The following is a 114,872-nucleotide window of genomic DNA, read 5'->3' on the forward strand; positions in this document are numbered from 1 at the left end:
ACCACCTTGGCGCCCATCTTCTCGAGCGGATCGAGGATCCGGCGCATCGGGCGGCTGCGCAGCGAGGCATCGCCGTCGAACACCGCCGAGATCGGGCAGCCGGCGACGGCGCCCATGACGAGCCGGCAGCCGGTGCCGGAGTTGCCGAAATCAAGCGGCGCCTTGGGCTCGGCAAAGCCGGCGACGCCCACGCCGTTCACCTTCCAAGCGAAATCGCCGGTGCGCTCGACCCTGGCGCCCAGCGCCTGCATCGATTTGGCGGTGTTGAGGACATCCTCGCCCTCGAGCAAGCCCGAAATCCGGGTCTCGCCGACCGCGAGCGCGCCCAGGATGAGCGCGCGGTGGGAAATCGACTTGTCCCCGGGCACCCGTACTTTTCCGGTCAGGGGACCGCTTGCGCGCGACTTCAGCGGCGTCGGCTTGTCGGAATCGGTCAAGTTTGTGTCCTTGAATAGGCCCGAAGCATCCCTGCGGGGCTCGCGGGGCAGGTATCACATGGTCTCCCCGCCGTCACGGGCATGTCTTTCTCCCGTAATGCGCTATTGACAGCGGGCCGCCAACTAGCCAAGTGAAGCACCGCTTTTCAGACATTCCCAGGATTCCTGCCGTGGCCAAGTCCGAACTCGGAACCAAACGTATTTGCCCGACCACGGGCAAGAAATTCTATGATCTCAACAAGAATCCGGTGATCTCGCCCTATACCGGCGAAGTCGTGCCGATCGCGCCCGTGGCGCCGGCTCGCGCGACCCGCGGCGCCGAAGCCCGCCACGCGGCGACCGCCGACACCGCGCCGGAGCCGGCAGAGGTCGAAGAGGTCTCGCTCGAGGAGGCCGATGCCGAGGAGAACACCGGCAAGGTCAAGGCCGTGGTGCCCGAATCCGAGGACGATATCGAGGTCGACGAGACCATCGACGACGACGATGACGATGATTCGACCTTCATCGCCGACGAAGAAGAGGGCGATGAGGACGTGACCGACATCATTGGTGATGTCGGAGGTGATGAAGAGACTTGAGATCAGCCCTGATCTGTGAAAAAGGGTGCACCGCGCGAGTCACCAGGCTCGCCGGTCGGGAGTGATCCACCAGGATCGTCCCATTTAAGGACTAAGGGGCCATAGCTCAGCTGGGAGAGCGCTTGCATGGCATGCAAGAGGTCGGCGGTTCGATCCCGCCTGGCTCCACCAGCCTTCGCGAAGCGAAGGTTGCCGCGGCGAAGCCCGATAGGGCAAAGCCGGGCTCTACAGAATTCCCCCTACTCCCCGATTACCGCATTGAGCCGGTCGCGCAGCGCGACGATCTCGTCCTTCATTGCGACCAGTTCCGAGACCGAGCAGTCCGACGCCGCGAGGACCGATTGCGGCACGGCCCGCGCCTTGTCCTTCAAGGCGTGGCCCTGCGCCGTCAGCGCGATCAGCACCTGACGTTCGTCCTCGCTCGAGCGTGTGCGCCTGACGAGGTGGGCAGCCTCGAGCCGCTTGAGCAGCGGCGTCAGCGTGCCCGAATCCAGAAACAGCTTTTCGCCGATGACCTTGACCGGCACGTCGTCGCGCTCCCACAGCACCAGCATCACCAGATATTGCGGATAGGTCAGGCCGAGCCGGTCGAGCAGCGGCTTGTAGACGCGGTTGAAGGCATGCGCGGCCGAATAGACCGCGAAGCAGATCTGGTTGTCGAGCCGCAGCGGCTGATCCGCTGCCGGGTGTTTCCGGGGCATGGAGAATCTCACGAGACTTTCCTCATTCTGGGGCCGGCCGCCGGCACATTCAATTGCGAACAATTAAATGTGAGGCGTCCCAATTTCAATTGCGCGCAATCTAATTGTTTGCGATACAGGCCGCACCCAACCCGAAGACCTGAGGAGACGAAAATGTCCGTGAACGTCCTCTACAAGACCAGCGCAAAAGCCACCGGCGGCCGCGACGGCCATGCCGCGACCCTCGACGGCGCGCTCGACGTCAAGCTCACCACGCCGAAAGAGCTCGGCGGCGGCGGCGGCGCCGGCAACAATCCCGAGCAGCTGTTCGCGGCGGGCTATGCCGCCTGCTTCATCGGCGCGATGAAGTTCGTGGCCTCGCAGGGCGGCCCGAAGGTTCCGGCCGACGCCTCGGTGACCTCGACCGTCGGCATCGGCCCGCGCTCGGCCGGCGGCTTCGGTCTCGACATCGACCTCGCGGTCTCGCTGCCGGGCCTCGCCCGCGCGGAAGCCGAGGCGCTGGTCGAGAAGGCCCACCAGGTGTGCCCGTACTCCAATGCCACGCGCGGCAATGTCGACGTTCGCCTGACGGTCGTCTGATCGAAGGGTGACTGGCTGGCCCGAGATCCCCCTCGGGCCGGCCGCTTCCGTTTGATTTTGCCACGTTGCGGGATAGCCGTACGGCGGCGCATACGCCCCCACGCAACAGGCCATTGCTGGCGTCCGCGAACCTCGCTAGGCCTGTGATCAAACGTCGACACAGGGGAAGCGAAGGCATGACTGAAGCCGTATTGGGCGCAATGAGCGGACTGCGCGTCATCGATCTCACGCGCGTGCTCGGCGGTCCCTACTGCACCCAGATTCTTGCCGACCACGGCGCCGACGTGATCAAGGTCGAGCCGCCCGCCGGCGACGAGGTGCGCGACTGGGGCCCTCCCTTCCACGAGGAAGACGCGGCCTATTTCATCGGCATCAACCGCAACAAGCGCTCGATCGGCCTCGACCTCGCCTCCGAAGGCGGCCGCGCCGTGCTGCTCAAGATGCTGGAGAGCGCCGACGTCCTGATCGAGAATTTCAAGCCGGGCACGCTGGAGAAATGGGGCATCGGCAACGAGGTGCTGCGCGAGAAATTCCCGCGCCTCGTGCATTGCCGGATCTGCGGCTTCGGCGCCGACGGCCCGCGCGGCGGCAATCCCGGCTATGACGCCATCATCCAGGCCATGACCGGCATGATCGCGGCCACCGGCTCGCCCGAGAGCGGGCCGATGCGGATCGGTGTGCCGCTGGTCGACATCACCACCGGCCTCTATGCGGCGATCGGTATCCTGATGGCGTTGTCGGAGCGGCAGCGCTCGGGCCAGGGCCAGTTCCTGGAGACGACGCTGTACGAGACCGGCCTTGCCATCATGCATCCGCACACCGCGAACTATTTCATGCACGGCAAGCCGCCGAGCCTGACCGGCAACGAGCATCCCAACCTCGTGCCCTATGCGATCTTCCCGACCAAGACCGACAACATCTTCATCGGCGTCGGCAATGACGGCACCTTCCGCAAGCTCGCCAAGGAGATCGGCAAGCCCGAGCTCGGCACCGATCCGCGCTTTGCCCGCAACAAGGACCGCATCGCCAATCGCGATGCGCTGCGCGCCGAGCTTGCCGCCGTGTTCAGCGAGCACGAGGCCGAGCCGTTGTGCAATCGCCTGCTCGCCGCGGGCCTGCCCGCAGGTCCCGTGCAGAAGATCGACCAGGCGTTGACCAACCCGCACACGATCGCCCGCGGCGATGTCATTGAGAAGGACTGGTACAAGGGCGTGGCCTCGCCGATCCGGCTCGATCGCAGCAAGCCGAGCCTGCGCCGGCTGCCGCCGAAATTCAGCCAGCACTCCCAGGAAGTGCTGGGCGAGTTCGGCTACTCCAAATCCGAGATCGACGCGATGGTCGAGCAGGGCACGGTCTGCGGCCCAGAGCGCAAGCGCTAGGGGCCCTCACCTCCTCACCCAAGTCATGCCGCACTGCGGCGCGGGCACGCCTGTGCACCGCGAACGGAGGAGGCTGCGCGCCCGGCATTCGCCTATTTGACGGCTTCCCTTTTCCAGCGCTTGCCGCTTTCGTTTCGGCCGCTTACACAGTCATGTGAACGTCATATGGCGCTGCTAGCGCAAGCGATCATTTTGACGGCCCAAGGGAGGTTTCTTGATGGCTCTTCGACACTTTGGCGCGGCTGCCGCGCTTGCAGTCACCGTTGGTTTTGGCGCTTCGCCGGCGTGGGCCGTGACCGAAATCCAGTGGTGGCACGCGATGACCGGTGCCAACAACGACGTCATCGTCAAGCTCGCCACCGACTTCAACGCGTCGCAGACCGACTACAAGGTGATCCCGACCTACAAGGGCAACTACCCCGATACGATGAACGCCGGCATCGCCGCGTTCCGCGCCGGTAACGCCCCGCACATCATGCAGGTGTTCGAAGTCGGCACCGCGACCATGATGGCCGCGACCGGCGCGGTGAAGCCCGTCTACAAGCTGATGGCCGAGGCCGGCGAGAAGTTCGATCCCAAGATCTACCTGCCCGCCATCACCGGCTACTACTCGACCTCCAAGGGCGAGATGCTGTCCTTCCCGTTCAACTCGTCGTCGACCGTGATGTGGGTCAACCTCGACGAGCTCAAGAAGGCAAACGTCGAGATCCCCAAGACCTGGCCGGAAACGTTCGAGGCCGCCAAGAAGCTGAAGGCTGCGGGTCATGACACCTGCGGCTTCTCCGGCTCCTGGGTTACCTGGGTCAATCTCGAGCAGCTCTCCGCCTGGCACAACGTGCCGCTCGCCAGCAAGGCCAACGGCCTCGACGGCTTCGACACCGTGCTGGAGTTCAACGGCCCGCTCCAGGTCAAGCATCTCGAAACCCTGGTCGAGCTCCAGAAGACCAAGGTCTACGACTATGCCGGCCGCACCAACACCGGCGAAGGCCGCTTCACCTCCGGCGAATGCCCGATCTACCTGACCTCGTCGGCGTTCTTCGGCAACGTCAAGGCGCAGGCCAAGTTCAACTTCACCGCCGTGCCGATGCCCTACTATCCGGACGTCAAGGGCGCGCCGCAGAACTCGATCATCGGCGGCGCCTCGCTCTGGGTCATGGGCGGCAAGTCGGCCGAGGAATACAAGGGCGTCGCGAAATTCCTGACCTTCCTCTCGGACACCGATCGCCAAGTCTACATCCACAAGGCCTCCGGCTATCTGCCGATCACCAAGGCGGCCTATGAGAAGGCCAAGGCCGAGGGCTTCTACAAGGATCAGCCCTATCTCGAGACCCCGCTGCTCGAGCTGACCAACAAGGAGCCGACCGAGAATTCGCGCGGTCTGCGCCTCGGCAACATGGTTCAGCTCCGTGACGTCTGGTCGGAAGAGATCGAGCAGGCGCTGGCCGGCAAGAAGACCGCCAAGCAGGCGCTCGACACCGCCGTCGAACGCGGCAACACCATGCTGCGCCAGTTCGAAAAGACCGCGGTAAAATAAGGCAAAGGCGCCGGCAGGCCATCGAGCGGCCTGCCGGCGCCACCCATCATGCAGAAACAGGCCATTTTCCAGTCGAAGCTATTGCCCTACGCGCTGGTTGCGCCGCAGCTCGCAATCGTCCTGATTTTCTTCTACTGGCCGGCCTTGCAGGCGGTGATCCAGTCCTTCCTGCTCCAGGACGCCTTCGGTCTGTCGAGCACCTTCGTCTGGTTCGACAATTACATCGAGCTGTTCAAGGACCCCGCCTATTTCGAGGCGATCGTCCGGACCTTCTTCTTCTCGTTCGCGATCGCGATTTCGTCGCTGTCTTTCGCGCTGCTGCTCGCGGTGATGGCCGACAAGCCGCTGCGCGGCTCGATGCTCTACCGCACGCTGCTGATCTGGCCCTATGCCGTCGCGCCGCCGGTCGTCGGCGTGCTCTGGATCTTCATGCTGCATCCCTCGCTCGGCGTGCTCTCGCGCTATCTGCGCGGCCTCGGCATCGACTGGAATCCGCTGCTCGACGGCAACCAGGCCGCTGGCTTGATCATCCTCGCCGCAGCCTGGAAGCAGATCTCCTATAATTTCCTGTTCTTCCTCGCCGGCCTGCAAGCCATCCCCAGATCCGTGTTCGAGGCCGCCGCGATCGACGGCGCCCGTCCGATGCGCCGGTTCTGGACCGTGACCTTCCCGCTGCTGTCGCCGACCATCTTCTTCCTGCTGGTCGTCAACATCGTCTACGCCTTCTTCGACACCTTCGGCATCATCGACACCATGACCCGCGGCGGGCCGGGAACGTCGACGGTCACGCTGGTCTACAAGGTCTATTCCGACGGCCTGCTCGGCGGCAATCTCGGCAGCTCCGCGGCGCAATCGGTGATCCTGATGGTCATGGTCATCGTGCTGACGGGAATCCAGTTCCGCTTCGTCGAACGCAAGGTGACCTACTGATGGTCGAGGAAGAGGGTTTTCGGCGCTACATCGCTCACGCCATCCTGTGGATCGGGATCGCGATCGTCGCGTTCCCGGTCTACATCGCGATCGTCGCCTCGACCCAAGACAACGCGCTGATCGCGAACGGGCAGATGTCGTTGCTGCCCGGCGGCCATTTCTTCGAGGTCTACTACCAGACCATCTTCGTCGGCACGAGCGGCTCGACCCGCGAGCCCGTCGGCAACATGATGCTGAACTCGCTGGTGATGGCGCTGGCGATCGCGATCGGCAAGATCGCGATCTCGATCATCTCGGCCTACGCGATCGTGTATTTCCGCTTTCCGTTCCGGATGGCGATCTTCTGGATCATCTTCATCACGTTGATGCTGCCGGTCGAGGTGCGCATCTATCCGACCTACAAGATCGTCGCCGATCTGCACATGCTCGACAGCTATGCCGGCCTCGCCCTGCCGCTGATCGCCTCCGCAACCGCAACGCTGCTGTTCCGCCAGTTCTTCATGACGGTGCCGGACGAGCTGCTGGAGGCCTCGCGCATCGACGGTGCCGGCCCCTTGCGCTTCTTCTGGGATACGCTGCTGCCGCTGTCGCGCACCAACATGGCGGCGCTGTTCGTGATCCTCTTCATCCTCGGCTGGAATCAGTATCTCTGGCCGCTGCTCATCACCACGCGCGACGACATGCAGACCATCCAGGTCGGCATCCGCAAGATGATCACCACCACCGACGCGCTGACCGAATGGCCGATCGTGATGGCAACCACCGTGCTGGCCATGCTGCCGCCGGTGTTCGTCGTCGTCGCCATGCAGAAATTGTTCGTGCGCGGCCTAGTCGAGACCGAAAAGTGAGTTTTCATGGCTAACGTCACCCTGCGCAACGTCCGCAAGACCTATACGGGCGGCTTCGAGGCCATCAAGGGCGTCAACGTCGATGTCGGCGACGGCCAGTTCTGCGTGCTGGTCGGCCCCTCCGGCTGCGGCAAGTCCACGCTGCTGCGCATGGTCGCAGGCCTCGAGACCGTCACCGGCGGCGAGATCGACATCGGCGGCCGCGTCGTCAACCAGATCGAGCCCGCCGATCGCGACATCGCGATGGTGTTCCAGAACTACGCGCTCTACCCGCATATGAGCGTCTACAACAACATGGCCTACGGCCTGCGCAACCGCGGCATGGCGGAAGCCGAGGTCAAGACCCGCGTCGAGGAGGCCGCGCGCGTGCTCGAGCTCGCGCCGATGCTGGAGCGCAAGCCGCGCCAGCTCTCCGGCGGCCAGCGCCAGCGCGTCGCCATGGGCCGCGCCATCGTGCGCCAGCCAAAAGTGTTCCTGTTCGACGAGCCACTGTCGAACCTCGATGCCAAGCTGCGCATCGCGATGCGCGTCGAGATTCGCAAATTGCAGCGCCGGCTCAACACGACGTCGATCTACGTCACCCACGACCAGCTCGAGGCGATGACGCTCGCCGACGTCCTGGTGGTGATGAACGGCGGCCAGGTCGAGCAGGTCGGCAATCCCCTGGCGATCTACGAGAAGCCGGCGACGACCTTCGTCGCCTCCTTCATCGGGGCACCGCCGATGAACCTGATGTCGACGCGCACTGAGGAGATCAAATCGCAGCTCGGTGGCGGCGCGAGCGAGGCCGGCATCCTCGGCATCCGCCCGGAGGATTTCGTCATTACCGACCAGACGCCGGCTGGCGGCGTCGCATTGCCGCTAACCGTGGAAGCGATCGAGCGCGTCGGCGCCGAAACCTTCGTCTACGGCACGCGGGCCCAGGACGAGCAACGCGTCGCCGCCACGCCCGGCGAGCTGCCGCCCGGCGAGGTCATCGTCCGCATCCCCGGAACCGAGGCCCCCGCCATCGGCGCGAGGATCCGCGTCGCCGCGGTGCGCCAGAAACTGCATCTTTTCAGCGGCGACGGCCGGAAGCGGATCGAGGCCTGACCGGTTCCGAGGGCCGGCCAGCAAAACTGCGAAAACAACCCCATGTACAGTAGCCATGGCATTGTTTTCATTGGGATAAATCACCCGCAGATTCGTCATGCCCGGGCTTGTCCCGGGCATCCGCGTTTTTGGGCTGCGAGCAAGGTCGTGGATGGCCGGAACAAGCCCGGGCCATAACGATCCGGAAGCACTTTACGCGATATTGGACAGGCCACGGGGCGGAGACGCCAATCCACAGCCCCCGGCTACCTGCTTGAACCCCCACAGAGATATGCCCATATTACTGACCAAGGGGCGCCGCTTCCGGGCCCTGAAATGCCAAAGTCGCTTCGAGAGGACTTTGTAAACTATGTCTCGTGTTCCAACGCTTTCCAGTCCGTTCCTTCTGGGTTTCGACGAGATCGAGCGCGTGCTCGACCGCGTCGTCAAAGGCGCCGACGGTTACCCTCCCTACAATATCGAGAGGTGTGAACGGTCGGACGGCCAGCCCGAGCGCCTTCGCATCACGCTGGCGGTCGCCGGATTCACCCGCGACCAACTCGATGTAACCATTGAGGAAAACCAGCTCGTGATCCGCGGGCGGCAGCAGGACGACAAGTCCCGGCAATACATCCATCGCGGCATCGCCGCGCGCCACTTCCAGCGCACGTTCGTGCTGGCGGAGGGGATGCTGGTGCTGGGTGCGGATCTCAGGAACGGGCTGTTGTCGGTCGATCTTGCCCGGCCTGAACCGGAGAGGATCGTTAAGACAATCGCTATCAATGAGCACGAATAATGGAACGAGTAGCGGACTCGACCGCTTAGTTTCGAGAGAGGAGTCGAGACCATGAGTGAAGGTCACGTTGCGTTCGAATACGAAGCCAAGAACGTCTCTCCGGAGACGCTGGCAACCCTCGGCGAAGGCCATATCGCCTATGTGAAGCAGATCCGCTCCGAGGATGTGCCCGGGCTGTTTCCCGAAGCGCCGAAGATCGCGCCGGGCCTCAAGCTCTTCGCGCTGCACGCCGCCGACGGTACGCCGATCATGCTGACCGACAGCCGCGAAGCCGCTGTCGCGAATGCCTGGAGCAACGAGTTGCAGGCGGTGAGCGTGCACTGAGCGCTACGCGCGCGCAGCTAACGAATTCAAATGCGCGGGCATGCCTCAGGGCGGCCCGCGTATTTTTTTTGGCGCCTCGCAGGCGTTTGCTAGTCGCCTGAGCGACCTGCCAGCCGCGCGCGGATGTCCGGCTTCAGCACCTTGCCCACTTTGGAGCGCGGCAGGTCATCCCAGACTTCGATCTGCTTCGGTGTCTTGACGCTGCCGATCCGCTGCTTGACGAAGGCCGCCAGCGCCGTCGCATCGACGCTTTGGCCGGCGCGGGGCTGCACCACGGCGACGATCCGCTCACCCCATTTCTCGTCCGCCAGCCCGATCACGGCGCAATCCTGCACCGCCTCATGCGCCCGCAGCGCGTTCTCGACCTCGATCGAGTAGACGTTGAACCCGCCGGTGATGATCATGTCCTTGGCGCGATCGACGATATAGAGGTAGCCGTCGTCGTCGATATAGCCGATGTCGCCGGTGTGGTGCCAGCCATGCGCGGAGGCCTCCGCCGTAGCCTCGGGATTTTTGTAATAGCCCTCCATCACCAGCGAACCGCGGACCACGATCTCGCCGCGTGCGCCTGATGGCAGCAAATTGCCGTCGCCATCCATGATGCCGGCCTGCACCAGCGGGCTGATCCGCCCGGCCGAGGTGAGACGCTCCATCGCGATCGTGCCGTCGGCATTGTAATGCTCGCCAGGTGCCATCATCGAGATCATCATCGGCGCCTCGGTCTGACCAAACAACTGCGCCATCGGCCCGATACGCTGGAGCGCCTCCGCAAGCCGCGCGGCCGAGATCGGCGCCGCGCCGTACCAGAAACATTGCAGGGACCCGAGCTTCGCGGAGTCGAGCTTCGGATGATCGAGCAGCATGTAGATCACGGTCGGCGGCAGGAAGGTGTGCGTCACGCGATAGCGCTCGATCAGATCGAGAAATTCGGCGATGTCGGGGTGATGCATGATCACGATGCGGCCGCCGAGCGCCATGATCGGGAAACACAGCACGCCGGCCGCGTGGGTCAGCGGCGCGAGCGCGAGATAGATCGGACGTCCCTTGAAAGGATAGCCCATCAGCGTCAGTGCCGTCATGGCCTCGATATTGCGGCCCGACAGCATGACGCCCTTCGGCTTGCCGGTGGTGCCGCCGGTGCCCGGGATCATCGCGAGATCGTCGATCGTCTCGCGCTGATAGTGGTCATCGGCAAAGCCGGCGAGCCAGCTGTCGAACGAAGGCGCGAAGGGTAACTCGGCATCGAGACAGACGAGGGCGCGCAGCTTCGGCAGTTCCGCACGCACCGCCTCGACCATTGGCGCGAAGCTCGAATGAAACAGCAGCAGGCTGCAGTCGAATTGGTCGAGGATGAGCCGATTTTCGGCCGCCTCGTTGCGCGGATTGATCGGGCACCAGACCGCGCCCGCGCGGGAAATGCCGAACACGCAAGCAAACGCGACCGGATCGTTGCCGGAAAGGATCGCGACCTTCTCGCCGGCAGCAATCCCCGATCGCGCGAGCCCGCGCGCGACGCGGTAGCTCAGCAACTGCACCTCGCGATAGCTGAGGTCGCGTCCATCCATGGTGAGGCACGGCGCGTCGGCGCCGAGCGAGGCACCTTTGTCCAGGTAATCGATGAAGCGCATGATCAACACCCGAAGTGGTAGCGGGTGACGCGGAGGTCCGCGCCACCCGCGATGACCTTAATCGTTCACGGTCAGAATTGGCTTGCTGACGAGCCCGAAGCTGCGCAACTGCCCGAGCAGCTCGTGATGGCCGAACGCCTGGCAGCCGGAGGCGAACCCCACGCGCTTCGGCGGCTGCTGCAACAGGTGCGCCGCGGCATAGGCCTGCAGCAAGCCGGTCTGCTTGTAGTTGCTGTTGCCGTAGATGATGCAGTGCGCGCGCCCCAACGGGCCGGAGGCATGCACCGAATCCATCGACTTGTTGACGCGCGGGTTTTCGCGCGGCGGCATGGTGTTCATCACACCGGCGGCGGTCTGCGCCAATGCGGCGTAGCGGTCGTCGGGATTCATATCCTTGGTCGCCTCCAGCGCGGCCGCGACGATCTGCGGCACGCCCAGCATCAGCGCGCGATTGAACACACCGCCCAGCACCTTCACGTTGGCCACGCGCGGATCGCGCTTGAACCACACCGGGTGCGAGGTGCCTCCCCAGGGCAACGCCAGCGCCAGCTCGTGCTGACCGGGGATGGCGAGGTTGTAGAGGCCGGCATCGGGCTGATGCTCGACGTACTTGTTCTGCTCCAGGTAGTAGGCCTTGGCCATCGCGGCGTTGACCAGGATGGTCTGCGTCGATGCGATGGTCGGGCTGCCACCCCAGAACACGGCAATGTCCAGCGTGTCGAGGCCTGGTGTCTCCAGGCACAGCTGCGCGGCGATCTCGCCGGTGGTGTACATCTGCGCGATGCCCGGCGCCAGCAGCAGCCCGGCATTGGCGAACCTCGTGCCAAACTCCTGCTCGAGCGTGATCAGCCAGTCCTGCTCGCCGGTGGTGTCGGTGTAATGGCACCTGGCAGCGAGGCACGCCTGCACCACCTCAGTGCCGAACTTGGCGAAGGGGCCCACGGTGTTGAGCACCACCGAGGCGCCCTTGAACAATTCAGTCAGCGCGGCCGCGGTGTGCGGCACCGTCACCACCTCGTAGTCGGCGGTCTCGATGCCGGCGACGTTCGACTTCATCGCGGCGTTGAGCTTCTCTTCGCTGCGCCCGGCGGCGATGAAGGGGATGTTGTATTCGCGTAAGTATTCGCAGACCAGCCGGCCGGTGTAGCCGGATGCGCCGTAGACGATGACGGGCTTCTTGCTCATTGCGATCCTCCGAAATGCTTGTTGTCGGCTTTGTTGTTACATGCCCATGCCGCCATCGACCGGCAGTCCGATGCCGGTGATGAAGCGCGCCTCGTTCGAGCACAGGAACACCGCGGCATCGCCGATGTCCGTGACCTCGGCGAGACGGCCGAGCGGGGTTTGCTCCACCACCGAGCCGACTGCGGCGTTGACGTCAGCCGCGAGCCCGACCTTGACGATGTCGTTGGCGAGCTGCATGCCCATGTCGGTCGGGATCAGGCCCGGATAGATGCAGTTCACGCGCACGCCGAAACCGAGCTTGCCGGCTTCCATCGCTCCGACCCGCGTCATGCGGTCAACTGCGGATTTGGTGCCGGAATAGACCGCGATGCTCGGGAAGGCGATCGTTGCCGCAACCGAGGCGATGTTGACGACGGCGCCGCCCTTGCCGGCCGGCCCACCCGGGCGCATCGCACGGAAGGCGTACTTCATGCCGAGCACGGTGCCGACGATATTGACGTCGCACATCCGCCGCGCGTCCTCGGACTTGACCTCGGAGATCAGCGACGTGATCTCGATGCCGGCATTGTTGATCAGGATGTCGTAGCCGCCGAGGGTTGCGACGGTGTTGGCAACCGCCCGCTCCCATTGAGCGTCGTCGGTGACGTCGAGCTGGACGAAGCCCGTCGCGACGTCTTCCTTCGCGATCGCGGCTGCGCTGGCGCGGCCGGTCTCCTCCAGGATGTCGGCGATCATGATCGAGGCGCCGGCTCGCGCCAACGCCTGCGCGATGGCCGCGCCGATTCCGCGGGCACCGCCGGTGACCAGGGCTTTCCTGCCTGCAAGGCTCTTGGCACTCATGACGCACTCCTCCGTTGCTGGTGATCGATCTTTTCGTGCTGCGCCCATCGGCGCGCACCAGGTCGATGGGCGCAGGCCTTTCGGCGGCACCCAGCGAAGCGTTCCTCCATGGTCGGACGTCTTGACGACTGTCCAAATTCTTGGTGCGAACCTCCGCCAGAATCTTGACACTTGTCAAGAACGAATTTGACAGTCGTCAAGGGAAGTGGTTGTGAGGGATGGAGCATTCCGCGATCGACGCGGTATAAGTCCTTGAAAGAACGGGACTGAGGAAGGGACGAGATGGCGCGGCAGGTGACGGGAGCGGCCCGGCGTGTGGCTGATGCGGCCGAGGTGCTGCGCGACGAGAAGTTCAACGCGCGGCGCATCGAGCTTTCCGAGGCCGCGCTCGAAACGCTTGGAGAGCTCGGCTTCGCACGCACCAGCCTGCGCGAAATCGCGCAGAACTCGGCGTTCACGCACGGCGTGTTCCATTATTATTTCAGCGACAAGCTCGACCTGATCTGCTGCTGCGTCCGCCACTACAAGGCGAAGTGCGTGACGCGATATGACGATGTCGTCGCGACAGCAACGAGCCGTGACGAATTGACGGAGGGTTTCCTCGCCAAGCTCGCAGCAACCCTGCAGACCGAAGCGCGCATGCACCGTCTTTGGTACGATTTGCGCTCGCAGGCGATGTTCGAGGCGGCGTTTCGCAAGGATGTGCTCGAGATCGACAAGAGCCTGGAAGCGATGATCTGGCGTATCGCCTCCCGCTATGCCGAGCTCGGCGGCAAGCGACCGGCGTCGTCGCCGGCTGCGCTCTATGCGCTGTTTGACGGTCTATTCCAGAGTGCGCTGCTCAAGCACCTCGCGGGTGACAAAACGGCGATTCCCGAACTGCTCGACGAAGTCCGGCGCCTGCTGCCGACGGTCTGCTGAAGCGCACGAGCGGCGCCGGCGAAGGTCATTACCCCTGCCGGGATAGCTGCGCGTGACGTTCGAGAGTTCACCTTCGGACGTCGGGTGTCGATGCCGTCACGAGATGCAGCGATTGTACCACTACGGGGGTGCTCTGAGGCAGCACGACTTCGATCGGCGCCTGGTCGTTCAGCCCGAGGGGTGCGGCAGGATCAGGAGGAGTGGCGCCGCAGACCGGGCTGGCTCCGGCCCCGAGCGAGCAGCCGCCCGCATCCCGCGAAATGATCGCGAGCCGGCCGCCGACATAGGTGATGTCGTAGTTCCCAGACGTCAGGCCCGAGGCGGTGATGCCATAGACCCCGGGATTGCGCGCACCCTGGGCCGAGCCGCCAAAGAGCAGCGTGCCTGATAGCACGGACGTCCCCTCGCCGTTGACGAAGCCGGAATAGGCCACGCTGCCGCCGGAGAACGGAACGCCGTCGGAAATCCTGGTGACGTCGTTCGCTGTGATGGTGAGTGCCGCCTTGTTGATGGTCAGCGAGCCGTCGACATAAGTGATGGCGTAGTTGGTCGAGGAGAGGCCGGAGATGCTCAGGGTGTACTGCCCTGCATTCACCGCCCCCTGCCCGCTGCCACCATAGTTGAGCGTGCCGGAGAGAACCGACGCACTCTCTCCATTCATGAGCCCGGAATAAGTGACGTTGCCGCCGGAGAACGCCGCACCGTCATAGGTCTTGGAGGCATTGGTGGTGATGGTGAGCAATGCCTTGCCGATGGTGAGACCGACCGCGACAGATCCGACATAGACTGCACCGCCGGAGCTGGTCGCGTTCACAACGCCGGGACCGCTCAGATTGTAGCTCCCCGCCCCCAGCGTAGTGGTCACCGCGCTGCCCCAGCCGAGCGTGACGCGGTTCGCGTTCACACCGCTCGCAGTCAATCCACCGAGCGAGGCCAGCGTGCCATAGGTGGTGCTCGCAGAACCCGACACATTCACATAGGCATCATAGACCGTGTCGCCGAACACCCGCAGCACCGGCATGCCGTTGTTGGCGCCGCTGACGGACGTGCCCCACATGGTGACAAAATCGTAGCCATTGGAGATGAAGGTGAAGGGATCGCGCATCTGCGCGTTGGTGAGGAGAGCGCCGCCCGCGCAGGAGCCCGCGAAGACCGTGCCGCATACGGAGCTCTGCCCCGTGGCGTCCCGGTTCGCATAGCTCTGCGTGATGTTAGCACCTGAGATGAGCCCTATCAGCGCGCCAACATCGGTGGTCCCGGATACCGCGCCCGTGGCGTAACTCCAGTTCACCGTACCGCCGAAATTGTATCCGACCAGTCCGCCGACGATCTGCGTTCCCGTGACCGTACCCGTGGCGTAAGAATATTCTATATAGGGGTCGTCGTAGTTTTGCCCCACCAGTCCTCCAACTTGACGCGTTCCCGACACGTTGCCGGTGGCATAGGATTGACTTATCGAGCCGCCGGTCCAGTTCGCGCCCATTAGCCCGCCGACCGTGTCGATGCCGGAGACATTCCCCGTGGCATAGGATCGCAGCACCTGACCGTACGTGCTGTATCCCACCAGCCCGCCCGCAGCTGAGCCTACGGGCCAACTGTTACCTGTGCCCGACACATTGCCGGTGGCGTAGCTGTCGGTGATGAGACCAATGTTGCTGTACCCCAGCAGTCCACCGACAAAGACGCCGCCGGACACCGCACCGGTGGCGTGGGAGTGGTTAATCGTCCCAATCGCATAATCCGCCTGACCTGGTCCGATCCACGTTCCGAGATTGAACCCAACCAGTCCGCCGGCACCCTGGTCGATGGCGGACACATTGCCGGTGGCGTATGAGTTGGAGACGATCGTGGCGACCGTGCGCCCCGCGAGCCCGCCGACGGAGCCATAGCCCGCAACCGTGCCGGTTGCATATGCGTTGCTGATCGTGGTGAGCCAGGTGTCGCCCACTATTCCGCCGACGAAGGCGCCGCTGCCGGTCACATTGCCCGTGTTGTAAACGTTGCTGATGGTGGCGCCACCGGCGCTGCTCGTGCCGAGGTAAACCCAGATGCCGGTCAATCCGACCAGGCCACCGACGGAATTGTTGCCCGTTACGCTGCCGCCTTCCAATCCGACATTGCGGAGGCTCGCACCATTGTCGATGTAGCCGAACAGACCAACACCGTCGGTAGTGGGCCGGTTGATGGTCAGATTGCTGACGACATGGCCGAGCCCGTCGAAAATGCCGCTGAAATAGGTGTTGCCGGCGCCTCCGATCGGCATGAAGCCCGCGCCGCCGTTCCAGCTCGCCGTGCTGCTGGCGTCGATGTTCGCGCCCAGCACGTAGTTGCCGGCAAGATTCGTATTGATGTTCTGCAAGGCGTTGAGATCGGTGATGACCGTGTAAGTGACCGGCGCATTGCTGCCGCTCTGGGTCTGGAACAGGCTTCCGGCCGCGAGATTGACCGGCGCATTGACGCTGTAGGTGCCGGTCGAGGTGGTCTGCGCATATTGCAGCACGAGGCCATCGAGGCTGGTCGTGCCGGTCGAGGTCAGCGGCGCATTGATGCTGATGGTGTTGTCGGCGCGAAGCGTGAGGATGTGCGATGCCCAATTGATCGACGCGTTGACCGCGATGTTGCCCGCATCGGTGCCGCTGCCCGAGGTGGTCACCGTCACGTCGCCGCTCGCCAGCGCGGTCTGCAAGGCCGCCGCGTAATTGGCGTCGATGGTGATGTTGACGGGATCGATCAGCCAGCGTCCGCCCAGCGTGTCGACCTTGAGATCGGCGGCGAGCTTGACCTTGGCGGCGGATGTCTCGACGGAGCGCGCGCGCAGCGTACCGCCGGCATTGACCTCGCCGTACCTGGAGTCGCCGAGCAGGAGGATGCGGCCGTTCCTGCTGCCGATGCTCGCGGCCTGCACCACGCCTGAATTGTTGACGACGCCCTTCATGGCATCGCTGGCACCTTTGGCCGTGAGAACGGCAAGCCCGCCATCGGCGCGGATCAGCCCCTTGTTCTCGACCAGGGTTTTGACGGTCGAGGCCTTGACCTCGACCGAGAGCAGGCCGTCACCGTTGAAGTCGAGCAGCACGTCGGTGCCGGCCGCAAGCGCCGTGCTGCCGGTGATGGTGCCGGAATTGCTGACGCTCGGCGAGATCAGCGCGACCACCTTGCCGGAAAGGTTGCCCGCGTTGCTGATCGCACCGCTGCTGCCGGTGAAATTGTAGCGGCCGGCCAGGAAATCCGTGTTGCTGATGCCGAGCGTGGAGGCGACGAAGCCGCCGGTCTGCACGCTGCCGGATTTGCCGATGGCAATGCCGTTCGGATTGATCAGGAACACCTGCCCGTTGGCGCTGAGATTGCCGAGGATTTGCGACGGATCCTGCCCAACGACGCGGTTCAGCGCGACCGAGGACGCGCCGGGCTGATTGAAGGTCACGGAGTTGCCGGCGCCGATCGAAAAACTCTGCCAATTGGCAATCATCCGGTCGCTCGACTGGTTGATGGTCATGGCATTGCCGGACTGGCTGATCGTGGCCTGCCCCGATACGACCTGACCGCCGGTCGGCAGGGTCTGGGCCAACGCTGGCGGCGTCAACATCGTGGTCGCGGACAGCGCGATTGCGAGCTGGATTCGCGGCAGGGTCGATGTCATGTCGTGCCCTCTCGAAAAGATCAGAAGCGGATGGCGGCTTGCAGCCAGAACTGGTCGCTGGACCTGACGCCATCGGCATTGACTTCGGTGATGATGGAACGGCCGGGATTGTCGCCCAGCGTGTGGGCCCAGCTTGCGGATACATTGAGCCTTTCGCGGGTCCAGCGCGCGGCAAGCCCGGCGCTGGCGAGGCCGTAATCGTTGCAGCCGCACGCGGTGACCGGCGGAATGCCGTTCGGCGACACGTTGACCTTGACGTAGCCGCCGTCCACGAAGCTCGCCAGTTGCAGGCCGCCGAAGCGCTGCGGCAGCGGCGCGTTGTAGCGAAGTTCGAGCGTGCCGAGCACGCCCATGTCGCCGCGCCCCTCGCCGACGGGATAACCGCGCACGCCGAACGGCCCGCCCAGCGCAAAGTCTTCCGAGGAATCGAGATTCTTGTTCGCCCATTGTCCGTAGAGGCGGCCGAACAGCGCGAAGTCACCGGGCAGCGCCTGAAGCCGGGCCACCGTCGCATTGATGCGATTGAACTGGCCCTGCGTCCTGAGCCCGGCCTGGTCGGCCGCGAGCGCGCTGGCCACACGCGCGAGATCGAGATCGCCGAGCGTCCAGCTCACCGACCAGCTGGTGATGCCACCGCCGAGCAAGGCATCGCGCCGGTCGCCGTTCAGGCTGAGCGTGGTGGAGATGGAGCGCTTGTCCTGAAGCGTCCCGGCGATGCTGTCGTCGACCAGCGCCTTCCAGGTCACGGCGCCGCCGAGCTGAAGGTTGAAATCGCGGCTGCGGATCAGGCTGTAGTCCGTGCCGCCATTGGCGAAATGAGCGAATCCGGTGAGACCGAGGGCCTGCCCGATCGCGTCGATGTTGTGATAGTCGAGATAACCGTAGCTGGCATTGGCCGTAAGGCCGCTTGCGCCGAGCGGCACGCTCGTCCCAAGCGACCCGTACTCCTGTCCCTGCGAGACCGTGCCGGAGACGCGCGTGAGATCACCCCAACCGGTCACGTCGGTAAATGTCACGAGACCGCTTCCTTGCGCCTTGCCGACATTGGAGCTGCCATAATTGTCGGCCCAGAAGCTGACGCCAACGACCGGTGCCTGTTCGACACCGACGACGAGCCTGCTGGTGTTCGGCGCTTCGCCCGGCGCGAGCTTCGCATGCACGGACACGCCGGCCAGGTCGTTCATGCGCAGCAGCGCATCTTCCAGATCCTGCCGCGTCACCCCGTCGGGCTTCAGCCGGCCCTCGATGATGGCGCGCAGCAAATCCTCGCGCACCCGTACGCCCTTGGCGCGGTCGAGCGTGATGGTCTTGAGCGCACCCTCGGCGATCTCGATCGTGACGATGCCGCTCGTGACATCCTGCGGCGGCAGCAGCGCGCGCGCCAGCAGCCGGCCGCGGCCCTGGAGCGCGACCGTCACCTGATCGGCCAGCGCATAGAGCCCTTTGATGCCAAGGCGCTTGCCGCGCACCGAGGCAACGAGCTGCTCGCGCTCGGCCAGCGGCAGCAGCTCCACCTTGCCGGTGAAGCGAACGCCCTTCACGATGATGCGCTCGCCCCGGTCGGGGGTGGCGGCGGGCGGCTGCTGCGGTCGAATCTCGTCGGGAGCCGGCAGCCTTTCCTGCCGCTGCAACTCCTGCTGCCGCTGCATCTCGCGGAGCAGCGATCCGGCATCCTGCGCGACGGCCGGGACTGCGGTACCTGCTATCACTAGCCCGACCACAACAACCCTGCACTGCACCGCGCCAACCACTTTCATCCTGCGGGCCCGACCTTCGGGCAATAGGTAACGACATCAGCGAAAGCGCAGGACGGCGCGTCGATCCAGGCGCCACTTGCGTTCCTGGGCGTCCTTAGCGGACGCCGACATGGCGCGTTGTGCCGGACGTCTCAAATGGGGAAATTATTCGCGTGATCTCGCCGGTTGTTACGAGATCGCGACATCCCGCGCGCATGCGACGGAGATGGCCGGCGTAGATTGGCAATTGCGTGGGTCGATTCCGCTTCTCAGCGGGCGGCGAGGAAAAGCGAAGTTACGCCGCGGTCGCCGGCGGCAGGGCCAGCACCGAATAGATCGCCTGGGCATCGCGCGAGGCGCGGAGCTTCTTGGCGATGTCCTGGTCGCGCAGCAGGCGGGCGATTCGGGCGAGCGCCTTGAGGTGGTCGGCGCCGGCGCCTTCGGGGGCGAGCAGCAGGAAGACGAGATCCACCGGCTGGCCGTCCATCGCCTCGAAATCGATCGGACGATCGAGGCGCGCGAACAGGCCAAAAATCTTTTCCAGCTTGGGCAGCTTGCCGTGGGGAATGGCGACACCGTAGCCGACTGCGGTGGTGCCGAGCTTCTCACGCTGCAACAGCACCTCGAACACCGCGCGTTCGTTCTGCCCGGTCAGCTCGGCGGCCTTGGCCGCAAGCTCCTGAAGCGCCTGCTTCTTGCTGTTGACCTTCAATGCCGGGAGAATCGCCTCGGGTGCGACCAGATCGGTAATCGGCATGGAAGGTTTCCGAGGTGAATTAAACCGTCAGGTTCCGAATTGGCCAGCTTGGTCGAACCACGCCCGGCCGGCGTCGAGAAGGTCAAGCAGGAAGGGGACTTAGCCCCGATCCTGATGTGGGGCGCTTCTACTCCAACGCAATCCCGGTGCCAACTGCTGCGTGCGGCTTTGCCCCGGTCATTGTTAAAGGCTGCGGATGATACGGAGCCCAGGTTCCAGCCCTTAACCGTCCGGTTTGGCCCCCGGCGGGTCGATCCAGCCGACATTGCCGTCGGCCCGGCGGTAAATGATGTTCACCCGGCCGCTGGAGCCGTGCTGGAATACCAGGCAGGGCGCTCCGCTGAGGTCGAGCTCCATGACAGCCTCGCTGACCGACAGCTGCTTCAGCGAGGTCGTGGCCTCGGCGATGATGACGGGGCTGTAGCCGGTGACCTCGTCCTCGTCCTCCCCATCGCCCGGCGCCTCCAGCACGTAGCTCGTGGCATCCAGGGCGGCGAGGGCGGCGGAGGCGACATGGGCCTTGCGGGCCGAGCGGTCCTTGAGCCGGCTCTTGTAACGCTTGAGCCGCTTCTCGATCATCAGGAGCGCCTGGTCGGCGCTGGCATAGGCGTCCGGCGCGTTCGAATCGGCCTCGAGCGTGATCCCCGAATCAAGATGCAGGGCACAGTCGGTGCGGAAGCCGAAGCCGTCCTTGCTCAGCGTGATGTGACCGGAATAATTGCCGTCGAAATACTTGCGCAGGACCTCTTCAGTCCGGTCGGTCACGCGGCCGCGCAGGGCGTCGCCGACGCTAACGCTCTTTCCGGAGATTCTGAGAGTCATGTGATGCCTCGCTTGGTTTGAGGGCCTAGCTTGGATCGGTCGCAAAGGGGGAGATGAGAGTAGCGCGATTTGGCGCCAGCGCAATCAGGCCGGCTCGGTGTTGCGGGAGCGATCGGACATTGCGGTGGAGAGGACGTTACCAAGAGCGCTCTGCTTGTCGCGGCGGCGTTGCACCGAGGAGGGAATGCGCATGGCTTCGCGGTACTTCGCGACCGTGCGGCGGGCAATATCAATGCCCGAGGCGCGTAAGCGTTCCACGATGGTGTCGTCCGACAGGATCGCCGCCGGCGCTTCCGAATCGATCAGCTGCTTGATGTGGTGACGGACGGCTTCGGCGGAATGCGCCTCGCCGCCGTCGGCGGAGGCGATCGAGGCGGTGAAGAAATATTTCAATTCGAATGTGCCGCGATTTGTCGCCATGTACTTGTTGGCGGTGACCCGCGACACCGTGGATTCATGCATCTGGATGGCGTCGGCGACGGCCTTCAGATTCAGCGGCCGCAGATGCGCAACGCCATGGGTGAAGAAGCCGTCCTGCTGGCGCACGATTTCCGTTGCAACCTTCAGGATGGTCCGGGCGCGCTGATCGAGCGCGCGCACGAGCCAGGTCGCGTTCTGGAGCGCGTCGGTGAAATAGGACTTGTCGCCGTCCTTGCCGATCTTCTTCGACAGCTCGGAGTAATAGGTCTGGTTGACCAGCACGCGCGGCAAGGTGTCGCTGTTGAGCTCGACATGCCAGCCGCCATCGGGACCCGGGCGGACATAGACATCCGGCACCATGGTCTGGAGCCGCGCCGAGCCGAACTTCATGCCGGGCTTGGGATTGAGGCGGCGGATCTCACCGATCATGTCGGCGATGTCCTCGTCGTCGACGCCGCAGAGCTTGCGCAAGGCAGCGATGTCGCGCTTGGCGAGCAGATCGAGATGCTCGACGAGGGCCTGCATCGCGGGGTCGTAGCGGTCGAGCTCGCGGAGCTGGATCGCCAGGCATTCGCTCAAATTACGGGCGCAGACGCCGGGCGGATCGAATTTTTGCAGCACGGCGAGGACGCCCTCGACGTCCTGCTGCGACGCGCCAAGGCGCTCGGCGGCCTGGCCGAGATCGCCCGGCAGATAGCCGGCCTCGTCGACGAGGTCGATCAGGTACTGACCGATCATGCGCTGCGCGGGTGCCGTGAAGGCAACCGAAAGCTGCTCGGCGAGGTGGTCGCCCAGCGTGGTTTCGGCGGCCACGAAGGCCTCGAGATTGTAGTCCTCGTCGCCGGAGGCGCCGCCGCCCCATTCGGTATAGGTGGTCGGCGCCGCATCCTGGGCGTTGCGCGCGGCAGCCTCGGCCGGTTCCTCGGAGAAGACGTTGTCGAGGCCCGTGTCCAGGGTCTGCTCGATCTCGGCGCGGGTGCCGAGATCCTTGCTCATCCATTCTTCTTGGCCCGGCTCGAAGGCGCTGCCGCCAAAACCGTCATCGCCCTGACCGTCGCCTTGGCCGCCGGACTCCTCGCCATCGCCGAACTGGCCGGCCTCGACGGGAGCTTCGCCGCCGGGGGGCTCGTCATTGGCCCGTTCCAGCAGAGGGTTACGCTCAAGCTCCTCTTCCACGAACGTCGTGAGATCGAGATTGGACAATTGCAGCAGCTTGATCGCCTGCATCAGCTGCGGCGTCATGACCAGCGACTGCGATTGCCGGAACTCTAATCTCTGCGTTAGCGCCATGAAGCAAGAACCGATCCCAAAAGTTGGTCCGATTTTTGCTTATCCTAGTCCGAGCCCGATGTACACGGCTTGACGAATTGGAAAAACGGGCTAGAGGCGGAATTCCTCGCCAAGGTAAAGCCGGCGAACGTCCGGATCAGCGACGATCTCATCCGGGCTACCCTCGGTCAAGATTTCACCGGCATAGACGATATAGGCGCGATCGGTCAGGCCGAGTGTCTCGCGGACGTTGTGGTCGGTGATCAGCACGCCGATGCCGCGGTTGGTGAGATGGCGGACGAGGTCCTGAATGTCGCCGACCGCGATCGGATCGATGCCGGCGAAGGGCTCGTCGAGCAGCATGTAGTTCGGACGCGTCGCGAGCGCGCGCGCGATCTCGACGCGGCGGCGCTCGCCGCCCGACAGCGCGATCGAAGGCGATTTCCTCAAGCGCGTGATGTTGAATTCGTCGAGCAGCGAGTCGAGCTGCTGCTCGCGCTTCTTGCGCGAGGGCTCGACCACTTCGAGCACGGCGCGAATGTTCTGCTCGACGGTGAGGCCGCGAAAGATCGAGGCTTCCTGCGGCAGATAGCCGATGCCGAGCCGCGCGCGCTGATACATCGGCAGCCTGGTGACGTCGTGGCCGTCGAGCTCGATCGCGCCGCGATCGGGCTTGATGAGGCCGGTGATCATGTAGAACACGGTGGTCTTGCCGGCGCCGTTCGGGCCGAGCAGGCCGACCGCTTCGCCACGACGCACATAGATGCTGACGCCGCGCACCACCTGACGGCTGCCGAAACTCTTTTCCACGCTATGCACCGCCAGGAAGCCCGGTCGCTTCAGGAGCTGGGGCCCACCGGCGCCGTTGGGCCGGCTGGCGGCCCGCACCGGATGCACCGCCTGGGCACGCGGCTGCTCGGCCTGATAGTCGGCTTGGAAGTCGGTCTGGAAATGATCGGGCGCGCGCATCGGCTGGTCACGGGCGATCGGCGGCGCGTCGCGCACCGGGCTGGGCACGAGACCGCCGACGCTGTCACCGAGCGCGGTGATGTCCTGACGCGCAAATCCTGGCCGGCCGCGCTTGGCGGGGCGCCGACGGAACATGCTGAAGAGATCGACCATCCCCGCCTTCTAGCCTTTCGCGACGATCCTGCGCGGAATTCGCGCGATCTGCCGCACCGGCCTTGCGATTCGCCGGAACAGCATGAGTGAAGGGATGTCTCATGCCCAGTGAAACACGCCCGAAAAGCGGCGGACCCCGCTTCGAAAGCCCTGCGCGCTAGATACAGTCTCGCCGGGCAAGCTTCAACCTCGGATCGGGAGAATCTGGCCCAAGCCGTTGAAATCGCGCCTGGAATTTACTTCTGCTTGCCCGTGCCAGGCAATTGCAGAGGCGGACCCGCGCCGGCTTTGCCCGGACTGCCCGATCCGCAATCATTGCTCCCGCCCTGCGGCAGCAACGCCTGCACCCGGCCGGTATCCGACTCTACGCGGGACACGCCGGTCGTCATGTCGACCGCCAGACGGTCGCCGCGCAGCACGTTTTTGCACTGCGTCAGGACGACGCCGCCGAGCATGGTGATGAGGTTGGTCTTGGTGTCGAAGACGGCGGTCTCGCCCGTCACCACCTGATCCTTCTGGGTGACGACGACATTGCCGCGCGCCTCCAGCCGCTTGATCGAGGAGCTGCCGCCCGGGCCCGGCGTCGCCGACTGCATCGGCGCGCCGGTGCCGCTATTCTTGGCCGCCTTCGCCGCGGGCGGCGGCGTGGCCGGCTTGTCGCCACCGGATTCGTAAAACACCACCAGCGTCTTCGAGGTCATGGTGGTGTCGCCCTGGATGACCTTCACGTTGCCGGAGAAGGTCGCCTCCTTTTTCTTGTCGCGCATCTCCAGCGAAGCGGCTTCGATCTGGATCGGCTGATCGCGGTTCTGCGAAAAGCCCTGCATGGCGTTGGGCACGCCTTGCATCGTGCTCTGTGCGAGCGCCGCGCCCGTTGCGATCAGCGCGACTGTGGCGGCGAGCGCGGCCGCACTGAGGATGACACTGCGCTTCTCTTCGTTGCGCGGAAAAAACTTCGACATGAAAATCACTTTGAATTGGCAGACTTGTTCTGGGGCGTACGCGTTTTTACAGGCGGCGCGGGCTGCTCGGCCGGCGCAGGCTGAGCGGCGGGGTCGTCCAGCTTGTCCAGATGCATCACCACATTGCCCTCGAAGCGGATGACGTCGCCGCCTTCGGTGATGCGCAGCCGATCGGCGGTCAGCGTGCCGTTGGTCAGCTTGACGTCGACACGCTCGTCAGAGGAGACCGTGCCCTTGCCCATGTCGACGAAGGCCGAGTTCAGCCGCGCCTCGTAGCCGGTCGAGGTGCGCAGGAAGATGTCCTTGTGCAGGTCGAGCTGCTGCTGCTTGTTGTCGAAGCGGCCGGTGCGGGCATCGAGCAGCAGGGTCGATTTGTCTTCCATCAGCACCTTCGCGCGCAAATCATTGAGATCGACGTGATCGGGATCGGTGATGTCCTGCGTCGCGGTCTTGGCCCAGAGCTCGTAGGGCCGCTGGTCCGGGGTGAAGCCGGCCAGATGCGGCGATTCCATCGTGATCTTGGTGCCTGTCACCACGAGGTTTCCGGAGTCGAGCTTGATCGGGATCTGGAAAGGATTGAGGAAGGTCGAGACCGCGACGATCGCGGCGATCGACGCAGCCACCGTGACCGGCACCGCGATGCGCAGAATCCGCACCAGGCGGCTGTGGCGCGCCGCGCTGGCAAACTTTGCCGCAAGCGCGGCGTCGTAGGTTGGATTCTGGGCCGAATTCACCGCTGCTCCAGAGTGTCGCTCGCCTTGTCCGGTCGATGGCGCGCCATTGTACCCGGCACCGCCAGGATATGCAGCCCGCGAGAGGCCGCACGAAAGTGTCCGAAACGGGGCGGCAACCCCAGCCTAACGGCCGCTGGGCGCTTCAGGAATGCGCGAAAATGTCCTCTTCCTGCCAGCCTTGGAGGTCGAGCAAAGCGCGGGTCGGCAGGAAGTCGAAACAGGCCTTTGCCAGCGCGGTGCGGCCCTCCCGCACCAGCATGGCGTCGAGCCGCTCGCGCAGGGCATGAAGGTGCAGCACGTCGGAGGCGGCGTAGGCCAGCTGCGGCTCGGTCAGGCTGTCGGAACCCCAATCGCTGGATTGCTGCTGCTTGGAGAGGTCGACATTGAGCACCTCGCGCACGAGGTCCTTGAGGCCATGGCGGTCGGTGTAGGTGCGGGTCAGGCGCGAGGCAATCTTGGTGCAATAAATCGGCCCGGTCATGACGCCGAAGGTCTGGTACAGCACCGCGACGTCGAACCGCGCGAAATGGAAGATCTTCGTGATCGCGGGATTGGCCAGCAGGGCCTTCAGGTTCGGCGCGTCGGTGTGGCCCTTGGGGATCTGCACCACGTCGGCGCTGCCGTCGCCGGGCGAGAGCTGCACCACGCAGAGCCGGTCGCGATGCGGGTTCAGCCCCATGGTCTCGGTATCGATCGCCACCGCTGTGGTGTAGCGGGACAGGTCGGGCAGGTCACCGCGATGCAGGCGTACGGTCATGGCGTTTCAAAACCTCGGTCGAATTGGTCTGTCGGCATCATAAGCTAGTCGGATGGCCTGCGATGTAGCCACTGGCGGCGGGCCGCGCAAGCGCCGGCGGTTCCTGCCAAGCCCGGTCAGATCGCGGCCAGCATGATGCAGATCATCGCCGCCACCGTCATGCGGCTGGCGCCGTCGCGAAACGTGTAGAGAATCGGATCGTCGGGCATCTCGCGGCGATGCGCCATCATCAGGGCGCGGCCGAACCAGTAGAGCAGCAGCGGGTTGAGCAGCCACAGCATCCAGGGCCGGCTGTAGAGCGGCGTCACCGCGGACGATGACACATAGAGCGAGAACACGGTCACCGCGTTCATGGCGCTCGCCGCCGCCATCGCGCTGATGATGTGCAGGTCGGTGATCTTGTAATCGCGGTTGGAGGGATCGGCGAGGCCGGCGCTCTCGCGCATGCTGAGCTCGCTGAAGCGCTTGATCAGCGCCAGCGAGGTGAACACGAACAGCGAGAAGATCAGCAGCCATTCCGACAGCACCACACCGACACCGACCGCGCCGGCGACGATGCGCAGCGTGTAAAGGCCGGCGAGCGTGACGACGTCGACCAGCATCTTGCGCTTGAGCACGAGCGAATAGGCGATCGTGGTGGCGAGATAGCCACCGAGCACGCCGAGGAACAGCGGCGAGATGCAGAGGCTGGCAGCAACCGCGAACAGCCACAGCGCGGGAATCGCAAGCAGCGCCGACGAGATCGGCAGATCGCCGGCCGCAAGCGCCCGATGGCGCTTGGTCGGATGCTGCCGGTCGGCGGCAAGATCGAGCAGGTCGTTCATCAGATAGGCGCCCGACGCGCAGGCCGAGAACGCCATGAACGCCAGCAGCGCATAGCCGAGCGTCGGAAGGTTCATCTGATGCGCGGTGATTGCAGGCACGAACACCAGCGTGTTCTTGGCGTATTGATAGACCCGCAGTGCCTTCGCCCAGGTCTTCACACCGGGATTGCGACTGCTGCCGTTCTCGATGCGATCGACCGCGCCGCGATCGAATGGAAGCTCGCCCGCAGCGAGATCGGCCGGCGTGACGACGCCATCGAAACCGAGATGCGCGGCGATGCCCGCCGCATGACCGGGAAGGCGGCCGGCGACCAGATAGATCCTTGCGCCGCGCGCCCGCGCCGCCAGCGCCTGGTTCAGCACATCGGAGTCATAGGGCAGAAGGGCGTAATTGATTTCGGCCTGCGCGAGGACATCCGTCAGCGCCGCCATCCCCGGCCGTCCGCCCGCACCGAAGCGCGCCAGCAGGCGGGCGGGGCTGGAGAACAGCGCTTCCATCAAGAGCTCGGACCGCAGCAGGGCGCCTTCGAGATCGATGACGAGCGTCCGCGCGGCCGCCGTCGTTGCCGACGGCTCAGGCGCGCCAGAATCATACTGCCAGGCAGGCTGCTCCATCCGAAAACGCTCTGACTTGCCGCAAACTGACCGGCGCATGGCCGGGGAGCAGGGAAATGGACGGCCGCGAGCGTAGGGGGCATTCGCTAAGGCTGGCTTAACCGGAGACTGCCGCCAACCCGGTTCGCCGACCCGTCATTCCGCCGGCATCGTGTTATGTTATGGTTAACATAACTCCACCGGAGTTGACGCTCACAAGCGACGGTGTCGGCGAAACAGTGCTGGCCTATCAGCCGGTGGACATGACTCACACGATCATCCTGGTCAGCCAGGCCTGGTGGTTTCTCAACCGCCCCAGCTGCGGAACTGCGGTCCGAGCAGGTCGTAACGGACCCGAAGATAGCCGTCGGGACCGTGCACCACGGCATTGGGCAAGATCCGCTCGACCTCCTGGGCCATCACACCGACATAGAACGTGTCGTCCCAGAGATAGCGAAAACGGTAGAGGCAAATGCCGTTGTCGAGACATCCAAGGCGCAAGATGTCGCGCTTGAGCCGTCTGTCGGACGTGACAGGCGGTGGAGGCGTTGGCGGCAGGGTCGGAACCACCGCCGGCACGGGCTGGGGCGGAGGCGGTCCGTATTTGTTGTAGGACCGCTCGATCAACCTGGGGGTGTTCGTGTCCTGGCTGTCGCCGCGGCTCTGCGAGACCGGCGCGCCGGTATAGGACAGTTTGGGCTGCGAGAAGATGATCGCTCGCTGGCGCATCGACCTGGCGAGGCCGCCGTTGACGCATCCACCACCTGCAGTCCTGCCCTCTGGGCATCTTGCGTGCGCCTGATCGAAAGTCGACAAGCCGGCGACGAATGCCGTGACAAGAGCAAAGCCGCTCAACCCGGTGATGATGCGCGTCAAAATTTCATGCTCCCGCCAAGTATCGCGATCCAGCCGCGAACGCGAAGGTTCGGTGTCAGCTCGGTCGGATTCTCATTGATCCAGAAGTGCTCTACACTCGCTTTCAAGGACAAGCCTTCGCGTAGTGAATACTGCGCAGAACCTCCGGCTCCGATGCGGGTCTTTGCCGGAATGAATTGCTGCGTGACCGGATTGTAGGAGTTTTGATCGCGCCGCATGTAGTTCACCATCGGTGCGACGGTCCAGTTGCCGCTCACGACGGGTTGCTCGAGGCGATACCGATAAACGGCGCTGTTGGACCGAAACGACTCGGGAACAATCTTCAACAGGTCCGGATCCAACACCCTGTTCTTCTCCGCGTTGGTCCACGACGCCGTGAATGTCGTGCTCGACGATGTCGTCCATGCGTATCCGACCGTACCTGACAGCGTGTAGCGGTCGCCAAGCGCATAAGATGAGATATGATCCAGATAGGTTGCAGTTTCGTGGGCGTAGGACGCTGAAGCCAGCAGCGTCAGGTTTGCCAGCTGGTAGCCGAGCGACGCACTCTGCGTCGCGACCCGTCCCGGCCCCACCAATGTGGTTGCCTGCGGCTCCGTGCTTGCGGGATCGAGCAGCGCTTCCATGCGATATGCGCCGCGCCAGGTATAGCCGGAACTGAACGTCAGGATGAGCTGTTCGCCGATGGGCAGGTTGACGCCGACCGTCGGCCCTATGTTCAACCCTTCGCCGAATGTTGCGAGGTCGACGATGTCCTGATCCATTCGCGCATTCGCCGCGCTGCCATAGAGAGCCGTCGTCCCCGAGGGAAGGTTGACGTTCATGGAGACGAACGGCTGAATTCCGGGAATGCCGAGATAGGTTGCTGTCCCCGAGACCACCGTATCGGTTCGCGGTCGTGATGCTGCCGGTCAACCCGGGCGTGGATTGCCGTGACCACACATAGCCGCCCCTGCCGAGCAGATCGACTTTGACGTTTTCGAGCGGCTGCCCGCTCGCCTGGATCGTCAGGGGTGCATAGACCTGCGTCCCGGCGCCGGCCGCCGTCGAGCCGCTGGCAGGGAAACCCCGCGTGCCGCTCCAGCTCGCATATCGCAAATCCTGATCGGCGCTCAGCGACCAGTTCGGCTCGGCGGCATTCGCAAGCGAGGAAACCGTACAGCAGGCCATGACGACACACGCGCGCTTCCATCCGTCTCGAACGAAATCGCAGAGGCGTGCGCGCATGATGGGCTGACAGGACATGCAGTTGGAGAAGCCTGGCGGCAACGAGATCGCCGGATGCACGGCGACCTCGCGCTCGGACTCGCAATAAAGCCGCGGCTACGGCTTCTTCCCGGACGTGGGGGCTGGCGGCTTGGGGGGCGCCGGAGTGGGCTTCGGCGGCGGCGGGATGTTCTTCCGTACGGACGCGTCGCTCAGCGACGGAGATCTCGTGTAAGCCATGACCGGGGCGGCGCTGACCGCTGCGAACAACGCCGCGGCGATCATCATTCGATACATCATGAACTTGTTCCTCTTCATAATCCGTCCGGGAGCAGTGAAAAATTCCAGCCGATGACGGTCGCGGCTGAGAATCTGTTGGCAGAGCGCCTCATTGTGATTTCTTTTGCAGAGGTGCCGCCGGCTTGACGGGAGACGCTTGAGTCTGGGCTTGAGCCTGAGCCTGCGGCGGCGCGGGTGCTTCCGGCGTGGCGATCGCGATCCCGAACAGACGCCATTGTCCGGCGGCGATCTGAAACACAAGATCGAACTTGATCTGCTGCGGCTGGGTCGGAATGTAACCGGCAAGGCGCAGCATTCCGCGCTGGTCGAGCGATGGCGCTTCGGTGAATTGCGGCGGCAGCAATGCCGCGCCGTACAGATCGAAATTGCGACGCCGCAGGTCGAGAAAATTCAGCCCGAGATCGGCGGCGGTATTGCGCGCCTGGAAATCGGGCGCGGCGAGATCGCGCAGCACGGTGTAATTGCCGGTGCGGTTGGCATCATTGAGCGTAAGCAGCGTCGAACGGATCAGATAGAGCGCCTGCTCCAGCGTGACAGGCAGCGACGGCTGCGCGGGCGTGGCCGCAGGCGCAAGCGTTTTCTGTTGAGCTTCCGCCCGGCCGTTGCTGCACGACAGCAGCAGCGCCAGCGCAATCAGGGCACGCGCAATCAATTGCATGGACTGGCCGCGCCCGCTTTCACCAGCCGACGCGCATTCCGACACGTCCGCCCAATCCGCCGCCGTTCGTGCCATAGGTCAGGCCGCCGCTGGCCTGCACATGCTCGCTGACGCGGAGCGCGGCGCTCATAGAGAGCGCATTGGTGTTCTGGAACGTGCCCCAGTTCGCGGTGACCGCGATCTTCTCGGACGGCATTAGCCACGGCGAACCGGACATCGCAAAAGCCATCGCAACACCGTTGATCGCCTTGCTGGTCCTGCCGTCGAGTTCGGAGAGGTGCGCATTGATGCCTGCGAGCCGATTGTTGATTCCGGCGATGTCGCCGGAGCTGGCAAGCCCGAGCGCGGCCAGCGACGTCGAGGCGAGATTGCCGGCGGCATCCGTGGTGACGAGTTGCGTCGGTCCTGACTGCGCGGCCGTGCTCGCCGCCGAGGCGATGCCGGTCATCGTGTAGGTATTGGTGGCGGTGCCGTAGACCTGCTGATTGGCGCGCGTCGCGGTGGCGCCGTTGCCGATCGCGGTGGAGTTCGCGAAAGTCGCCGACGCGCCATTGCCGAAGGCCGACGAATTCGCGCCCGTGGCGTTGGAGCCATTGCCCACCGCGGTATTGGCGACGCCGTTTCCGCTGGCGTTGGCGTTGAGGCCCACCGCGACGTTGGCGCTACCGGTGCCGTTAGCCAGAGCGCCTGCTCCGGTTGCGACATTTCCCGAATTGGCGCCGCTCGCATTGGAGAGATAGCCGCTCGCCGCGTTGAAGCTGCTCGCGCCACTGGCGTTGGCGCCGTCGCCGGTCGCGACGTTTCGGCTTCCGGCGCCACTCGCGTTGGCGTTCAAGCCGGTCGCGACGTTGGAGCTGATATTGCCGCTGGCGTTGGCGTTGGTCCCGGACGCAATGTTGTTGCTGGCGTTGCCGTTTGCAACGGCCCCGGCACCCAATGCGGAATTGGCGCTGTTGTCGCCCGTCGCGTGAGCGCCGGACCCGGTCGCAGTATTTTTGCTGCCATCACCGCTGGCAATGGCGTCAAATCCGCTCGCGGTGTTGGAGCTGTTGTTGCCGTTGGCGAGCGCTTCCCCGGTCGCAGTGTTGACGCTGCTGTTGCCGCTGGCGTTGGCGTTGTCCCCGACCGCGGTATTGACGCTGCCATTGCCACTGGCGTTGGCGAGGCCGACGGCGATGTTGCCACTGACGTTGCCGTTGGCGTTTGCTCCGAACCCGATGGCCGTGTTGTTACCGCCTGTGCCGGTGGCGTTTGCATTGGTCCCGCAGGCGAAATTGCCGCCTGACCCGGTTGCCGTCGCACCTTGGGCGGAGGCGCCGGTATCGACGCAGACAAATTGAGCCCGGGCTTGCGGCGCGCCGGCGCAGATCACGATCGCGGCAATGAGCGCGGTTGCAAGGAAAGCGGCTGCTCGCATCCGGAATACGACTGAAATATTCATATTTTCGTCCCCACCATCTTCCCAATCCGCCATTGGGGAGCATGCGCCACGGGGATTTGTAGGCCGACCGCCGTCAATGCCGGCGTCAGTCCGGCGTGACAGCAGCGTGACTCCTGCTTTGCGCGGCATTCAAAGTGCGTCAAAGCGTGTTAGGTGTGTTTCCGAGGCCACGATCGCCGTGCCCGGTTGCCACTGGAATGAGAGACTGCGTGCCGCTTCCGAGATTTGGTCTTTCGCTGTTCGGACGTTTTGAACTGACGACAAATGACGGCGTGGTTTCGTTGCCGGGCCGGAAGCTTGCGGGATTGCTGGCCTATCTGGCTTGCACTGCGCCGCGCCGCCAACCGCGCGAAAAGCTCGCGAACCTGCTGTGGGGCTCGCATTTCGAGACCCAGGCGCGGCAGAATCTGCGCCAGAGCCTCGTACGGTTACGGCGGATTCTCGGGCAGGACTCCATTTGCAGCGACGACAATGACGTCTGGCTCGCGCCCGGCGTGATCGATTGCGATGCGGTCCGCTTCGAGACACTGATCGTCGAGGGCAGCCGTGCGTCGCTCGCCGCGGCCGCCGATCTCTACCGCAATCCGCTGCTGACGGATCTGAACATCGAAGAAGACGCATGGTCGGAATGGCGCGACCAGGAACGGGAACGGCTGGACGGCCTGGCAGTCGATTCCATGGTCCGGCACGGCCAGCACGCGCTGCGGTCCGGACATGCGGAATCCGCGCTCAGGACGGCCAACCGGGCCATTGCCGTGAATGCCTTGCGCGAGGATGCGCATCGGCTGGTCATCCAGGCACTCACCGCCACTGGACGCAGGGCCGAGGCGCTCAAGCGCTATCAGGATCTCGTCGCGCTGCTCAAGCGCGAGCTGAACACGGAGCCCGATGCGGTCACCCAGTCGCTCGTCGCGGAACTCCGCAACGCCAGACCATCCGGTGCCGCGCGGACGAACGAGCCCCTGGATGGCGTTCGGGTGCGGGAGACCGAAGCCGCAGCCGTCGCGGAACGCGACGACGATGCTCCGCCTTCGGAATCGCTTCGCCCGGGCGGCCGCCAGCAGCGCCAGTTGACGATCATGGCCTGCCATCTGATCGGCGCGATGCCTCTGTCTGCGGAGCGCGACCCAGAGGACGTCCACGACCAGATCGTCGCCTTTCATCAGGTCGCGGCCCGGATCGCAGTGCAATTCCATGGCTTCGTCGCCCAGCACCAGGGCAACGGTGTCCTGATCTATTTCGGTTATCCCATGGCGCGCGAGCACGATGCCGAACACGCCGTGCGCGCCGGCCTCGCGATCGTCGACGCGGTTCGCATTCTGAACGCACCGGCCGGCACGGCACCGCGGGCGAGCGTCGGGATCGCAACCGGCCTCGTCGTGATCGGCGAGAAGCCCGGGCCCGGCGATCTCAGGCAGCACGTTGCGATCGGCGAGACGCCGAACCTCGCAACGCGGTTGCAGGGCGTTGCCGGACCGGGCGAGGTCGCGATCGCAGCCGGCACGCGGCGGCTGCTTGGGCAATTGTTCGACACGCGCGCGCTTCCGGATATCGAGGTCAAGGGACTGCGAGAGCCGGTGCCCGCGTGGCAAGTGCTCGGCGAGGCCGTGGGCGTCAGCCGTTTCGATGCGCGGCGCGCCGATTCACTGTCCGCGCTCGTCGGTCGCCAGGAAGAGATCGAGCTGCTGCTGCGCCGCTGGGATCAGGCGAAGTCCGGTGCGGGCCGCGTGGTGCTGATCTCGGGCGAGCCCGGCATCGGCAAGTCGCGCATCGTCGAGAGCGTGTTGACGAGGCTCGAGGACGAGCAACACAGCCGCTTGCGCTATTATTGCTCTCCGCATCATGCGCACAGCCCGCTCTACCCGCTCATCATTCAGCTTGAACGGGCTGCCAATTTCGAACCCGGCAGCAGCGCCGGCGCACGGATAGACAGGCTGGAAGCCCTGCTCGCGCCCGCAACGAAGAATCTGACCCGCGATGTCATGCTGATCGCCGAGCTTCTCGGCGTGCCCTCGGACGGACGCTATCCGGCCCTCGCGATCTCCCCGCAGGAGAAGCGGGAGATGACCCTCAATGCGCTGCTCAACCAGCTTTCAGCCGGAACGGTGCAGACACCGGGGCTGATCGTGATCGAGGACGCGCACTGGATCGACCCGACATCGCTCGACCTGCTCGACGCGATCGCGGCTCGCGCCGCAAATCTGCCGTTGCTGTTGCTCATCACCATCAGGCCGGAATTCCAGCCTTCCTGGATCGGCCAGCCACATGTGACGCTGCTGCCCCTCGGCCGCCTTGGCCGCAGCGACAGCGCCGGCATCATTGATGACGTCGCGGGAGGCAAGCCTCTGCCCGAGCCCGTCGTCGAGCAGATATTGTCGCGCGCCGACGGCATCCCGCTGTTCGTCGAGGAGTTGACCCGCACGCTGATTGAGCAGGAGCTGTTGCGCGAGGCATCCGACAGCGAAGGGCCGGAGGGATCGCGGCGGTCGCTCGCCATTCCGGCGACGTTACAGGCCTCACTGGCCGCTCGCCTCGATCTGCTCGGCGCGGTGAAGGACGTGGCTTCGATCGGCGCTTCGATCGGGCGGGAGTTCTCCTACGAGCTGATCGCTGCAATATCCGCGCTGCCCCCTGTCGATCTGGACGCCGCGCTTGAACGGCTGACGGCCTCCGGCCTCGTCAGCCGTCGCGGCTCGCCGCCGCAGGCGAGCTACACGTTCAAGCACGCGCTGGTCCAGGATGCCGCCTATGTCGCGATGCTGAGGAGCCGCAGGCAGCAATTGCATGCGGATATCGCGAACACACTCATCGAAAGCTTCCCGGCACTGGCCGAAACCCAACCCGAGATCGTTGCCCTTCATTTCACCGAGGCCGGGCGTGCCCGCGAGGCGACCGACCACTGGATCAAGGCGGGGCGACTCGCACATGCGCGATGGGCCAACCGCGAAGCGGCCAGTTTCTTCGAACGGGGGCTGCGCTGTCTCGCGACGCTGCCGCAGACCCGGGACACAATGGAGCAGGCGATCGATCTCAGGTTCGACCTGAAGACCTCGCTGTTTCCACTCGGCCAGTTCGCGCGCATCGTCGGCTATCTTCGCGAGGCCGAAGCGCTGGCCAGACATCTCGACGATCCCGGACGGCTCTGCCTCGCGTCCGTTCACATGTGCCAGACCCTCAGCCTGAGCGGCCATCCACAGGACGCCGTCAAGTTCGGGCGGGACGCCCATCGTCTCGCAGAGCAGCTCGGCGAGCTTTCGCTCCGCATCTCGGCATCGCTGTTTCTCGGGCTCGCCTGCTTCTCGACGCTGCACTACGGCGAGTCGGAATCTCATTATCTCAACGTGCTGGAACTGCTCGACGGCGACGCAAGCCTCCAGCAATTTTCCCTCGCCGGATTTCCGGCGGTGACCGCCCACGGTTTTCTCGCTCGCATCTATGCCGACCAGGGCAAGTTCGCGCGCGGGATCGCTCACGGCGAGGAAGGCATACGCCTCGCCGAGGCGGTCGATCACCCCTATAGCCTCGGCATCGTCAGCTGGTGTTTTGCCGATCTGCTGGCGTCCCGGGGAGAGCTGAACCGCGCAGTCGTGGTGCTGGAGCGTGGACTGGCGGTGGCGCGCGAGTGGAACCTGCCGTTCCTCGTCGCAGGCAATTCCGGCAGCCTTGGCCACGCCTATGCCCTGCTGGGGCGAACGGCCGAAGGCCTGCCGCTGATGGAGCAGGCGCTGAGGGTCTTCGAGAAGATGGGGCATCGATTTGCTCAGGCGCTGTTCCTGTCGCCTTTGGGCGAAGCATACCTGTTCGCGGGCCGGCAGGCGGATGCTCTCAGGGCTGCCGGACGGGCGCTGACGCTGGCCCGTGAAAATGGCCAGAGGAGCGGCGAGGCGGCCGCCCTGCGCCTTCTGGGCGAGGCTTCCAGCGGCGACAGCTCCCCGGACCAGGCCGAAGGTCACTACAGAGCCGCGCTCGCGCTGGCCGATGAACTCGACCTCCGCCCGCTCGCTGCGCGCTGCCGTCACGGCCTCGGAAAATTGTACCTGAACGCGGGACGCCCGGACCAGGCTCGCCACGAGCTTGTTGCCGCGGCGACGATGTACCGCGAGATGGAGATGCGGTTCTGGCTGGCACAGGCCGAAGCGGAATTGAGCGGACTACCGGACTCCCTGTGCATGGATCCTACAACCCGGCGTGAGCTTCATGTTCCGGGGGAACGAGCGGCCTGCGGCCCATGAAATTCGCCCCGGCCCACCCTATCTGCCAGTCTCCTCCTCCACTCGCCATGAATCGAGCCCCATGACCGACCAGACGCTCGCCGCGCCTATCGACGATCAATCGGACCGCCCGCGCGGCTTTTCGCGCTATCAGGCGCTCCTCATCGCGCTGCTCGCGTTCACGCAGTTCACGATCATCCTCGACTTCATCATCATGTCGCCGCTCGGCGCCATCCTGATGCCCGCACTCGACATCACGGCCGGGCAATTCGGCGTCGCGGTCTCGGCCTACGCGTTCAGCGCGGGCATTTCGGGCATTCTGGCCGCCGGCTTTGCCGACCGCTTCGACCGCAAGCGCCTGCTGCTGTTCTTCTATGTCGGCTTCACGCTCGGAACCGCGCTCTGCGCCGCCGCGCAGACGTACCATGTGCTGCTGCTCGGCCGGATCGTGACCGGATTGTTCGGCGGCGTGATCGGCTCGGTCGTGCTCGCCATCATCACCGATTTGTTCGCGCTGCACCTGCGCGGCCGGGTGATGGGCTTCGTGCAGACGGCGTTCGCCGCGAGCCAGGTGCTCGGCATTCCTGCCGGGCTGTTTCTCGCCAATCACTGGAACTGGCATGTCTGCTTCATCGCGATCGTCGGCCTGTCGATCGCCGCGATCGCCATCATCGTGTTCGCCATGGAGCCGGTCGACGCGCATCTGAAGCTGAAGCAGGACAGAAATCCGTTCCGCCATCTGATCGCGACGATCGGAGAGCCGCGCTACACGCTGGCCTTCGCCGTCACGACGCTGCTGGCGACGGGCGGCTACATGCTGATGCCGTTCTCCAGCGCATTCACCGTGCATAATCTCGGCATCGACATTTTGCACCTGCCGACGATCTATCTGGTCTCCGGCCTGTTCAGCATCGTCACGGGACCGCTGGTCGGCCGGGCCAGCGATGCGTTCGGCAAATATCCGACCTTCGTGTTCGGCAGCGTGGTGTCTGTCATCATGGTGCTGATCTACACCCATCTCGGCCACGTCTCGCTGACGACCGCGATCCTCGTCAACGTGCTGATGTTCGTCGGCATTTTCTCGCGCATGATCCCGTCGCAGGCCCTGATGTCGGCGATCCCCGACCAGAGCCAGCGCGGCTCGTTCAGCGCGATCAGCGCCTCGCTCCAGCAGCTCTCCGGGGGGCTCGGCTCAGTGGCCGCCGCCGCGATCGTCGCGCAAGCGCCCGACGGCTCGCTGCTCCATTTCGACCGGATCGGCTACGTCGTCGTCGCGTCGGCGATGGTCGCGCTGGTGGCGATGTATTTTGTGCAGAGGCAGGTGGCTGAGCGGGCAGGGAGAAGCGTGGTGTGAGGGGAGGTAACCGATCCGTCCCATCTGGACGACGGCCACGACGACTTGGGGCTCATCGCCCTGCCATCCCTACCGCTTGGAGATAGCTCTATTTCGGGTCCAAACCCCGCAAAATGGTGCCCAGGAAAGGATTGCATAGGCAGAACCGTATCATATTGATATAATTTGATTAATTCAAGCTGCCACTCAGCATTGTTACACAGCATCAGACAGGGCCCGAATCTTGTCGGGCGGGCTGTAGAAGGCAGGACGGTAATTACTTTGATAGGAACCCCGAATGTGGCTAAACAGGGGTCTACAATCAGCAGTTTAGCAGCCGGGCCTTCAAACCTTTCATATCCCAATGGTACGCTTGGAAAACGCCGCTCCTTGCTTTCTTTGTAATACTCCAACTGACCTTACATATTCGGAATCCGATAATTTCGTCGCCCTTGTTGGACTCGGTCCGCTCGTACAGGACTATTCACTAATTGCATCCAAAGCTCATTCGAAGTCCATGGCAGACGTGCCACAAACGCTATGGAAGGAGCGGCATGATTTTGTAACCGCGATTCGCAATGAGCTTGAGAGGCGGCACGGATCATGCGTGATCACTGAACATGGAAGAATGGCAGTCTGCGACGACTACGAGCACGACACGCACTGCTTTCACGCGCACTTTCTCGTCTTTCCCGGCGCGGAAGACATTTCCAATCAAGCCACATCTTATTTCTCATCCGTCCAGTCGTTCGACGATCTTGATAGCTCTCTGAAACACGCCGCAGAACTGGAAGAATACCTTCTCGTCTCCCCGCGCCCGGATCGATTCAACATTTTCGCCGGGCCTCTTCACGTACCCCGCCAACTTGCACGGTATCTGGTTGGGTGGCAGACGGGAAATGCTCACATGGCTGATTGGAAGGCGCGGCCGGAACGAGTTCAGGCGGAGTCGATGGCGCGTCGATTGAGATCGACTCTTGGTGGGATTTGATGCTGACCCCGGCAAAGATTGATAGCGCATTGAAGAAGCTGGCGGATGGCTTCCTCAACAGTCTGCGGACTATCGATTCTGAACGAGCAGGTTGGGGCCAATTTGTAGGTCCATCGTCCAGCAATCAAGTTGGGCTTTACGGAACCAGCGCGGGCATCATTTGCGTAGCGCTAGCTTATGGCCCTAACCGAATTCCGCCCTCCTGCGTTCGCTGGTTGGAAGAGCTGTGGCAAGCAAGAGATACGCCAGGTGATGGTTCAAGAAATTTCGCTCTGACCGCGAGACGGGCATTTTTCCTGATGGCGCTCAGGATATGTCAGCACCCCGATCTGGCAACGCTTATCTCCGAAGCGGATAAGGAGCTGCTGCTCAGGCTGGTGCAGGACGGTTTGTTGGTGAGCTGGCAGATAGACGCTGCTAATCGCGGAGCGACAGGTAATGAAACTGTTACAGGATTGGCCGTCCTTGCCTACGTTCTCTCGTCGGGCTCTCACCTGCGCACTCCTCCAGAAATCGAAAGGGCCGCGCTAGCATTGCAGAACCGCTATGAAGGCGCCCTGCCCAAGAATCCTGGGCTGAGGAAGTTCATGCTGAGTTCGATATCACTCGGTGTCCGACCTGACGATTTGAGTAGTAGTATCAGGAGGGAGGTTGCGCGTATCGGCACTTCTCCCGAAACGACCGATCAAGATGCCCTTGATTGGTGGGATTACTATTACAGCGGCGTCGGTGGTAGACTGTCAAAACGAGATTACCTTCACGCCCCCTCAGCCGCGTTCGATATCCTCCTTGCAACTGGTCCCAGTGCCACAATCGCCCGTCGCCGCGCCGCTCTGAACCTTGCAGAGAAGACTGCGCAGACCGTTCTCGACGTTGGGTTATATTTCGATGGGCGAGAGCTGGCTCAAAGCAAGACCCAAGCTTGGATTGCGATAGCGCTGTCGAGATCAAAGGCTTTGATCGAGGAGAATGACAATAAACCATCGAGGCTCATGAGTGTGCTCGGCTCCATACTTTCGGCTGTAGGCCTGAGAGAGCGATAAGCATGCAGATTCACGATCCGCTTTATGGTGCATTCGAAATACCAAAGTTTTTGGAGCGCTTGATTGTCGCGCCGGAAGTTCGCCGGCTCATGGGCGTGCGGCTGTTAAACGCCCCCTCCCCCTCTTTGCCGACGCTGTCGGAGATTCGACGGTTTTCGCATACGATCGGGGTACTCCGGCTTGCACTGATGAACCCTCACGTCGGACTTACGCAAGTTGAAGTAAGGGCGCTTACAGCCGCAATCTTAATCCACGATGCTGCAACGCCGCCCTTTGCCCACCTTCTCGAATATTACCTAAAGGACCGGAGTGGATGGAATCATGAGGCAGCACTCCCTGACTTGCTGACTGGACACCATTTTCTTGGCAACACGGCGTTCCAGATTCTACCGGGCGAGGAATTGAAGTTTAAGCGGCTGTGTTCAGCGAGTAAGATTGATTTCGATCTCGTAATGCAAATCGTCCAAAAAAGGCATCGTGCCTCGAAGCTTGTCTTTGGCAGCCTGGACTTCGACAATTTAGACAACGTTTCTCGCATGGCCTGGGCGATAGGCTTCCAAGAACCTTTAGCCCCGTTCTTCGAACTCGCTCGTGAACTATCCGTCTCGCTCGATGGCGATCTGCTCCTCTCCGAGAAATTGGTCAAATCGGTGGAGGTTTGGGGGAGCACTCGGAAGAGAGTATACGACGTGCTCGTCTTCGATGAAATCACAGTAGCGGCTCAAGCTGTGTTGACCAAGGCGATGGCTGCGCTCTTCGAGGCTGAGAGCGTACCCGATATAAAATGGGCGAGCCGCGACAGCGACCTGCTAGACCTCCTTGCCAGGTCCGCTCAAACCAAACGGCTCATGCTTCGGCACTTCAACGATCTTCCGACCCAGATTCTCTCTTTGCGCATTCGTGGGACTCTGTCTTCCCTCGGATTCAAATCCCGAGACGACGCTATCAAACTGATCGAGCGCATCGCTTGCGAGGAATTTGGAATCAAGCTTCCCTTTGGCTACGTATTTGTTGATAAGTCAGCATTTTCGAAGCGATTAACGTTCACGGACCCGGCGACTAGATCATCATGGAGCATCGGAGAGTCATCGGAGAGCGTAGTCTTCTATTGCTTTGCGAGCATTACGGATAAGCAGAGCGCGAGACACCGGGAGCCGTTCCGTAAAGCGCTGATGAAGGGGTTGGGAAGGGACGCCGAAGCTGATGTTGATGCGATCAGAAAAGATGGATTTGCGAGCTAGACTGAAGCACTTAGACGAGGTCGATTGGGACTTCGCCTCTAGTCGCAGTCAGTCTGCGTTTTCCAGCCTACACTGGCATCCATGCCGCTACCCATCGCAAATTCCATCGGTGCTGATCGGCGCACTTAGCGATCCAGGGGAGCGTGTTCTTGATCCTTTTCTGGGCTCCGGCACAACGGCGGTTGAAGCACAACGGCTCGACCGCCTATGCACCGGCGTCGAGTTGAATCCCGTTGCGGTCCTCATGGCTCGCGCAAAAACGCTTGGTCATGACGCAAGATATGTAAGAAAGTCAGTTGAACGCACAATCATTGGTTACCGCCAATCTGCTGCCCGAGATGACGTTCCTTCGAGTGTCCAAGGCAATAAATGGTACACTGCTAGAACCCTCACCAGTCTGCGCCGAATTCGTGGTTATCTCTCGACATTGAAGGGAGACGGAAAGCTGCTAGCGGAGGCTGCGTTCTCTGCGATACTTCTTCCGACCTGTCGTGAAACTCGGCATTGGGGATACGTCTGCGACAACACTGCCCCAAAGACCAACAATGAACGCGACGTATTTGAGCTGTTCGAGGCTGCGCTCAATGACTTCGTCAAGGCCTACGAAGAGAGAGATTATTTTAGGAATTCGTCCAGCCGAAAACCCGGCGCTCTGAAAGACGTGGAGATCATTCAGGGGGATTCTGCGGTTGCGATCGACCCAAAGAAGATCAGCCCGGTCCAATTGATTGTTACCTCGCCTCCGTATTTCGGCGTCGCGGACTATATCAAGGCGCAAAGATTAAGTCTTGAGTGGATGGAGACCGACATAGAGCCGCTACGCCAGCGAGAAATTGGCGCCCGGAGCAAGCGCCATAGGTTAGTTGCCGCTGAACAGTACCTTTCTGACTGCAAGCAAGTGTTTGCTCGATGCCGAGATGTCCTGGAGGACGGTCGTGCGTGCGCGGTGGTGTTTGGCGAATCCACCGATAGAGCACCTATGCGGGAAAATTTCGAGAAGGTTCTCAAATCGTGCAACTTCAAACTTCACTATAAGAGGTCTCGTCGCATTTCGTCTGGAAGAAGGCTGGCACCAAGCCTTCAAGAGGAACATCTTCTAATATTCGCATGAGGTCCACCATGGAGACCACACTTCTTGATCTCGGAGAGCGGCAGATCCTGCGAGACATAATTCCTCGGTTTGCATCTGGAGCTGGCGACGACTGCGCATCTCTGCCAATCGAAGGTGGGTTTCTCCTCGCGACTACCGACCCTGTCCCGCCCCCTGCAGCAGCCGGAATTGGACTAGACAATGATCCTTTCTGGGCCGGTTGGCTGCTCGTCACGATAAACGTATCGGATTTAGCTGCAGCGGGCGCTCGACCTTTAGGATTCCTTGCAGCAATCGAGTGCGAATCGTCCCGCACCATAGAATCTTTTGAACGCCTCCTCGCAGGCGTTAAGGCTGGGTGCGAGGATGCGCGAATTCCATACGTCGGCGGCAACCTCCGAGAGGCGACCAAGTTTGCAGCCGTCGGAACGGCTCTTGGCATCTGCCAGGGCTATTCTCCATTGAAGCGCATCGGAGCTCAGCCCGGCGATCTCGTTCTAAGTATCGGCAGCGGCGGTCTCTTTTGGCGTGATGCACTTCGAATTCTCGATAACGGAGTGATGCCGACGAAAGATAATTCTCCCGTCTTTAAGCCGCGTTCGCAAATTTCGATTATGTACAGGCTAGCAGAGCGGGGCCTGATCAGAGCTGCGATGGACAATAGCGACGGGCTACTCCCGTCACTCGCGGAGCTTGCAGCCAAGAATTCTCTCAAAGTCGAGCTTGATTTAGACAGCCTGACTGTGCCGGATCTGTCTCCGCCTGAGCATACCGAAGCGTGGCGATACTGGCTGGGCTGGGGCGACTGGAACGTTATCGCATGTGCCGACCCTGCTTGCGAGCAGGAGATCGTAGAGGCAGGCGCAAGCATCGGCGTGTCAGTTCAGAGAATCGGACGGCTAGCAAGCGGTGAGGGCTTGGTGTTGAGGCGGGGGACCGAATTTTTCTCCGCGCCAAGAGTCGAGTCCGAAAGGTTTGCGCGAGACTCTTGGATGTCGAAGGGCATTGGCGAATACGTGCGGCTCTTACGCGAAACTACTCTTACAAAAATATAGAATGCCGACACGAATTTTAACATTAAGTGGCGGGGGCATCCGCGGCATATTCCAGGCAGTCTTTCTGCGGGAGATTGCGTCGAATTTGGGTAGGCCTCTTCGCGACCATTTCGATCTGATCGCCGGCACTTCAACGGGGGCGATAATCGCGCTAGGCATCGCCCTAAATGTCGATCTTAAAGACATCGTCGAATTGTTTGAGAGGAACGGATCGAAGATATTTCCTCCTAAGCAACGCCTTGCCCGTCAAAGCTTAGTTTCCTACGGACGCAGAGGGTCGCTCTACCGTAAGGAGCCGCTCCGAGACCTATTGGAAAAGGTGTTCACTGACGCGAATGGCATGCAGATGCAACTTAAAGACTGCGTGCCTCCTGTTCTCGTTCCGGCAACCACTTTGAACAGGTACGGCATCAGAGCCTTCACAGTCCTTGAACGTTGCGGCGAGTTTTCGGGGCAAAGAGATGGCGAGTTGTTTGCCGCAGATGTAGCTCTCGCTAGTGCAGCCGCACCATTGTTCTTCCCTGCCCATCAACCGAAAGGGCGAACGGCGGATCAAAAGATTCGAGTTGAAGAAAGAACATACGTTGACGGCGGACTGTGGTCGAACAATCCAGTCCTACAGGCCGTTATGACCGCAAGAAGGTGCTGGGGCGTATCCTTCGAGGATATGCGCGTCGTCAGCGTGGGCAATGGCGAGGTACCTTCTGGCGAACTTCCAATCAGCTTTGACAATATGCGACGCGCCAGAATGCTGGCGCCAGCTATGGATATGATGTTCGCGACTCAGAGTGAATTGGCGGACGAGACAGTTGGTACTTTGCTTGATGATTCCAACTTCAGCGGCGAAAGAATGTTGAGGATCAACGTTCAACTAGGTCAACCGATTGGTTTGGATGATGTTGAGACCGCAATTGCAAAGCTAAAGCCCCTTGCAGAGCAGGAAGCTAGGTTGCGCATTGGACGCTTTAGAAACCTGCTAAGTTAGCAATCGGCGGATAGCTATATAGCGGCGGACGCATTCTGCGAGACCGATCGATATATCATAGAGTTTTTTCGAGGTGACCTCGTAGAAGCCGCTTATTGCCTCTCCCCTGCCTCGCTGACCGCTCCTCACCACAGTGTAGGGCGCCCTGGTCTCCCTATATTTCTCCCCCGCCAAAGGCAGCATGATAACCGTCCGCGATGCTCTCAGAGCCGTTTCTCGCTTACACCTTTGGCAGACGATTCCTGCTAGACTAACAACAGCGGCAACAAGCTTTGGATAGATCGTTCTGAATAGGTGAGCGTGGAGCGTAGCCAAACATTGATTGAGAACGGCTCGACACTGACCTGCCTACTTGACCTGATCGGCCAATGCAGCTTGTTGAATTATGTTTCAGGCCCTACTCTTAGTTGAGGGACTTACGCTATGTGCGGGGCGCCACTGAGTCGGGCTCCGTGGATTCATTGGAAGGTTTGGACGGACATAATTGATGGGCACGCCTCCGTTAGACGCTGGGGAATTTCGGAAAGAGACTTCGCGCGATGCAAGAATGATCGACATTTCGTCATCATGTAATATCGCACAGTTCGTTAGCTTTGACGAGTTTTCCGAAGTCCGGTTCGTAAAGCTTGCTTCGCGACATATCGAGGGTCGCGCGAGCGATGACCTTTCTCAAGTATTGGCCGCCCTTTTTCGGGCGTCGAACAGCAATCTTATTAACTTAAGGTTCTTCCACCCGGGCACCTCAACCGGCGCGGTGATAGTTAGAGACATTGAGAGCGTCGATGAGGCTCTGCAGATCAGTAAAGGTAAGATGGTCAGTGGGGGATATGCGATAGCTAGTGAAGTTTTGAAGCTAGGTGACGGTGGCGTATCGGGCGTACTGGCGGGTAGCACCGTAGAGTTTCTGATGGGAGTAACGCCGAGATTTGTAGATCAAGTAGATGGAGGATTTCCTCAACTGCCAAGCGCAGTGGGAGAGAGGCTTCTACGCTCTATGTATGGAGACCACGTTGAGCTGTCTAAATTCGAACCGGGCTTGAGGGTCGAATTCAGCATTCATCCATATGATGTTGGTCATATGGGACGTCGCATGATCGTGTGGGACGTGTATCGGCTCGCCAATCCCAGTCGCCTCAAGCCGATTATAAGTTGGCCTAACCTATTTAGCGAATGGATAGGCGACAAGCTTTATGGGCAGCTTCTAGCAAGTTCTCTCGGTCTGCGTGTCCCTAAATCGATAGGATGGCTACATCCATTCGTAGCCGCAGATTCTACAAATGCAATCGAGCGCTGGACTCCTCCTGAGGGTATCACCTTCGGAGAAAATACAGGAACGTCTGAATTCTGGATGAGATCTTGTCCGAGCCTAAGGCGTCCGGGACTTTACCCGACTATAAGAGGGAGAGCTGATCCGACAAATTGGATGCTCGGCATTGATCCACTCGGGACCGAAATCCGATCCTGCCTCGAACAGCAACATGTAGACGCGAAATTTTCTGGCGCTGCATTCTGTGGAGAACAATCACCGTTAATTGAGGGAATTGCGGGCACAGGGGAGCAGTACATGCTTGGTCTTTGTGCTCCAGAAACTCTCCCGATCACTGTGCAACGTAGCGTCGCTTGCCTTGCGGAGGAAGTGTCCTCAATGTTTGGCCGCAGCCGTCTGGAATGGGTTTTCGATGGAGATCGAGCTTGGGTCGTGCAGATCAATCAGATCATAGGCGAACGTCGCGAAGCGATTAGCCCCGAAGTGCCCAATGAAGAATACATCGACTACGATCCGATTGCAGGGTTAGCTGAACTTCAAGAAGTTATAAACTATGCTAAGATCCGCGGGTGCGGGGTACGGCTGGCCCGCGCGGTTGGATTGACTAGCCACGTGTGTGAGTTGCTAAACAATGCCGAGGTGCCATATGTGGTCCGTCGAGGACTCAAGCCACAAATTGGGTAGATCTATGTCTATTGTTACTGAGGAAAAGTCAGACTGCCTCGTGACGCCCCGGCGCTTCGAATGGGTCATTCAAGGAAAGTCTTTAGGACCAGATCCAGCGTGCGATCACGATTTGTGGAGCCATTCTCGCGCAGCAGTCGTTCCATCACTTGGTGCAATCGTGCCGTATTGGTATCTCGTTGTACCTCGAGTACGTACGTTGTCATTTAGGCAGCTTCGACAGGGGCTGCGAATGGAGCTCTTGGAGCTGGCGCGTGGGATAGGCAGTCGTTTCGCAGAGAGTCTCATGCCTGTGTATTTTGAGCATGGAGGAGCGACGACAGATTCCTCCGTGAGCTGCAGTACCGATCAAGCCCATTTGCACTTAGTCATGCTGAACTACGATCTTATAAATCAAGTATTGGCTCAGAACGGAGATGACCGCTGGATTGACGCCGACGCTTCGGACCCATGGGCGAACATTCCGGGAGAGCGCGACTACTACTTAGTGGCTTCGGGCGAGCGAGCTATTTGGTCGACGCCAAGCAGCCCAGCATCACAATTCTTCCGAAAGATGATAGCAGAAGTAGCCGGCGTTCCCGATCGCTGGAATTATCGCGAGTGGCCGCACACAGACAATGTACTGATCGGCCGTCGAGAATTTGCTCGGCTTCAGAGAGAAGCCTTAGCTAGCGAACTTAAGCCGGCACGTAGAACTCTCTTGGAGATTCGTCCGGCAGCTACATAGCTAGTTAACTCGACATTTAAGAAATGATTGTCGTCTCCAGGCCAAAATTGATCAAGCCCGATGAGAGCGGCAGCGAATTCTCCATCGTACTTCGCTAATCCCGAAATAAAACCAAGGCCCTCCATCTCGACGGCCGAAATTTTGGCATCGGCCAAAGCGAGAAGAAGACGCGGGGTTTCCTCCAGAAGAAACTTGTGGGCAATATACACGGGACCTGACTTCGCTAAAATTCCGTCCTCTCCAAGATCTGCGAGCAATTGCGTAGAAAGCCGGGCACTCGTTGCCGCCGCCGGCAAGAGAGGCTCTTCACTTCCCCATTCAGAGCTATAGGTACTTGGAACTATCACTGCAGGTAGGTCGGCCCTGGGTGCGATCCGCAAGCAGGTACCCATGAAAAAAATCTTCCTCACTCCCATCCGTCCAAGCGCATCAGCCTGAATTAATGCCTCTAGGGCGCCTCGTCGGCATGCCATTAGCCCCAAGCGGAAACCTTCAAATTCGCCAACGTAGTGTCCCGCCGCCAGCTTACGCTTCCTCGACAACATCGAGGCGTCAAACAAATCATTATGAACTATGGCGTACGAGCTCGGGATATCATGGAGAGACGTTCCTCGTTGGAGGATCGGACCAGCAAACCATCTGATCATTCGATCTACGAAAGTCTGACCGAGTATCGAATCTGCGATGTCAACCACCCGAGATAACTTTGAGCCGATTGAAATGGGTGGAGCACGTAGGACGAGTTCGTTATAGGTGAAATTCTTCGCGGCACGCTGCCGCGCATTCGTGTCTTCAATGTTGCTAAAATAGTCTTCGGTCATCATCTTATCGGAGCGTCGAGCTCCTTACTCTATCGCGTTGATCGGAATATGTCCGCCGACAACGAGGGGCCCCCTACAAGGTCCTACGAACAAAGCGCGTGAGGGCCTCAATCCAGCTTTGTGAGGTCAAGCTTTTCGGACTTGCGGTTCCAAAGATTAAAAACAGTTCCTGCATAGTAGCTCAAGAAGCCGTTCGTAACATTCTCCCGAACCTCGAAGTAAAGCTCACTATCCAACATCCGCTGAAACATCACCGTCTGCACGAGCGCCCGATGAAATCGCGCGCCAGTTGCACCGCGTTTCGAATATTCGACGATCCCTGCATGGGATAGTGGCGCGACCGTCGTTCTTACTTGAATGCGCCTGGATAGCTCCTCGGCATTCATGCTGAGATTTTCTCCAACCTCTTTAAAAAAGTCGCGCCATTCCTCCTTCATCTCTTCTTCGCCTGCACCTTTCGCATCGTACAGTGATGTGGATGCCGTAACTAAGAAATTTACACCTAGCTTGAGCCGCTTCTTAAATCGATTTTGGCGGTCTTTATCTCCATCATAGAGACATTTGATAATTGCTCGTCTAACGCTTTTCAGTCGAACCCCAAAATATAGCAGAGAATTAGAAGAATTATCGAACAGATCATCGCAAGCAGAAGTGTATGCCTCTTGGCTCATCTTTGACGCCATCAGGTGTTCAGTGGAACTATAAAAGATGCGATACAACTCTCCTCTTGCGATCCTCGTCAGACGCTCTGGGGCATGATCGCGCAGCTTCACGAACTGAGGCGTAGCGGGCTCGAAAGCCGCCTTCATATTATTGTATAGATGCGATTGCACTTTAACTACATCCGCGGCCTCGAATTGAAGCATATTGAAGCCGAATTCAGCTCCCTCGATTTGTCCCGCCGTCGGTGCGCCGAACGAAAATAGAGCGCCGGGTTTGCTGAGTTCGAAGTCGAAGCTGGATGCGGTGTGATGGTGCTCATGTCCGTGGAGATGCACTTCCACCCGGTTCGTTTGCAGTACGCGAGCAAGGTTGTAGCCGTTCACTAGAGACGCAAGTGAATGCTCGAATATCAAAGCAATGTCATGAGAACTGCTACCGCCGCTATGAAAGAGTTTTGGAAGCGCCAGAAGACCCTGGTGCGTTAACGCGATGGCGACGGAGTCCTCTGTTCGATCTAGATCATGAACTAAGTTTGCTGCATCAAGCTCACTTATCGTTCCCGCTGAGAACAGAAAAGGAAGGAAAGTAAGCGTATTAATCAGAGAGAATCGAACCTGCACTGGTTGCCGATCAAAGGCCCTGCCGGAGATCTTGAGACTTGTAGGCCCAAGCAGCTCTGGTGTCGTAAAGGTCGATAGCTTCATATTGAACGAAGCTCGGATGTAATCACGGAAGCTATCTACTTCGTCGCTTCCGAGGGCAAATGCCCCCGCCGGCCGAAGCTCCGCCAGGAGCCCTTTCAGGTGGCTGACAATCTTAGAGACGTCACCGCCTAACAATCGGAATAGGAAACTGACGCCATTGCCGACCTTCTTTTCTACTGCATCAATGAACGCGGTTAGGGTAAGTTCTAAAACGTCGTGATTGCCCGGAATGATGATTACGTTTTTAAGTGGAGTGTTCTTCTTCAAAGCGACGACAGAAAGCTTCTGTAGATACTCTCCCGCGAGAACCATCGAAGCATCGTCGCCCAAACCAGTCAAATCACCTGTTACAACAATTGCATCAAATTGCTCCGCGTGGCGGTGTTTGATGTGCTGTAACAACAGGTCCCGGCCTGTCTCGGTGGCGGGATGAACCTGAAGTTTGAATGGAAGGTCGATCAGCTTCTTGTTGAAATTATCGACAAGGGTAAGTGTGTTGCTTGCGACAACATGCAAATCGCTCAAGTGCAGAATGCGCACGTTCAGTCCTCATACAATGTAGTCTTTGATCTGGTTTCGTATTCGACGAGCTCTCGCTACTCCGCCGAGCTGTTCCGTATCGTGTATCCACTTTGCGATGCCGGCAGGAGGAGGATCGACGAGGTATTCGCGCACGCTAAGCTGTCCGCGTTTGACCTGAATGGCTTCATAACAAGCTAGAGCGAGAAATATCGGACCATAGGTCACTCCATTCACCGCGGCTTTCATATCCCGCGATAAATTGTTATGACGAGATGTTAGGGTCATCAAATTACGTATCGCGAGCAGGGGCGAGGCGCGGACGATCCTTGGATCGGGATCATGCGCAGTGGTTGGCTGCTCCTCCTCCAGCCGCAGATTCTTCGCGGCGTCGCTCCATGCTCGATCTAAGCCAACTTCTCTAACTTTGCGCTGCCATCGTTCGACGAGCGGAGGAGCCCACATCAATTTCCGTAAGATCGTTGCAGCAATAAGTTGATCGCCATTGGCAAGTCCGTGTATTCCCTGCAACGCGAGCCATTGCTTAGTCGCCTGCGCCTCGGCTTCTCTAACGCTCCTGCTTATATCGTCGAATTTTGAGCTTCCCAAAATAACTTTGTAAGCGAAAAGCGTCAGGCAAACATTCTCCATTGGTTGGTTGATCACGTCCAGTGCGCCCTTGACTAGCGTGCTCTCTGTGACTGCCAGCATGTGGGTCTCGGCAGTCAGAATCAATTGCCTCCGGAGCCCCAGCTGGCGCTTCTTGGCTCCATCTCTAAGCACGACGTGCAAATCGACGTCTGACTTGTGCGTGGCGTATCCATTAGCCCGAGATCCGATCAATGCGACAGCTAGCAGGTCTTTCCCGAACATCGCCTGCAAATATTCGGTTAGACGCTTGAGGAGATCCGCCTCAGATTCCAGATGGGCAGGCATACGCATCTGTTACTTCCTTCCCTCGCTCATCCAGGGTCGTCGCAACTGTAGCGATAGACCGGACGATACACAATCCGGCGGCTGCCTGCCTGCGTCGATCCGAATTAGCCCCTTCATGAACTTATTGGGTTGCTAATCTTCATGAGCGTCTCGACCAAATGGCCCGCGACTGTATGGTAGGCCAGCGCTTCAATGCTCTTGCGAAGTTCAAGGCGTGTGTACGGCAAGTGATCGAGGCTTGGGATCGACAAGAGGGGCCCTTTCTTGAGATGCTCTTTAGCAACAAATTGCATCTCGCCGCTCCTGAGGTGCGGGGATGCCGGCCGCCATATCCCATGATCCCTTCTGCTCGGCCGAACTAGTGATAACGACGCTCTAATCTTAGTCAGTTCAATGGCCCTACGGCTGACCGTCAAATCAATCATCACCTTCTCTGCTCTGTCTGATCGATGAGCCCGGCCATGATTCGGGTGTGTTACCGGATTTGAGAGGCCACCTCGTGGGCTGCGGCAGCCTCCTTCCCCCTCTACAGGGGCTTACTGCTGAAAAGATCCTCAATTGGACTGCTTGCGGCTACGCTCCGCACTCTTCTCGCCCGCTAGATCGGGCCAGCTTTCACGACGGGCGCAATGGCGGCGCTGCTACCCGAGTCCATTTGACTCACGTGCCATCCCTCGCCGGAAGTTTCGCGAGGGAAATATGGTGTCAACGCTCGTTGACTGAGTTTTTCGCCGGCCCTGACTAGTTTTGAGGTCACTCACGCGAAGGGTGACCTCGCGGCGGCGGCGCTCGTATTTTCCCCCGGCAGCCCTCTGGCGCACCTGATCGCGCGGCCTCTCCAGTGGGCCGTTGAGAAGGGAAGCTAATGCACCGTCGCCGGAGCCAGGCGCCTCAAAAGATTCGCTACCGATGACGGATACCAACGGCCACCGCGCGGCGTCATCATCTCGCGGCCATTTAGCTCATTGGCGATGGCTTTCAGCGTCACGGCGCCGCTTGCTCGTATATCGTTCACCACCTCCGCGAGGTCACGGGCGCGTTGGACTGCGTTTGCTGATACCGTCGCGATGGCCGCTGCGTTGCCCTTCCCCGCTCGCCTCAGCGCCGCTGCTCCGTTAGGATTACCAAGACGCTTGACCTTGCGGTGCGCCTTCTGGCCGGTTTCTGCTACACGCTTGCGGGCTACCTTGAGCGCGTCCGTCGTACGTCTTGAGATAGCCTGAGCCTCCGCTTGCGCGACCACCGCCAGCACACCGATTGTGAGGTCATTAGCTTCCGGCATGTCACAGCAAACAAACTTAACACCGCTGTCTCTCAGAGTGAGGGTGAATTGATGCTGAGCGAGAGAGACGGTCTAATTTGGCGATCACCACCGTAGCGCCAGTGACCTTTGCGTGGTGCAGCGCTGCCGCAAGCTGGGGCCGCTCGTTGGCCTTGCCGCTCTCCACCTCGGTGTATTCCCGGATGATCCGTCCACCCCGGCTCTGAGCGAATTCCTGAATGGCTGCTTCCTGAGCTTCCAGACCCAGACCGCTTCTGCCCTGCTTCTGCGTCGAAACGCGCCTATAAGCCACGATCTTCATGCCAGCTGCTCCATACAAAACCGCGATTTTGTATTTTGAGGCTCTAGAATAGAATTGACTACTGCGTCACCTTGACTCGCTCCCAAACTGGGCGCCCGCCACCTTCAGAACAATCGAAACTCAAATGCCCCCCACGCGCAGAACAGGAAAGCCACCGCCGTACACTGAGTGGCACGGCAACCATTACAGAGCAAAACTGCGCATCCCCGAGCAGCTCCGTTTTCACTTCCCGATCGACGAGTCCGGCACTCGATTTAAGAAGTTCGTCTACGAAAACCTCCGAACCGATGATCCCAGAGAAGCAGCCCCAGCTGCTCAAGCTTTTATTGACCGGATGCAAAGACGGTTCAGGAGACTCGCGCGTCGAGATCGAACTCCGCCGGGGCTACTATCGGAGGCGCAACGTTGGCGAAAAAACATCCCCCCCGAAGACAATCCACTAACCGCACGTGGATTGCCCGCGTCCGGTCAACCAATCAATGCGGAAGAGCTACACGCGCTTGACCTCGAACAAGGGTACTCCGAGTTCGATGCCTTGGTCGATCGGGCATACGAGCTTGAGGATAAAATAGGCAACGCCCGCGCAATGCGGTTTTTCAACCTGGCTTCGGGCCGAACGACATCTATAGCTGCAAGTGCAGAGAATTGGCTGCGCTCCGAATCGTACTCTGCGGCCACCCGTGCCAAATACCGCAGAACCGTTGAAGACTTGATCAACTGGTGCCGCTCCAGTCGAATTCCGGCTGAAATGGAAGCAATCAACGCTCAACGAGCACGCCGCTTTCTATCCCGTCGCATCAATCGAGATCAGAAGGCTATCGCCAACGAGAGGGCGCCTCTAAGCCGCCTTTGGGACTGGTCCAACGTTCAGCTCGTGTCTGATTTAATGTCTCGCACTCGTGAAATCGAAGCCTGGTCGGGGGACCGCGGTGACAATCCATGGCGCAATGTTGGGGCACACGTTTCCTCCAACACCAAAAAGCGATCAGACAAATAGTGCATTGTTGGCCTGTACTTCGGGGTTGTCCGATGAATGTGGGGGCTGCGAAAGGGAGGAGCATCGCTTGTCCTGATCGCACGTTACGACTTGCACCGCGCCCTGAAGAGTTCAAATGACACTTGCCGCTGCTTTTGGCGGTGTCAAAAAGCTAATCAGGAGCCACCAACGTGAAAGCCGCGTCGCAGAGCACGCCTGCACTTCCCTTACCGAGAAACGAAGCTTTCTTATCCACTGCTGACTACGTTATCTTTCTGGATTCTTCTGATCTCCAAAACGAAGACCAATCAGGGCCATCCGCATGTGTCTGGCAAATTCGAACAATGGACGGAACGATAGTCGAGGACAGCGAAGCTAAGCACAGCCGAACCGAAAGTAGCGATGAGAAACGTGGGCTGGTTGCAGCCCTGGTCGGAGCTTTGGAAACGGTAGGCGCTGGATCGTTTTGCCTTGTCTATGCGCCGGGCACGTATATCACCGATGGCGTCAAGCATGCACGCAATTGGAAAGCTCACGGCTGGCGCAACAGTCACAACGAGCCAGTTGCAAATCCCGACATTTGGGACCGTTACTTGGAGCTTCTAGACAATCGCCATCTCGAAGTCTTTGCGCGGAGTTGGAAGAAGGAACATTGCACTGAGCTTCGGCGTCAGCTGAACGAAAGAGCAAAAGGAGCCTGCAGGGATAGAAACTGATGCGCGGGCTGACCGGCGAAAGATGGTTCAAGACAAGGATATCCAAGATTGCGTTTGCAGGCCGTTGCGCGATACCTGGTTGTCGCAACTCCACGATGGGAGCGGCTGGAGCTGGCCTTGCCGCCTTTCATTGCCGCAAGCATGTCGAGCACAAAGCCCGGCACGGATCGCACTGGCACGGGACATACAGCGCCGCCGAACTAAAGCCATACCTCGCCGCCGCAACCTCATATGTCCGGCCAAGAGCCGAATCCGATCGGTTCATCAAGGCAGCCCTTAGCGCCATCGCGCTGCTCCTCGAAGAAGCAGGCCCAACGGAGATCGCCACCCGGTTGCGCGGCATGTCTCCCCGTAGACGGGCGCGGATCGCTTTGGCGCGGCTTCGTGTTGCAGGCGTCAAGCCGGAGCGATTTGTCGCCATCGTGCTGGCCATCACCGCGCTAATCGAGGAAGACCCCGGCTCGCACCGGACAAAGGAGTTTCGCACGGTGCAGATCGCAAAGGCCCTACATCGCCTTGCGAGCGGCTACCATCGCGTTTGGGAGCTTCCCGACGAGAGAGGCCGCCTCAGAAAGGTGTCCGAACTCCACGCCTTCCCCAGGTCGTCTGGACAGGTCCTGCGCATCATGGGCCGCGCGGTGGAAGAGCACTGCGAGTGGGTTGTCGAGAAGCATCTCCCCGGAGTTCTCGCCCTCAAGAAGAAGCGCTATGGCCAGCACCCGCGATGTGCCGCCGCCGCTGTCCCCGTGCGATGATTTGTGCCCTCCCTCTTGCGAGAGATCAGGTGCCACGGAGATGGTACGCGCATGTTGAGCACTGAGGCCGGTCACTTCGCGCAGCGGACGCAAGTCGGACACGCCAGACAATGACAAAGCAATTCCGACCGCTTTGGTTCGATCCCCAATACCGGGCGAGATCAACAGAGCTTAGCGGGGCCATTAAGGAGTTCGCCAAGCGCCTCTCCGACTTTGAGCTTTTGGAGGGCCTGAGACAAAGAGCCCGTAACGATGCGGCGCGGGAGAAGTTCTTCGCCGGCATTGAGGCGCTCGCCTGCAATCTGATGCTTATGACTCGGATGGACGATGATGTGGCCCTCGCCGTTCCAAGAGCGCACGCTTCGATGTGGGCCCGGGGCCGCTACGCCAATCCGGTTTATGGCCAGCACTTCCTCGATAGCATCGATGTCATGGCAAACGTCGGAGTGCTGCGAAAGGTACGCACAGGCTATCGATTCTCGGGGAAAGCTAAAGCTTCATCACTTGTAATTCCAATCAAACGGATTGCCGAATTTCTGCCGGTCGCAGGATTCAGCGAGAATGCGCTCACACGACTCGATGAGCCGGAAGTCCTTATCCTCAAGACCAGCAGGGATGACGACGATCGGTCCATCCCCATTGACTATCAGGACACCGCCAAAACAAAGCGCATGCGACGCGAGGTAAATTGCATCAACGAGTACGTCCAGGATGGGACCATTGAGATCATTGACCGTGGAACGGGCGTTCGCCTCGGAGAGGACGGCAATCTTGTCGTACTTCACCGGCGATCATTGAGACGCATCTTCAACAATGGTCGTTGGCGAGATGGCGGACGCTTGGCCGGCGGGTTCTGGATGTCGATGCCGCGTGCCGAACGCTTTGAATGCATCCGACTGGATGGCGAGCGGATCGCTGATGTGGACTACGGGCAGCTCTTTCCCCGGCTAGCGTATGTCCGAGCACAGGCTGAGCAGCCAGATGACGATATTTACGATGTAGCAGGCGACAAGACCGGGCGCGACGCCTGGAAGGTGCTGCTCAACGCCATGCTGTTCGCAGACGGCAGCCTCCGGAATTGGCCGAAGGACGCGCGTGAGCATTTTCCCCAAGGGACCAAGCTTCGCGACGCCATCGAAATGCTGGAGCGTAAACACGCCCCGATCGCTCACCTCTTCGGAAAGGCCCTCGGGTACGAGTTGATGCGGACCGAAAGCGATATCCTCATCAGGGCGGTCTCGCACTTGTTCAAGCAACGGATTACCGCGCTGCCGCTGCACGATGCCGTCCTCGTGGCTCGCTCCCATGCGGAGACAGCCAGGAAGGCCATGCAGGACGAATTTACGCACCGCACGGGGTCCCGCTGCGCGATTGTTTCAGTCGATTTTGGCGAGTTATAACAATTACTTAGGCGCTTACGCCTCCGCTAATGGAAGGAGGGGAAGCTGAGAGGGGGGCGGCCTTAGGGTGCTGCTTATTGGCGAGCCTTAGTGGTGAGGGGTGGTCAATCCCCCCTATCCTCAGAGGACTACTCAATGGAGCCCCCCTGGGCAGAGGACGAGACCGTCAGCATGATCCCTACAGACCACGTGCAACCCTAACGAGACGACTCGCGGCAGCCACCATCATGCCGAACCGTGACGACAAGGAGCCTTGCACCCACACGCTGTCCTCTGAGGGGCACACCTCCGAGTAGGCCGGCATTGTCATCAGGCGCCATCACCACAACGGGGTCACAGCGGAGAGGGAGAGATCATCCCTACACCTGCGTGACGCCAGCATGACCACTTTAGAGGCCCATAGGAAGAGAAGGTGAGAGGATGTTTGCCGCCACGATCAGTCGCACTTGCCTATTCGAAGTGGCCAAACAGTGCCTTGGAGACAGCCTTGACCCATAACCAGGTGTGCGATGTGATCGGAAATCTACCGGACGGAATGGAAATTGGGCTACGTGCCAGACAATTGGGGGCTAATAGGTGACAAAGCAGGAGACATCGTTCAGGGTATTTTATTCTTGGCAGAGCGACTCGCCGGCGACGACCAATCTCAATGCGATCCGGAGTAGTTTGGATAAGGCATTCAAGCTACTGAACAAGACGCAGCCAGAACTCAAGATAGTGCGAGATGAGGCCACACGCGACACGTCTGGCAGTCCGAATATCGCGTTAAAGATTTTGGAGAAGATCGAGGCCGCCGACGTCTTTGTTGCGGATATCACGACAATTACGCCCCGTGGCGCGAAGCGCCCTTGCCCCAACCCAAACGTTAGTTACGAGCTAGGCTACGCTGTCGCAATGCTTGGTTGGGAAAGGGTCATACTCCTGTTCAACAAGGCGATTGGTGATTTCCCAAATGACGTTCCATTCGACTTCATTCAGAATCGAATCAGCGACTATCATCTTGAGGAATCCGATCCGAAAGACAAGAAAGCTGCGCTTGCTGAATTTCTGAAGCACGCAATCGGCGCCGTCATCGCGAAAAATCCTAAGAAACCGGAACAGCTGCGCGGCCAGAGTCGCGAGAAGATCGAGCACGATCACGATGTGGAGAATATGAGGTGGTTGATGAACTCGCTCCATCTACCCACGCTCGATCAGCTAATCGACGAACTGCCTCACATGATCGTAGATCGCTCATTCTGGTTCTATGAAAATTTCAAAGGTGTCGTCGTCAACAGCTTGTTCAGCCTTTACGACAAGGCTTTGGACGAGGCTGTCAGGCGTCTGTTGCGGGCTTGGACGACGGCAATTTCCCACAGTGGGCAATACCATGAACTCAGGGGCGGACACGCACACATATTTACCAACCCCGGTGACATGCCGTTGCCGCCTGACCGAAAGGCTGTGTGGGACAAAATCAATGCAGCCCGATATGAAATGAAGGCAGCACTCGATACTATTCTCAACCGTCTACGAACTGCATACATCGATGTAAACATTCGTAAGACAAATGAAGCCGCGTGGAACGAGTATCTCGCGCAAAGGGCAGAGGACCGAAAGTTACTCAACTTGGCGACAGAGAAGCCCCTCAGAGGTAAATCTAAGCTCCGTGCGACGAAAGCGCCGGCAAAAAAGGTCAAGTCGAGCAAGAAAGGGCGCACACGGCGCTAGTCAAGCTATGTGGCTGCCGCCACTGCAACACTTCAGTGGCTCTTGAGGCGATGATCAGAGGTCAATTGGCTGAACCGCCACTTCTGATCAGAGCCTAGAGTGTGCGGCTCGCCAGGCCTATTCAACGCCGATGCTCGGAAACTTTGCTATAGCGCTTGCTTTCGCCTTGATGGTCACGTCTCCGTAGCCCTCTGAGACATTGCGCGGCGCATGCCCCTGAATGGCATCTAGAACGCGCGTCTCAACGCCCTGCTCAATGCCAACCGTCTTGAAGCGATGCCGCCAGCCGTGGCTTGGATCAACGTTCTTATCTTTTACCACCTCGCGCACGAACGCATTGACCTTGTTGCGCACCGTTTTCACCGCATTGCGCACCCCTAGCTCACCGGCCTTGGGATCAATGAAGAGATAGCCGCCCTTGGACTTTTCAAAGAACGCCAAGAAGCCTTCCTCGAAGATTTGCCGATGGAGCACGACATCACGAGCTTCATCCGTCTTCACCGGCCCCGCTTCGGGCGTCACGTGCAGCACCCAGAGCTTGCCTTCGCGCCGCAGGTCCTCCTTGCGGATCTGAATCATCTCGCCCACGCGGCCACCCGTAAAGGCACACAGTAACGGCACCCACCGCTTGGCCGCGGCCAGCTTCGGAGCGCCTCACGCCCGGGCACGAACTCGCGGGCGTGCTTCAGGATGGCGATAGCCTCCGAATCATAGAACCCCTTAGATCGGAGCTTGCGCGACTTGCCGACCTTGATGGTGATCCCTTCGGCCGGATTGCTGGGCAGCCGACGATTGACCACTGCCCATCCAAACACCGTCTTCATTCCCGCGAGGTCGCTATCCTTTACGGTCTTCGGGCGCACGCCGCTCTGCACGCGATAGTCCTTAAAGCGAACGATGTCTTCGGGCGTCACCCGGCTTGCCGTGTCGTGCTTCAGGAATTTCACGAGACGCGCCATTGAGTTGCGATAGCTCTCATAGGTGCTCTGCTTGCGGCCGGCTCGCTTAGCTTCCTTCCACCAATCCTCGACCAGCCCGGTGAGAGAATTCTTGGAGGCGCCGCGCTTTGCCTTTTCCTTCGGCCCGTCTGCCGGAGCCTGCCACTCGGGAAAGCGAGCGGCCTTGGGGTCGAGCGAATAGTCTCCCCCAGCGTTCCGTTGGCGGCTCGCGAACGCGTCACGCAGCGCCATCCAAAAGGCGGTGAGCAAGAGAGCGCGTGATTCGCTATCCACACGGCGGATACCCTTGGTCAGCAAGAGGCGGTCCACGATGGGCCCGAGCGCCTTCTCTAGTTTCTTGGCCTCACCCTCTCCGCCGATCCTCTCCCACATCACCGTTACGGCGGCCCAGTGAGCTTCCTGCTCCTCGTGGCTCTCCGTGTCGGGCGCCCAGCCGACTCCGGGCGTGTGGACCATGGCGACACTCCGGGCGCGGTTCTCGCTGTCCGCCCAGACGCGATAGAGTTCGCCCGCCAAGGCCGTCGCCTGCCGGTGGGTCAGATGCACGGGAGCGTCGTTGCGGAGTGCCGCCCAGACGGTTTCCAGATAGGCCGCAGCGAGCGCCTGACGCGTCTTGACCTCGCTAGGTTCCGTGGTGCGAAGGGAGAACCGGACGGCCTGAGCACCCTCGCTAAGCGTCACGAAGACGAAGCCATCACCGAGCGGAATCGCCAGTTCGATGCCGACCGCTTTGGGCCGGACGTCAGCCGGAATGCGCTGCACGAAAAGCGGAAAACGAGACCCAACCCGGCGCATCGGCCGAACAACCCTGAACAGCAATGTTACACCCCATTGTTACACAGTCGGGGTCAACGCAACACTCTGATCGGGCTTATCTATCTGGATTTGTTCAATATCCAGAATCAATGGTGCCCAGGAAAGGACTCGAACCTTCACGGCCGTTAAGCCACTGGCACCTGAAGCCAGCGCGTCTACCAATTCCACCACCTGGGCATGCCGTTTGGGGCACGGAGGCGGTTACTACGGTTCGGTGACGCGGTTGTCAAATGATGCTTGGAGGGTGCGTGGGGATGCGGATTGCGCATCGCAAACCGGACCGATACAAGCCTGATAACACGCACTCTTCCTGCAGGATTGGCTCCCATGGCATCGAATCTGGAAACTCTCGTCACGGTTTTCGGCGGATCGGGGTTTTTGGGCCGGAATGTCGTCCGCGCGCTGTGCCGGCGGGATTACCGGGTCCGGGTCGCGGTGCGGCGGCCGGAACTGGCCGGATACCTCCAGCCCTCGGGGCGGGTCGGGCAGGTCCACATCGTGCAGTCCAACCTGCGCTATCCGGCCTCGGTCGAGGCGGCGCTGCGTGATTCGCATGTCGTGATCAATCTGGTGGGCATCCTCGCCGAGGGCGGCGCCCAGAGCTTCGACGCCGTCCAGGCCAAGGGTGCCGAAACCGTCGCCAGGGCGGCCGCGGCCGCCGGTAGCCGCCTGGTGCATGTCTCCGCGATCGGCGCCGACGCCGAATCGCCCTCGCGCTATGCCAGGGCCAAGGCGGCCGGCGAAGCCGCGGTATTGGCCGCGGTGCCGTCGGCCACGATCTTCCGCCCCTCCGTGATGTTCGGCCCCGAGGACCAGTTCACCAACCGTTTCGCCGCGCTGGCGCGGATGTCGCCGGTGCTGCCGCTGATCGGCGAGAGTACCCGGATGCAGCCGGTCTATGTCGGCGACGTCGCCACCGCGATCGCGGACGCCGTCGATGGCAAGGCCAAGGCGGGCGCGACCTACGAGCTCGGCGGGCCGGAAGTGCTGACCATGCGCGAGATCATCGAGGCCATCCTCGCGATCACCGACCGCAAGCGGATGCTGGTGCCGCTGCCGTTCGGCCTCGCCCGGTTCCAGGCTAATTTCCTGCAATTCGCCCCGGGCGCGTTCAAGCTGACGCCGGACCAGGTCACGCTGCTCGCGCGCGACAATGTCGTGTCGGACGCGGCCAAGGCCGCAGGGCTGACGCTGGAAGGCCTCGGCATATCGGCCGATTCGCTGGAGGCGATCGCCCCGCAATATCTCTGGCGTTTCCGCTCCGCCGGGCAGTTCCAGCGCATGAGCGTGTGAGGCCTTTCTTTACCTCGCCCCGCTTGCGGGGAGAGGTAGCAGACCGCCTCTGCGGCTAGAACTTCAGCTTCTTGAACACCGCCTCCGGCAGCGTCTTGATGATCAGCATCACGAGGCGCCACTTGCCGCTGACATAGACGACGTCGGTCTTGCTCTCGACGGCCCGAAGGATCGCATCGCCGACGACAGGCGCTTCGACGGTGAGCGGGCCGATCAGCTTCATGCCTTCCGTCATTTTCGTGCGGACGAAGCCGGGCTTCACCGTGACGACGTGGACGCCGCCGCGGCTCGCACGCGCGCGCAGGCCGGACAGGAACGCAGAGAAGCCGGCCTTGGCCGAGCCGTAGACATAGTTCGAAGCGCGGCCGCGATCGCCGGCAACGGACGAGACGCCGACGATCGTGCCATTGCCCCGGCCTAAAAATTTTTCCGCGAACAGGCCGAGGATCAGCGACGGACCCTCGTAGTTCGAGCGCATGATCGTGGTGGCATGCGCCAGGTCGCTCTCGGCGCTTTGCTGCACACCGAGCAGACCAACGATCGAGATCACGACATCGGGCAACGCCGGAAGGCCGCTGACAAAGCTATCGAACGACGCGGTGTCGAGCACATCGAACTTATGGAGGCCGACCCCGACATTGGAGCGCGCGCGCAGATCGGCTGCGTCAGGCTCCAGCGCGGCGACGTCGCGGCCCGCGAGGCCGACATCGTACCCTGCCTTGGCGAAGGCGCGCGCGGCGGCGCGGCCGATATCGGAGGAGCCACCGAGCACCAAAACGGTCTTGCGTGACGTCACGGCTTAAACCTCATCGAACAGGCGTTGTGAAAGTTTTGAGCGGATGGCCCCGTGGGGATCGAGCGATTTGCGGATCGCCTTGAAGCGCGACAGAGCGGGATAGCCGGCCTCGAACGTAGCTCGCGACTGACGCGCATCCTTGGCGAGATAAAGCCGGCCGCCGGCGGCGACGACCAGGCGGTCGATCTCGTCGAGGAAATTCAGGATGTCGCCCTTCACCGGGAAATCCAGCGCCAGCGTGTAGCCGGGCAGGGGGAACGACAGGATGCCGTCGCCCTGGCCGAGCTTTTTGAGGACCGCGAGAAAGGAGGCATCGCCGCGCCGGGCAACGCGGTCGAGGATCTCGCCGAGCACGGCGCGCGCGCCAGCTTCCGGGATCACGCATTGATGCTGGAGGAAGCCGCGCCTTCCGTAGATGCGATTCCAACCGCCGATGCTGTCGAGCGGGAAGAAATACGGATAGAGCGAGACCACATGGTTGCCGCCGGCGCGCCGCGCGCCCATGCGGTAGTAGAGCTCGTTGAAGGCGCGGATGCTGTAGCGGTTCAGCGTCATCGACGGCAGATCGATGGGCACCGCGAGGCCGGGGTCCTTGCCGGCGGGAAATGCATCGGCGCCGTCGGCAAGCTCGTCTCTGCCGGCGTGCTCGCCGAGATAGATCAGCGAGCGGCCGAGATCACGCCCGCGCGCCGCGCAGTCGATCCAGGCCACCGAATAGGTCGCGGAATCGCTCGCCTCGAGCGCGCGCATCGCAGCGTCGAGATCGGACGCGGAGATCACCCGCTCGCGGATCCACCCGGTCTCGACGGTGCGCAGCCGCATCGTCGCTTCCAGGATCACGCCGGTGAGGCCCATGCCGCCGACGGTCGCGAAGAACGCATCCGAATTCCGCTCGCGCGAGATTTCGATGGTCTCGCCCTGCCCGGTGCGCAGCAAAATACTGTCGACATAGCGGCCGAAGCCGCCCTCGCCATGATGGTTCTTGCCGTGCACATCCGCGGCGATGGCGCCGCCGATCGACACGAACCGCGTACCGGGAACGACGAAAGGCAGGAAGCCGCGCGGGCCAAACGTGTCGATCAGATCCGACAGCAGCACACCGGCTTCGAGACGGAGACACCCGGTCGCCGGGTCGAACGACCTGACCCGGTCGAACCCTGTCATCCCGATCGTCCTGACGGCGCCGATCGCGGCATCGCCATAGGCCCGGCCGTTGCCCCGCGCCACCGAGCCGGTCACCCCGGCGACGGCCTCACCCACCGCCTCGAACGAGCGCGGGCGCAGCACATCGCTATCGACGACCGGGAAACGCCCCCAGCCGCTGACGAGGGTCATGGTTCAGCTCCTGTGCGGGGCGCGCACCGCCCTGCTCTGGAAACTGCCTACCCATCAAAAGCTTATATTGCGTTGAGGCGCGTTAGCTGGTTATCGAAAAGTTAACGACCGAGCGCCAGCGCGATCAGGCCGAGCGTGCCGACGATGACGCGCCACCAGGCGAACACCGCAAACCCGTGGCGGGTGACGTACCCCAGGAACGTCTTCACCACGATGATCGCGGTGATGAACGACACCACGAAGCCGATCGCGACGACGCCCATGTGGTCCATCGTCATCTCGGAGCGGTTCTTGTAGAAGTCGTAGGCGAACGCGCCGATCATGGTGGGGATGGCGAGGAAGAACGAGAACTCCGCCGCCGCGCGCTTGTCGGCGCCCAAAAACATCGCGGCGACGATGCTGGCGCCGGAGCGCGACACGCCCGGGATCATGGCGACGCACTGCGCGATGCCGATATAGAGATACATCATCAGCGGAAACTTGGTGGCGTCATGCTCGCGCGCCTTGAGATCGAGCCGATCGACCCACAACAGGATGGCGCCGCCGACGATCAGCGAGAAGCACACCACCCACGGATTGAACAGCAAGCTCTTGATGTATTTGCCGGCGACGAGGCCGACGATCACGGCGGGCAGGAACGCCACCAGCACGCCGATCACGAAGCGGCGCGCATAGGCGTCGCCCGTGAACATGCCGATCGCGACGTCCCACAATTTCTTGAAGTACAGCACGACGATCGCGAGGATCGCGCCGAGCTGGATCAATACGGTAAACGAATCCCAGAACGCGCCTTCGCCGAGATGGAAGAAGCGCTCCGCGAGCAGAAGGTGGCCGGTCGAGGACACGGGAAGGAACTCGGTCACACCCTCGATGATGCCGAGGATCACTGCCCGTATTGCATCTGACATATTTACGGTCCATTTCCGCTGGAAAAGCGGGGCTCTTCTCGCCTATTCGCCCTTCTCTCGCAATCGCAAAATGCGGCATCACGCTCTTGCCTCGCGGTTTTGAAGGACTAGTGTGGCGCCGCACAAACATTGATGGATTCTTAAGCACCATCAAATAGTCAAAGGCTTCATGTTTACGCTGTTTCATCATCCGTTCTGCCCGCATTCGCGCTTCATTCGTCTGATCGCGGGCGAATACGGGCTCGACCTGAAGCTGGTCGAGGAGCGCAGCTGGGAGCGGCGCGAGGCGTTTCTGCTGCTCAATGCGGCCGGCACCACGCCTGTCCTGGTGGACGACGAGCAGCCGCCCATACCGGGCGGGGCCATCATCGCCGAATATGTCGACGAGGCCTATGGCGCCGAGATGGGACCGAAGCGCCTGATGCCGGAGACGGTCGCCGAGCGCGTCGAGGTGCGCCGGCTGATGGCCTGGTTCAACGAAAAGTTCTTCGAGGAGGTCTCGCATCCTCTCGTCACCGAACGCATCTACAAGCGCTTCATGAGCGAGGAGAACGGCGGCGGCGCGCCCTCGGCCGACGTGATGCGAGCCGCCAAGGCAAACGTGCGCTATCATCTGGCCTATATCGGCTGGCTGGCGCAGACGCGTAACTTCCTCGCCGGCGACCGGCTCACTTATGCGGATCTCGCCGCCGCAGCGCATCTCTCGGCGATCGACTATCTGGGCGACGTGCCATGGAGCGAGGACGACGCAGCAAAGGCGTGGTACGCGCGGGTGAAATCCCGCCCGTCGTTCCGCCCGCTGCTGAGCGAATGGCTGGCCGGCGTGCCGGCATCGCGGACCTACGTGGACCTCGACTTCTGAACTCCGACCCGACTGAACTGAAGACGGCGCTGGCGCACGAGGCGAAGGCGCTCGGCTTCGACTGCATCGGCATCACCGAGCCCGGCACGATCGAGAATGCCGGAAAGCATTTCCTCGAATTCATCGCCGCGGGCGGGCATGGCGACATGGACTGGCTCGCCGCAAGCCCGGAGCGCCGGGTCGATCCGCGCGGGCTGTGGCAGGACGTGCGCAGCGTCATCATGCTCGGCGTCAATTACGGGCCCGACCGGGATCCGCTCGCGATCCTGCAGCAGCGCACGCGCGCGGCGATCTCGGTCTATGCGCAGGGCGACGACTATCACGACATCATCAAGAAGCGCCTGAAGGCACTGGCGCGCTGGCTGGTCGCGACCGCGCCATCGGACGTGAAGGTGTTCGTCGACACCGCGGCGGTGATGGAGAAGCCGCTCGCGCAAGCCGCGCATCTGGGCTGGCAGGGCAAGCACACCAATCTCGTCACGCGCGAGTTCGGCTCCTGGCTGTTTCTCGGCGCGATCTACACCACGCTCGATCTGCCGCGCGACGACGCGGAGATCGATCATTGCGGCTCGTGCCAGGCGTGCCTCGACATCTGCCCGACCGCCGCGTTTCCCGCGCCGTACAAGCTCGATGCACGGCGCTGCATCTCGTATCTGACCATCGAGAACAAGGGGCCGATCCCGCGCGAATTTCGCAAGGCGATCGGCAACCGCATCTATGGTTGCGACGATTGCCTCGCCGCGTGTCCATGGAACAAGTTCGCGCAAGAGGGGCGCGAGGCGAAGCTGGCCGCGCGCGACGAGTTGCGCGCGCCGACGCTTGCCGAGTTGTCGCGGCTCGACGACACCGCGTTTCGCGCGCTGTTCACGAAATCGCCGGTCAAGCGCATCGGGCGCGATCGCTTTTTGCGGAACGTGCTGATCGCGATCGGCAACTCCGGAGACGGGACGCTGGCGGAAGAGGCGCGGCGATTGTTGGAGGATGCAAGCCCGCTGGTGCGTGGAGCCGCGGTGTGGGCGCTGGGGCAATTGGTGGCGCGGGAAGAGTTTGCGGCGCTTGGCGCAAACGCGATTGCCCACGAGCACGACGCGAGCGTGCGCGAGGAGTGGCAAGCCGCTTCCTAACTCTCGGTGTCATGCCCCGGCTTGACCGGGGCATCCAGTACGCCGCGGCCTATCGACTCAATCACTACCGCCTCTGGATACTGGATCGCCCGATCAAGTCGGGCGATGACAGCGGAATGTGGGGAAACATGCGCCACACATGACCACGCGGAGCACCGCCCTTGATTTCCCCGCGCGTTCCCGCAAAGTCGCGCGCCATGACAAACATGCCTTTCTTCACCCGCGACGGCGATACATTCCATCCGACGGAAGTGGCCAACGGTCCCTGGGATCCGAAATCGCTGCACGGGCGCGTCATCATCGGCCTGCTCGGCTTCGCCATCGAGGAGCGCCATTCCGGTCCCGAATTCGTACCTGCACGGCTCACGGTCGACATGTTTCGGCTGCCGACCATCGACAAGCCGATCGAGGTGACGACGCGGCTGGTGCGCGACGGAATGCGCATCCGCGTGGTCGAGGCCGAATTCTTCTCAGGCGGCGTCAGCATGGCGCGCGCCTCGTGCCAGCTGCTGCGGCGGACGCAAAACCCCGAAGGCAACGTCTGGTCGCCGCCGAACTGGGACGTGCCGAAGCCATCAGACATCCCGAAGCCGACCGATCCCAGGCTCGGCATGAACGGCAAATGGACGACGCGCCCCATTGTCGGCCATATGGGCTCGCTCGGTCCGCGAAAACTCTGGATGAGCGAGGTGCGCGAGCTGGTGGCGGGTGTGCCGATGACGCCGTTCGTGCATGTTGCTGTCGGTGCCGATTTCGCCAGTCCCTTCGCGAACGCCGGCGACAAGGGGCTCGGCTACATCAACAGCGACGTCACGATCTATCTGCACCGCCTGCCGGTGACGAAGTGGATCGGCTTCGACGTGGTGAATCACCAGGCCACCGACGGTGTCGCGATCGGCGAATGCTGGCTCTATGACGAGCAGGGCCCGATCGGCACCGCCACGGTCGCGGCGCTGGCGCAGCGCAAGCCGATGGCGAAGCCACCGCCACCGTAAGGGCTCTGCCGTCAGCTCAAATGCCGCTTCATCTCCGGCCGCGCCTTGAGCTCCGCGCCCTGCTTGCCGACGATCTTCGCGATCCGCTCCGGCGCGAACTTCAAATCGACAAACGCCGGCGCGGTGTTGGCGACCTCGTGATAGCTGACGATCCTGCCGTCGCGCAGCGTCATGATTGCGACGCCCTCGAACATCGCGCGCGCGCCGTTCGCTTCCGGCAGGGTCGAGCGATAGCTGAAGGTGTAGCGCGCATAGAGCGTGGTGCCGTCAGTGACGGGGTCGTGCATGTCCCAGCGAAAATCGGTCGCCGTGCGATAGAACCAGTCGTCGACCATCGCCGCGATTTTGGAGCGGCCTTCGAAGGCGCCGTAGAACACGTCGTGATAGACACCGTCCTCGGTGAACAGCTCGGCGAACGCTCGGCCGTTGCGTTGCTCGACCGCGTCGCAGAAGGCGCGCAGCATGGCGGTGGTGGTCATTGGTGTTTCTCCCATTCTCGTTCTCCGTCATGCCCCGGCTTGACCGGGGCATCCAGTACGCCGCGGCTTCTCAGCTAAAGCACGAGGGCCTCTGGAATACTGGATCGCCCGATCAAGTCGGACGATGACACCGAATGTTGGGCGGCAGTTTCACCCGATCTCGGCGACCGCGGCAAGGATGCGCGCGATGTCCTGCGGGCGGGACAGGCGGTGATCGCCGTCCTGAATCATGGTCAGCACGACGTCGTCGGCCGGCAGGCGATGCGTCAGCGCGAATGCGTGCTGCCACGGCACATCGGGATCCTGCGCGCCCTGGAGGATGCGGACGGGACAGCCGAGATCGATGGCACCGCCGAGCAGCAAATGATTGCGGCCCTCCTCGATCAGATTCCGCGTGATCGGATAGGGCGAGCCGTCACCATAGTCCGACGGCCTCAGCCAGACGCCCTTGGTCTCGATTTCCTTCTTCACCGCGGGCGAAAAATTCTTCCACATCAGCTCCTCGGTGAAGTCGGGCGCCGGCGCGATCAGCACCAGGCCCGCCAGCGACGCCCCGGCTTGCTGTCTTTCTTGCCGCTTCCTGATCTCGCGCGCGAGCAGCAGCGCCATCCAGCCGCCCATGGAGGAGCCGATCAGAACTTGCGGGCCCGCGCAGAACCGCTCGAACACCGCCACGCTCTCCTCCAGCCAGCGGCCGATGGTTCCGTCGGCGAAATCGCCGCCGGATTCGCCGTGGCCGGAGTAATCGAACCGGACCACGGCACGACCGTGGTCGCGAGCCCAGCCGTCCAGCGCCACGGCCTTGCTGCCCTGCATGTCCGACTTGAACCCGCCGAGCCAGACCAGCCCGGGTCCTTGGCCCGCTGCTTGGCCGGCTTCTTGGCCGGCGCGGCTGCGCACCGCGATCCTGCGTGCGGACGGGCCCTCGCCCACGTCGACGAAGCCGAGCACGGCTTCCGGAATTGCATTGGTCATGGAACGTTTACTCTGGCTGTTTGGTTTGAGCTGTCTGGATGTGTTCCGCGGCACAGCCTGGTATCGGTATTGGCCCTTTGGGACGCTTGCGGAACAGAAGCAAGGTGTCTATGTCGTGCAGCGTGTCCATGGGCGTGACCAAAATGCCTCGCATTTGAGGCTTTTTCGCTTCCCGCACACGCGACTTGCTTGCCGGCAAACGCATCTTCCTTCAAACTAGCCGCCTCTTTCACAACTTTGGAGAACCACCCATTCGCCGTCCCAATAAAGCCCCGCCCGTTGCCAGCAAAGACGGGCCGCGCATCAATGATGATATTCGCAATGCGCAAATCCAGCTGATCGATCAGACCGGTGACAACAAGGGCACGGTCGAAACCGTCATGGCCATCCGCATGGCCCAGGAAGCTGGTATGGATCTCGTCGAGATTTCGCCGAATGTCAGCCCTCCCGTCTGCAAGATTATGGACTACGGGAAGTACAAATATTCCGCCCAGAAAAAGGCCGCTGAAGCCCGCAAGCGGCAGAAGATCGTCGAGATCAAGGAGATCAAGCTCCGCCCGATGATCGACGACCACGATTACGACGTGAAGATGCGCGCGATGCAGCGGTTCTTCGAAGAGGGCGACAAGGTCAAGATCACGCTGCGCTATCGCGGCCGCGAAATGGCGCACCAGGAGATCGGCACCAAGCTTCTGGACAAGATCAAGAACGACGTCGCCGAGCTCGCCAAGGTCGAGCAGGACGCCAGATTCGAGGGCCGTCAGGTCGTCATGGTGCTGGCACCGCGCTGACGCGGGCTCGTCAGGACTGAAAGTTCAACGGCCCGTCCGGATTTCCGGCGGGCCGTTTGTGTATCAGGACCGGGTCGCATGCCAGGTGCCGCTGCAGCGGTCGCCGGAAATGATGCCGTTCCAGGAGCCTGCACCGGCCATCCCGCCGAGCCGGCCGCCTCCACTGGCGTGGGACGCGCCGACCGAGACCTGGACCGCGACGGCGCCGCTGCGATTGACCTTGCCGGAGACCCGGCCGCCGCCGGCGGATGACACCCGGCTGCCGCTGACGGTGAAGGGGACGCTGTAACCGGAGCTGCAATTGCCCCGCGTGGTGGCGAAGGTGACATTCCAGACGCCGTCATAGCCGCCGATGCGGGCCTCGGCGGGCGAGGGCAGCGCGGCGGTGGCGAGCAGAGCAAGCAGCGCCAGGCTGCGCGGGCGGGCGAAATCAGAAAGCGATTGGGAAAAATGGGCCATTTTGGTCCTGCTCCAGGCGACACGGCTGGGACATAGGCGGTGGTAACTCCGAATAGTCGGCGAGCAGGTTCTGGCGGTTCATCGTTGCCATTTGGCCTGTCCTCTGTCATAAGCCCAGCCTTCATCGCCCGGCTGATTAAGGGCTGCCGTGGCGGTGTTTCGTGCGGGTTTCGCGCTTGTTCGTAAAACCTGAGCACAATCAACGCTCTAACGAGCATTTTTGACGGCCAGCCGCCTTTGCGGGCGGATTTCTGTGGCCATTAGGAGAGCCAAATGCCCAAGCTGAAGACCAAATCGGGCGCTAAAAAGCGCTTCAAGGTGACTGCCACCGGCAAAGTGATGCACGCCCAGCGCGGCAAGCGTCACGGCATGATCAAGCGGACGAAGAAGCAGATCCGTCAGCTCCGCGGCACGCGCGTGCTGTTCAAGACCGACGGCGACAACGTCAAGAAGTACTTCTTGCCGAACGCCTGATCGCGTCCACGATCATTGCCAACCGTGCCGCGCATCCCGCGGCAATCCGATAACCAAAGTCATCTCTGAAGGATTTCGTCATGTCTCGCGTCAAACGCGGTGTGACCGCCCACGCCAAGCACAAGAAAGTCTACAAGGCCGCCAAGGGCTTCTATGGCCGCCGCAAGAACACCATCCGCGCCGCCAAGCCGGCCGTGGAGAAGGCCCAGCAATACGCCTTCCGTGACCGCAAGCGTAAGAAGCGCACCTTCCGCGCGCTCTGGATCCAGCGCCTCAACGCCGCTGTGCGTCCGTTCGGCCTGACCTACAGCCGATTTATCGACGGTCTCGCCAAGTCGGGCATCACCGTGGACCGTAAGGTGCTGTCGGATCTCGCGATCAACGAGCCTGCGTCGTTCCAGGCGATCGCCGAGAAGGCCAAGGCTGCGCTGGCCGCCTGAGTGGCCGTTCCGGCTGCCTGAGCAAGTTTTGCTTGAGCAAAGCTTGCGCTAATGGCCGGCTCCGCCGGCCTGCAGCGCTCGTTGGGAGTAGCGCTGGGCGGCCTCCGCCCGGCAGAAGGCTGTGGCCGAGATATACATGGTGCCGGACTTGTTCCGGTACTTCCGGTCGCAGACCCGCAACTCGCGCCGATAGCTGAGCTTCTGCGGCGGCTTCGATCGGCCGAGGAAGTCGGCCTCGCACTTCTTCTCGACGACCTCCCCGAATTGCACGTCGCCGCTGGCGCCGTATGAGCAGGCCTCGAACAGCTGCATGGCGCGGTCGCAGCTCGGCGCCGCGTTCAGGACCGCGATGACGTCATCCATCGACGTGGATTTGGCCGGACATTCCTCCGCGGCGTGAGCCGCGCTTCCCGTGAGGACCAGGACCAGGCCGACCAGGCAGGATCGCAAACGCATCATCGTCTCCTTCGGCTTCAGGTTGGTGCCAGCCATGCCCGTACGGTTCAAATACCCTGCATTTGAGATGCGCCATTCGGCTTGACGTTCCGGCCCGGCTGCGGCCACAACCGGCAGCCTTTTGAAAGGATCCGACCGTGTCCGACCTCGCCAGTCTCGTCCAATCCATCCTCGCGCAGATCAGTGCTGCCGGGGACGAAGCGGCCCTCGAAGCCGTCCGTGTTGCTTCCCTCGGCAAGAAGGGCTCGATCTCGGCCTTGCTCGCAACGCTCGGCAAGATGTCGCCGGACGAGCGCAAGACGCAAGGCGCCGCGATCAACCAGGCCAAGGACGAGGTCACCGAGGCGCTCACTGCCCGGCGCGACGTGCTGAAGTCGGCGGCGCTCGATGCGCGGCTCGCGTCCGAGACCGTCGACGTCACACTGCCGCTGCGCGATGCGCAGACCGAGGCCGGCCGCATTCATCCGCTGAGCCAGGTCTGGGACGAGCTGACCACGATCTTCGCCGACATGGGATTCTCGGTCGCCGAAGGTCCCGACATCGAGACCGACGACTACAACTTCACCAAGCTGAATTTCCCGGAAGGCCATCCGGCGCGCGAGATGCACGACACCTTCTTCTTCCATCCGAAGGAGGACGGCTCGCGCATGCTGTTGCGCACCCACACCTCGCCGGTGCAGGTGCGCACCATGCTGAGCCAGAAGCCGCCGATCCGCGTGATCTGCCCGGGCCGCACCTACCGCATCGATTCGGACGCGACCCACACGCCGCAATTCCACCAGGTCGAAGGCCTCGTCATCGACAAGCATTCGCATCTCGGCCACCTCAAATGGATCCTGCACGAGTTCTGCAAGGCGTTCTTCGAGGTCGATCACATCAACATGCGCTTCCGGCCCTCGTTCTTCCCGTTCACGGAGCCATCACTCGAGGTCGACATCCAGTGTCGCCGCGACAAGGGCGAGATTCGCTTCGGCGAGGGCGAGGACTGGCTCGAGATTTTGGGCTGCGGCATGGTGCATCCGAACGTGCTGCGCGCCTGCGGCATCGATCCCGACGAGTACCAGGGCTTTGCCTGGGGCATGGGCATCGACCGCATCGCCATGCTGAAATACGGCATCGCCGATCTGCGCCAGCTGTTCGACAGCGACGTCCGCTGGCTGTCCCATTACGGCTTCAAGCCGCTCGAAGTGCCGACGCTTGCGGGAGGACTGAGCTCGTGAAATTCACCCTCTCCTGGCTGAAGGATCATCTCGACACCGACGAGCCCCTGGAAAAGCTCGCCGACAAGCTCACCATGATCGGGCTCGAGGTCGAGAACATCGAGGACAAGGCGAAGGCGCTGAAGCCTTTCACCATCGCGAAGGTGATCTCGGCCGAGCAGCATCCGAATGCGGATCGCCTGCGCGTCTGCATGGTCGACACCGGTGATGGGGCTGCGCCCGTGCAGGTCGTGTGCGGCGCGCCGAATGCGCGCGCCGGGCTCGTCAGCGTGTTCTCGCCACCGGGGACCTACATTCCGGGCAAGGACATTACGCTCGGCGTCGGCACCATCCGCGGCGTCGAGAGCCGCGGCATGCTGTGCTCGGCGGCTGAACTCCAGATCTCCAACGACCATGACGGCATCATGGAATTGCCGGCGGACGCCCCGATCGGCGCGGCTTACGCCGCATGGGCCGGCCTCGGCGATCCCATGCTCGAAATCAACCTGACGCCGAACCGGCAGGACTGCACCGGCGTACACGGCATCGCGCGCGATCTTGCCGCCGCCGACATGGGCAAGTTCAAGGATCCGTCCATCAAGCCGATCAAGGGCGAGTTCCCCTGTCCGGTGAAGGTCACGGTCGAGGACGCCACGCTGTGTCCGGGCTTCGCGCTGCGCCTCGTGCGCGGGGTGAAGAACGGGCCGTCGCCGGAATGGCTGCAAAAGCGGCTGACCGCGATCGGGCTGCGCCCGATCAATGCGCTGGTCGACATCACCAACTTCATGACCTACGACCGCGCGCGTCCGCTGCACGTGTTCGACGCCAAGAAGGTGAGGGGCAATCTCGTCGTGCGCCGCGCCCGCGATGGCGAGACGCTGCTCGCGCTCGACGGCCGCACCTACAATCTCGATCCCGCGATCTGCGTGATCGCCGACGAGCACGGCGTCGAATCGCTCGCCGGCATCATGGGCGGTGAAGCGTCGGGCTGCGACGAGAACACCACCGACGTGCTGATCGAATCGGCGCTCTGGAACGAGATCAACATCGCCCAGACCGGCCGCAAACTCGGCATCAATTCGGACGCGCGCTATCGCTTCGAGCGCGGCGTCGATCCCGCCTTCATGGTGCCGGGCCTCGAGCTCGCGACCAAGCTGGTGATGGAGATGTGCGGCGGTGCGCCGTCGGAGAACGTCGTCGTCGGCAAAGCCTTTGGCGACGACCGCGTGATCGATTTCCCGGTCACCGAGGTCAAGCGCCTCTCCGGCATCGAGGTGCCGCAGGTGGAGATGAAGCGCATCCTGACCCATCTCGGCTTCATGATGGCCGGACCGGGTCCGGTGGTGAAGGTCGCGGTGCCATCGTGGCGCTCCGACGTGCACGGCAAGGCCGACATCGTCGAGGAGATCGTGCGCATCTACGGCGTCGACAAGGTGCCGATGACGCCGTTCGAGCGCGGCGAGGACGCGCGCAAGCCGGTGCTGACGCCGCTCCAGCTCCGCACCCGACGTGCCCGTCGCGCGCTCGCGAGCCGCGGCATCATCGAAGCGGTGACCTGGTCGTTCATCACGAAGCCTGCGGCCGAACTGTTCGGCGGCGGCGCACGCGAGCTCGAAGTCGCCAACCCGATCGCCTCGGACCTGTCCGACATGCGCCCGACTCTGCTGGCGGGCCTGGTCACGGCCGCGCAGGCCAACGCCGATCGCGGTTTTGGCGATGTCGCGCTGTTCGAGGTCGGCCAGGTGTTCAAGGGCGACCGCCCGCAGGATCAGTTCATGGCGGCAAGCGGCGTCCGCCGCGGCTTTGCTTCCTCGGAAGGCCTCGGCCGGCATTGGTCGGGCTCGACGCAGGCTGATGTGTTCGATGCCAAGGCTGATGCGCTCGCCGTGCTGGCCGCTGCCGGTGCGCCGATGCAGGCGCTTCAGATCGTCGCTGGTGGACCTGGATGGCTGCATCCGGGACGCTCGGGCACGATCCAGATCGGCCCGCAGAACGTGCTCGGCTATTTCGGCGAGATGCATCCCCGCGCGCTCGAGGCGCTCGGCGCCGACGGTCCGCTGATGGTCTTCGAGGTGATCCTGGACCGCATCCCCGAAGCGAAGAAGAAGCCGACCCGCGCCAAGCCCTTGATCGAGCTGTCGGCATTCCAGCCGGTGTCGCGCGACTTCGCCTTCATCGTCGATCGCACCGTCAAGGCCGGCGACATCGTCCGCGCCGCGCAAGGCGTCGACAAGAAGCTGATCACCGGCGTCAACGTGTTCGACGTCTACGAGGGCAAGGGCATCGACGACGGCAAGAAATCGGTCGCGATCGCGGTGACGATCCAGCCGCGAGAGAAGACGCTGACCGATCAGGAGATCGAGGCCGTTGCCGCGAAGGTCGTGGCGGAGGTCACGAAGAAGACGGGCGGCACCCTGAGAGCATGATGCCGAAAAGTGTGAAGCGGTCTTCGGACGACATCATGCTCCAGAATCAAAGAGCATGACGCTCGCGGATTTCCTTCCGAAGGACGTCAGCCTCACCGTTGCGATGGCGCTCTGCGCCGTCGCTTTCGTTTCGGGCACCGCGCGCGGCTTCTCCGGCTTCGGCTCGGCGCTGATCTTCATGCCGCTGGCGAGCAGCATCGCGGCGCCGCGTCTCGTTGCCGCGCTGCTCCTCGTGATCGATTTCGTCGCGGCCGCCCCGCTGCTGCCCGACGCCTGGCGCAAGGCCGACCGCAAGGCCACCGCCGTGATCGTGCTGGGCGCACTGGTCGGCGTGCCCATCGGCACTTATTTCCTCAGCGTGCTCGAGCCCGTCACCACGCGCTGGATCATCTCGTGCTTCGTCGCAGCGCTGCTGCTCCTGCTGCTGTCCGGCTGGCGCTATCGCGGCAAGGACCACGCCTGGCTCTCGGTCGGGATCGGCGGCCTGTCGGGCTTCTGCAGCGGGCTGGCGCAGACCGGCGGCCCGCCGATCGTCGGCTACTGGCTCGGCCGGCCCATCGCCCCGATCGTCGCGCGTGCCAACATCGTGCTGTTCTTCGGCGCGTCGGATTTCTTCTCGATGGTCAGCTATGCGACGACGGGACTGATCTCGCGCGAATCGCTGGTGTTCTCGCTCGTGGTCGGGCCGGTCTATGCGATCGGCGTTGCGTTCGGCGCCTCGCTGTTCGGCCGCGCCAGCGAAAAAGTGTTTCGCGCGATCTGCTACGGGCTGATCGCGATGGCGGTGATCGCCGGACTGCCGGTGCTGGACGGCGTGCTGCGATAACCTCCGCTGTCGTCCCTGCGAACGCAGGGACCCATTACCCCGGTCAGGACTTGTGGCGCGAGCTGGTCACCACGAGTCTTCGCCAAACTTCTCCCTGTGGTTATGGGTCCCTGCGTTCGCAGGGACGACAGGGGGTTGTTGCGGCTTAGCTGCCCTACTGCCGCGGCGCGCGGCGCTTCTTCGTCGACTGCGTCGGCACGTCGGCGGACTCGTCCTTGAGCGCGCCGATCTTGCGCAAGGCTGCATCCGCCGCGCGCTCGCCGCTTTCCCAGGCGCCGTCGACGGTGCCCCAGAGCGTCTCGTGCGTGGCTTCGCCGGCGAGGAACACGTTGCCGATCGGCTCGGTCAGGATCTTGCGCGAGAGCTGACCGCCGGGCGAGGAAGCCGACATCGCCCCCATGACGAAAGGCGAGGCGTTCCAGCGCGTCGCGCTGGTCTTTTGCACGGCGGCCGCCGCTTCGCTGCCGAACAGCTTTGTGATCCATTCCCTGGCGAAGGCGACCATCGCCTTCTCGCCCTGCTCGGAGAGATCGCGGCCGAACGAGCCGCCGACGTCGATCGAGCACAGCGAGGAGCCGCCGATATTGGCGAACATCAGCGCCGTGCGGGTCGAATTGCTCTGCTCGATGAGGATGTCGTCGCGCGAGAGTCCAAGCGGATTGCCCGGCAATTGCAGCACGATGCGATCGTAGCTGCCGAGCGTGAGCTTCGATGCCGCGTCCAACGTGCGCTTGGGAATATCAGGCGCGAACTTGATCGCACCCGATGTCAGCACATTGGTCGAGATCGTGACGATGGCGGCGCGTGCGGCGATCTTGCCGGACTGGGTCTCCACGCTGACGTCGCGATTGCTCCAGGTGATGCGGCTCGCCGGTGTCGAGAGCGAGACGGGCGCCTGCTCGCCGAGCCTGGTGATCAGGGTCCCCAGACCCTGGCGGCAGGCGATCGCGGCGTTGCGGTCCTGCGCGCGCGCCTTGTCGATCGCCGACAACTCCTTCAGGTCCTTGCCGGCAAAGCTGGCGCCGAGCATGAATTCAGTCGCGCCGGCCCAGTCGCCGAGATCCTTCGGCAGCACCGAGGCGCAGGCGGTATCGAGCTTGCCGCGCGCGGCTTCGTCGATGGTGCGGTTGGCGCGCACCAGCGCCGCCAGGAATTCCTCGGTCTCGCCCGCGCGCGCGTTGCGGCGGCCGATGCGCATCTTCTGGCCGGTCGGCGCCGGCAGCACGTCGAGCCCGGCACTGCGCGCCAGCCGGATCATCGGATTGGTCTCGGGATTGTGCATCCAGCGCGCGCCGCGATCGAACGGCACATCGAAGGTCGTGCTGTCGGTAAGGCAGCGCCCGCCGATCCGGGATGCCGCTTCCACGACCACGACCTTGCGATTGGCTGCCATGATGCGCCGCGCCGCGGCAATTCCGGCCGCGCCCGCGCCGATCACGACGATGTCGGCCTCGCGCGGCAGGGGTGCGGCGTTCGCGCGCAGGACCGGCATCGCGGCAAGAGCCGCCGACGCCGATAGGAAGCTGCGGCGCGTGATTGTCATGTCATGGTTTCCGGGAACTTGCGGCGAACGGGAACAGCCCGCGAACCTTGCTGCATCTGGCGTTGCACGGCAACCATCATGGTGAATCAATCGTGCTTGATCTCACAGACTGATGAACCGAATTGCAACACGTTTCGACCATGATAGAGAAGGGAAAAAGACGGCCGGAAAAGGCCGTGGGGGGAGTTTGAAATGGGGACGGTCCTGGACTCAGTCGGCAAGCTGATTGCCGCGTACCTCTCGAAGGAGGTGCCGGGCTACGAGCCGTTCACGCCGAGCGACCCCGAGCATCTGCGCGGCGTCATCGAGCCCGGCGACGTGTTGCTGGTCGAGGGCAACAACCGCATCTCCGGCATCATCAAATATCTGACGCAGTCGACCTGGTCGCATGGCGCGCTCTATGTCGGTCCGGTCGAAGGGGCCGTGGAGCCCGACGGCGAGCCGCACGTGCTGATCGAGGCCAATATCGGCGAAGGCGTCACCTCGGCACCTCTATCGAAATATTTCCCGTATCACACCCGCGTCTGCCGCCCGGTCGGGCTGTCCTATGAGGACCGCACCACGGTCTGCCGTTATGCGATCAACCGCATCGGCTTCGGCTACGACACCAAGAACATCATCGACCTGATGCGCTTCCTGTTTCCGCTGCCGATTCCGCAGCGCTGGCGGCGCCGCATGATCGCGATCGGGTCCGGCGATCCGACCAAGATCATCTGCTCGGCGCTGATCGCGCAGGCGTTCGACGCGGTGCGCTATCCGATCCTGCCGAAGATCACCAAGGCCGGCAGCCGCGCCGCCCGCCGCGAGATCCTGCACATCCGCGATTCCTCGCTCTACATGCCTCGCGACTTCGACATCTCGCCCTATTTCGAAGTCGTCAAACCCACCATCGTGCACGGCTTCGACTACACCGCCCTGCACTGGGCCGACAAGCAGAAGCCGCTCGAGGAGGTAGCGGGCACATTCAGTGTGTTTCCAGAAACGCTCCGTGCGCCGCCGCTCGTTCCTGAGGCGATTGACCAAGAAGCGCCGGATGAAATTCCGGCTGAAGAAGTAACGGGTGAGGCCGCCGGGACGGGCGTCACCTTCTCCGAGCATTTTGTGCAGCTGAACGAGCTCGCGATGTACCGCGCGCGGGTCCGGGCGCGGGAGAAGGCCGCGTAGCCCCGCTGTGGGTATAGTACGATCGCGTCTCAATAGCCGTCATTGCGAGGAGCAAAGCGACGAAGCAATCCAGACTGCCTCCACGGAAGAAGTCTGGATTGCTTCGCTACGCTCGCAATGACGGCAAAAATACTGAGCTACCGCTCCGCCCTCCCGATCACCGCCATCAGCTCCGCGATCTTCTCGCGCTGATCGGCCTTGTCGCCGCTCGCGATCGCGTGCTCGACGCAATGGGCGACGTGATCTTTCAGAACCTCTTCCTCGACCCGGCGCAGCGCGGCGCGCACCGCCGAGATCTGCGTCACGATGTCGATGCAATAGCGATCCTCCTCGACCATTTTCGAGAGGCCGCGAACCTGGCCTTCGATCCGGCCAAGACGTTTTCCGACGGATGCCTTGATGTCCTTGCGCATGCGGCCTATATACCCCCCTAGGGTATAAGTTGCAAGGCCGGAGCGTGGCAATGAACGACGCCGAACACAGGCACCATCACAAGTCGGAACCACATTCCGGATGCGGCTGTTCCGCCAAGGCCGCTCCGCCCGCCGACAAGTCTGCGGCTTCCTCCTGCTGCGGCGGGCACGGCGATCACGCCCACCATCACGCCCATGAGCTTGGCGAGGCCGCGACAAAGGTCCTCGATCCCGTCTGCGGCATGACGGTCGATCCCGCGACCTCGAAGCACCGCTTCGAGCATCACGGCGAGACCTTCCATTTCTGCTCGGCGGGCTGCCGCACCAAATTCGCCGCCGATCCCGCGAAGTATCTTGCCGGGAAAAAGGCGAGCGAGCCCGAGGCGCCCGCGGGCACGATCTACACCTGCCCGATGCATCCGGAGATCCGGCAGGTCGGACCCGGCAGCTGCCCGATCTGCGGCATGGCGCTGGAGCCGGAGGTCGCGAGCCTGGAGACCGGACCCAACCCCGAGCTTGCCGACATGACGCGGCGGTTCTGGATCGGCAGTGCGCTGGCGCTGCCGGCCGTGGTGCTGGAGATGGGCGGCCATCTCGCGGGCCCGCACAATTGGATCGATCAGACACTCTCGAACTGGATCCAGCTGGTTTTCACCACGCCCGTGGTGCTGTGGGCCGGTTGGCCGTTCTTCGTCCGCGGCTGGCAGTCGCTGGTCACCCGCAACCTCAACATGTTCACGCTGATCGCGATGGGCACCGGCGTCGCCTACGTCTACAGCCTGATCGGCACCATCGCGCCGCAGATCTTCCCTGCCACCTTCCGCGGCCATGACGGCGCGGTCGCCGTCTATTTCGAGGCGGCAGCGGTCATCACCGTGCTGGTGCTGCTCGGCCAGGTGCTGGAGTTGCGCGCTCGCGACGCGACGTCGGGCGCGATCAAGGCGCTGTTGCAGCTCGCGCCGAAGACCGCCCGCCGCGTCGATGCCGATGGCAGCGAGCATGAGGTCGAAATCGATACGCTGCATGCCGGCGACCGCCTGCGCGTTCGTCCCGGCGAGAAGGTGCCCGTCGACGGCGTCATTCTGGAGGGGCGCTCCTCGCTCGATGAATCGCTGGTGACGGGCGAATCCATGCCGGTCACCAAAGAAGTCGACGCCAAGGTGATCGCCGGCACACTCAATCAATCAGGCAGTTTCATCATGCGCGCCGACAAGGTCGGGCGCGAGACGCTGCTATCGCAGATCGTGCAGATGGTCGCTGACGCGCAACGCTCCCGCGCGCCGATCCAGCGGCTGGCCGACCAGGTCGCCGGCTGGTTTGTACCGACAGTGATCGCTGTTGCCATCATCGCCTTCGCTGCCTGGGCGTGGTTCGGACCGGAGCCACGGCTCGCCTTCGGCCTCGTGGCTGCCGTCAGCGTGCTGATCATCGCCTGCCCCTGCGCGCTTGGCCTCGCCACCCCGATGTCGATCATGGTCGGTGTCGGCCGCGGCGCACAGGCAGGTGTCCTGATCAAGAATGCCGAGGCCCTGGAGCGGATGGAGAAGATCGACACGCTGGTGGTGGACAAGACCGGCACACTGACCGAGGGCAAGCCCAAGGTAGTGTCGATCGTGCCGGCATCAGGCTTTGGCGAGGATGACATCCTGCGGCTTGCAGCCAGCGTCGAGCGCGCCAGCGAGCATCCGCTGGCCGACGCCGTCGTGCGCGCGGCGAAGGACAAGCAGCTTACGCTCAGCCCGGTCGAAGGATTCGACTCGCCAACCGGCAAGGGCGCGACCGGCAAGGTCGACGGCAAGACCATCGTGCTCGGCAATGCCAAATACTTTGCCTCGATCGGCATCGACACCGGCGCGCTTGACACCGAGGCCGAACGGCTGCGCCAGGACGGCGCCACCGTGATCAACATGGCCGTCGACGGCAAGCTCGCCGGCCTGTTCGCGATCGCCGATCCGGTCAAGGCCTCGACCCCGGAAGCGCTGAGGGCGTTGGCGGATGAAGGCATCAAGGTCATCATGCTGACCGGCGACAATCGCACAACGGCACAAGCCGTGGCACGCCGGCTCGGCATCGCCGAGGTCGAGGCCGAGGTGCTGCCGGACCAGAAGAGCGCGGTGGTGACGAAGCTGCAAAAGGCCGGGCGCAGCGTCGCGATGGCCGGCGACGGCGTCAACGACGCGCCCGCACTGGCGGCCGCCGAAGTCGGCATCGCCATGGGCACCGGCACGGATGTGGCGATGGAAAGCGCCGGCGTCACCCTGCTCAGGGGCGATCTCACCGGCATCGTCCGCGCCCGAAAACTGTCGCAGGCGACCATGAGCAACATCCGGCAAAACCTGTTCTTCGCCTTCATTTACAACGCCGCCGGCATCCCGATCGCGGCCGGCATCCTCTATCCGGCGTTCGGCATCCTGCTGTCCCCGATCATCGCCGCGGCGGCGATGGCGCTGTCCTCGGTGAGCGTGGTCGGAAATGCCCTGCGGCTGCGCGCGACACGGCTGTGACGATGGCAGCCGCAAGGAAGGTGTGCTCCCTCGCCCCGTTCTTACGGGGGCGCGACGAGCTTCGCTCGCGCTGAGAGGGTTGGGGTTAGGGGCTGCATCCGCAACGACGGCAAGAGTTGTGTCCGCGGAGAGTCCCCCTCACCCGGAATTCAAGCTAGGCTTGAATTCCGACCTCTCCCCGCAAGCGGGGCGAGGTAAGAGAGCGGCACCCGCGGAGAGGACCTGATGCAGCGAATTACGATCACGATCGAGGACGATCTCCTGGCGGAGATCGATGCCGCCGCCGAGGCGCGCGGCTATCAGAATCGCTCCGAGATCATCCGCGACCTCACGCGCGCCGGGCTTCAGCAGTCCACCGAGGACACCGCACAGACCGGCCCCTGCGTCGCCGGCCTCGTCTATGTCTACGACCACGCCGCGCGCGATCTCTCAAAGCGCCTGGTGCAGGAATTCCACGGCCACCACGACCTCGCGCTGGCCACCCTGCATGTCCATCTCGACGACAACAATTGCATGGAGATGACGGCGCTGCGTGGCGACGCCGGCGAGGTCAGGCATTTCGCCGACCACATCATCGCCGAACGCGGCGTCCGCTACGGCCGCGTGGTGATGATCCCGACGGGGGAGGGCAAGCCGGCAAAGGCGCGGAAGCACGGACATCGGCACGAATGATCTGCTGACAATGACTTGCTTCGCTGGTCGTGGAGGCCGGATTGTTGCACCTCGGCTATAGGTCCAATCCAAAGCGTGAATTTGTTCTCTATCTTCTAAGTTGCTCGGCTGGTGAATTGCTCGCCGGGCCCAAACCGGCACGGGATTGGTCAATAGCTCAGACCATTCGGTGCCTATAATTTTCGATCTAAGATTGCAACCGTCGGCCCACTTGGCCGACCAATGAAAAGACATTTGCCAAAATCAATTGCGGAGGGGCCGAGGGCACCTCGAGGCAGCAGGAGCAGGCCGCCGCCCAGATCTGCGAGGGGCGCCGGCGCATGCCCTGAAGCGCCATCGCCTGCCGGGCCAGCATCGCGACGGAGACCTGGCGGGCAAGCCGGCCAGCGCAGATGACAAAGGACGGATCAACCAGGGAGAGTGGAACGGCCATGGCTCAGATCACGATCAACGGCATCACAATCGATCCTTCGGCTCCGCACACGGAACGCGCCGCGCTATCGCTGGATCATGCGAATGCGAAGGAATCCGACTACATCATCGTGCAGACCAACCAGCCGCTCAACGCCGAGCGCAGGGAGCAACTCGCGAAGGCGGGCGCCGAGATCCTGGAGGCCGTCCCGGGCAACGCCGTCGTCTGTCACTTTCCGGCGGCCGGGCTCGACAAGGTCCGGAAACTGCCGTTCGTGACATGGGCGGACCTTTATCCGGGCATCGTGAAGATCGCGCCCGCACTGCGCAACCTGGACACCCAGCCTGGAGGAGTCGCCGCGGCGCGCGCGCTTGCGGCCAATCCGGCGGCGCTCGACCGCACCAACGTGACCGTCGACGTCATGCTCCACCGCAATGTCAGCGTGAAGGCTGCCGCGAAGAAGATCGCGGAGGCAGCGCACGTCCATCTTGAGGATGTCACCCCGGGCACCACCAAGGTGCGTGTTACGCTGAGAATGCGCCGTCTTGCCGACGTCGCCGCGCTCGACGAAGTGCGCAGCGTCGAGAAGGTCTTTCCCCGCAAGCTGCTCAACAACATCGCGCGGGGAATTCTTCGCGTTCCCGCAGCCGCGCCGGCCAACGGCAACGAAGGCGCAGGCGAGATCATCGCGATTGCCGACACCGGCTTCGACAAGGGATCGACCACGAACACGCACCCGGCCTTCAAGGGCCGCGTCAAGAAGCTCTACGCGCTCGGCCGTCCGGGGCTCAAGGACGATCCGGACGGCCACGGCACCCATGTTGCGGGCTCCGCACTGGGCGACGGCGTGTCGAAAAGCGACGGCCCGATCCGCGGCACGGCTCCCGGCGCCAAACTGGTTCTGCAATCGGTGCTCGACAGCGGCGGCGATCTGGGCGGCCTGCCCGACAGCCTCGATGCGCTGTTCGGCCCGCCCTACAAGACCGACAAGGCACGAATTCATTCCAACTCGTGGGGCAGCACCGGAAATTTCGGCGTCTATGACTCCCAGGCCAACGAGCTCGACACCTTCGTCTACGCGCATCGCGACATGCTGATCTGCTTCGCCGCGGGAAATGAAGGCACCGACAAGGACGGCAGCGGCCAGGTCGACCCCAACTCGGTGACGCCGCCGGGTACGGCCAAGAACTGCCTCACCATCGGCGCATGCGAGAACAATCGCCCGACCCAGACCCTGACCTATGGAGCGGCCTGGCCGCGCGATTTTCCGGCCACGCCCATCAGATCCGACCGTGTGGCCAACAATCCCGAAGGCATGGTGGCGTTCAGCAGCCGCGGACCCACGAACGATGACCGCATCAAGCCCGATGTCGTGGCGCCGGGCTCGTTCATCCTGTCAACCCGCTCCCGCGCCACAAAATCGGAGGGGTGGCAGCTCTCGAAGGACCCGCTCTACATGTTCGAAGGCGGCACCAGCATGGCGACGCCGCTGGTGGCCGGATGCGTCGCGGTGGTCCGGTCGTTCCTGAGGAAGGATCAGGGACTGAAGTCGCCGAGCGCCGCGCTGCTGAAGGCGCTCATCATCAACGGCGCTCGCAGCCTCGCCGGACAATACCATCCCTCGGAGGCGGGAGCTGTCGCCAGCAACAGTCAGGGCTTCGGCCGGGTCGACGTTCAGTCTGTGGTCGGTCCCTATGCGGCGAACGAGACGGTGCAATTCTTCGACGAGAAGAAGAAGCTCGACGCCGGCGACCGCGAGGACCGCACGGTCACGATGCCGGCCGGAAGCAGCCGCCTGAAGGTCACGCTGGTCTGGACCGATCCGCCCGGCGAAGGACTGCAAAGCGACCTCGACCTCGTCGTCGTCGCCAACAAGCAGGAGCGGCACGGCAACATGCCGGCCGGCTCGAAGGACTTCGACCGCAGGAATAATGTGGAGCAGGTCATCTTCGAGAATCTGCCGCCCGGCGAAGCCGTGATTTCGGTCATCGCGCATTCCATCGCCGTCGCGCCGCAGAATTATGCCCTGGTCATCAGGGTGAGCTAGGCAATCGGCCGGGGAAGGCTCGGCCTCTTGCCGAACCTTCCGCGCATGTCTACCTCTCGCGGGTGGTTTTTACGAGAGGTACTTCCATGCTGGATGCCGCCGTCAAGGCGCTGTCGCAAATGATCTCGCCGCCGATGCGCTCGATCCTGTGGCGATCGATCGGGGTCGCGCTGGTGCTGATCACCGTGCTGGCGGTCGGCTTGCAGCGACTGCTCAGCTGGTTTGCGACCTATGGCGAGGTCTGGCTGGAAGGCCTGCTGGGGCCGGGCTGGCATTCGTCGCTCGAGGTGTTGTCCTGGATCGTCTCGATCGCGGCGGGCCTCGGCGTCGTGTTCGGCGGCCTGTTCCTGATGCCTGCGATCACCTCGCTGGTGGCGAGCCTGTTCGTCGACGACGTCGCCGATATCGTCGAGCGCGAGCACTATCCCGCCGAGCGGCCGGGCGCTGCGCTGCCGTTCAGCCAGGCGATCTACGAAGGCGTCAAAACCGCGCTGCTGACGATCGTGGTCTATCTGATCGCGTTGCCGCTGGTCCTGTTCGCCGGCGCCGGTTTCCTGATCTTCTTCCTCGCCGCCGCCTGGCTGCTGGGCCGGGAATATTTCGAGCTCGCCGCGATGCGCTTCCGCTCGCCGGAGGAGGCCAAGGCGATGCGGCGCGACAATGCCGCGACCATCTTCACCGCCGGCCTGTTCATTGCGGCCTTCGTCTCGATCCCGATCGTGAATCTCGCGACGCCGATCTTCGGCATGGCGTTCATGGTCCATATGCACAAGCGGCTGTCGGGTTCCCGGCCCGAGCTGATCGAGCCGGCGCGGCAAATGCGGTGACGTCAGCTACGTCACCTGCACCCCGCATTTGCGCAAGAGCATCCTGGCAAAGCCGAACGGCGCCGGCGTGAACGGACCGGGCGGCGCGCGGGTGATCAGCGCAATGCAGCCCAGCGCGACGATCGCGAGCCAGAAGCACAGCCAGAAGCCGTCGATATAGGCGAGCACATTGGCCTCGCGCTGGACGAGGCCGGCGAGCGTGCCGACCGCGCGCGCCGGCGCCGAGCCGGCGCCATGAGCGGCGAAATGGTCGGCAAGCTGCTTGAGCCGCGTCACCACATCGGCATCGCCGACCATGAGATTCTGGCCGAGATAGAAGGAATGCACCTGCTCGCGCACGCGCAGCCACGTTCCCATCAGCGCGATACCGATCTCTGCGCCGCCGAGCCGCATGATCTGGATGTAGGCGGCGAAGGAGGTGGCACGGCTCGGATCGGCGTTCGACAGCAGCGTGATGATGAGGGGCAGCAGGATCAACGACTGCCCGATCGCCTGGAGCAGCACGATGCCGACAAAATCCTCGCGCGCCCAGACATGGCTGAGCTGCGTGCCCCAGAGATTGGCCGCGGCAAAGCAGGCAAAGCCCAGCACCACGACGAACCGCGTATCGAAATGGCGCAGCAGCCAGATCGAGATCGGCACCAGCACGAACATCGGCAGCGCACCGTAGGTGAGTAGCAACATCCCGCTCTGCTCCGCCCGGAGCAGAACGACATTGCCGAGGAAATTCGGCACCAGCGACGAGTTGGAGAGGCTGGTCAGTGTGTAGAGCAGGATCAAGACCAGCCCCAGCCCGATATTGCGCGAGAACAGCACGTTCACATGCGCCCAGGGCTGACGCACCAGCGACTCGTTGACGAGGAAGGCCACGAACAGCACGGCGCCCGCAATGAGCAGCGCCATCACGGTGCCGTTGCCGAGCCAGTCCAGCCGATTGCCCTGGTCGAGGCCGGCATAGATCATCGAGACCGAGGCGCCGAGCAGCAGCATGCCGCCCCAATCGGCCTCGCGCAGCAGCGCGCGGTTCACCGGCTCGCTCGGCGTGCCCAGATAGACCATCAGGCCCATCAGGGGCGCGACCACGACGCCCTGCCAGTACAGCCATTGCCAGCCGAGATGGTCGACATAGAAGCCGACCAGCGAGCTCGACGTATCCAGCGCAAAGCCGACCCGGATCGAATAGAGCGAGATCGCGGGCAGCCACCAGCGGATCGGCAGGTTGCGGAGCACGATCATGAGCGTCGCCGGCACGAAGGTGCCGAGCAGCAGGCCATGCACGACGCTGAGCGCGAGCAGCGTCGGATAATCGTGCACGAAGGGAATGATCAGCGACACCGCAGCGTAGACGAGGCTCGGGATGCCGAGCACGCGGCGCAGGCCGAACACGGTCGCGAGCCACGCCACCGCCGGCGCAATCAGGATCTGCGAGCCGATGCCGGCGGTCGATAGCCATGCGCCCTCGTCGAACGAGAGCGAGAACGCACCGCGCAAGTCCGGCAGGCCGACCGTGGTCAGCCGGCTGTCGAAATTGGCCAGGAACGAGCCGAGCAGCACGGCCGCGACGGCGAACAGAGGCTGTGGCGCGACGCCGCCGCGCGAGACCGGTCCGCGGCGGGCGTCGTCATTGTCCGCCATTTCCAGCCTTCGTGTCGATGCTGGTCACGACCGACATGCCCGGCACCAGCCGCGCCAACAGCGGCTGGTTGTCGTCGAGCTGGATCCGCACGGGAATGCGCTGCACGACCTTGGTGAAATTGCCGGTGGCGTTGTCCGGCGGCAGCAGCGCCACCTGCGCGCCGGTCGCCGGCGCAATGCGCTCGACCCGGCCGCGCAGTTTTTCGCGCGGGAAACTGTCGACGGTGATCTCGACCGGCTGGCCCGGCGCGACGTGCGTGAGCTGGGTCTCCTTGTAGTTCGCGATCACATAGACCTTCGGCAGCGGCACCACGTTGATGAGGTTGGTGCCGATGTTGACGTAGTCGCCGGGCTGCACCTGGCGCTCACCGACGACACCGTCGAACGGCGCGGTGATCCTGGTGTAACCAAGCTTCAGTTTCACGCTCGCCAGCGTCGCCTTGGCCGCCTCGACATCAGCGGCGCGCTGCTTCTTGGTGCCCTGCAGGACTTCGAGTTGATGCTGCTGCGCGGCGATGACGGCGCGACTGGCGCGCACGTCGGCCTGCGCCTTGGCGTAGCCTGCGACGGCCTGCTCATACCGCTGCCGCGTGCCGGACTCGGTTTGCGACAGCGATTGCTGGCGCTCCTGCTCCTGCCGCGCCTCGACTTCAAGCGCTTCCGCGGACAGCCGCGCGGCCTGCGCCTGCGCGATGGTCGCATATTGCAGCTCGACCTGGTTGCTCAGATTGTCGAGCACGGCCTGCGCGGCGGCGACAGCGGCCTCGGACTGCGCGACCTGCGCCTGGTAGTCGGCGGGATCGATCTGGATCAGGAGATCGCCGGCCTTGACGCGCTGGAAGTCGGTAACGCCAACGGTCAGCACTTCGCCGGAGACACGGCTTGCGAGCCGCGTCAGGTCGGAGCGGACATAGGCGTCATTCGTGGTCTGGACCACGGCATTGCCGACCCATTCGTCGAAGCGCAGCGTCGCCAGCGCCACGAAGGCGAGCGCGACGATCACGGCGAACAACGGGATCGCGAGACGGCTCCAGAGCGAGCTCGCCGGCCGCTGCGTCGGCTTCGGCGGCGGGGCCGGCGTTGCGGCAGGTGGTGGCGGTGACGAGACTTGTTCCTGCTGACTCACGACCTGCCCCCAAAACCGGCTGCGCTTGAACTCGAATCTCACTGCCGTCATTCCGGGGCGATGCACAGCATCGAACCCGGAATCTCGAGATTCCGGGTCCGGTCCTTCGGACCGTCCCGGAATGACGGCAGTTGCCGCCTCAGACCGCCTTCTCCGGCCATCGGCAGAGATCGTTGATCAGGCAAACCTCGCAGCGCGGCTTGCGCGCGAGGCAAGTATAGCGGCCGTGCAGGATCAGCCAATGATGGGCATGCAACATGAACTCGCCCGGGATCACCTTTTCGAGACCAAGCTCGACGTCGAGCGGCGTCTTGCCGGGCGCGAGGCCGGTGCGGTTGCCGACGCGGAAGACATGCGTGTCGACCGCCATGGTGTGCTCGCCGAAGGCCATGTTGAGCACGACATTGGCGGTTTTCCGCCCGGCGCCGGGTAGCGACTCGATCTCGGCGCGCGTGCGCGGCACCTCGCCGCCGAAATCGCTCAGCACCTTTGCCGACAGCGCGATGACGTTTCTGGCCTTGGTGCGGTAGAGGCCGATGGTCTTGATGTATTCGCGCAGGCGCTCTTCGCCGAGGTCGAGCATCTTCTGCGGCGTGTCGGCGATCTCGAACAATGCGCGCGTCGCCTTGTTGACGCCGGCATCGGTGGCTTGTGCCGACAGCACCACGGCGACCAGCAGCGTGAAGGGATTGACGTGCTCGAGCTCGCCTTTCGGCTCGGGATTGGCCTTGCGGAAGCGGCTGAAGACCTCGTGGATTTCGGCCGGCGTCCAAGGCTTGGTGGCCTTGAGCGATTTCTTGGCGGGAGCCTTTGGCTTCGCAACAGTCGCCTTTGCCTTTTTCTTCGGCACGGACGCTTTGCGCGGGGCCGGCTTGCGGGTGATTTTCGCCATGATCGGGATATACTGAGGGACGATGAGCACAGGCAACGAAATTGAGCGCAAGCGATCTGAAAGCGAGGCCGAGCCTCAGATCTTCTCCGCGCTGCTGACGCCGCACCGCTCGCTGAACCGCACCGGCTTCCTCGCCGTGATGCTGTTCCTGAGCGTCGTCAGCTTTGCCACCGGCCTCGCCTTCCTGATGAAGGGCGCCTGGCCGGTGCTCGGCTTTTTCGGCCTTGACGTGCTGGTGGTCTGGTGGGCCTTCAAGGCCAATTTCCGCACCGCGCGGGCGCGCGAGGAGATTTCGGTCACGGTGTCCGAACTGCGCGTGCGGCGTATCAGCCATCGCGGCCAGGTCGCCGAATGGACGTTCAATCCGCTCTGGGTCCGCCTCGACATGGAGGTCGACGAGGACTTTGGCATCGAGCATCTCTATCTGATCTCGCGTGGCCACCAGATCCAGATCGGCCGCTTCCTCGGCCCGGACGAAAAAGCCAGTTTTTACAAAGGTTTGGTTGAGGCGCTGAACGCCGCCAAGCGCGGCCCGACCTACAACCCCATCAGGTGATTCCAGTCGGAAATCGGGTGGTTTCAAGCCGGCGCCGCGCCTACATTTCCGTTCATGATGACACTCGCCATACATGACCAGCGCCTGGCCAAGCCGGGCCCCCAGAATGCCGCGCTGCGCGACTACGATTCCGTGCGCCGGGCGATCGCGTTCATCTCGGAGAACTGGCGCACGCAGCCGGCCATCGAAGCGATGGCGGATGCGGCCGGCGTCACGCCGGATGAGCTGCACCATCTGTTCCGCCGCTGGGCCTCGATCACGCCGAAGGCTTTCATGCAAGCGCTCACCCTCGACCACGCCAAGGGTCTGCTGCGGGATTCCGCGAGCATTCTCGACGCGGCGCTCGACTCCGGCCTTTCGGGGCCGGGGCGGCTGCATGATCTCTTCGTCACCCATGAAGCGATGTCGCCGGGCGAATGGAAGAACGGCGGCGCGGGTCTCACCTTGCGCTACGGCTTCCATCCCTCGCCGTTCGGCACGGCGATCGTGATCGCGACCGATCGCGGCCTGTCAGGACTTGCATTCGCCGATCCTGGTGAAGAGAAGCTCGCGCTCGCTGACATGACGCGGCGATGGCGCAACGCAACTTACGTCGAGGATCACGAAGGCACCGCACCGCTCGCACAGCGCATCTTCGATACGAAGCTGTGGCGGCCGGACCAGCCGCTGCGCGTGGTCATGATCGGCACCGATTTCGAAGTGCGGGTGTGGGAGACGCTGCTGAAGATCCCGATGGGCCGCGCGGTGTCCTATTCCGACATCGCCTGCAACATCAACAGCCCGAAGGCCTCGCGTGCCGTCGGCGCTGCGGTCGGCAAGAACCCGGTCTCGTTCGTCGTGCCCTGCCACCGCGCACTCGGCAAGAGCGGCACGCTCACCGGCTATCACTGGGGCATCACCCGCAAGCAGGCGATGCTGGGCTGGGAGGCCGGGCAGATGGGGATGCAGTAGGTTTGGTGCCGTAGGGTGGGTTAGCGTCAGCGTAGCCCACCTCTTTGGTTTCCGCGGCGGCAGAATTGGTGGGTTACGCCAGCGGACCGCGCTTCGCGCAGCCGCCGTCTAACCCACCCTACGATTTCCGCGATTGATCAGCCCGCCAGATCCAGCTTCGACGCCACGGTCGAATCCGCATTGAGCCGGTAGATGATCGGCACGCCCGTCGCCAGCTCGCGCTTCAAAATGCCTTCGGGCGAGAGCTTTTCCAGCACCATGATCAGCGCGCGCAGCGAGTTGCCGTGGGCGGCGACCAGCGTGCGCTTGCCGTTGAGCACGCCGGGCAGGATCTCCTGCACGTAGTAAGGCAGCGCGCGCGCCAGTGTATCCTTCAGGCTTTCGCCGCCAGGCGGCGGCACGTCGTAGGAGCGGCGCCAGATCAGCACCTGGTCCTCGCCCCATTTCTTGCGGGCGTCGTCCTTGTTGAGGCCGGAGAGATCGCCATAGTCGCGCTCGTTCAGCGCGAGGTCCTTGGAGGTCGGCAGGCCTTCCTGGCCGAGCTCGCCGAGGATGAGATCCAGCGTGTGCTGCGCGCGCGTCAAGACCGAGGTGTAGGCGACGTCGAACACCAGGCCCTGCGCCTTCAGCTTGCGGCCCGCTTCCGTGGCCTCCTTCACGCCGAGCTCGGTGAGATCAGGATCCTTCCAGCCCGTGAAAAGGTTCTTCAGATTCCATTCGCTCTGGCCATGGCGCACGAGCACGAGAAGACGTTCGCTCATCAACTGCTTTCCGTTTTTTTTCAGATGTCGGAGAGGCCAAGCACGTCGGCCATCGAATAGAGCCCGGGGCTCTTGCCATGCGCCCACAGCGCCGCCTTCAGCGCACCATGGGCGAACAGCATGCGGTCCTCGGCGTGATGCGACAGCGTCAACCGCTCGAACGGACCCGCGAACATCACGGTGTGATCACCGGCCGCGGTGCCACCGCGTAGCGACGCAAAGCCGATGTCGCCCGGCCGGCGCGCGCCGGTGATGCCGTCACGACCGCGCGCCGAATGCTCGTCGAGCGTGATGCCGCGGCCGGCGGCGGCCGCCTGGCCCAGCATGAGCGCGGTGCCCGAGGGCGCATCGACCTTCATGCGGTGATGCGTCTCCACGACCTCGATATCGAAACTCTCGTCGAGCGCCTTGGCGACGCGCTTGACCACCGCCGCGAGCAGGTTGACCCCGAGGCTCATGTTGCCCGACTTCACGACCACTGCGCGGTTGGTGACGCTCTTGATCACGGCATCATCGGAGCCCGAAAGGCCGGTGGTGCCGATGACGTGCACGAGGCCGCGCTGGGCCGCGATCGCGACATTGGCGATGGTCGCCGCCGGCACGGTGAAATCCAGGATGCCGTCGGCGTCTTTCGACATCGCCCAGAGGTCGGCGGAGAGCTTGATGTCATTGGCGGGGAGGCCCGCGAGCACGCCGGCATCCTTGCCGAGCAGCTCGGAGCCCGGTGCCTCCAGCGCGCCGGCCAGCACCGCGCCCTTGCTCTCGGCAATCGCTCGTGTCAGCGCCCGGCCCATCCGGCCGCCGGCCCCAGCAACAATCAAACGCATATCGGACATGGCTCACCCTCTCCACGCCCTATAGCGGGAGCGAGCCGTTCCGGCAACCGATCAGGCCTCTAAACCGCCCGCGGCGGCTGGGACACAGGTAGGGCTAGAGCACGAGATCCAGGTCCTTCTTGAGCACGATTTGGCCGTCGCGCTCGACAACATAAGTGGCCTTGTAGGAACCACGGTCCCAACCGCCAGCGGGACGCTTCTTCCCCGCGAACAGCATGAATTGCGCCTTGCTGCCCTGAAGCGGCGCAGACCGATTTTCCGCAATGACATTCCCGAGGGGATCCTTGACGACGAGCCATTGCGCGTCGCCCGCCTTCAGCCCGATCGCGCGCACGAACGCGACGATTGCGGTCGAACTGGCGGACGGCGTTTGCCGCTCGGCAGTACCGTCCTCGATGAGTTCCATCGTGACCGGACCGGTCGTAAAGCCTGCATTGAGGATGGCGCGTTCCTGATACTCGAGTTTCGAGCGGAGGGAGGGAAGCCAGAGGGATTGACCGCCCTCGCAGGACTCTGGACGAACGCCATACGCGAAGGGATCAACGACCGCGCCGTTGTGCCTCACGGTGAAATGCAGGTGAGGATATTCCGTGAGGCCGGAGAGACCGACGCGGCCGATCGGCTGTCCCGGTTCGACCTTGTCTCCCGGCTTGACCAGCACACTGCCGGCGGCCAGGTGGCAGTACTGGGTTTCCCACTGCTCCGGATGCTCGATGACGATTCCATTGCCGCATTCGGCCTCGCGCACCGCGTCGCGTCCCGATTTCGTGAAAGCGTCGTCCGGAGCATCGTTGCGTGTCCGAAGAACGCGACCGCCTGCCGCTGTGCGCACTTCCACGCCGGCCTTTTGCGCTGCCAGTGAGGGCAGGCGAAAGTCGGTGCCGTTGTGGTTGTCATAGGTCAGCGTGCCGCATTTGTAATCTCGCGCCGACCGGGACGGATCAAGATCGGTGTAATTCTGGATGTAGCAGGAACGGCCAGGCTCGCAATCAATCGGAAGCGCCAATTGGATGCCCTGGGCATCGGCATGGAAGCCGGTCCCCGCCAATGCCAGGGCAGCGAGCGCCCGATAGAGGAAACCTGCGCAGCTCATGCGGCTCGACCTCACGGAGCTCCCTGCACTCAATCAGGCGAACGCTTGTCCGCCGTCCGCAATCCCATCGGATCGTCGTCGATCAATCGGCTGTCGGAGGCCGGCCGGATCATCGGGTTCTCGCGCCTGCCAGCGCCAAAAGGCGACTGGGTGAGATGATACAGAAGAAAGAATTCCGACTGTCGATTGATACCCAATTTGAGCATGATCCTCTTGGTGTAGGTCCGCACCGTTGCCTCGGTTAGTCGTAGCGCGGCTCCAATATCGCGAGGGCACTGGAATTGGAGAATCCGGCCGACGATTCTTTCCTCGGCCCAGTTCAACCCGAAGGCAGATGCGATGCAGTGCGCGCCCTGCACGTCATCGAATTGCGGCACGACGATGAGGGCCTTTCCCAGCTCGTCATGCGTTGGGACAGCGCCGATCTTGGCGAAGGCGAATTGCTGACGATCCGTCGAAAGCGGTACCGTAGTATTGCAACCTCCGTGGGTCACGCTCTCAACGAGCACCTTCGCGATCGCCCCTCGCAAGCTTTCGGTCACGGAACCGCACGAGCCAGCGAGCTTTCCTCCGTCCATCCTTAGCAGCTCGCGCTTGGCAAGCAGCATTCGTCCACCACGATTGACAGCGTAAACGTGCAGAGCCTGGTCCGCGACGATGGCGGGAAAGGTCAGCTCTTCGAGCCATATCTGCGCATCGACATGCCCCGGCTTTTGCCGGGCCATTGAATGAGCCGCCTTCCATATCGGGCGCACGGTATGCGCCAGACCGGGAATCTCGGCTGCCGCAAGCGCGGCCGGCCGCCATCCGGCCACGAATACGACAGTGGCGCGCTCACTGGACGCAAACCTGCCAATGACCGAATGACCATTGATCGGGGGTTCAGCGCCGATCAACTTCCGCACGAAGGAGGTCCGGGAATTGACCGGCTCAAGCGAGGCAACATCATCGGCTATGCCCTTGCGCGCGAAGCGCTCGACCATTGTCGGACATGACGGATCGGTAGGGGCGTCTCCAATTCTGACTTCTTCCAGTCCGGAGCCGGATATCAGGGCTACGTAACAATTCCTGCAGCCGAGCAATTCCGCCATGGCCTTCGCGAAATATTCCATTGCGGTCTGTTGCGGACGTGGCTCCGGACCTGGTCCTGATGGACCGCATCCGTCATTGGCCTGCTTCGAGGCGCGCTCGACGCGATCAGAACGAAAATCATCCTGTGCGGAAGGTAGTGCCTTACTGCACTCATGCACGGTCGCCTCCCTCGTAGGCCGGCCCACCCCTTACCAGCGCTTTTAATTCTCCCTGAACGCACGGTTGATCCGTAGCGTCATTGGCTGCAAAAGATATTCCGCAAAGGTTCGTTCCCCCGTCTCGACAAAAATCTCGACAGGCATTCCAGGCATCAATGTCGAGATGTAGGAGGCTGTTGGCGCCTTGGGGTCCAGCTCAACCTCGGCCAGGTAAGAGCTCACGCCGGACTTGGAGTCTGTCAGTGCGTCTGCCGCAACGCCGACGACCCTTCCCTCGAGCATCGGCCGGCGACGAATATTCAGCGCGTGAACCCGCACGCGCGCCATCTGTCCGACATAGACCTCTTCCCGATCCGCAGGCTTCAATGTCGCCTCGATGACAAGCCGATCTTGCGTCGGAACGATTTCCATCAGGGTTTCCCGAGGTCCAAGCACGGCGTTGAGGTCTCTGCTATTGAGACCGACGATCCTTCCACTTTCCGGGGCACGCAGTTCAGACCGAACAAGCTGGGAGCGCAACGCGGCAATTCGATGTCTGAGGTCGCCGATTTCCTCGCTGGTCGCGTGGCGCTGCTTGGCGATATCCTGATTCTGGTTGAACCCGAGCTGCCGGCGTCTGTCCTGCAACTCCGCGATCTTGCCCTGCATCTCAGAAATTGACGCGGCGTTGCGATCGACCTGTCCGGTGGCCTCGGCTTCGGCACGCTTCAACGCCAGCACACGCGGTTTTCGAGCGAGGCCCTTCGCGAGCAGATAGCTCGTATCGGAGATCTCCTCTCGGAGTAATACGAGTTGTTGTTCGAGCCCTTGCGTGTTGCTCTCCAGGCCGCGGATGGAGTCGGCGTTTTGCAGCATCTGCTGATCGATCACCTTGCGCTCGTTTTCAATCGCCGCCAGTCGCGCGGCAAATTCAGCCTCCTGGGTTTGAATGGCGATACGGGCGGAGGGACGAGCTGCACTCTCGCGCAATTCGTCCGGAAACCGGATTGATTTCGCACCGTCTTGCTCAGCTGCCAGACGGGCCTCCATCGCGAGGTCCGCGAAGAACTTTGTCTCAAGGGAGCCAAGAGTGCCTTCGATCTGCGCGGTGTCGAGCCGTGCAATGAGTTGCCCGGCTTCGACGTGATCGTTTTCCCGCACATAGATCGACTTGATGATCCCGCCTTCCAGATGTTGCACTGCCTTGCGCTTCGAATGCACCTTGATGAATCCCGGCGCCATGACCGCGCCACGGAGCGGAACCGTGGTTGCCCACAAGCCGAAGCCGCAAAATTGCAGGACGAGCAGCACGCAACCCCAGGCGATGATCCGTCGCATGTCGGATCGCGGTTGCTCCGTCGGCCAGGACTTCGGCCGGGGGCCAGCGACAGGCGCGGGCATCGCGATGGTTTGACCAGTCTGCGTCATGGCCCCGCTCTCCACCCCGTCAGCCTCTGCGGTTCGGCATCGCGAGGGACCACGGCCCGAGTGGGGACCGGTGCCGGCCGCTGGGTGCGAAGAACCTCATAGGGGGGGCCGAAGGTGATCTGGTTGCCGTCCCTCAAGAGGAGCACGGCATCTGCGATGGTCAACAGGCGCGGCCGGTGGGTCACGATCACCGATGCTGCGCCGCGGGCCTTGGCTGATAGAATGGCGGAGCACAACGCTTCTTCGCCGTCCGGGTCGAGATTGGCATTGGGCTCATCCAGCAGGATCAATTTGCGATCGCCAAAGAAGGCACGCGCAAGACCAATGCGCTGGCGCTGGCCACCGGACAGCCTGCTGCCGTCGCGGCCGATCTCGGTCTGATAGCCGGCCGGAAGGGACAGGATCATTTCATGCGCCTGCGCAAGCATGGCCGCGGCGACGATAGCCTTGTCCTGTGCGCATTCATTGAACCCGGCAATGGCTTCGGCCACCGTTCCGCCCAGGAGCTGCACGTCCTGGGGAAGATAGCCGACGAATTGCCCAAGCTGATCGGGATCCCAGTTATGGAGTGCTGCGCGGTCCAGCCGGATCGTGCCGGTGCTCGGCCGCTCGAGGCCTGCCATCAAGCGCAGCAATGTGGACTTTCCAGCGCCGGTCGGTCCGATCACGACGACAAGTTCGGAAGGGCGGCACTGAAATGAGATGCCCGCGAGAATGGGACGCTGCACGCCGCCAATCCGGAATGTCACCCGTTCGACCTGGAGAATGCCGGACGGCGGCGGAAGCAGCGTCTTCTGCGAGCGCGCAAGAACCGGCATGGCGGCGTTGCAGACTTGCGTCCAGGCGTCCTGCGCAGATGCCAACGCGCGCCAGGCCGAAACCAACCCTTCCATGGGCTGCAATGTGCGGGCGATCAGGATCGAACTCGCGATCAGACTGCCGGACAGCACCTCGTTCTGGAGCACGAGCCAGGCACCGGCGCCGATCGCGGCAATCTGCAGGATGGTCCTGACCATTCGCGCGGCGGCCGTGATCGTGTAGATGCGTTCGCTGGCCCGCACGACCGGAGACAGGGCTTCGTCGTTGAGGCTCATGAACGCGCGGATGGCGCCTCGGGTCCAGCCCATCGCCCGCACCACGCCGGAGTGCCGGACGATTCCATCGAGCAACGCCTGCGTCTTCAACGCGGCCTGCGAAGCCTGCGCGATTTCACCGCGCGCGATCCAGTGGCTTGCAACGCCCATCGCCAGCAGGATCCCCACCCCGATCAGGGCGATGATGCCATACCAGGGGTGCAGGAAGAACAGGATGAGAATAAACACCGGAAGGAATGGCGCATCTATCAGCGATGTCACCGTTCCGCTCGACAGGAAGGTTCTCAGCTCGCGAAGCTTGACGAGATCATGCGGCCGGCCGTCGGCCGGCGCCGCGCCGGTGATGCTGCCTTCAAGGATGATCGGAGCGAGGCAGTGCTCGAACCCGACGGCGAACCGGCTCAACAGGCGGTTACGAAACGTGTCGAACGCAGCGCTGAAGGCGAGGGCACCCACGGCGATGACGGTGAGGCCGACAAGCGTCTCAATGCTGCCGCTGCTGAGCACACGGTCGAACACCTCGATCGAATAGAAAGGTACGACCAGGAGCAGCAGGTTTACGGACACGCTAAAGCAGACGATCCACCCCAACGCGGATCGTCCCGGAATCAAGGTCACCAGCAATCTCTGGTCAGATGCTGGGATCGCACCACGGTTACGCGAATACATAACTGGCCGGCACTATCACTGACTGGAACAAAATGCAGAGCGGGCGGGGCGGCCTGACGGCCGCCCCGCGGGCTGGAGCTAGACAACTGCGATGGCGTCGTAACCAGCGGCAGTGTTGATGTCGTCAATCGATTCGAACGGCGTCGCACCGCCCGTGACGCCGTCGAGCTGGATGGCACCGAAGCCGAAATCCAGCACGGTGTTGGTGCCGTCGTCGTCCACGACCACCGTAGCCGGGTCAAAGCCTGGCGGAGCATCGACAACAACGGCATCGCCGTCGGCGAAGCTGAGATCGGTGACTTCATCATTGCCGAAGTTGGTAGCCGTGTTGTCGCCGAAATTGTGCGTGTCGGTACCCGCACCTCCCGTCAGCACATCGTCGCCGAGTCCGCCGTTGAGGACGTCGGCGCCGTTGCCGCCGTCCAACTCGTCGTCACCGTCACCGCCGCTCAAGGTGTCATTGCCATTGCCTCCCGAGAGGATATCGGCTCCAGCATTGCCATTCAGGGTATCGGTGCCGTCGCCGCCGTCGAGCGTGTCATCACCGGCGTTCCCTTCGAGCGTATCGTTACCGGTTCCGCCGGCGAGTTCGTCATCACCGGCACCGCCGCTCATGGCATCGTTACCCGCGCCGCCGGCCATTTCATCGTCGCCGGCATCGCCGAACATCGTATCGTTACCGGCGCCGCCATCCATGATGTCGTCGCCCGCGTCGCCATGCATGGTGTCGTTGCCGTCGTCGCCATTCAGCGTATCGGCGCCCAAACCGCCGTTCAGGACGTCGTCACCGGTACCGCCATTCAGCAGGTCATTGCCAAGGCCGCCGCTCAGCGTGTCGTTGCCGGCATCGCCATTCAGAGTGTCATCTCCGAAGCCACCGGTGAGTGCGTCGTTACCGTCGCCGCCGTTCAAGACGTCATCGCCGGCGTCGCCGCTCAACGTATCGTCGCCGGCGTCGCCCCACAGGGTGTCGGCACCCGCGCCGCCATGAATGTCATCATTGCCGTCGCCGCCGTGGATGCCGTCGTCGCCGGCGTCACCAAAGAGCTGATCAGCGCCGGTTCCGCCATCGATGGTGTCGTTGCCTTGGTCGCCATGGATGACGTCGACGCCGGCATTTCCGTTCAGCGTGTCATCGCCCGCGCCGCCATTGATCGTGTCATCGCCATCGCCACCGGTGATGGTATCGATACCGGCATTTCCATCCAGGGTGTCGTTGCCGGTACCGCCATCGATGGAATCGTCGCCCGCGCCGCCGCTTGCGGTATCATTGCCAGCCAGGCCAGTAATGGTGTCGTTACCTTGAAGGCCAAAGATCTGATCGTCCGCAGCTGTGCCAGGCAATACATCGTCGCCTGCTGTTCCGATGATCACTGCCATGATCTCCGCTCCCTTTGCATGGAAATGCGCGACACGGGGCGCATTGCGGCCCGTCATGGACGTCGCAGATTTCGGGTTTGGCTTGATACCCATCACCGATCGGCGTGGGCTCCAATCAAGCAACCTTGGATGAAAGGAGAGCGATGCAGCAATCCCCATTTGGGGACAAAAGAATACGACAAGCTGGTGGACCCAATGAGGTCTTCATCTCAGCTGCGAACGGCCTCACTCGTTCGATCGAATGAGGCCGTCAAGGCGATCTCCCGATCGCGCACGATCATCGTATGCGCGTTCTGTCCGCGAGAGCCGGATATGCTCGCGTCAAAGCGGGATATGCTTTCGTGACAATCCGTCTTCAGGGCTGCGGGCCGTCATAGCCCTCGATGATGATGAGGTCGGCGATGGAGTGCGGCTGGCGCACCTTGATGTTGGCCTGGTATTCCGGCGAGTTGTAGCAGGCGATCGCGGTCTCGTAGTCGGGAAATTCGATCACGACGTTGCGCGTGCGGCTCTGACCTTCGACGGTGGTGAAGCGGCCGCCGCGAACGACGTAGCGGGCGCCGAATTTCTTGAAGATCGCGAGATTGGCGACCGCATAGGGCTTGTAGCCCTCGTCATTGGACACGTCGACGCGTCCGATCCAATAGCCCTTTGCTGCCATTCTTCTTCTCCTGGTTTGTTGTTCAGCCGAGCGCTTGCGCGATCTCGACCTGGATGGCCTCGGCGACAGCCTTCGGATCGGCAGCTTCCACTACCGGCCGCCCGACGACGAGATAATCGGCGCCGGCAGTGATCGCACGGCCCGGCGTCATGATGCGTTTCTGATCGCCGCTCGCCGCGCCCGCCGGCCGGATGCCGGGAGTAACGAGGCTCATCTGGTGACCGACGATCTTGCGCAAGGCGCCGACCTCTTCGGGCGATGACACCAGCCCGTCGACGCCGAGCACCTGCGCCTGCTGCGCGCGCGCTTCGACGAGCTCGGAGACGCTCAGGCGATAGCCGGCCGCGTGCAGATCGTCGTCGTTGTAGGACGTCAGCACGGTGACGGCGAGGATCTTCAGGCTCGCGCCGCCGCGGCCTTCGACGGCGCCCTTCATGGTCTGCGGATAGGCGTGCACGGTGAGGAACGTCGCGCCCAGCCTGGCGACACTCTCGACGCCGCGCGTCACCGTGTTGCCGATGTCGTGCATCTTGAGGTCGGCAAACACCTTCTTGCCCTTGTCGGCGAGCTTGCCGATCAGCGGCAGGCCGCCGGCATAAGCGAGCTGATAGCCGATCTTGTAGAAGGTGACGCTGTCGCCGAGCCTTGCGATCATCGCCTCCGCGGCATCGACGCTGGGCAGATCGAGCGCAACGATCAGGCGGTCCTTCGGGGCGATCTCGGCTGGCGTCATGTCACCTCACATCATGCGTTGGGAAATGTCGATCAACTGCCGCACCAGCTCCTTCAACGCGGCGATGTCGCCTTCGTTCTTGAGCTTGTCCATATCGTCATAGGCCTGGTCGGCAAAGGCGAGCGTGAGCTGGCTGGCAATCACATTGGCGTGGCAGGATGTCAGGATCAGCCGCAACGCCTGCAGTGCACGGGCCGCACCGAGCCGGCTCTGCGACGCGCCGGCGAGCGCGAAGGCACGGCCGCGGAAAACATCGCCGCGCGCCTCGTGCGGATCCTGCACGCGGCTGACCCAGTCGATCGCGTTCTTCAGCAGCGGCGGCACCGAGGCGTTGTATTCGGGCGAGACGAACAGCACGCCGTGATGCGTGCCGATCATGCGCTTGAGATTGATCGCGTGCTTCGGCACGCCTGATTTGGCCTGGAGATCGCCGTCATAGATCGGCAACGGAAAATCGGCGAGCGAGACACGGGTGACGTCGACGCCGGCCAGGGCGAATTCATGGGCGGCGACCGCCGCCAGCTTCGCATTGTGCGAGCCGGTGCGCAGCGAGCCGGGAATGACCAGGATTTTGGGTGCGGACATCCGCTTCCATGCGTTCGGCGAAACGAGCCCGCCGCGCAAAGAACGATGCCGACGGAATTAGTCCTTGCGATACACCCAGACGCGGGCCGGCGGAAGGTTCATCCAGATCCGTTCCGAAGCCTCTGTGGACACGCCGGGCAGCGATTTCGGGATCGGCGGGACCACCGCATAGGTGAACTGGACGAAGGGCGCGCCCGGCGCCAGCGCCGTGAAGGCGTCGCGGATCAGCCGCAACCGCGTCAGCATCGGTTTTGTCACGAGCGGCAGGCCGGAGACGACCGCGGAAGCGGGCGCGCTCAACACGTTCCAGAGCGTGTCGCGCAGGCGATAGGCATCGCCCTGCACCACCTTGGCCTGCGGATAGCGATCGCGCAGCAGCGCGCAGAAGCCGGGATTATATTCGACGAGGACGAGGCGCTTCTGGTCGACGCCGCGCTCGACCAGGGCCGAGGTGATGGCGCCGGTGCCGGGACCGAGCTCGACCACAGGTGCGTCCGAGTCGATATCGACGTAATGCGCCATGGTCCGGGCCAGCAGCTTGCCCGACGGCATCACCGCGCCCATGTGCAGGGGCTTTTCGATCCATGATCGGAGAAAACGCACCTCGTCATCGAGACGAGGCTTCTTCAACGCACGCGCGGACGATGGCAATGGCATGTCAGGACCGGACTGGACCGCGGGACCGCGAGACCGCGGCGTGTCAGAAAATGGTCATAAACAGGTATAGGCCGAAGACGATACGGTCAAGACGAGTCAGCTCGCCCGATTACTGAACAGATCCTTGACCTTGGCGAAGAAGCCGACGGACTCCGGCTGGGTATTGCCCGAGGAGAGCTTCTCGAACTCGGCCAGCAATTCCTGCTGTTTCTTGGTGAGATTCTGCGGGGTCTCGACCGCGACCTGGACATACATGTCGCCCATCTGGCGCGAGCGCAGCACCGGCATGCCTTTTGCTGCAATGCGGAAACGGCGACCCGACTGGGTTCCGGCCGGCACCTTCACCTTGGTTTTGCCGCTGTCGATGGTTGGCACCTCGAATTCGCCGCCGAGGGCGGCCGTCACCATCGAGATCGGCACCCGGCAATGCAGATCGGCGCCGTCGCGCTGGAAGAGCTGGTGCTGGGCCAGCGACAGGAAAATGTAGAGGTCGCCGGGCGGGCCGCCGCGGACCCCGGCCTCGCCTTCGCCGGCGAGCCTGATCCTTGTGCCGTCCTCGACGCCCGGGGGAATGTTGACCGACAGATTCCGCTCGCGGGTGACCCGGCCCTGTCCGGAGCAGGACGGGCAGGCATCCTCGATCGTCTGGCCGCGGCCCTGACAGCCCGGGCAGGTGCGCTCCAGCGTGAAGAAGCCCTGTGACTGCCGCATGCGGCCGGCGCCGCCGCAGGTCGAGCAGGTCTTCGGCTTGGTGCCGGCCTTGGCGCCGATGCCCGAGCAGGCCTCGCAGGTGACCGAGACCGGAATCTCGATCTGCGCGGTCTTGCCGCCAAAGGCCTCCTCGAGCGTGATTTCCATGTTGTAGCGCAGGTCGGCGCCGCGCTCGCGGCCGCCGCGGCCGCGCTGTCCGGCCATGCCGAACAGGTCTTCGAAGATGTCGGAGAAGGAGGAGGCGAAGCCCGCGCCGAACCCGGCGCCGCCGCCGGGGCCACCCTGCTCGAAGGCCGCATGGCCGAAACGGTCATAGGCCGCGCGCTTGTCCTTGTCCTTGAGGACCTCGTAGGCCTCGTTGATTTCCTTGAACTTGACTTCGCTGGTGTCGTCGCCGGGATTGCGGTCCGGGTGGAATTTCATCGCAAGCTTGCGGAAGGACGATTTCAGCACGGAATCGTCGGCAGAGCGTTCGACTTCCAGGGTTTCGTAATAGCAGCGCTTGGTGGACATGGCGGGCTCGGTCTATCCAATCGCGATTCAAGTCGGGGCGAAACAACGTCGCCACGCGACGATATAAGCAGCCTTCTGCCCTGCGGCAGAGGGCAGCGAAGCGGCGTTGAGCATAACCATAGGGAATTGATCGATCGTAACGGGCGCCTTGCCCGTCGAGCCCGACACGAAGGCCTCCCCCTTGAAGGGGGAGGCTGACTGAGCGTGTGGGGTCCAAGCCGTCCGCATCATCACCCTCTTGGGGTTCAGGCGGACTTCTTGTTGTTCTTGTCGTCGTCGACTTCGGTGAACTCCGCGTCGACGACGTCGTCCTTGGCCGCGTCCTTCTTGGCGTCGGCTTCGGCCTGCTGCTTGTACATGGCCTCGCCGAGCTTCATGGAAGCCTGCGCCAGCGTCTGGGTCTTGGCCTTGATCGCCTCGGCATCGTCGCCCTTCAGCGCTTCCTTGAGGTCGCTGACGGCATCCTCGATGGCGCGGCGCTCGGTCTCGGCGACCTTCGAACCGTGCTCGGCCAGGGCCTTCTCGGTGGAGTGCACCAGGCCATCCGCCTCGTTCTTGGCGGTGACGGCCTCGCGGCGCTTCTTGTCCGCCTCGGCATTGGCCTCGGCGTCCTTGACCATCTTCTCGATGTCGGCTTCCGACAGGCCGCCGGAGGCCTGGATGCGGATCTGCTGCTCCTTGGCCGTGGCCTTGTCCTTGGCCGAGACGTTGACGATGCCGTTGGCGTCGATGTCGAAGGTCACCTCGATCTGCGGCATGCCACGCGGGGCCGGCGGAATGCCCATCAGGTCGAACTGGCCGAGCATCTTGTTGTCGGCCGCCATCTCACGCTCGCCCTGGAAGACGCGGATGGTGACCGCGTTCTGGTTGTCCTCGGCGGTCGAGAACACCTGGCTCTTCTTGGTCGGGATCGTGGTGTTGCGGTCGATGATGCGGGTGAACACGCCGCCCAGCGTCTCGATGCCCAGCGACAGCGGGGTCACGTCGAGCAGCAGCACGTCCTTGACGTCGCCCTGGAGCACGCCGGCCTGGATCGCGGCACCGATCGCCACGACTTCGTCCGGGTTGACGCCCTTGTGCGGCTCCTTGCCGAACAGCTGCTTCACGACTTCCTGGACCTTCGGCATGCGCGACATGCCGCCGACCAGAACGACTTCGCCGATCTCGCCGGCGGTGACGCCGGCATCCTTCAGCGCCTTGCGGCAGGGCTCGACGGTCTTCTGGACGAGGTCGTCGACCAGCGCCTCGAACTTGGCGCGGGTGAGCTTCATCGTCAGATGCTTCGGGCCGGTCTGGTCCGCGGTGATGAAGGGCAAGTTGATTTCGGTCTGCGTCGTCGACGACAGCTCGATCTTGGCCTTTTCAGCGGCTTCCTTCAGGCGCTGCAACGCGAGCTTGTCGTTGCGCAGGTTGATGCCCTGCTCCTTCTGGAACTCGTCGGCCAGATAACCCACGAGGCGCATGTCGAAGTCTTCGCCGCCGAGGAAGGTGTCGCCGTTGGTCGACTTCACCTCGAACACGCCGTCGCCGATTTCGAGAATGGAGATATCGAACGTGCCGCCGCCGAGATCGTACACGGCGATCGTGCCGGTCTTGGTCTTGTCCAGACCATAGGCGAGCGCGGCCGCGGTCGGCTCGTTGATGATGCGCAGCACTTCAAGGCCCGCGATCTTGCCGGCGTCCTTGGTCGCCTGGCGCTGGGCGTCGTTGAAGTAGGCGGGAACGGTGATGACGGCCTGGTCGACCTTCTGGCCGAGATGGGCTTCCGCGGTCTCCTTCATCTTCTGCAAGATGAACGCAGACACCTGCGAGGGCGAGTAGGTCTGGCCGTCGGCCTCGACCCAGGCGTCGCCGTTGGAAGCCTTCACGATCTTGTACGGAACGAGCTTCTTGTCCTTCTCGACCATCGGGTCGTCGTAGCGGCGGCCGATGAGGCGCTTCACTGCGAAGAAGGTGCGCTCGGGATTGGTGACGGCCTGGCGCTTGGCCGGCTGGCCGACGAGGCGCTCACCGTCGTCCGTCACGGCGACGATCGAAGGCGTCGTGCGCATGCCTTCGGAATTCTCGATGACTTTGGCGTTCTTGCCATCCATCACGGCGACGCACGAATTCGTGGTGCCGAGGTCGATCCCAATGACCTTTCCCATGGTCCTGATATCCTTGTTTTTGCGGCAGGTTGGTTGGGCCCAGAAGGCACCCGATCCAAACCCCCTAAGATCAAACATCCGCGATATTGCGATGATTGGGGGTCATATAGGAGGGGGGGAGGGGGCTGCAAGGACCGAACGCAAGTTTCGGCCGTGAAAACATTGGGTTTTGGAAGATCATATCCGGGCTCAACCGCCCTTGCGGGTGAGGAATTATTAACAGGTTCGGTTGTCGCCGGCCCCGCCACGGCGGTCCGTCCCGCCCTGTTGCCGGAAGGCCAAACCCGCTAAAAGGCGGGCGGCCGGATAGCCGCCTTTGGGGCGGCTTCGCGCGACAAAGCGGCCCGATGGCCGACCATCGAACGGCCTCAATGTGAACCAATCAGAGTGCCCATGAAGCTGATCCGCCCCCTCGCCGCGCTCGCCCTCCTCGCCGCAACAGCGTTTCCGGCGCTTGCCGCCGACGCCGTTTTCCCGCCCGGCTTGCGCCTCGGCATGGTGCCGCTGGTCGGGCTGAGCACGGCCAAGACCTTTCCGGGCTTCGAGAGCGAGGACGGCAGCGTCAAGGTGCTGATCACCGAGCTGCCGCCGGCGGCCTATGGCGAGGTCGTGAGCGCCTTCAATTCCAATCCCGCCGGCACCGCCGGCGTCAAGCAGGACAAGATCGAGACCCCCGCGGGTCTGGCCTATTACACCACGGAAAGCGGCAAGGCCGGCGATACCCCGGTGAAGCGCTATTCGATGATCGTGCCGGGCGCCGGCTTCTCCGGCTATGTCGCCGTGCAGATCCCGGAGAACGCGACCAGGATCTACACCGACGAGGCGGTGCGGCAGATGTTTGCCAGCGCCACCACCCGCAAGCAGGTCTCGGCCGAAGAGCAGATCGGACTGATGCCGTTCAAGATCACCGATCTCGCCGACTTCAAGGACATCCGCACCCTGGCGCCGGGCGCCAGCATCATCCTGGCCGACGGCAACGAGAGCTCGGGCTATGAATCGAAGCCGTTCATGATCCTCGGCCTGATCGGCGCCACCCCGCAGCAGGCCGACGACCGCGCCCGCTTCGCCCAGGAGGCCGCGCTGCAGATCCCCGGCGTGCGCGAGTCCCGCGTCACCATGTCGGAGCCGATCCGCATCAACGGCCAGCAGGGCTTCGAGACCCGGATCGACGGCGTCAGCGGCAAGGACAAGACCCCGGTGACCGTGGTGCAGTGGATCCGCTTCTCGAGCGGCGGCACCTCGCTGCGCATCATCGCCAGCGCCCCGCGCGACCAGTGGTCGGCCGCCTTCACCCGCTTCCGCGCCGTGCGCGACGGCATCCAGCCGAAGGGGTAGGCATAGTCGGCGTCGTCCCGGCGAAGCTGGGACGACCAAGAGAGCCCAAGCACTCACCAAACCTGGCTGCATTTTCGGGCTTCTGTTCGCTCGCGCGCGGAACTAGGCTTCGTCTCCATTGGCTCACAAGGGGAGGCGAACGATGCTGGATCGGCGACAGATTTTGACGGCGCTTGGGACGACGGCGCTCGCAACCCTCGCTCCAACCGCGCTCTTTGCAGCCGCATCGATCAAGCCGGACGATGCATCCGCGCTGCTCGTGATCGACGTGCAGAACTGCTTCCTGCCCGGCGGCAGCCTGGCCGTGAAGGAAGGCGAGCAGGTGGTGCCCGTCATCAACAAGATCTCGAAAGCGTTCGCGAACGTGGTGATGACGCAGGACTGGCACACGCCGGGTCACGTCTCGTTTGCTTCGGTGCATTCCGGCAAGAAGCCGTTCGAGACCGTCGATCTGCCTTACGGCAAGCAGGTGCTGTGGCCCGACCATTGCGTGCAGGGCACCGACGGCGCCGCGCTGTCGAAGGACCTTGCGATCCCGCATGCCGAGCTCATCATCCGCAAGGGCTTTCACAAGGACGTCGACAGCTATTCGGCCTTCCTCGAAGCCGACGGCAAGACTTCGACGGGCCTCGCCGGTTACCTGAAGGGCCGCAAGATCAAGCGCGTCTTCGTTGCGGGATTGGCAACGGATTTCTGCGTCGCCTGGACCGCGCTCGACGCACGCAAGGCGGGCTTCGAGGTCTATGTGGTGGAGGACGCCTGCCGCGGCATCGACACACAGGGCTCACTGGCGAAGGCCTGGGCCGATATGGCCAAGGCCGGCGTGAAGCGGATTCAGTCGGGTGACATCGCGGTGAGCGCGTAGACGGCGCACACCTCTGCCAAATCCTCATCCTGAGGAGCGCGCTTCTTCGCGCGCGTCTCGAAGGATGAAGGCCGAGCTGGTACAGCCGGGCCTGCATGGTTCGAGACGGCGCTGACGCGCCTCCTCACCATGAGGATCAGTTCGACTCGTTGCTGTTGGCGGCGGCCGCGGCCTTCGCGCCACCCTTGGCGACACCGACCAGGGCCGGGCGCAGCACGCGCTCGCCGATGGTGTAGCCGGCCTGCATGACCTGCACGACGGTGCCCGCAGGCACCGACGCATCCGGCACCTCGTACATCGCCTGCTGGAAGTTCGGGTCGAACTTCTGGCCCTGCGGATCGAACTTCTTCACGCCGTGCTTTTCCAGCGCGTTGAGCAGCGAGCGCTCGGTGAGCTCCACGCCCTCGATCAGCGAAGTCAGGCCGGGATCGGCCGCGGCACGGGCTTCGGCCGGAACGGCATCGAGCGCGCGCTGGAGGTTGTCGGCGATGTCGAGCACGTCGCGGGCAAAGCCGGTGACGCCGTAGAGCTTGGAGTCGGCGACCTCCTTGGCGGTGCGCTTGCGCAGATTCTCCATTTCGGCCAGCGTCCGCAGCATGCGGTCGCGCGCCTCGGCGGCTTCCTTCTGCAACAGCTCGACCGAGCCCGGCTCGGGATCGTCGGGCATGATGTAGGGCTTTGACACCACGGGCTCCCCGGTCGGCGGGGTCGTGTCGTCGGGCTGCCGGTCTCGATCGGTCATCGGCTCTCTTCTCAAACTCATCTCAAGGGATTGTTGGCCCGGATATCGTGCCTAAGCTTGCGAAAATCAAGCGCCCGTGATCGGAGGAAACGCCGGTCAGCCCCCCAAAAGGCGGCTGACGATGCGGGCGGCGTAGTCCACGGTCGGGATCACGCGGGCATAATTCAGCCGGGTCGGCCCGATCACGCCCAAAACGCCAACGATATGGCCGGCGGCATCCCGATAGGGTGAGATGATCGTGGAGGAGCCGGACAGCGAAAACAGCTTGTTCTCGCTGCCGATGAAGATCCGCACGCCCTCGGCGGTCTCGGCGCGTCCCAGAAGGTCGATGACGCCGCGCTTGGTCTCGAGATCGTCGAACAGCAGGCGAACCCGTTCCAGATCCTCCAGCGCGTGCAGATCCTCGAGCAGATTGGCGTGGCCGCGAACGATGAGCTGGCGGTCTTCGTTCTCGCCGCCGGACCAGCTCGCGATACCGGCCGAAATCACCTTCTGCGTCAGCTGGTCGAGCTCGGCACGGGCTTCGCCGAGCGCGGTTTCGAGCTCGAGCCGCGCCTCGGCCAGCGTGCGGCCGCGGATCCGCGCATTGAGGAAATTACCGGCTTCGGTGAGCGCGGAGGAGGGAACCCCGGGCGGCAGCGCCAGCACGCGGTTTTCGACCTGGCCGTCCTCGCCGACCAGGATCACCAGCGCCTTTTCCGGTTCCAGGCGGACGAATTCGATGTGCTTCAGCCGCGCATTGGATTTCGGCGTCAGCACGACCGCTGCTGCGCGGGTGAGCCCCGACAGCCGCGTCAACGCCTGATCCAGCGCCGCCTCGACCGATTGCGCGTGGCCGACGGTGGCAAGCTGGCTCTGGATCGACTGCCGCTCGGCCTCGTTGAGGTCGCCGACCTGCATCAGGGCATCGACGAAGAAGCGCAGGCCGAGTTCCGTCGGCAGCCGGCCTGCGGAGGTGTGCGGGGCATAGATCAGGCCGAGCTGTTCCAGATCGGCCATCACATTGCGGACCGAGGCCGGCGACAGCGGCATGGCGATCAGGCGCGCGATGTTGCGCGAGCCGACCGGCTCGCCGGTCGCGAGATAGCTTTCGACAATTTGACGAAAGATGTCGCGGGAACGCTCGTTGAGCTGGGCGAGGCCTGCGCGCGGCGCGATCAGATGGATCGGATCGTGATGGGCCACAGACGGTAACTCCTGTCAGACGCTCATAATTTGTCCATCCCGGGCCGTTCTGACAAGCGTGGCGTTTGCGGGGTGGAAAACCGGGGGCGAAAAAGCCTTGTCCTCCCGACTCACCCCACCTACAAGCACCGCGAACAGCCCTTTTCCGAGAGTTTTGGAGGATTTCCCATGCGGCCAAGCCGCCGTGCGCCCGACGAATTGCGCCCCGTGACGCTGGAGCGCGGCGTGGTCAAATATGCGGAAGGCTCCTGCCTCGTGAAGTTCGGCGACACCCATGTGCTGGTCACCGCCACGCTGGAAGACCGCCTGCCGCCGTGGCTGAAGGGCCAGGGCCGCGGCTGGGTCACCGCCGAATACGGCATGCTGCCGCGCGCGACCTCCGAACGCACCCGCCGCGAGGCCTCCGCCGGCAAGCAAAGCGGCCGCACCGTCGAGATCCAGCGCCTGATCGGCCGCTCGCTTCGCACCATCGTCGATCTCGAAGCGCTCGGTGAGCGCCAGATCACGGTCGATTGCGACGTGCTCCAGGCCGACGGCGGCACGCGTACCGCTTCGATCACCGGCGCCTGGGTCGCGCTCGCCGATTGCATCAACTGGATGAAGGCGCGCAACATGATCAAGGCCAACGTGATGCGCGACAACGTCGCCGCGATCTCCTGCGGCATCTACAACGGCACGCCCGTGCTCGACCTCGACTACGCCGAGGATTCGGAAGCCCAGACCGACGCCAATTTCGTCATGACGGGCGATGGCCGCATCATTGAGGTGCAGGGCACCGCGGAACGCGAGCCGTTCACGCAGGACGAGTTCCTGGCGCTGATGGCGCTGGCGCGCAAGGGCGTCGCGCGTCTCGTGGACTTGCAGAAACTGGCTGTCGCGTAGTCAATAGGCCCATGCACCGCCGAATCACCGGAAAGCTCGTCATCGCGACCCACAATCCCGGCAAGCTCGCCGAGATGAAGGAGCTGCTCGCGCCCTACGGCATCGAGGCGGTGTCGGCCGGTGAGCTCGGCCTCCCCGAGCCCGAAGAGACCGGCAACGATTTCCGCAGCAACGCCGCGATCAAGGCGATCGCGGCGGCGCAGGCGACCAGGCTCCCGTCTTTCGCCGATGATTCCGGCATCGTGGTCGACGCGCTCGACGGCGCGCCCGGCATCTACAGCGCGCGCTGGGCCGGTCCGAACAAGGATTTTGCCGCGGCAATGGCGCAGATCGAGCGTCTGTTGCAGGAGCGCGGCGCGACCGCGCCGGAGAAGCGCACCGCGCATTTCGTCTCCGCGCTCTGCGTCGCCTGGCCCGACGATCATCTCGAGGAGGTCGAGGCACGCGTCGACGGCACTTTGGTCTGGCCGCCGCGCGGCACCGCCGGCTTCGGTTATGATCCGATGTTCCTGCCCGACGGTCACAACCGCACCTTCGGCGAGATGACCAGCATCGAGAAGCACGGCCTGCCGCCGCTCGGCCTCGCCCTGTCGCACCGCGCCCGCGCCTTCGTGAAACTGGCGGAGATCTGCCTTGAGCCGCGCTAAGGAAGCCTTTGGCGTCTACGTGCACTGGCCGTTCTGCCTGTCGAAGTGCCCCTATTGCGACTTCAACAGCCATGTCCGCCACGCCGCGATCGACGAGGCGCGCTTTGCCTCCGCCTTCGCCCGCGAGATCGCAACGACCGCGCAGCGTTCGCCCGGCCGCGAGGTCACATCGATCTTCCTCGGTGGCGGCACGCCGTCATTGATGCAGCCCGCAACCGTCGGCGCGGTGCTCGATGCCATCGGCAAGCACTGGACCGTCGCGGGCGATGTCGAAGTGACGCTGGAGGCGAACCCGACCAGTGTCGAGGCCACGCGCTTTGCCGGCTATCGCGCCGCCGGCGTCAATCGCGTCTCGCTCGGCGTGCAGGCCCTCGACGATGCCTCGCTGAAGGCGCTCGGCCGCATGCACAGTGCGCGCGAGGCGCTCGACGCCGTCGCCATCGCGCGCCGCTCATTCGACCGTTATTCGTTCGACCTGATTTATGCCCGTCCCGACCAGACGCCGGCGATGTGGGCCGACGAGTTGCGTCTCGCGATCGACGAAGCCGCCGAGCATCTGTCGCTCTATCAACTGACGATCGAGGAAGGCACGCCGTTCTTCGGCCTGCACCAGGCCGGCAAATTGAAGACGCCGGACGAAGCCGTCGCGCGCGCGCTCTACGACGTCACGCAGGAGACCTGTGACAAGCTCGGCCTGCCTGCCTACGAGATTTCAAATCACGCGCGGCGCGGCGCCGAGTGCCGGCACAATCTGGTCTACTGGCGCGGCGACGAATATGCCGGCATCGGCCCCGGCGCGCATGGCCGCCTCGACATCGACGGCGTGCGCCATGCCACCGCCACCGAAAAGCGCCCCGAAGCCTGGCTGATGCGGGTCGAGACCAACGGCCATGGCGTCGTCACCGACGATCTTCTCAACAGCGAAGAGCGCGCCGACGAATTCTTGCTGATGGGATTGCGGCTCGCCGAGGGCATCGACCCCGAACGCTACAAGGCGCTCTCGGGCCGCCCGCTCGATCCCGGCCGCATCGCGCTGCTGCGCGAGGAAGGCGCGATCACCGTCGATGCGACAGGTCGCCTGCGCGTGACGAGCAGCGGATTCCCGGTGCTCGACGCCGTGGTCGCGGATCTCGCGGCGTAGCGAGGTCTCGTAGGGTGGGTTAGCCGAAGGCGTAACCCACCATGCTTCCGCGTACGCGGAACGCAGTTGGTGGGTTACGCTTCGCTAACCCACCCTACGGCAGCGTGTTAAGCCCCAAAACTCTTCGGCGAGCCCGCGACCGCAACACCGCCGCCGGTCGTCACCTTCATCACCGCGAGCCCGCGCTCGTTGGTGCCGTCCGCGCGGAAGCGGAACAGGCCGTCGATGCCGGCAAAGCCCGAAGGATTGGTAAGCACGTCGGGCGAAAAGCGCGTGGTGCCCTGCGTGCGCGCGAGCGCCGCAACGAGCGCGACCGCGTCATAGGCCAGCGTCGCGGTGCGGATCGGCTCTGCGCCGTATTTGGTGCGGTAGCGGCCGGAGAAGGCGCGGAAGCCGGCCGGGTCCGGCGCGGCGTAGAGACCGCCTTGCAGGTTCTGGCTCGCATAGACGCGCGGACTGTCCCACAGGCCGGTGCCCAGCAGCTGGATGTTGCGCAAATTTGCGCCCGCCGCAGTCATCGCATCGGCGACCGCAACCACGGCATCGCCGTCATCGGCAATGAACAGCGCATCCGCGCTGCCGAGCTGCTGCGCCACGGTCCGCGCCGGCGTGGCGCGATCGGCACCGTATTTCTCGAACGCGACGATGCGGCCGCCGCGGCGCGGCACCGCCGCCTTCACCGCGGCCTCGACCACATTGCCATAGGCATTGTCGGGCACGAGCACGGCGACGGAGCGCTTTCCGATGCTGGCGGAATATTCGACGATGCGGTTGACGTCGGATTCCGGCAGGAAGCTCAGCAGATAGACGCCGCGGCCGGCAATGCTGGAATCGGTCGAGAACGCGATCACCGAGATGCCGCGCGTGCGGGCGACCTGCGCCACCGCCGGCACCGATTGCGCGAACAGCGGCCCCAGGATGATCTCGGCACCTTCGTCGACCGCCTGCTGCGCGCCCTGTTGCGCACCTTGCGGGCTGCCGTTGTCGTCCTTGATCAGGAGCTGGATGTTGGGATTCTGGAACTCGGCCAGCGCCATCTCGGCGGCGTTGCGCATCGACTGCGCGGCGAGGCCGGCATTGCCGGCCGCCGAGAGCGGCAGGATCACGGCAACCTTCACCCCGCCGCTGCCGGCGGTCGTGGCCTGTTGCGGCGGGCCCGCCGGCTGAGCCGGTGGCGGTGAGGAACTGCTGAACGGGTTGGAAAACTGGCTGAGGCTCTGCTGCACGCCGGCGCAGGCCGACAGCAAGGGCGCACCGAGCAACAGGCCGAGCGCGCTTCGCCGGGTCGCCCCTGATATCAGGGGCCCGTGAACGGGAGACTCCTCTTGTGAGGGAGACGGGGAATTGCGCGGGCCCAGCATGTCAGCTCTTCTTCTGACCGGCCGTCTTCAGCAGGTCACACAATTTTTCCGCAACAGAACCCGCGGATTCAGGCATATTGTCGGCAAATAGTTAACTAAAACAAAAGGATAATGCCCGCTTAACGCGACCGCCCCTCAAGTCCGGCTAGCTGTCCACCGTCCGTCACCCAGCATCAAGGCGGCGTTTCCGCCGCGAATTTGGCGCTGACTCTTCATTCCCTCTGCAATGTGATGCCGGATGGATCACATTCCAGTCCTCCACGCCCCTCACCCAGGCGCGATCTTTTTCGCAGGACCGGTTCCCAGCCCCGGGGATCATGCCTAAGTTCGTCTCATTATGCGCGCAAAGCCGACCCCGATAAATACACCTGAAACTACGGATCCCGCCTCGCGCGGTTTCTCCATCGACGCCCATCGGCTGACGGCGCCGAAGGCGGCGCCGGGGCTCTATCTGGTCGCGACCCCCATCGGCAATCTCGGCGACATCACGCTGCGCGCGCTTCAGACGCTCGCCGGCGTCGACATCATCGCCTGCGAGGACACCCGCATCACACGGCGCCTGACCGAGCGCTACGCCATCGCGGCGCAGCTCAAACAATATCACGAGCACAACGCGGAAGCGGCGCGTCCAAAAATCCTGGAGGCGCTTGCGGCAGGCGGCTCGGTCGCGCTGGTGTCGGATGCCGGCACGCCGCTGATCTCCGACCCCGGCTTCAAGCTGGTGCGCGAGGTCTGCGCCGCGGGCCATGCGGTCTACGCGCTGCCCGGCCCGTCCTCGGTGCTGGCGGCACTGTCGGTCGCCGCATTGCCGACCGACCGCTTCTTTTTCGAGGGCTTTCTGCCGGCTAAATCCGCTGCGCGCAGGTCGCGTCTCACCGAGCTCGCCCGCATCGACGCGACGCTGGTGATGTTCGACTCCGGCAACCGCGTGCAGGATACGCTGGCCGAGCTCGCCGAGATCATGGGGACGCGCGAGGCTGCGATCTGCCGCGAATTGACGAAACTGCACGAGGAGATTTCGCGCGCGCCGCTGCATGAGCTGGCGCGCGACGCTGCCACGCTGGAGACGCGCGGCGAATTCGTGCTGGTGATCGCGCCGCCCGCGGCGGACGCCGAGGTGCTGACGCCGGCTGCGCTCGACGGTCTCCTGCGCGAGCAGCTCGCCGCGCACAGCGTCAAGGATGCCGTCGTGCATGCGGTCGCACTCTCGGGCCGGCCGCGCCGCGAGGTCTATGCCCGCGCGCTCGAGCTCGCAAAGGACCTGCGGGGCGGCAATGGCGAAGACTGACGGCCCGGCGGAACCGAAAGTCGCCTCGCCCGAACGCATCGCCGCGTTCCACACCGGCATTTCGGCCGAGAGCCGCGCCGCCGCCTATCTGATGGCAAAAGGCTACCGCATCCTCGCAAAGCGCTACCGCACCCCGCATGGCGAGATCGATATCGTGGCGCGCCGCCGCAATCTGATCGCCTTCGTCGAGGTCAAGGCCCGCGCGACGCTGGATGATGCCGCCTTCGCCGTGACGCCGCGCCAGCAGCAGCGCATCATCGACGCTGCGCAAGGCTGGCTCGTTGCGCATCCCGAGCATGCCGAATTCGAACTGCGATTCGACGCCATGCTGATTGCGCCGAAGCGACTTCCGCGCCATGTGTTGGCGGCATTCGACGCCTCGACCTGAAAGGCAGACCATGAAACTGAACGTCGCCGTCCAGATGGACCCCATCGCCCGCATCAACATCAAGGGCGATTCCACCTTCGCGCTGCTCCTGGAGGCGCAGAAGCGCGGCCACGGCCTGTCCTATTACACGCCCGACAAGCTCTCGATGGTCGGCGAGGAGATCGTCGCACCGGTCCAGCTCCTGACCGTGCGCGACGAGCCCGGCAATCACTTCACCCTGGGCGAGCCCAAACGCGAAGCGCTCAACGGCTTCGACGTGGTGCTGCTCCGCCAGGATCCGCCATTCGACCTCGCCTACATCACCTCGACGCACTTCCTGGAGCGCATCCATCCGAAGACGCTCGTCGTCAACGATCCCGCCTCGGTGCGCAACGCGCCGGAAAAACTGTTCGTGATGAACTTTCCGCAGCTGATGCCCCCGACCCTGATCTCGCGCGACCTCGATGAGATCAACGCCTTTCGCGACAAGCATGGCGCCGTCGTCATGAAGCCGCTGCACGGTCATGGCGGCGCAGCGGTGTTCCGCGTGATGCCGCAGGACATGAATTTCGGCTCGCTGTTCGACATGTTCTCGGTGACCTTCAAGGAGCCGTGGGTGATCCAGCAGTTCATCCCCGAGGTGAAGCACGGCGACAAGCGCATCATCCTCGTCAACGGCGAATTCGCCGGCGCGGTGAACCGCGTGCCGGCCGCCGACGACCTCCGTTCCAACATGGTCCGCGGCGGCGCCGCGCAGGAGACCGAGCTCACGCCACGCGAGCGCGAGATCTGCGCGACCGTCGGACCGGCGCTGCGCGAGCGTGGCCTGCTGTTCGTCGGCATCGACGTCATCAACGGCAACCTCACCGAGATCAACGTGACCTCGCCGACGGGCATCCGCGCCATCGCGCGGCTCGGCGGCCCTGAC

Annotated in this window: 104 protein-coding genes and 2 tRNA genes (2 of these 106 cut by a window edge); 50 read left to right on the plus strand and 56 right to left on the minus strand. The window is 63.0% G+C overall.

Features of this window, described 5'->3' with window-relative positions; all coding sequences use genetic code 11:
- A protein-coding gene (aroA, locus tag NLM15_RS00470; RefSeq protein WP_254114704.1) for a 3-phosphoshikimate 1-carboxyvinyltransferase crosses the window boundary here: on the minus strand, positions 1–437 show its 5' portion. Its footprint begins 901 nt before the window's first position; only the first 437 of its 1,338 coding nucleotides appear in the window; it begins with the start codon at positions 435–437; the stop codon falls past the left edge of the window.
- A gap of 170 nt (positions 438–607) precedes the next feature.
- Here aroA and NLM15_RS00475 point away from each other — a divergent pair, with 170 nt between their 5' ends.
- Positions 608–1,015 carry a TIGR02300 family protein gene (locus NLM15_RS00475; RefSeq protein WP_038932747.1) on the plus strand — a complete coding sequence of 136 codons (408 nt, stop codon included), beginning with the start codon at positions 608–610 and terminating at the stop codon, positions 1,013–1,015.
- A 95-nt stretch (positions 1,016–1,110) separates the two neighbouring features.
- A tRNA-Ala gene (locus tag NLM15_RS00480) sits at positions 1,111–1,186 on the plus strand.
- A gap of 68 nt (positions 1,187–1,254) precedes the next feature.
- Here NLM15_RS00480 and NLM15_RS00485 read toward each other — a convergent pair.
- Positions 1,255–1,716 carry a MarR family winged helix-turn-helix transcriptional regulator gene (locus NLM15_RS00485; protein ID WP_254114705.1) on the minus strand — a complete coding sequence of 154 codons (462 nt, stop codon included), beginning with the start codon at positions 1,714–1,716 and terminating at the stop codon, positions 1,255–1,257.
- A gap of 153 nt (positions 1,717–1,869) precedes the next feature.
- Here NLM15_RS00485 and NLM15_RS00490 point away from each other — a divergent pair, with 153 nt between their 5' ends.
- The 8 genes from NLM15_RS00490 (at position 1,870) to NLM15_RS00525 (ending at position 9,177) form a co-directional block, all read left to right on the plus strand.
- The gene (locus NLM15_RS00490) at positions 1,870–2,295 is read left to right on the plus strand and encodes an organic hydroperoxide resistance protein (RefSeq protein ID WP_014490914.1); all 426 of its coding nucleotides are present in this window, start codon (positions 1,870–1,872) and stop codon (positions 2,293–2,295) included.
- Positions 2,296–2,471: 176 nt separating this feature from the next.
- Positions 2,472–3,674, plus strand: coding sequence for a CaiB/BaiF CoA-transferase family protein (locus NLM15_RS00495; RefSeq protein ID WP_254114706.1), 1,203 nt, complete (start codon positions 2,472–2,474; stop codon positions 3,672–3,674).
- Positions 3,675–3,891: 217 nt separating this feature from the next.
- Positions 3,892–5,208, plus strand: coding sequence for a sn-glycerol-3-phosphate ABC transporter substrate-binding protein UgpB (ugpB, locus tag NLM15_RS00500; protein WP_254114707.1), 1,317 nt, complete (start codon positions 3,892–3,894; stop codon positions 5,206–5,208).
- A gap of 48 nt (positions 5,209–5,256) precedes the next feature.
- Positions 5,257–6,138, plus strand: a complete 882-nt coding sequence (ugpA, locus tag NLM15_RS00505; protein WP_254114708.1) for a sn-glycerol-3-phosphate ABC transporter permease UgpA — start codon at positions 5,257–5,259, stop codon at positions 6,136–6,138.
- Positions 6,138–6,986, plus strand: a complete 849-nt coding sequence (ugpE, locus tag NLM15_RS00510; protein WP_254114709.1) for a sn-glycerol-3-phosphate ABC transporter permease UgpE — start codon at positions 6,138–6,140, stop codon at positions 6,984–6,986. The genes ugpA and ugpE overlap by 1 nt, the downstream gene beginning before the upstream one ends.
- Positions 6,987–6,992: 6 nt before the next feature.
- Positions 6,993–8,078 (plus strand): sn-glycerol-3-phosphate import ATP-binding protein UgpC, encoded by a 1,086-nt coding sequence (locus NLM15_RS00515; RefSeq protein WP_254114710.1) that lies wholly within the window; start codon positions 6,993–6,995, stop codon positions 8,076–8,078.
- A 349-nt stretch (positions 8,079–8,427) separates the two neighbouring features.
- A complete protein-coding gene (locus NLM15_RS00520) occupies positions 8,428–8,853 on the plus strand; it encodes an Hsp20 family protein (RefSeq protein ID WP_254114711.1) in 426 nt (141 codons plus the stop codon).
- 51 nt (positions 8,854–8,904) lie between these two features.
- Positions 8,905–9,177: a DUF1150 domain-containing protein gene (locus NLM15_RS00525; RefSeq protein ID WP_011083553.1), complete on the plus strand. Its 273-nt coding sequence runs from the start codon at positions 8,905–8,907 to the stop codon at positions 9,175–9,177.
- 89 nt (positions 9,178–9,266) lie between these two features.
- Here NLM15_RS00525 and NLM15_RS00530 read toward each other — a convergent pair whose 3' ends face one another.
- The 3 genes from NLM15_RS00530 to NLM15_RS00540 are packed head-to-tail and all read right to left on the minus strand — an operon-like array spanning position 9,267 to position 12,830.
- The gene (locus NLM15_RS00530; protein WP_254114712.1) at positions 9,267–10,805 is read right to left on the minus strand and encodes an AMP-binding protein; all 1,539 of its coding nucleotides are present in this window, start codon (positions 10,803–10,805) and stop codon (positions 9,267–9,269) included.
- A gap of 57 nt (positions 10,806–10,862) precedes the next feature.
- Entirely contained in the window at positions 10,863–11,990 is a 1,128-nt protein-coding gene (locus NLM15_RS00535) for a DUF5938 domain-containing protein (RefSeq protein ID WP_254114713.1), read from the minus strand.
- 36 nt (positions 11,991–12,026) lie between these two features.
- Entirely contained in the window at positions 12,027–12,830 is an 804-nt protein-coding gene (locus NLM15_RS00540; RefSeq protein WP_254114714.1) for an SDR family NAD(P)-dependent oxidoreductase, read from the minus strand.
- Positions 12,831–13,112: 282 nt separating this feature from the next.
- Here NLM15_RS00540 and NLM15_RS00545 point away from each other — a divergent pair, with 282 nt between their 5' ends.
- The gene (locus NLM15_RS00545; RefSeq protein ID WP_254114715.1) at positions 13,113–13,751 is read left to right on the plus strand and encodes a TetR/AcrR family transcriptional regulator; all 639 of its coding nucleotides are present in this window, start codon (positions 13,113–13,115) and stop codon (positions 13,749–13,751) included.
- A gap of 67 nt (positions 13,752–13,818) precedes the next feature.
- Here NLM15_RS00545 and NLM15_RS00550 read toward each other — a convergent pair whose 3' ends face one another.
- The 14 genes from NLM15_RS00550 to NLM15_RS00615 all read right to left on the minus strand — a co-directional run bounded on the left by NLM15_RS00550 (position 13,819) and on the right by NLM15_RS00615 (position 31,869).
- Positions 13,819–17,391, minus strand: coding sequence for a filamentous hemagglutinin N-terminal domain-containing protein (locus NLM15_RS00550; RefSeq protein WP_254114716.1), 3,573 nt, complete (start codon positions 17,389–17,391; stop codon positions 13,819–13,821).
- Positions 17,392–17,411: 20 nt separating this feature from the next.
- Complete coding sequence (locus NLM15_RS00555; protein ID WP_254114717.1) at positions 17,412–19,148, minus strand: ShlB/FhaC/HecB family hemolysin secretion/activation protein; 1,737 nt, start codon at positions 19,146–19,148, stop codon at positions 17,412–17,414.
- A gap of 274 nt (positions 19,149–19,422) precedes the next feature.
- Positions 19,423–19,884: a PTS IIA-like nitrogen regulatory protein PtsN gene (ptsN, locus tag NLM15_RS00560; protein WP_063681444.1), complete on the minus strand. Its 462-nt coding sequence runs from the start codon at positions 19,882–19,884 to the stop codon at positions 19,423–19,425.
- A gap of 222 nt (positions 19,885–20,106) precedes the next feature.
- Positions 20,107–20,706 (minus strand): ribosome hibernation-promoting factor, HPF/YfiA family, encoded by a 600-nt coding sequence (gene hpf / locus NLM15_RS00565; RefSeq protein ID WP_254114718.1) that lies wholly within the window; start codon positions 20,704–20,706, stop codon positions 20,107–20,109.
- An 84-nt stretch (positions 20,707–20,790) separates the two neighbouring features.
- Positions 20,791–22,416: an RNA polymerase factor sigma-54 gene (gene rpoN, locus NLM15_RS00570; RefSeq protein ID WP_254114719.1), complete on the minus strand. Its 1,626-nt coding sequence runs from the start codon at positions 22,414–22,416 to the stop codon at positions 20,791–20,793.
- 90 nt (positions 22,417–22,506) lie between these two features.
- Positions 22,507–23,517, minus strand: a complete 1,011-nt coding sequence (gene lptB, locus NLM15_RS00575) for an LPS export ABC transporter ATP-binding protein (RefSeq protein WP_254114720.1) — start codon at positions 23,515–23,517, stop codon at positions 22,507–22,509.
- 236 nt (positions 23,518–23,753) lie between these two features.
- A complete protein-coding gene (locus tag NLM15_RS00580) occupies positions 23,754–24,479 on the minus strand; it encodes an LptA/OstA family protein (protein ID WP_254114721.1) in 726 nt (241 codons plus the stop codon).
- Positions 24,480–24,484: 5 nt separating this feature from the next.
- Complete coding sequence (lptC, locus tag NLM15_RS00585; RefSeq protein ID WP_254114722.1) at positions 24,485–25,213, minus strand: LPS export ABC transporter periplasmic protein LptC; 729 nt, start codon at positions 25,211–25,213, stop codon at positions 24,485–24,487.
- 142 nt (positions 25,214–25,355) lie between these two features.
- A complete protein-coding gene (locus NLM15_RS00590; protein ID WP_254114723.1) occupies positions 25,356–25,970 on the minus strand; it encodes a ribonuclease D in 615 nt (204 codons plus the stop codon).
- 116 nt (positions 25,971–26,086) lie between these two features.
- A complete protein-coding gene (locus NLM15_RS00595) occupies positions 26,087–27,409 on the minus strand; it encodes a UbiA family prenyltransferase (protein WP_254114724.1) in 1,323 nt (440 codons plus the stop codon).
- A 285-nt stretch (positions 27,410–27,694) separates the two neighbouring features.
- Positions 27,695–28,264, minus strand: coding sequence for a tail fiber domain-containing protein (locus NLM15_RS00600; RefSeq protein ID WP_254114725.1), 570 nt, complete (start codon positions 28,262–28,264; stop codon positions 27,695–27,697).
- Positions 28,261–29,145: a hypothetical protein gene (locus tag NLM15_RS00605; protein ID WP_254114726.1), complete on the minus strand. Its 885-nt coding sequence runs from the start codon at positions 29,143–29,145 to the stop codon at positions 28,261–28,263. Before NLM15_RS00605 ends, NLM15_RS00600 begins: the two co-directional genes overlap by 4 nt.
- 713 nt (positions 29,146–29,858) lie before the next feature.
- Entirely contained in the window at positions 29,859–30,428 is a 570-nt protein-coding gene (locus tag NLM15_RS00610) for a hypothetical protein (protein ID WP_254114727.1), read from the minus strand.
- 19 nt (positions 30,429–30,447) lie between these two features.
- Entirely contained in the window at positions 30,448–31,869 is a 1,422-nt protein-coding gene (locus NLM15_RS00615) for a hypothetical protein (protein ID WP_254114728.1), read from the minus strand.
- A gap of 209 nt (positions 31,870–32,078) precedes the next feature.
- Here NLM15_RS00615 and NLM15_RS00620 point away from each other — a divergent pair, with 209 nt between their 5' ends.
- From NLM15_RS00620 to NLM15_RS00660, 9 genes are all read left to right on the plus strand, one after another.
- Positions 32,079–36,101, plus strand: coding sequence for a BTAD domain-containing putative transcriptional regulator (locus NLM15_RS00620; RefSeq protein ID WP_254114729.1), 4,023 nt, complete (start codon positions 32,079–32,081; stop codon positions 36,099–36,101).
- A 61-nt stretch (positions 36,102–36,162) separates the two neighbouring features.
- Positions 36,163–37,434: an MFS transporter gene (locus NLM15_RS00625; protein WP_254114730.1), complete on the plus strand. Its 1,272-nt coding sequence runs from the start codon at positions 36,163–36,165 to the stop codon at positions 37,432–37,434.
- 496 nt (positions 37,435–37,930) lie between these two features.
- Positions 37,931–38,404, plus strand: coding sequence for a hypothetical protein (locus NLM15_RS00630; RefSeq protein WP_254114731.1), 474 nt, complete (start codon positions 37,931–37,933; stop codon positions 38,402–38,404).
- Complete coding sequence (locus NLM15_RS00635; protein ID WP_254114732.1) at positions 38,404–39,447, plus strand: hypothetical protein; 1,044 nt, start codon at positions 38,404–38,406, stop codon at positions 39,445–39,447. Before NLM15_RS00630 ends, NLM15_RS00635 begins: the two co-directional genes overlap by 1 nt.
- A gap of 2 nt (positions 39,448–39,449) precedes the next feature.
- Positions 39,450–40,688: a hypothetical protein gene (locus NLM15_RS00640; protein ID WP_254114733.1), complete on the plus strand. Its 1,239-nt coding sequence runs from the start codon at positions 39,450–39,452 to the stop codon at positions 40,686–40,688.
- A complete protein-coding gene (locus tag NLM15_RS00645; protein ID WP_256565566.1) occupies positions 40,672–41,799 on the plus strand; it encodes a DNA methyltransferase in 1,128 nt (375 codons plus the stop codon). Before NLM15_RS00640 ends, NLM15_RS00645 begins: the two co-directional genes overlap by 17 nt.
- Before the next feature lie 8 nt (positions 41,800–41,807).
- Entirely contained in the window at positions 41,808–42,833 is a 1,026-nt protein-coding gene (locus tag NLM15_RS00650) for a thiamine-monophosphate kinase (RefSeq protein WP_254114735.1), read from the plus strand.
- Position 42,834: 1 nt separating this feature from the next.
- Complete coding sequence (locus tag NLM15_RS00655) at positions 42,835–43,818, plus strand: patatin-like phospholipase family protein (RefSeq protein WP_254114736.1); 984 nt, start codon at positions 42,835–42,837, stop codon at positions 43,816–43,818.
- 547 nt (positions 43,819–44,365) lie between these two features.
- Positions 44,366–45,769 (plus strand): hypothetical protein, encoded by a 1,404-nt coding sequence (locus NLM15_RS00660; protein ID WP_254114737.1) that lies wholly within the window; start codon positions 44,366–44,368, stop codon positions 45,767–45,769.
- A 651-nt stretch (positions 45,770–46,420) separates the two neighbouring features.
- Here NLM15_RS00660 and NLM15_RS00665 read toward each other — a convergent pair.
- From NLM15_RS00665 to NLM15_RS00685, 5 genes are all read right to left on the minus strand, one after another.
- Entirely contained in the window at positions 46,421–47,317 is an 897-nt protein-coding gene (locus NLM15_RS00665) for a hypothetical protein (protein WP_254114738.1), read from the minus strand.
- 107 nt (positions 47,318–47,424) lie between these two features.
- Positions 47,425–49,224 carry a metallophosphoesterase gene (locus NLM15_RS00670; protein ID WP_254114739.1) on the minus strand — a complete coding sequence of 600 codons (1,800 nt, stop codon included), beginning with the start codon at positions 49,222–49,224 and terminating at the stop codon, positions 47,425–47,427.
- 9 nt (positions 49,225–49,233) lie between these two features.
- Positions 49,234–50,145 carry a nucleotidyltransferase domain-containing protein gene (locus NLM15_RS00675; RefSeq protein ID WP_254114740.1) on the minus strand — a complete coding sequence of 304 codons (912 nt, stop codon included), beginning with the start codon at positions 50,143–50,145 and terminating at the stop codon, positions 49,234–49,236.
- Positions 50,146–51,001: 856 nt separating this feature from the next.
- Positions 51,002–51,421, minus strand: a complete 420-nt coding sequence (locus NLM15_RS00680; protein WP_254114741.1) for a recombinase family protein — start codon at positions 51,419–51,421, stop codon at positions 51,002–51,004.
- Between the two features lie 16 nt (positions 51,422–51,437).
- Positions 51,438–51,722: a recombinase family protein gene (locus tag NLM15_RS00685; RefSeq protein WP_254114742.1), complete on the minus strand. Its 285-nt coding sequence runs from the start codon at positions 51,720–51,722 to the stop codon at positions 51,438–51,440.
- A 124-nt stretch (positions 51,723–51,846) separates the two neighbouring features.
- On the opposite strand from NLM15_RS00685, the gene NLM15_RS00690 reads away from it, so the two are divergent.
- From NLM15_RS00690 to NLM15_RS00710, 5 genes are all read left to right on the plus strand, one after another.
- Positions 51,847–52,719 (plus strand): hypothetical protein, encoded by an 873-nt coding sequence (locus tag NLM15_RS00690; RefSeq protein WP_254114743.1) that lies wholly within the window; start codon positions 51,847–51,849, stop codon positions 52,717–52,719.
- Between the two features lie 170 nt (positions 52,720–52,889).
- Positions 52,890–53,414 (plus strand): RNase H family protein, encoded by a 525-nt coding sequence (locus NLM15_RS00695; protein WP_254114744.1) that lies wholly within the window; start codon positions 52,890–52,892, stop codon positions 53,412–53,414.
- Positions 53,414–54,169: a hypothetical protein gene (locus NLM15_RS00700; protein WP_254114745.1), complete on the plus strand. Its 756-nt coding sequence runs from the start codon at positions 53,414–53,416 to the stop codon at positions 54,167–54,169. Before NLM15_RS00695 ends, NLM15_RS00700 begins: the two co-directional genes overlap by 1 nt.
- A gap of 110 nt (positions 54,170–54,279) precedes the next feature.
- Positions 54,280–55,569: a hypothetical protein gene (locus NLM15_RS00705; protein ID WP_254114746.1), complete on the plus strand. Its 1,290-nt coding sequence runs from the start codon at positions 54,280–54,282 to the stop codon at positions 55,567–55,569.
- A gap of 576 nt (positions 55,570–56,145) precedes the next feature.
- Entirely contained in the window at positions 56,146–57,279 is a 1,134-nt protein-coding gene (locus tag NLM15_RS00710) for a nucleotide-binding protein (RefSeq protein WP_254114747.1), read from the plus strand.
- 117 nt (positions 57,280–57,396) lie between these two features.
- Here the strand turns inward: NLM15_RS00710 and NLM15_RS00715 are convergent, their stop codons facing one another.
- From NLM15_RS00715 to NLM15_RS00725, 3 genes are all read right to left on the minus strand, one after another.
- Positions 57,397–57,858, minus strand: coding sequence for a hypothetical protein (locus NLM15_RS00715; RefSeq protein ID WP_254124113.1), 462 nt, complete (start codon positions 57,856–57,858; stop codon positions 57,397–57,399).
- Positions 57,855–59,057: a phage integrase SAM-like domain-containing protein gene (locus NLM15_RS00720; protein WP_254114748.1), complete on the minus strand. Its 1,203-nt coding sequence runs from the start codon at positions 59,055–59,057 to the stop codon at positions 57,855–57,857. Before NLM15_RS00720 ends, NLM15_RS00715 begins: the two co-directional genes overlap by 4 nt.
- A gap of 87 nt (positions 59,058–59,144) precedes the next feature.
- Positions 59,145–59,231, minus strand: a tRNA-Leu gene (locus tag NLM15_RS00725).
- Between the two features lie 150 nt (positions 59,232–59,381).
- Between NLM15_RS00725 and NLM15_RS00730 the strand changes: the two genes are divergently transcribed.
- The gene (locus NLM15_RS00730) at positions 59,382–60,347 is read left to right on the plus strand and encodes a complex I NDUFA9 subunit family protein (protein WP_254114749.1); all 966 of its coding nucleotides are present in this window, start codon (positions 59,382–59,384) and stop codon (positions 60,345–60,347) included.
- A gap of 55 nt (positions 60,348–60,402) precedes the next feature.
- Here NLM15_RS00730 and NLM15_RS00735 read toward each other — a convergent pair whose 3' ends face one another.
- From NLM15_RS00735 to NLM15_RS00745, 3 genes are all read right to left on the minus strand, one after another.
- Positions 60,403–61,143, minus strand: coding sequence for an SDR family oxidoreductase (locus tag NLM15_RS00735; protein ID WP_254114750.1), 741 nt, complete (start codon positions 61,141–61,143; stop codon positions 60,403–60,405).
- A 3-nt stretch (positions 61,144–61,146) separates the two neighbouring features.
- Positions 61,147–62,478 (minus strand): FAD-binding oxidoreductase, encoded by a 1,332-nt coding sequence (locus NLM15_RS00740; protein WP_254114751.1) that lies wholly within the window; start codon positions 62,476–62,478, stop codon positions 61,147–61,149.
- Between the two features lie 101 nt (positions 62,479–62,579).
- Positions 62,580–63,386: an undecaprenyl-diphosphate phosphatase gene (locus NLM15_RS00745; RefSeq protein ID WP_254114752.1), complete on the minus strand. Its 807-nt coding sequence runs from the start codon at positions 63,384–63,386 to the stop codon at positions 62,580–62,582.
- A gap of 169 nt (positions 63,387–63,555) precedes the next feature.
- On the opposite strand from NLM15_RS00745, the gene NLM15_RS00750 reads away from it, so the two are divergent.
- The 3 genes from NLM15_RS00750 (at position 63,556) to NLM15_RS00760 (ending at position 66,367) form a co-directional block, all read left to right on the plus strand.
- A complete protein-coding gene (locus NLM15_RS00750; protein WP_212484983.1) occupies positions 63,556–64,248 on the plus strand; it encodes a glutathione S-transferase family protein in 693 nt (230 codons plus the stop codon).
- Positions 64,197–65,372: a tRNA epoxyqueuosine(34) reductase QueG gene (gene queG / locus NLM15_RS00755; RefSeq protein ID WP_254114753.1), complete on the plus strand. Its 1,176-nt coding sequence runs from the start codon at positions 64,197–64,199 to the stop codon at positions 65,370–65,372. Before NLM15_RS00750 ends, queG begins: the two co-directional genes overlap by 52 nt.
- Before the next feature lie 197 nt (positions 65,373–65,569).
- On the plus strand, positions 65,570–66,367 hold the full coding sequence (locus tag NLM15_RS00760) for an acyl-CoA thioesterase domain-containing protein (protein WP_254114754.1): 798 nt from the start codon (positions 65,570–65,572) through the stop codon (positions 66,365–66,367).
- A gap of 11 nt (positions 66,368–66,378) precedes the next feature.
- Here the strand turns inward: NLM15_RS00760 and NLM15_RS00765 are convergent, their stop codons facing one another.
- On the minus strand, positions 66,379–66,846 hold the full coding sequence (locus NLM15_RS00765) for a nuclear transport factor 2 family protein (RefSeq protein WP_254114755.1): 468 nt from the start codon (positions 66,844–66,846) through the stop codon (positions 66,379–66,381).
- A 150-nt stretch (positions 66,847–66,996) separates the two neighbouring features.
- Positions 66,997–67,821, minus strand: coding sequence for a carboxylesterase (locus NLM15_RS00770; protein ID WP_254114756.1), 825 nt, complete (start codon positions 67,819–67,821; stop codon positions 66,997–66,999).
- 251 nt (positions 67,822–68,072) lie between these two features.
- Here NLM15_RS00770 and infC point away from each other — a divergent pair, with 251 nt between their 5' ends.
- Positions 68,073–68,612, plus strand: a complete 540-nt coding sequence (infC, locus tag NLM15_RS00775) for a translation initiation factor IF-3 (protein WP_071917037.1) — start codon at positions 68,073–68,075, stop codon at positions 68,610–68,612.
- Between the two features lie 63 nt (positions 68,613–68,675).
- Here the strand turns inward: infC and NLM15_RS00780 are convergent, their stop codons facing one another.
- Complete coding sequence (locus tag NLM15_RS00780) at positions 68,676–69,071, minus strand: hypothetical protein (protein ID WP_254114757.1); 396 nt, start codon at positions 69,069–69,071, stop codon at positions 68,676–68,678.
- Between the two features lie 273 nt (positions 69,072–69,344).
- Between NLM15_RS00780 and rpmI the strand changes: the two genes are divergently transcribed.
- Both rpmI and rplT read left to right on the plus strand, forming a co-directional pair.
- On the plus strand, positions 69,345–69,545 hold the full coding sequence (gene rpmI / locus NLM15_RS00785) for a 50S ribosomal protein L35 (protein WP_008539890.1): 201 nt from the start codon (positions 69,345–69,347) through the stop codon (positions 69,543–69,545).
- An 80-nt stretch (positions 69,546–69,625) separates the two neighbouring features.
- The gene (rplT, locus tag NLM15_RS00790) at positions 69,626–69,985 is read left to right on the plus strand and encodes a 50S ribosomal protein L20 (RefSeq protein WP_011083533.1); all 360 of its coding nucleotides are present in this window, start codon (positions 69,626–69,628) and stop codon (positions 69,983–69,985) included.
- Positions 69,986–70,033: 48 nt separating this feature from the next.
- Here the strand turns inward: rplT and NLM15_RS00795 are convergent, their stop codons facing one another.
- A complete protein-coding gene (locus NLM15_RS00795) occupies positions 70,034–70,441 on the minus strand; it encodes a hypothetical protein (RefSeq protein WP_254114758.1) in 408 nt (135 codons plus the stop codon).
- 137 nt (positions 70,442–70,578) lie between these two features.
- Between NLM15_RS00795 and pheS the strand changes: the two genes are divergently transcribed.
- Genes pheS through NLM15_RS00810 form a run of 3 tightly spaced genes read left to right on the plus strand, consistent with a single transcriptional unit; the run spans position 70,579 to position 74,892 of the window.
- Entirely contained in the window at positions 70,579–71,661 is a 1,083-nt protein-coding gene (gene pheS, locus NLM15_RS00800; protein WP_254114759.1) for a phenylalanine--tRNA ligase subunit alpha, read from the plus strand.
- The gene (gene pheT / locus NLM15_RS00805) at positions 71,658–74,066 is read left to right on the plus strand and encodes a phenylalanine--tRNA ligase subunit beta (protein WP_254114760.1); all 2,409 of its coding nucleotides are present in this window, start codon (positions 71,658–71,660) and stop codon (positions 74,064–74,066) included. Before pheS ends, pheT begins: the two co-directional genes overlap by 4 nt.
- A gap of 55 nt (positions 74,067–74,121) precedes the next feature.
- The gene (locus NLM15_RS00810; protein WP_254114761.1) at positions 74,122–74,892 is read left to right on the plus strand and encodes a sulfite exporter TauE/SafE family protein; all 771 of its coding nucleotides are present in this window, start codon (positions 74,122–74,124) and stop codon (positions 74,890–74,892) included.
- Between the two features lie 154 nt (positions 74,893–75,046).
- Here NLM15_RS00810 and NLM15_RS00815 read toward each other — a convergent pair whose 3' ends face one another.
- Positions 75,047–76,435 (minus strand): NAD(P)/FAD-dependent oxidoreductase, encoded by a 1,389-nt coding sequence (locus tag NLM15_RS00815; RefSeq protein ID WP_254114762.1) that lies wholly within the window; start codon positions 76,433–76,435, stop codon positions 75,047–75,049.
- Between the two features lie 192 nt (positions 76,436–76,627).
- Between NLM15_RS00815 and NLM15_RS00820 the strand changes: the two genes are divergently transcribed.
- On the plus strand, positions 76,628–77,599 hold the full coding sequence (locus NLM15_RS00820; RefSeq protein ID WP_254114763.1) for a YiiX/YebB-like N1pC/P60 family cysteine hydrolase: 972 nt from the start codon (positions 76,628–76,630) through the stop codon (positions 77,597–77,599).
- Positions 77,600–77,736: 137 nt separating this feature from the next.
- Here NLM15_RS00820 and NLM15_RS00825 read toward each other — a convergent pair whose 3' ends face one another.
- A complete protein-coding gene (locus NLM15_RS00825; protein WP_007598521.1) occupies positions 77,737–78,012 on the minus strand; it encodes a metal-sensitive transcriptional regulator in 276 nt (91 codons plus the stop codon).
- Between the two features lie 50 nt (positions 78,013–78,062).
- Here NLM15_RS00825 and NLM15_RS00830 point away from each other — a divergent pair, with 50 nt between their 5' ends.
- Both NLM15_RS00830 and nikR read left to right on the plus strand, forming a co-directional pair.
- The gene (locus NLM15_RS00830; protein WP_254114764.1) at positions 78,063–80,516 is read left to right on the plus strand and encodes a heavy metal translocating P-type ATPase; all 2,454 of its coding nucleotides are present in this window, start codon (positions 78,063–78,065) and stop codon (positions 80,514–80,516) included.
- 225 nt (positions 80,517–80,741) lie between these two features.
- The gene (gene nikR, locus NLM15_RS00835; protein WP_254114765.1) at positions 80,742–81,188 is read left to right on the plus strand and encodes a nickel-responsive transcriptional regulator NikR; all 447 of its coding nucleotides are present in this window, start codon (positions 80,742–80,744) and stop codon (positions 81,186–81,188) included.
- Positions 81,189–81,375: 187 nt separating this feature from the next.
- On the opposite strand, the gene NLM15_RS00840 is transcribed toward nikR, so the two are convergent.
- A complete protein-coding gene (locus NLM15_RS00840; RefSeq protein ID WP_254114766.1) occupies positions 81,376–81,621 on the minus strand; it encodes a hypothetical protein in 246 nt (81 codons plus the stop codon).
- Here NLM15_RS00840 and NLM15_RS00845 point away from each other — a divergent pair.
- Positions 81,620–83,647: a S8 family serine peptidase gene (locus NLM15_RS00845; RefSeq protein WP_254114767.1), complete on the plus strand. Its 2,028-nt coding sequence runs from the start codon at positions 81,620–81,622 to the stop codon at positions 83,645–83,647. The two genes, NLM15_RS00840 and NLM15_RS00845, sit on opposite strands and share 2 nt — an antisense overlap.
- A gap of 86 nt (positions 83,648–83,733) precedes the next feature.
- Positions 83,734–84,474 (plus strand): sulfate transporter family protein, encoded by a 741-nt coding sequence (locus NLM15_RS00850; protein ID WP_254114768.1) that lies wholly within the window; start codon positions 83,734–83,736, stop codon positions 84,472–84,474.
- Between the two features lie 6 nt (positions 84,475–84,480).
- Here NLM15_RS00850 and NLM15_RS00855 read toward each other — a convergent pair whose 3' ends face one another.
- From NLM15_RS00855 to nth, 3 genes are all read right to left on the minus strand, one after another.
- Positions 84,481–86,109 carry an MFS transporter gene (locus tag NLM15_RS00855; protein ID WP_254114769.1) on the minus strand — a complete coding sequence of 543 codons (1,629 nt, stop codon included), beginning with the start codon at positions 86,107–86,109 and terminating at the stop codon, positions 84,481–84,483.
- Positions 86,096–87,235, minus strand: coding sequence for an HlyD family secretion protein (locus NLM15_RS00860; RefSeq protein WP_254114770.1), 1,140 nt, complete (start codon positions 87,233–87,235; stop codon positions 86,096–86,098). Before NLM15_RS00860 ends, NLM15_RS00855 begins: the two co-directional genes overlap by 14 nt.
- Before the next feature lie 139 nt (positions 87,236–87,374).
- Positions 87,375–88,127, minus strand: coding sequence for an endonuclease III (gene nth, locus NLM15_RS00865; RefSeq protein ID WP_254114771.1), 753 nt, complete (start codon positions 88,125–88,127; stop codon positions 87,375–87,377).
- Positions 88,128–88,149: 22 nt separating this feature from the next.
- On the opposite strand from nth, the gene NLM15_RS00870 reads away from it, so the two are divergent.
- Positions 88,150–88,683 carry a DUF2244 domain-containing protein gene (locus tag NLM15_RS00870; protein ID WP_254114772.1) on the plus strand — a complete coding sequence of 178 codons (534 nt, stop codon included), beginning with the start codon at positions 88,150–88,152 and terminating at the stop codon, positions 88,681–88,683.
- 54 nt (positions 88,684–88,737) lie between these two features.
- The gene (locus NLM15_RS00875) at positions 88,738–89,634 is read left to right on the plus strand and encodes a bifunctional helix-turn-helix domain-containing protein/methylated-DNA--[protein]-cysteine S-methyltransferase (protein WP_254114773.1); all 897 of its coding nucleotides are present in this window, start codon (positions 88,738–88,740) and stop codon (positions 89,632–89,634) included.
- A gap of 137 nt (positions 89,635–89,771) precedes the next feature.
- Here the strand turns inward: NLM15_RS00875 and NLM15_RS00880 are convergent, their stop codons facing one another.
- The 13 genes from NLM15_RS00880 to dnaK form a co-directional block, all read right to left on the minus strand.
- The gene (locus NLM15_RS00880; protein WP_254114774.1) at positions 89,772–90,395 is read right to left on the minus strand and encodes a 2,3-bisphosphoglycerate-dependent phosphoglycerate mutase; all 624 of its coding nucleotides are present in this window, start codon (positions 90,393–90,395) and stop codon (positions 89,772–89,774) included.
- A gap of 20 nt (positions 90,396–90,415) precedes the next feature.
- Positions 90,416–91,231, minus strand: coding sequence for a 4-hydroxy-tetrahydrodipicolinate reductase (gene dapB / locus NLM15_RS00885; protein WP_254114775.1), 816 nt, complete (start codon positions 91,229–91,231; stop codon positions 90,416–90,418).
- A gap of 94 nt (positions 91,232–91,325) precedes the next feature.
- Positions 91,326–92,324 carry a M23 family metallopeptidase gene (locus NLM15_RS00890; RefSeq protein WP_254114776.1) on the minus strand — a complete coding sequence of 333 codons (999 nt, stop codon included), beginning with the start codon at positions 92,322–92,324 and terminating at the stop codon, positions 91,326–91,328.
- A 29-nt stretch (positions 92,325–92,353) separates the two neighbouring features.
- Positions 92,354–93,436: a helix-turn-helix transcriptional regulator gene (locus NLM15_RS00895; RefSeq protein ID WP_254114777.1), complete on the minus strand. Its 1,083-nt coding sequence runs from the start codon at positions 93,434–93,436 to the stop codon at positions 92,354–92,356.
- Between the two features lie 180 nt (positions 93,437–93,616).
- Positions 93,617–94,981, minus strand: coding sequence for an HlyD family type I secretion periplasmic adaptor subunit (locus tag NLM15_RS00900; RefSeq protein WP_254114778.1), 1,365 nt, complete (start codon positions 94,979–94,981; stop codon positions 93,617–93,619).
- A complete protein-coding gene (locus tag NLM15_RS00905) occupies positions 94,978–96,693 on the minus strand; it encodes a type I secretion system permease/ATPase (RefSeq protein ID WP_254114779.1) in 1,716 nt (571 codons plus the stop codon). Before NLM15_RS00905 ends, NLM15_RS00900 begins: the two co-directional genes overlap by 4 nt.
- 129 nt (positions 96,694–96,822) lie before the next feature.
- Positions 96,823–98,124 (minus strand): calcium-binding protein, encoded by a 1,302-nt coding sequence (locus tag NLM15_RS43665; protein WP_305887426.1) that lies wholly within the window; start codon positions 98,122–98,124, stop codon positions 96,823–96,825.
- 355 nt (positions 98,125–98,479) lie between these two features.
- The gene (locus NLM15_RS00925) at positions 98,480–98,785 is read right to left on the minus strand and encodes a DUF1330 domain-containing protein (protein WP_254114780.1); all 306 of its coding nucleotides are present in this window, start codon (positions 98,783–98,785) and stop codon (positions 98,480–98,482) included.
- 22 nt (positions 98,786–98,807) lie between these two features.
- Positions 98,808–99,518, minus strand: coding sequence for an orotidine-5'-phosphate decarboxylase (gene pyrF / locus NLM15_RS00930; RefSeq protein ID WP_254114781.1), 711 nt, complete (start codon positions 99,516–99,518; stop codon positions 98,808–98,810).
- A 6-nt stretch (positions 99,519–99,524) separates the two neighbouring features.
- Positions 99,525–100,103 (minus strand): NADPH-dependent FMN reductase, encoded by a 579-nt coding sequence (locus NLM15_RS00935; protein ID WP_254114782.1) that lies wholly within the window; start codon positions 100,101–100,103, stop codon positions 99,525–99,527.
- A 57-nt stretch (positions 100,104–100,160) separates the two neighbouring features.
- Positions 100,161–100,760: a class I SAM-dependent methyltransferase gene (locus NLM15_RS00940; RefSeq protein WP_027561640.1), complete on the minus strand. Its 600-nt coding sequence runs from the start codon at positions 100,758–100,760 to the stop codon at positions 100,161–100,163.
- Between the two features lie 96 nt (positions 100,761–100,856).
- Positions 100,857–101,984: a molecular chaperone DnaJ gene (gene dnaJ / locus NLM15_RS00945; RefSeq protein ID WP_254114783.1), complete on the minus strand. Its 1,128-nt coding sequence runs from the start codon at positions 101,982–101,984 to the stop codon at positions 100,857–100,859.
- A 245-nt stretch (positions 101,985–102,229) separates the two neighbouring features.
- Positions 102,230–104,131 (minus strand): molecular chaperone DnaK, encoded by a 1,902-nt coding sequence (dnaK, locus tag NLM15_RS00950; RefSeq protein WP_014490835.1) that lies wholly within the window; start codon positions 104,129–104,131, stop codon positions 102,230–102,232.
- 393 nt (positions 104,132–104,524) lie between these two features.
- Between dnaK and NLM15_RS00955 the strand changes: the two genes are divergently transcribed.
- Positions 104,525–105,466, plus strand: a complete 942-nt coding sequence (locus NLM15_RS00955; RefSeq protein ID WP_254114784.1) for a hypothetical protein — start codon at positions 104,525–104,527, stop codon at positions 105,464–105,466.
- 142 nt (positions 105,467–105,608) lie between these two features.
- Positions 105,609–106,331 (plus strand): bifunctional nicotinamidase/pyrazinamidase, encoded by a 723-nt coding sequence (pncA, locus tag NLM15_RS00960; RefSeq protein WP_254114785.1) that lies wholly within the window; start codon positions 105,609–105,611, stop codon positions 106,329–106,331.
- A gap of 136 nt (positions 106,332–106,467) precedes the next feature.
- Here the strand turns inward: pncA and grpE are convergent, their stop codons facing one another.
- Both grpE and hrcA read right to left on the minus strand, forming a co-directional pair.
- The gene (gene grpE, locus NLM15_RS00965; protein ID WP_254114786.1) at positions 106,468–107,073 is read right to left on the minus strand and encodes a nucleotide exchange factor GrpE; all 606 of its coding nucleotides are present in this window, start codon (positions 107,071–107,073) and stop codon (positions 106,468–106,470) included.
- A 96-nt stretch (positions 107,074–107,169) separates the two neighbouring features.
- Positions 107,170–108,258, minus strand: coding sequence for a heat-inducible transcriptional repressor HrcA (hrcA, locus tag NLM15_RS00970; RefSeq protein ID WP_254114787.1), 1,089 nt, complete (start codon positions 108,256–108,258; stop codon positions 107,170–107,172).
- A 168-nt stretch (positions 108,259–108,426) separates the two neighbouring features.
- On the opposite strand from hrcA, the gene rph reads away from it, so the two are divergent.
- Genes rph through hemW form a run of 3 tightly spaced genes read left to right on the plus strand, consistent with a single transcriptional unit; the run spans position 108,427 to position 110,928 of the window.
- Positions 108,427–109,140 carry a ribonuclease PH gene (gene rph / locus NLM15_RS00975; protein WP_247970100.1) on the plus strand — a complete coding sequence of 238 codons (714 nt, stop codon included), beginning with the start codon at positions 108,427–108,429 and terminating at the stop codon, positions 109,138–109,140.
- An 11-nt stretch (positions 109,141–109,151) separates the two neighbouring features.
- Positions 109,152–109,787: an RdgB/HAM1 family non-canonical purine NTP pyrophosphatase gene (rdgB, locus tag NLM15_RS00980; RefSeq protein ID WP_254114788.1), complete on the plus strand. Its 636-nt coding sequence runs from the start codon at positions 109,152–109,154 to the stop codon at positions 109,785–109,787.
- Positions 109,774–110,928 carry a radical SAM family heme chaperone HemW gene (gene hemW, locus NLM15_RS00985; RefSeq protein ID WP_254114789.1) on the plus strand — a complete coding sequence of 385 codons (1,155 nt, stop codon included), beginning with the start codon at positions 109,774–109,776 and terminating at the stop codon, positions 110,926–110,928. Before rdgB ends, hemW begins: the two co-directional genes overlap by 14 nt.
- 107 nt (positions 110,929–111,035) lie before the next feature.
- Here hemW and NLM15_RS00990 read toward each other — a convergent pair whose 3' ends face one another.
- Positions 111,036–112,289, minus strand: coding sequence for a penicillin-binding protein activator (locus tag NLM15_RS00990; RefSeq protein WP_254114790.1), 1,254 nt, complete (start codon positions 112,287–112,289; stop codon positions 111,036–111,038).
- 337 nt (positions 112,290–112,626) lie between these two features.
- On the opposite strand from NLM15_RS00990, the gene rsmI reads away from it, so the two are divergent.
- The 3 genes in view from rsmI to gshB are tightly spaced (at most 10 nt apart) and all read left to right on the plus strand, a layout consistent with a single transcriptional unit that may run on beyond the window.
- Positions 112,627–113,577 (plus strand): 16S rRNA (cytidine(1402)-2'-O)-methyltransferase, encoded by a 951-nt coding sequence (rsmI, locus tag NLM15_RS00995; protein ID WP_254114791.1) that lies wholly within the window; start codon positions 112,627–112,629, stop codon positions 113,575–113,577.
- A complete protein-coding gene (locus tag NLM15_RS01000) occupies positions 113,564–113,965 on the plus strand; it encodes a YraN family protein (protein WP_254114792.1) in 402 nt (133 codons plus the stop codon). Before rsmI ends, NLM15_RS01000 begins: the two co-directional genes overlap by 14 nt.
- 10 nt (positions 113,966–113,975) lie before the next feature.
- On the plus strand, positions 113,976–114,872 hold the 5' portion of the coding sequence (gshB, locus tag NLM15_RS01005; RefSeq protein ID WP_254114793.1) for a glutathione synthase. The gene runs 48 nt beyond the window's last position; only the first 897 of its 945 coding nucleotides appear in the window; the start codon lies at positions 113,976–113,978; the stop codon falls past the right edge of the window.

It is taken from the genome of Bradyrhizobium sp. CCGB20 (assembly GCF_024199855.1).
In the GTDB taxonomy this organism is placed as follows: Bacteria; Pseudomonadota; Alphaproteobacteria; order Rhizobiales; family Xanthobacteraceae; genus Bradyrhizobium.

Excerpts from the sequence above, each read along its gene's own strand:
- NLM15_RS00485 (WP_254114705.1), bottom strand. The coding sequence starts at position 1,716 with ATGCCCCGGAAACACCCGGCAGCGGATCAGCCGCTGCGGCTCGACAAC.
- NLM15_RS00490 (WP_014490914.1), top strand. The coding sequence starts at position 1,870 with ATGTCCGTGAACGTCCTCTACAAGACCAGCGCAAAAGCCACCGGCGGC.
- NLM15_RS00495 (WP_254114706.1), top strand. The coding sequence starts at position 2,472 with ATGACTGAAGCCGTATTGGGCGCAATGAGCGGACTGCGCGTCATCGAT.
- ugpB (WP_254114707.1), top strand. The coding sequence starts at position 3,892 with ATGGCTCTTCGACACTTTGGCGCGGCTGCCGCGCTTGCAGTCACCGTT.
- ugpA (WP_254114708.1), top strand. The coding sequence starts at position 5,257 with ATGCAGAAACAGGCCATTTTCCAGTCGAAGCTATTGCCCTACGCGCTG.
- ugpE (WP_254114709.1), top strand. The coding sequence starts at position 6,138 with ATGGTCGAGGAAGAGGGTTTTCGGCGCTACATCGCTCACGCCATCCTG.
- NLM15_RS00515 (WP_254114710.1), top strand. The coding sequence starts at position 6,993 with ATGGCTAACGTCACCCTGCGCAACGTCCGCAAGACCTATACGGGCGGC.
- NLM15_RS00520 (WP_254114711.1), top strand. The coding sequence starts at position 8,428 with ATGTCTCGTGTTCCAACGCTTTCCAGTCCGTTCCTTCTGGGTTTCGAC.
- NLM15_RS00525 (WP_011083553.1), top strand. The coding sequence starts at position 8,905 with ATGAGTGAAGGTCACGTTGCGTTCGAATACGAAGCCAAGAACGTCTCT.
- NLM15_RS00530 (WP_254114712.1), bottom strand. The coding sequence starts at position 10,805 with ATGCGCTTCATCGATTACCTGGACAAAGGTGCCTCGCTCGGCGCCGAC.
- NLM15_RS00535 (WP_254114713.1), bottom strand. The coding sequence starts at position 11,990 with ATGAGCAAGAAGCCCGTCATCGTCTACGGCGCATCCGGCTACACCGGC.
- NLM15_RS00540 (WP_254114714.1), bottom strand. The coding sequence starts at position 12,830 with ATGAGTGCCAAGAGCCTTGCAGGCAGGAAAGCCCTGGTCACCGGCGGT.
- NLM15_RS00545 (WP_254114715.1), top strand. The coding sequence starts at position 13,113 with ATGGCGCGGCAGGTGACGGGAGCGGCCCGGCGTGTGGCTGATGCGGCC.
- NLM15_RS00550 (WP_254114716.1), bottom strand. The coding sequence starts at position 17,391 with ATGACATCGACCCTGCCGCGAATCCAGCTCGCAATCGCGCTGTCCGCG.
- NLM15_RS00555 (WP_254114717.1), bottom strand. The coding sequence starts at position 19,148 with ATGAAAGTGGTTGGCGCGGTGCAGTGCAGGGTTGTTGTGGTCGGGCTA.
- ptsN (WP_063681444.1), bottom strand. The coding sequence starts at position 19,884 with ATGCCGATTACCGATCTGGTCGCACCCGAGGCGATTCTCCCGGCATTG.
- hpf (WP_254114718.1), bottom strand. The coding sequence starts at position 20,706 with ATGACTCTCAGAATCTCCGGAAAGAGCGTTAGCGTCGGCGACGCCCTG.
- rpoN (WP_254114719.1), bottom strand. The coding sequence starts at position 22,416 with ATGGCGCTAACGCAGAGATTAGAGTTCCGGCAATCGCAGTCGCTGGTC.
- lptB (WP_254114720.1), bottom strand. The coding sequence starts at position 23,517 with ATGGTCGATCTCTTCAGCATGTTCCGTCGGCGCCCCGCCAAGCGCGGC.
- NLM15_RS00580 (WP_254114721.1), bottom strand. The coding sequence starts at position 24,479 with ATGTCGAAGTTTTTTCCGCGCAACGAAGAGAAGCGCAGTGTCATCCTC.
- NLM15_RS00590 (WP_254114723.1), bottom strand. The coding sequence starts at position 25,970 with ATGACCGTACGCCTGCATCGCGGTGACCTGCCCGACCTGTCCCGCTAC.
- NLM15_RS00595 (WP_254114724.1), bottom strand. The coding sequence starts at position 27,409 with ATGGAGCAGCCTGCCTGGCAGTATGATTCTGGCGCGCCTGAGCCGTCG.
- NLM15_RS00610 (WP_254114727.1), bottom strand. The coding sequence starts at position 30,428 with ATGCAATTGATTGCGCGTGCCCTGATTGCGCTGGCGCTGCTGCTGTCG.
- NLM15_RS00615 (WP_254114728.1), bottom strand. The coding sequence starts at position 31,869 with ATGAATATTTCAGTCGTATTCCGGATGCGAGCAGCCGCTTTCCTTGCA.
- NLM15_RS00625 (WP_254114730.1), top strand. The coding sequence starts at position 36,163 with ATGACCGACCAGACGCTCGCCGCGCCTATCGACGATCAATCGGACCGC.
- NLM15_RS00630 (WP_254114731.1), top strand. The coding sequence starts at position 37,931 with ATGGCAGACGTGCCACAAACGCTATGGAAGGAGCGGCATGATTTTGTA.
- NLM15_RS00635 (WP_254114732.1), top strand. The coding sequence starts at position 38,404 with ATGCTGACCCCGGCAAAGATTGATAGCGCATTGAAGAAGCTGGCGGAT.
- NLM15_RS00640 (WP_254114733.1), top strand. The coding sequence starts at position 39,450 with ATGCAGATTCACGATCCGCTTTATGGTGCATTCGAAATACCAAAGTTT.
- NLM15_RS00645 (WP_256565566.1), top strand. The coding sequence starts at position 40,672 with ATGGATTTGCGAGCTAGACTGAAGCACTTAGACGAGGTCGATTGGGAC.
- NLM15_RS00650 (WP_254114735.1), top strand. The coding sequence starts at position 41,808 with ATGGAGACCACACTTCTTGATCTCGGAGAGCGGCAGATCCTGCGAGAC.
- NLM15_RS00655 (WP_254114736.1), top strand. The coding sequence starts at position 42,835 with ATGCCGACACGAATTTTAACATTAAGTGGCGGGGGCATCCGCGGCATA.
- NLM15_RS00660 (WP_254114737.1), top strand. The coding sequence starts at position 44,366 with ATGATCGACATTTCGTCATCATGTAATATCGCACAGTTCGTTAGCTTT.
- NLM15_RS00665 (WP_254114738.1), bottom strand. The coding sequence starts at position 47,317 with ATGACCGAAGACTATTTTAGCAACATTGAAGACACGAATGCGCGGCAG.
- NLM15_RS00675 (WP_254114740.1), bottom strand. The coding sequence starts at position 50,145 with ATGCGTATGCCTGCCCATCTGGAATCTGAGGCGGATCTCCTCAAGCGT.
- NLM15_RS00680 (WP_254114741.1), bottom strand. The coding sequence starts at position 51,421 with ATGCCGGAAGCTAATGACCTCACAATCGGTGTGCTGGCGGTGGTCGCG.
- NLM15_RS00685 (WP_254114742.1), bottom strand. The coding sequence starts at position 51,722 with ATGAAGATCGTGGCTTATAGGCGCGTTTCGACGCAGAAGCAGGGCAGA.
- NLM15_RS00690 (WP_254114743.1), top strand. The coding sequence starts at position 51,847 with ATGCCCCCCACGCGCAGAACAGGAAAGCCACCGCCGTACACTGAGTGG.
- NLM15_RS00700 (WP_254114745.1), top strand. The coding sequence starts at position 53,414 with ATGCGCGGGCTGACCGGCGAAAGATGGTTCAAGACAAGGATATCCAAG.
- NLM15_RS00705 (WP_254114746.1), top strand. The coding sequence starts at position 54,280 with ATGACAAAGCAATTCCGACCGCTTTGGTTCGATCCCCAATACCGGGCG.
- NLM15_RS00715 (WP_254124113.1), bottom strand. The coding sequence starts at position 57,858 with ATGATTCAGATCCGCAAGGAGGACCTGCGGCGCGAAGGCAAGCTCTGG.
- NLM15_RS00730 (WP_254114749.1), top strand. The coding sequence starts at position 59,382 with ATGGCATCGAATCTGGAAACTCTCGTCACGGTTTTCGGCGGATCGGGG.
- NLM15_RS00740 (WP_254114751.1), bottom strand. The coding sequence starts at position 62,478 with ATGACCCTCGTCAGCGGCTGGGGGCGTTTCCCGGTCGTCGATAGCGAT.
- NLM15_RS00745 (WP_254114752.1), bottom strand. The coding sequence starts at position 63,386 with ATGTCAGATGCAATACGGGCAGTGATCCTCGGCATCATCGAGGGTGTG.
- NLM15_RS00750 (WP_212484983.1), top strand. The coding sequence starts at position 63,556 with ATGTTTACGCTGTTTCATCATCCGTTCTGCCCGCATTCGCGCTTCATT.
- queG (WP_254114753.1), top strand. The coding sequence starts at position 64,197 with ATGGCTGGCCGGCGTGCCGGCATCGCGGACCTACGTGGACCTCGACTT.
- NLM15_RS00760 (WP_254114754.1), top strand. The coding sequence starts at position 65,570 with ATGACAAACATGCCTTTCTTCACCCGCGACGGCGATACATTCCATCCG.
- NLM15_RS00765 (WP_254114755.1), bottom strand. The coding sequence starts at position 66,846 with ATGACCACCACCGCCATGCTGCGCGCCTTCTGCGACGCGGTCGAGCAA.
- NLM15_RS00770 (WP_254114756.1), bottom strand. The coding sequence starts at position 67,821 with ATGACCAATGCAATTCCGGAAGCCGTGCTCGGCTTCGTCGACGTGGGC.
- NLM15_RS00780 (WP_254114757.1), bottom strand. The coding sequence starts at position 69,071 with ATGGCCCATTTTTCCCAATCGCTTTCTGATTTCGCCCGCCCGCGCAGC.
- rpmI (WP_008539890.1), top strand. The coding sequence starts at position 69,345 with ATGCCCAAGCTGAAGACCAAATCGGGCGCTAAAAAGCGCTTCAAGGTG.
- rplT (WP_011083533.1), top strand. The coding sequence starts at position 69,626 with ATGTCTCGCGTCAAACGCGGTGTGACCGCCCACGCCAAGCACAAGAAA.
- NLM15_RS00795 (WP_254114758.1), bottom strand. The coding sequence starts at position 70,441 with ATGCGTTTGCGATCCTGCCTGGTCGGCCTGGTCCTGGTCCTCACGGGA.
- NLM15_RS00810 (WP_254114761.1), top strand. The coding sequence starts at position 74,122 with ATGACGCTCGCGGATTTCCTTCCGAAGGACGTCAGCCTCACCGTTGCG.
- NLM15_RS00815 (WP_254114762.1), bottom strand. The coding sequence starts at position 76,435 with ATGACAATCACGCGCCGCAGCTTCCTATCGGCGTCGGCGGCTCTTGCC.
- NLM15_RS00820 (WP_254114763.1), top strand. The coding sequence starts at position 76,628 with ATGGGGACGGTCCTGGACTCAGTCGGCAAGCTGATTGCCGCGTACCTC.
- NLM15_RS00825 (WP_007598521.1), bottom strand. The coding sequence starts at position 78,012 with ATGCGCAAGGACATCAAGGCATCCGTCGGAAAACGTCTTGGCCGGATC.
- NLM15_RS00830 (WP_254114764.1), top strand. The coding sequence starts at position 78,063 with ATGAACGACGCCGAACACAGGCACCATCACAAGTCGGAACCACATTCC.
- nikR (WP_254114765.1), top strand. The coding sequence starts at position 80,742 with ATGCAGCGAATTACGATCACGATCGAGGACGATCTCCTGGCGGAGATC.
- NLM15_RS00845 (WP_254114767.1), top strand. The coding sequence starts at position 81,620 with ATGGCTCAGATCACGATCAACGGCATCACAATCGATCCTTCGGCTCCG.
- NLM15_RS00840 (WP_254114766.1), bottom strand. The coding sequence starts at position 81,621 with ATGGCCGTTCCACTCTCCCTGGTTGATCCGTCCTTTGTCATCTGCGCT.
- NLM15_RS00850 (WP_254114768.1), top strand. The coding sequence starts at position 83,734 with ATGCTGGATGCCGCCGTCAAGGCGCTGTCGCAAATGATCTCGCCGCCG.
- NLM15_RS00855 (WP_254114769.1), bottom strand. The coding sequence starts at position 86,109 with ATGGCGGACAATGACGACGCCCGCCGCGGACCGGTCTCGCGCGGCGGC.
- nth (WP_254114771.1), bottom strand. The coding sequence starts at position 88,127 with ATGGCGAAAATCACCCGCAAGCCGGCCCCGCGCAAAGCGTCCGTGCCG.
- NLM15_RS00870 (WP_254114772.1), top strand. The coding sequence starts at position 88,150 with ATGAGCACAGGCAACGAAATTGAGCGCAAGCGATCTGAAAGCGAGGCC.
- NLM15_RS00875 (WP_254114773.1), top strand. The coding sequence starts at position 88,738 with ATGATGACACTCGCCATACATGACCAGCGCCTGGCCAAGCCGGGCCCC.
- NLM15_RS00880 (WP_254114774.1), bottom strand. The coding sequence starts at position 90,395 with ATGAGCGAACGTCTTCTCGTGCTCGTGCGCCATGGCCAGAGCGAATGG.
- dapB (WP_254114775.1), bottom strand. The coding sequence starts at position 91,231 with ATGTCCGATATGCGTTTGATTGTTGCTGGGGCCGGCGGCCGGATGGGC.
- NLM15_RS00890 (WP_254114776.1), bottom strand. The coding sequence starts at position 92,324 with ATGAGCTGCGCAGGTTTCCTCTATCGGGCGCTCGCTGCCCTGGCATTG.
- NLM15_RS00895 (WP_254114777.1), bottom strand. The coding sequence starts at position 93,436 with ATGGAATATTTCGCGAAGGCCATGGCGGAATTGCTCGGCTGCAGGAAT.
- NLM15_RS00900 (WP_254114778.1), bottom strand. The coding sequence starts at position 94,981 with ATGACGCAGACTGGTCAAACCATCGCGATGCCCGCGCCTGTCGCTGGC.
- NLM15_RS43665 (WP_305887426.1), bottom strand. The coding sequence starts at position 98,124 with ATGGCAGTGATCATCGGAACAGCAGGCGACGATGTATTGCCTGGCACA.
- NLM15_RS00925 (WP_254114780.1), bottom strand. The coding sequence starts at position 98,785 with ATGGCAGCAAAGGGCTATTGGATCGGACGCGTCGACGTGTCCAATGAC.
- pyrF (WP_254114781.1), bottom strand. The coding sequence starts at position 99,518 with ATGACGCCAGCCGAGATCGCCCCGAAGGACCGCCTGATCGTTGCGCTC.
- NLM15_RS00935 (WP_254114782.1), bottom strand. The coding sequence starts at position 100,103 with ATGTCCGCACCCAAAATCCTGGTCATTCCCGGCTCGCTGCGCACCGGC.
- NLM15_RS00940 (WP_027561640.1), bottom strand. The coding sequence starts at position 100,760 with ATGCCATTGCCATCGTCCGCGCGTGCGTTGAAGAAGCCTCGTCTCGAT.
- dnaJ (WP_254114783.1), bottom strand. The coding sequence starts at position 101,984 with ATGTCCACCAAGCGCTGCTATTACGAAACCCTGGAAGTCGAACGCTCT.
- dnaK (WP_014490835.1), bottom strand. The coding sequence starts at position 104,131 with ATGGGAAAGGTCATTGGGATCGACCTCGGCACCACGAATTCGTGCGTC.
- NLM15_RS00955 (WP_254114784.1), top strand. The coding sequence starts at position 104,525 with ATGAAGCTGATCCGCCCCCTCGCCGCGCTCGCCCTCCTCGCCGCAACA.
- pncA (WP_254114785.1), top strand. The coding sequence starts at position 105,609 with ATGCTGGATCGGCGACAGATTTTGACGGCGCTTGGGACGACGGCGCTC.
- grpE (WP_254114786.1), bottom strand. The coding sequence starts at position 107,073 with ATGACCGATCGAGACCGGCAGCCCGACGACACGACCCCGCCGACCGGG.
- rph (WP_247970100.1), top strand. The coding sequence starts at position 108,427 with ATGCGGCCAAGCCGCCGTGCGCCCGACGAATTGCGCCCCGTGACGCTG.
- rdgB (WP_254114788.1), top strand. The coding sequence starts at position 109,152 with ATGCACCGCCGAATCACCGGAAAGCTCGTCATCGCGACCCACAATCCC.
- NLM15_RS00990 (WP_254114790.1), bottom strand. The coding sequence starts at position 112,289 with ATGCTGGGCCCGCGCAATTCCCCGTCTCCCTCACAAGAGGAGTCTCCC.
- rsmI (WP_254114791.1), top strand. The coding sequence starts at position 112,627 with ATGCGCGCAAAGCCGACCCCGATAAATACACCTGAAACTACGGATCCC.
- NLM15_RS01000 (WP_254114792.1), top strand. The coding sequence starts at position 113,564 with ATGGCGAAGACTGACGGCCCGGCGGAACCGAAAGTCGCCTCGCCCGAA.